Here is a 113,750-nt window from a genome sequence, read left to right on the forward strand (position 1 = left end):
CACCAGCAGGGATGTCGAACGTCTCGATTGCGACGTTTCCAATAGGAAACGCGTAGTTTCGCGACAAGTTGGCCTGTTGGATCGGCGAATTGGCGCTCGCAGTTGCGTCGGACATTCCGTATAAATTCCGCAATACCAGGGGGGAATGCAACAATGACCGGAGATTTGTCACCCATAGACAAAGCCAAATATGCCGCGGCGCTTCGGGCCGCTGACATGGTTCAGGACGGGATGCGCGTTGGGCTGGGCACCGGATCAACGGCCGCCTGGATGGTCCGCCGTCTGGGAGAGCGGGTGCAGCAGGAAGGTTTGCGGATCAAGGCTGTTCCGACCTCAACCCGCACCGCGCAACTGGCCCGTGAGTTGGGGATCGAGGTCGTCTCGCTGGATCAGGCGGTTTGGCTGGATCTGACCATCGACGGCGCGGATGAATTTGACGGCGATCTGAACCTAATCAAAGGCGGCGGCGGCGCGCATCTGCAGGAAAAGATCGTGGCCACGGCAAGCGATCAGATGATCGTCATTGCAGATGCCGGTAAAGAGGTCGAAACGCTAGGCGCGTTCCCGTTACCGGTCGAGGTTATCCCTTTTGGCTGGCAGACAACGCGAACGCTGATCCAAGAGGCGCTGGATACGATGGACGTTCTGGGCACTTCTGCCGCGCTGCGCATGAACGGAGAGGCGCCGTTTGTCACGGATGAGGGCAATCACATTCTGGACCTCCACCTTCAGCGCATCGGAAATGCCAGGCAACTGGCGCTGGTGCTTAATCAGGTTCCGGGTGTGGTCGAGAATGGTTTGTTCATCGACATCTGTGACAAAGTTGTGATCGGCCACGGCGATGGTCGGGTCGAGCTGCGCGATATCAACGATGGAACGATCGAACTTGATCAGTCAGTGGAGGCAGGCGAGAACTTGTTCTCGGATCTGGCGGATTAAGCGGAGCAGACACAGATCGCTTTTCTTCACTCGTTTTATTCGGACGCTACATTGCTTTGAGTGAAGTCGTGACCGCGAACGATTTGGGACACGTACAATTTGGCACTTGGTTTGACCAATCCAAGACGCGGAGGCCGCCGTTGAATAAAACAAATGCAACCATATCTGGGCGTTTGTTCACAACGCTGCAGCGGTTCCCTGCGCAAGTTCGAGCAACCGAAGAGGCCGGAGCCCCGGCGATCACTCTGGACAGCAGCGCGAGATAGAGTACACCCCATGCAAGGCCTGCGGGCGCTTGCGGAAATTTGGAAGAGGCAGGACAAATGAGCTTTGACTATGATCTGTTCGTTATCGGCGGAGGCTCAGGTGGGGTCCGGGCCGCACGTGTGGCAGCTGGTGAGAACGGTGCCAAAGTGGGGCTGGCCGAAGAAGACCGCTACGGCGGCACCTGTGTCATCCGAGGCTGTGTGCCCAAGAAGCTGATGGTCTTCGCCAGCGAATTCTCGGGTATGGTCGGTGATGCGCAAGCCTATGGCTGGGACATTCAGGCCGGTGCTTTGAACTGGGATACTTTTCACGGCAAGCTGGTGACTGAACTGGACCGGCTTGAAGGCATCTACCGCAATATCCTGAAAAACAACGGCGTTGAAAGTTTTGACCAGCGGGCGACCGTTGTGGATCCACATACGGTCGAATTGGCGGATGGGACACGCAAGACAGCCAAGCACATCCTGATCGCTACAGGCGGTCGTCCGGTCGTGCCCGAGTTCCCGGGATCGGACCTGGCGATCACGTCGAACGAGATCTTCCACCTTGAGAAGCTGCCCCAAAGCATTCTGATTGTCGGTGGCGGCTACATCGCCAGCGAGTTTGCCGGAATCATGAACGGGATGGGCGTCAAAACCACTCAATTCTATCGCGGTGCGCAAATTCTGCGAGGATTCGACGAAGAAGCACGTGGCCTGATCTGCGAAGAGATGCGCCAGAACGGCATCGATGTTCGTTTGGGCACCAATGTGCTGGAAATGACCAAAGAAGGCGACAAGATCCGCGTCAAGGCCACCGATGGCACCGAGGATCAGTTCGACGTGGTCATGTACGCCACCGGGCGTGCCCCGAATGCGGATAATCTGGGCCTTGAGGCGCTGGGTGTGGAACGTGGCCGCAAAGGTGAGATCGTGGTGGATGAGTACAGCCAGACTGGCGTACCCTCGATCTATGCGATCGGCGACGTGACCGACCGCGTGAACCTGACACCCGTCGCGATCCGCGAGGGGATGGCCTTTGTCGAAACCGTGTTCAAAGGCAACCCGACGCCTGTGGATCATGAACTGATCCCGACCGCGATCTTTACGCAGCCGGAATTCGGAACGGTAGGGCTAAGCGAAGAAGAAGGCGCGGCACAGGAACCGATTGAGGTTTACGCGACATCGTTCAAACCAATGCAAAAAGCCTTTGCCGGTGGAACGCAGCGCGTGCTGATGAAGCTGATCGTCAGCCAGGCGACCCGTAAGGTTCTGGGCTGCCACATCGTCGCGCCGGGCGCGGGTGAGATGATCCAGCTGGCTGGCATTGCCGTAAAAATGGGCGCAACCAAGGAAGATTTCGACCGCACGGTTGCCGTTCATCCGGTGATGGCAGAGGAATTGGTAACAATGCGGCAACCTGTGCGCACTGCTTGATTTGCAACCGCGCGCACACAAGTTACAAGGGAACCCGTGATCACACGGTCCAACACAAGGGAATAGATACATATGGCGGGCAATAGCGGCGGCCCCTGGGGGGGCGGAGGCTCCTCGGGCGGCGGAGGAAATCGGGGTGACAACGGTGATGGGCGCAAGCCCCCCGAAGGCGATGGTCCGCAGATCCCCGAGATTGATGAGCTGATGAAGAAAGGCCAGGAACAGCTGCGCGTCCTTATGGGCGGCCGCGGCGGTTCAGGCCGAGGTGGCAACGGTCAGGGCTCTGGCGGCGGTGGCCCCATCTTCACAAAAGGTACGGTTCTTATTGGTGTCGTCGTCGCGGCGGTATTGTGGGGGGCGGCCAGTTTTTACACGGTCAAGCCCGAAGAACAGTCGGTTGAGTTGTTCCTCGGCGAATTCTCGGCCGTCGGAAATCCGGGTCTAAACTTTGCGCCGTGGCCTTTCGTTACCGCCGAAGTCATCCCGGTCACCCGTGAACAGAACGAAGATATGGGCGGCGCGCGCGGCAGCGATGATGGCTTGATGCTGACCGGCGACGAAAACGTGGTCGATATCGACTATCAAGTCGTTTGGAACATCAACGACCCTGCGAAGTTCCTGTTCAACTTGCGTGATCCGCGCCAAACGATCCGTGCGGTGTCGGAATCAGCGATGCGCGAGATTATCGCTCAAAGCGAGCTTGCACCGATCCTGAACCGGGATCGTGGTGTTATCGCGGATCGCTTGCAGGAACTGATCCAGTCCACAATGGACAGCTATGATTCAGGGATCAACATTGTCCGCGTCAACTTTGACAAAGCCGACCCGCCTCAGGATGTGATCGCCGCCTTCCGCGACGTTCAAGCTGCTGCGCAGGAACGGGACCGGTTGCAGAACGTAGCCGATGCCTATGCGAACAAGGTGTTGGCAGAAGCGCGCGGCGAAGCTGCGCAGGTTCTGGAAGAGGCAGAAGGATATCGTGCCCAACAGATCAACAGTGCGCGGGGTGAAGCCAGCCGCTTTAGCGCAGTTCTGGAAGAATACTCCAAAGCACCCGATGTGACGCGTAAGCGTCTGTATCTGGAGCGAATGGAGCAGATTCTGGGTGACGTTGACAAAATCATTCTGGACCAGAACTCATCCGGGCAAGGGCAGGGTGTTGTGCCCTATCTGCCGCTGAACGAGCTGCGTCGTAGCCCAGCCGGGGAGAGCAACTGATGCGTAAATCACCCATTATCCTCATTCTTGTCGTGATCCTTGGCGTCGTAGGCCTGTCTTCGATCTTCATCGTGGATGAACGTGAACGCGCGCTGGTCTTGCAATTTGGTCGTGTCGTCGCGGTCAAGGAAGACCCCGGTCTGGCGTTCAAAATCCCGGTGATTCAAGAAGTTGTCCGCTATGACGACCGTATCCTGTCTATTGACGTACAGCCCCTTGAGGTGACCCCTCTGGACGATCGGCGTCTGGTTGTCGATGCATTCGCACGTTACCGGATTTCAGATTTGAACCAGTTCCGCCAGGCCGTTGGTGTCGGTGGTATCCCGGTTGCCGAGGATCGTCTGGATCGTATTTTGCGGGCCGAAACCCGCGAAGTTCTGGGCTCGGTTTCGTCCCGTGACATCCTGAGCTCGGACCGTGCGGCACTGATGCTGCGCATCCGAAACAGCGCGATTGCCGAAGCACAGGCGCTGGGCGTGACTGTAATCGACGTGCGTTTGAAGGCGACCGACTTGCCACAGGCCAACCTTGAGGCGACCTTCGATCGCATGAAGGCCGAGCGGGAACGTGAAGCAACAGACGAACGTGCCCGTGGTAACGAGGCGGCGCAGCGTGTGCGTGCGCAAGCTGACCGGACCGTGGTGGAACTGGTGTCAGATGCCCGTCGTGAAGCCGAAATCACCCGTGGTGTAGCGGACGCCGAACGTAACGCGATCTTTGCGGAAGCCTATGGCGCGGACCCGGAGTTCTTTGAATTCTACCGTTCGCTGACCGCGTATGAGAACGCGTTGCAGGGCGGCAATAGCTCGTTGGTTCTGAGCCCGGATTCCGAGTTCTTCAACTACCTCGGTTCGCCAACCGGACGGCAAGCTCCCGCTGCTGCGGCCTCCGAATAATGGGGCTGATCCTTCTGGCTTTCGGGCTGGTATTGATTGTAGAGGGGCTGGCCTATGCGCTGGCCCCTTCGCTTATTGAGCGCATGTTAGAGGTATTGCGGTCACTGCCCGAGCAGGCGCGGCGGCTGGCCGGTTTGCTGAGCGTAGTTAGTGGGTTTGTCCTGCTATGGGGGGCTTATCAGGTTGGGTTTTGATGCGGGGACCTCACTTGCAGGTGATTTCCCCGCGATCCCGAGTTGCGGGCAAGGACAAACCGACTACATTGGTTCCTGAGAAGATTTGCCCGAGGGCAGTTTTACAAGACTTGTTGACAAGGAGTTCCCAAGTGCAGGCACACGCACGCAGTATTTCGGTCCGGCAGGACGAGGGTGTTGGTTTCATGCGGCTGATGTGGCTGGCCATTGCAGGGATGATTCTTGTTCTGGCCCAATCCGTCGCTGCGCAGGCGCGGAGCGAAAGCCTGGCGCCGCTGGCAGAAAAGATCAGCCCGGCCGTGGTCAACATTACCACCTCAACGTTGATCGAAGGCCAGACCGGCCCGCAGGGCATTGTGCCCGAGGGATCACCGTTCGAAGATTTCTTTCGCGATTTTCAGGACCGGAACGGTGATGATGAAAATCGCCCGCGCCGCAGCAACGCGCTGGGTTCGGGGTTCGTGATTTCCGAGGACGGCTACATCGTCACCAACAACCACGTGATCGCCGAGGCCGATGAAATCCTGGTGGAGTTCTTCCCCGGTGATGGACAGCCGCCGGAGGAACTGCCTGCCAAGGTGATCGGCACGGATGAGAAAACCGATATTGCGCTGCTGAAGGTCGAGGCCCCAGGCCCGCTGCAATACGTGCAGTTTGGCGACAGTGACGTCGCCCGTGTCGGTGATTGGGTTATTGCCATGGGCAACCCGTTGGGGCAGGGCTTCTCGGTTTCGGCCGGGATCGTTTCGGCCCGCAACAGGGCGCTGAGCGGTTCGTATGACGACTACATCCAGACCGACGCGGCCATCAACCGGGGCAACTCGGGCGGTCCGCTGTTCAACATGAATGGCGAAGTGATTGGTGTGAATACAGCGATTTTGTCGCCCAACGGCGGCTCGATCGGGATCGGCTTTTCAATGGCGTCCAATGTCGTGGTCAAGGTGGTCGACCAACTGCGTGAATTCGGCGAAACCCGCCGTGGTTGGCTGGGCGTTCGCATTCAGGACGTAACCGAGGACATGGCCGAGGCAATGGGGTTGGCCAAACCGGGCGGTGCGCTGATCAGCGATGTTCCGGATGGGCCGGCGAAAGATGCTGGTCTGCTGGCTGGTGACGTGATCCTCAGTTTTGATGGGGTCGAGGTCGAAGATACACGCGGCCTTGTGCGTCAGGTCGGCGAGACAACCGTGGGCAAAGCCGTGCGTGTTGTCGTGCATCGCGATGGCGGAACACAGACCGTCCTGGTTACTCTGGGGCGTCGTGAGGATGCCGAACGGGCCGATCAGGACGACGAGGAAACGTCTGAGGCTCCAACGGAAGAGAATGCTGACATTCTTGGTCTGACCATTTCGCCGCTGACGGACACGCTACGCACGGATCTTGGTCTGGAAGAAGACGCCGATGGGCTGGTTGTGACCGAAGTGGATGAAGCCTCTGAGGCGTTTTCCAAAGGGTTGCGCGCCGGCGATCTGATCACCGAGGCTGGACAGCAAAAGGTGACGTCGATTGAAGATCTGGAAGCACGCATGGAAGAAGCGGGTGAGGCCGGGCGTAAATCGCTGTTGTTGCTTGTACGACGCGGTGGCGACCCCCGCTTTGTGGCGCTGAGTTTGGGCGAGTAACGCACCACATCAAACGTTGTGACAAGGCCGGGGCAATGCCTCGGCCTTTTCCGTTCCACGTGGCGCTGAAAGTAAGTGAGCCACACGCCGGGGAGGCGCATGGCTCTGGTACAGGGAGAGGCCAGTGGACAGATATCGGGGATGATTCTCTGGCCCCCTACGGTAACAACTAAGACATTAGCTATTTTGGCATGCGCCGTATGTGAAGGAGGTCACAAGGTCAGATTAAGTCGGATTCGGCCAGTTCTTTCAGGGCGTTAAAGTCCTGGATCATCAACCCGCCGCGGGATGCCTCGACAACATTGTCGCGTTTCCAAGTGGAAATCGTCTTGGATACAGCCTCGCGCGTGGCACCGACGAACTCGGCCAATTCGCTTTGGGACAGGGTGATGCGCATGGCGGGGTCGTCCTGAAGGGCAGACAGATGCAGCAATTTGCGCGCCAGACGAATGGGCATCGGCAAGAACACTTGTTCGTTTAGCTGTGACCCCATCCAGCGCATGCGCAGGCCCGCCAGACGGATCATGTCGACGGCAAGATCGGGGTGCTGGCGGATCTGGTCCATCACGTCGCTGCGGCGCACGCGCAGCACGCTAGATGGCTCGGCCGCTGCTATTGTGGCGGTCCGCGGCCCGCTGTCGAACAACGCAATTTCGCCAAACACTTCGCCCGGCTTCATAAGGGTCAAAGACAGCTTGCGCCCGCTCATCGCAAGGAATGAAACCTCGAGCGTACCTTCAGAAATCACATACAGCGCATCGCCTTCGTCCCCCTGCTCAAACAGCACCTGGCCTTGATCCAAGGAAATCTCGGTCGCGAGTGCCGAAAGCATAGCCCTGAGTCGGTCTGATGCCTCGGACAGGAATCCGCTGTTTGGGAGTGCCTTCATGTGGTTGAGGGGTCTCCGGCTGCTGGTGTTGAGTGGTGCCCCAATGTTCCACAGCCGGGCTATTATTCCAAGGTTTTTATTGGTTTGCCTGATTGTGCGCTGTGTGACGGCTCAATATGAAAGCAAACGCTTAAGCTGCGCGCCGATTATCAGTGTTCGCCTATTGGTGGTCTGGATCATCCATGTAGCGTTGCAACAGACTGAACTGAAGCATCAGGAACGCCATCAGCGCGATCGGAAAGGCGAAAGTTTCAATTTTGACCCACAGGTCCGTCGACATGGTTCGCCAGACAAATTCATTGGCAACGGCCAGAACCGCAAAGCAGCCGCACAACCGGCGGGTCAGGATCATCCAGCCCTCGTGGCGCATCGGCAGCATATCTTCGAGGACATAGGCCAGGTAGGATTTCCCTTGCAGAAGGCCAATTCCAAGGATGACCGAGAAAAAACCGTAAACCAGCGTGGTTTTCATCTTGAAGAACCGCTCATCATTGAACCAAGCGGTCAGGCCCCCAAAGAAGATGACCATGAAGGCGGTGAATATCTGCATCCGGCTCAGTTTGCCGGTCAGGACCCAGAGGATGCCCATGGCGGCCAGCATCAGCGGGACGAAGATGATCGTCGCAATGATAAAGCCTGAATATTCAATGCCTCCGATCAGGAAACTGTCGTCACGCAGACGTAGGTAGATGAAGAAAAAGGCCAGTGGCGGCCCAAGCTCTAACGCTTGTTTCAGAAATGGATTGATTTCTTTTTTGCCTGGCATGTCGGTTTCCTGATTTTTACCCGCCCATTTCAACTATTACGGCGCCCAATGCAATCAATGCCATCAGCGCGACCCGTCTTGGCCCCACAGTTTCTTTTAACACCAGCCACCCGATAAGCGCCGCGAAGACTGTCGAGGTTTCTCGCAGAACGGCGGCTTCGCCGACCTTGTCCAGACGGGTGGCCAGCATGATTGCTCCGAAGGACATAGGGGCGATGATGCCTCCGGCCAAGCCCCGCAACATCAATGGGCCGACGGCTGGGCGGTCGATCATGGCGCGCCATCTGAGGAATGCGTAAATCGGCATCGCAAACCCGTCGATCATAAAAAACCACGCCAGAAAGGTGAACGGGTCGGCGGTGGCCCGGATACCATAGGCGTCATAAGTGGTGTAGAGCGCGACAAACAGGCCGGTTGCGATGGCCAGTACCAGCGCGATGCCCAGCGTTTCCCGGTTGGTTTCCAGAAAACGCAAATTATAGGCGGCCAGGCCGAAGATACCGGCCAGCAGAACCAAAACGCCAAACCATTGAATCCCGGTAAAGATCTCGCCAAAGAGCAGATAGGCGCCAATGACCGTGAATAGGGGGCCAGTGCCGCGTACGACCGGGTAGACGACAGTGTACGAACCCTTTGTATAGGCCATGGCCTGAAGGACCTTGTAGGCGATGTGGATCACCCAGACCACGGCGAAGATGGACCACATGTAGGGTTCAGGCCACGGCACCACGAAAAAGGCAAAAGGGGCGGCCATCAGGCAATAGCAGGCGTCGATTGCCCCACGGGACAGCCAGGGATCGTGGCGGCCCTTCTGCAACGCGCCAAATACCGCATGCAGGAAGGCGGCCATCAGAGCGAGGCCAAGAGCCAGCTGATGGCCCGCTTCGGTGCCTTCGAGAGAAATCAGCCAGTCGCTCAAATGTCAGTCTTTTCGCTGGGTGGAGAGGCCGGGGGTTTTCCACCCTCAGACCCCCGGAGGATATTTAGGGCCAGATGAATGGGGGATCAGGTTCGGTCCAGGCCAGTGAGGGCGGCGGCGAACTCTTCAGGGTCGAAGGGGGCGAGGTCGTCGATCTGTTCTCCAACGCCGATGGCATGGATTGGCAGGCCGAATTTGTCGGCCAGTGCAACCAATACGCCACCTTTGGCGGTGCCGTCGAGTTTGGTCATCACCAGGCCTGACACGTCAGCGAGATCGCGGAATGTCCGGACCTGGCTCAGCGCGTTCTGGCCCGTGGTGGCATCCAGCACCAGCAGCGTGTTGTGCGGGGCGGTCTCGTCGATTTTGCGGATTACGCGGACGATCTTGGCCAGTTCCTCCATCAGGTCCGCACGGTTTTGCAGGCGACCGGCCGTGTCGATCATCAGCAGGTCTGCGCCGTCTTGCTGCGCGCGGGTCAGGGCGTCGAAAGCCAAGGAGGCCGGGTCTGACCCCTCTGGTGCGGTCAGCACCGGCACGCCGGCGCGGTCGCCCCAGACCTGGAGCTGTTCGACGGCGGCAGCGCGGAATGTGTCCCCGGCGGCGATAACGACCTTTTTGCCCGCAGCTTTGAACTGGCTAGCGAGCTTGCCGATGGTCGTGGTTTTGCCGGACCCGTTGACGCCAACGACCAGCACGACCTGCGGGCGCTTGGGGTAGATGGGCAGAGGCTTGGCAACCGGTTCCATCACACGGGCGACTTCCTGGGCGAGCAATTGCTTGATCTCTTGCGTGGAGAGTTTCCGGCCCAATCGCCCCTCGGCCATGTTGGATGTGACCCGCAAAGCGGTGTCGACGCCCATATCCGAGGCGATCAGCAGTTCCTCTAGCTGCTCAAGCATATCGTCGTCCAACGTACGACGGATGACGGCCTTGGCTTCGTTCCGGCCAAACAGGCGTCCCAACACCCCTTTGGATGGCGCGGCCTCAGGCGGGGGCGGAGCAGGGGTTGGGTCGACCGGCGCGGGTTCAGGTGTTTCGACCGGCTGTGGCACAGGGGCGGGTTCAGGTGTCTCTGGCACCGGCTGTGGAACTTCGGGAACCGGTTCCGGCTGCGGCTCAGGCTCGGGGATAACTGGATCGGGGGCGGTCGTTTCCTCGCCACCGTCTTCGACGATGGCATCCAGCCCCTGTTCGAGGCGGGACGAGGATTTGAACAGCTTGTCCTTGAGCTTTGAGAAAAACGCCATTTTTAGTCTCCGCAGGTGTTCCTCTCACCTAATGCGGATTTGCGGCAGTTGCAAAGGGTCACAAAAACGCAATCAACAGCCCCGCTTGCGCGCCCCAGTATAGGATCCAGATCATATAGGGCGTGATGCGTAGCGCCGGATGGCCGTCAGGCAGCAGAAACTTTTCAGTCGCCAGTATCAGGTCCGACGCGATGAAGGCCAGTGCGGCGGGCAGGGCCCAGCGTAACGCGCCCGCCTCGGGCAAGGCGAGGACCGTAATGCCCATGCCAAGGATGATCGGGATATAGCCCAGAACCGGTACCTTGAGGTCACCGGCGCGGGGGGCGAGCAGGGTTGCAGCAACGATCCCGAGGATGATCAGCGACCAAAAGATGCCCGGCTTGTCGAAGATCAGAGCGGTGTCGCTGGATGGGTGGCTGAGGAACAGAGCGATATAGGCCAGGTGGCCTGCTGCAAATGCACCGATCCCTGCCATGAAGGTCGAGTCCGTCTCGCGTGATAACAGCGCGTCGCCCAAGGCGCACAGGACTAGCGCAAGGGTCAGTAGCATGGGGGCGCCACTTAAGACAGCAACCAGCGCCAGTAGCGCGACAGAGGCCGTCTTGAAGAGGGATCGCAGGGGGCTGGCCGGGCGCGGTGACATCGGCAAATAGGCCAGCGCGCTCGCGGCAGCGATCCAGAAAAAAGCGGTTGTCATCAAATGCCCCCCATTTGGCTATTTTTGGCAGCATCACCGGGATCGCCATTACAACTCAAGCGGTGACGTTAAGGCAGCCGGTTTTAGGGGATTGTCTGTTGGCGATGCTGACCGGCATCTGTCAGAATGTTCCCATGCTCAGGCGTATTGCGATTCTTCTGACACTTTCTGCGCAGACGGCAGCGGCTCAGTCAGCTTTGTCTGGGGCTGAATTCGACAGTTATACGCGCGGAAAAACCATGTTCTATGGGTTTCAGGGAACGGTTTACGGCGTCGAACGCTATTTGCCCAATCGCCGCGTGATCTGGTCTTTTCTGGACGGCAATTGCAAAGAGGGTGTCTGGTACGAACAAGCGGGCCAGATCTGCTTTGTCTACGAAGACCGGATTGACCCGCAATGCTGGGTCTTTACCAAGTCTGACGGGGGCCTGATCGCCTTGTTCGAGGGCAACTCGGACGCCACCGAGCTGTACGAGGCCGAGGACATCAATGAAGAAATGGTTTGTCTCGGCCCCGAAGTCGGGGTCTGAAGGCGCATTCGGCTAGAACAGCGAGCCCTGGTCCGGTGCATCTTTCTTTGCTGACTTCTTAGGTGCCGCCGGTGAAGTCGTGGGCTGGCTCGTATTCAGCAGACCATCTGCGAATTCGATCTCGAATGCGCTGTGCTTTGACGCCTTTTTCTTGGTTGTCAGAACCTCGCCCTCAGCTCGGACCACAGCGTAGCCACGCTGCAACGTCGCCTTGTAGCTAAGTGTTTCACGCAGGCGATCAGCGGCGTCCAGCTGTTGCCGCATCCGATCCAGGCGCGTGGCCTGTGCCGCGTTCATACGGTCGGCCAACCTGTTGATATTCTGCTTTTGTTGTTCGATCTCTCTGTGGATTGGGCGCAGAGACAGACGGGATGACAGGTTGCGTAAGGCTTCGTTTCTGGTCGAAACGAGATTGCGCAACGTCGACGGGCGCAGATGTGCGGACAGCTCGACGACCTGCAGACGTCGGTTCTGGACGCCGCGATTCAGTGCGGGCGCCAGCCGATCTGCAATCAAATCAAGTCGTTGGCGTGGAGTGTTCAACAAACTGTCCGGGCGAGGCAACGCGCGGGACAGATCACGAAGCCGTTGAGACCGCCTTTGAACCGCATCCGTAGCGGCACGAGACAGACGCGCGCCTTGCTCACCTGTCCAGGCCAGTATTTCCATTCGAACCGGCACGGCAAGCTCGGCCGCGGCGGTCGGTGTTGGCGCGCGGCGGTCTGATACAAAGTCGATCAGCGTCGTATCTGTTTCGTGACCAACGGCTGAAATCAGAGGAATGTCCGAAGCGGCCGTCGCACGCGCGACAATTTCTTCGTTAAAGCCCCAAAGATCCTCGATCGACCCGCCCCCCCGGGCGACAATGATCAGGTCGGGGCGGGGCAGTGAACCGCCAGGTGTCAGCTTGTTGAACCCTTCGATGGCCCGCGCAACCTCGGTCGCGCAGTTGGAGCCCTGTACAGCGACGGGCCAGATCAGCACCTTGCGCGGGAAGCGATCTCGCAGGCGGTGCAGGATGTCCCGGATCACAGCACCAGATGGTGAGGTCACCACGCCAATGATCTGCGGCAGGTACGGCAGAGGCTTTTTCCGTTCGGGCGCAAACAGACCTTCAGCCTCGAGCTGTTTCTTGCGCTTTTCCAGCAAGGCCATAAGTGCGCCTTGCCCGGCGACCGCGACCTCATCGACGTTCAGGTTGTATTTCGATTGCGCGCCAAAGGCCGTCAGGCGCCCGGTGACGACAACCTCAAGACCTTCTTCCGGCACCACCGAGAGGCCCGAAACCTGACCTTTCCAGGTGGTGCAGGCCAAAACGTTCCGGTCATCCTTGATGTCATAGTACAGATGCCCCGAGCGCGCTGTGAACACGCGTCCGACCTCACCACGCACACGGATTCGCCCGAACGTGCCCTCGAGCGTGCGTTTCACCTCACCCGAGATGTCCGAAACGGTGTATTCAGGGGTGTTTTGGCCCGGGATCGGGTCATCAAGCAGGTCGGACATTTCAGCGCCTTGTGTCAAATGCCCGGCCAGCTTAGAACGCCCGGAAGGCGAGGCCAAGCAGATCGGAGACCTTCATGAACATCCTTATTCTCGGCAGCGGCGGGCGGGAACATAGCCTCGCCTGGGCGGTGATGCAAAATCCCAAATGTGACCGACTGATCGTGGCGCCGGGAAATGCAGGGATTGCACAAATTGCCGAGTGCGCGGCACTGGATGTCGAAAACGGCGGCGCGGTTGTCAGTTTTGCCGAAGAGAACGCGATTGACTTCGTGGTCGTCGGCCCCGAAGCGCCCCTGGCCGCTGGAGTCGCGGATCGTCTGCGTGAAGCGGGTGTGCTGGTCTTTGGTCCGTCGGCAGATGCGGCGCAGTTGGAAGCATCGAAGAGTTTCACCAAGGAAATCTGTGACGCGTCGAACGCTCCGACCGCAGCCTATGCAAGGTTCACCGAGGCCGAACCTGCCAAGGCTTACGTCCGCAAACAGGGCACGCCGATCGTGGTCAAAGCCGATGGTTTGGCGGCAGGTAAGGGTGTGATCGTCGCCATGGACGAACAGACCGCGCTGGAGGGCATCGACGACATGTTCGGCGGCGCTTTTGGTGGCGCGGGGGCCGAGGTGGTGATTGAGGAGTTCATGGAGGGCGAAGAGGCATCTCTCTTCGTCTTGTGTGATGGCGAGGACATTCTGTCCATTGGCACGGCGCAGGACCACAAGCGCGTAGGAGAAGGCGACACGGGCCTGAACACGGGCGGTATGGGGGCGTATTCCCCAGCGCCGGTCCTGAGTGCCGAGATCGAGGCGCGCGCGATGGAAGAGATCGTGCGCCCGACCATGGCCGAGATGAAGCGCCGGGGCATGCCGTTTCAGGGCGTTTTGTATGCGGGGTTGATGATCAAGGACGGCCAACCGAGGTTGGTCGAATACAACGTCCGCTTTGGTGACCCGGAATGCCAGGTTCTGATGATGCGGCTTGGTGCCCAGGTTCTGGACCTGCTTCATGCCGCGGCCGAGGGCCGTTTGAGCGAGACACAGGTAAACTGGGCCGACGATCATGCGATCACTGTTGTGATGGCGGCACAGGGGTATCCGGGTTCCTACGTAAAAGGATCTGCGATCAAGGGCTTGGATGCGCTTCCTGAGGACAGCGGCAACATGGTCTTTCACGCTGGCACTAAGGCCGTTGATGGGCAGGTTCAAGCCGCAGGCGGGCGCGTGCTGAATGTGACCTCGCGCGGGAATACTCTGCAAGAGGCGCGCGATCGGGCATATGCGATGATTGAAGGTGTGGATTGGCCCGAAGGCTTTTACCGCCGCGATATCGGCTGGCGGGCTCTTTGAACAGTCGGTAGGTCAGGGGGCTTTGCCCCTTCGGCCTATCGCCTCACTCACAGGAAATTTTTAGCCAGATGAAGAGGCGGATCAGCACTTGAGCGCGTTGTTCAGGCTTTTGGGGCCGGTAAACGCGCCGAGGTCGCGGGTGGTCCAGTCGTTTTCGTAAGTGACGCTGATGACGCGGGTCCAGTTGCCGTTGGCGAGGATCAGTTCCGGAGTGCCGCCGCAATCGCGCAGACCGCCGGAGATGAAATCTTCTCCAATACGGTGATTGGTGAGATTGGGCAGCGATGCGATTTCGGTCAGCTCGCCGTCTGCAAATCGCCATATGCGCAGGGTTTTGGCCAAGTGAGGGCGATCGACATAGGCGATCTCGACGTTGCCATCGCCATCCATGTCGGCCGCTCCGACCGGAGCGAGCCAGCGAAAGCGGGTTCCGATGTAGGGCGTAGCGGCGATCAGGCCGCCGCCATTGTAGATTGCAAGCCGTGCACCTTTATCACGATGGCTTTCAACCACCAGAGCTTCGCGACGCCCATCGTTGTCAAAATCAATCAGGCGCGGTCGGATATCTTCGAAAACGCGATCTTTTGGCAGCCGGATTGTGTATTTCGCCCATTCCGGCGCGTATTGCAGGATCAGAGCGCCGTATTCGATCTGATCACCAAGTACCCCGTGCGGGTATCGCGCAGTGGGTTCCGAGTACTCCGCCGAACCCAACGGTTCATACTGCCATGGCTGCTGAGATCTTGTCTGGCTCGGACAGATTCCAATTGCGATCGCGGCAGCCGCGATCGCTTTGAAAAGCATCAGATCTGCTTTTCGGGCATTTGAACAACCAGCCCGTCCAACTCATCAGTGACCTTGATCTGGCAGGTCAGGCGCGAGCGGGCCGGGTCGGGTTCAAAGGCGAAATCCAGCATGTCCTCTTCCATGTCGTCCTTGGCCGGAACCTTCTCGACCCAGTCGGGGTGGATATAGACATGGCAGGTCGAACAGGCGCAGGCGCCGCCGCAATCGGCCTCGATGCCGGGGATATTGTTGTCACGGGCCCCTTCCATGACGGTCAGGCCGCTGGCGACTTCGACTGTATGTTCGGTACCGCCGTGCTCGACATAGGTAATCTTTGCCATTGCGTGCGTCTTCCTCTTTCGCTTGTCGAATTCTTCCATAGTGAAGGCATTTAGGTCTTTCCAGCCTCATTTGCGACTCGTCACGCCGCCTATGGACTTTCCTTGCGTTTGTTCTATTTTTGTTCTCATGATTGCGTTACCTACCCGCCCTGTGTCTTCGGACCGGAACTGGCCGCGCCCGCCCGCGTGTCTGCCCGCCAACCGGTTGAACGACCCGCCCGAGGGCGCGCTGGTGGCGGTCGCGGGGCTGGTGATCCTGCGGCAGAGGCCCGGGACGGCCAAGGGGGTGATCTTTGTCACGCTCGAGGATGAGACCGGCATCGTGAACGTGGTGGTCTGGCGCAAAATTTACGAAACCTTCCGCCGGGCGGTGATCTCGGGGCGGCTGCTGCGGGTCACGGGCCGGATGCAGCGGGCGCATTCGGTGACCCATGTGATCGCGGAAGAGGTTGAGGATATCTCGGGCATGCTGGATGTGCTGGTGCGGGGGGAGGGATAGGTCCGCTATGCGGGACATGGCAGCCACTTGGTTTTCGAAATCAAATGGCCGCTATGATCTCACCTATGCAGCTGCGGTTGCTTCTATCTCAAACAGCAATCCGGGGATAGCGAGGCGTGTGACACCCAGCAAGGTCATGGGCGGGGCGACCCGATGCGGGCCAAAGCGCATCCCCAGCAGATCGAAGTTCTTCAATGCCTCATCCACATCAGTGGCATAGACGCCCAGCTTGATGACATTACTCAGATCCATGCCAGCTTCTTTGATTACGGCTTCCAGATTGTCCAGGGCCAAATCGATCTGCGCACGCATATCGCTAGGGTGCTGGGGCGCGCCGTTCTCGTCCACCGCTGTCTGCCCTGCGCAAATGACCAGACGTGTCGTGCCTTTGATCACCTCGGCCTGATTGTAGCCAAGTTTGAGCGACCACTCCCAGGGATTCACTGCTGTCCGTTCCATGTCGAATTCTCCATTTTTTGCTTTTCTGGAAATGGTTTAAATCAAAACAGTGACAAAAGTTGTCACCGTTTGTGCTATCGTGTCAGAATGAATGTTCGACTCAGACATGAAAAGATTGTGCGGACCCTCCGCCGAAACGGTACATCCACTATTGATGCCCTTGCTGATGAGGTGGGCGTGTCCCGCCGCACTGTCCTTCGTGATATCAGCGCGCTTCGGGATGAAGGCTATGTGATCCATTCCGACGTGGGGCGGGGTGGCGGCTTGCAGCTTGATCCGCAATCCATGCAGACAACTGCCAAGTTATCGGTGCCAGAGGTCTTTGCACTGCTCATCAGCGTGGCAGCCATGCGGGCGGCGGGAAACCTTCCTTTCTCGGAGCTGGCAGATGCCGGACTAGCCAAGATCGAAAAGGCCCTGCCCGCAGACAAAGTGCGCGACCTGCGCGCTTTCTTGGACTGCTTACACATTGGTCAATTGTCCCCGCTGCAAGACCTTTCGGATTTGGATAAAATGGATGCTGAGTTGCTTCCCGCCGTTGAAGCGGCATTCTTTGGACGCAGGCTCATCTCGTTTGAGTATCGCGATGCAAAAGGACGGCGGACCCGCCGCAAAGTGGAGCCACAGGCAATGCTGATCCTGCCCCCTTTATGGTACCTCGTGGGCTGGGACCCGGTAAGGGAGGATTTTCGGCATTTCAGGATGGATAGGATCAGTCTTCCAGCAGCCGTGGAAGGTACTAGCTTTCGCCGCCGCTATGTTCCATTTGAAGAAGACGTCTGCCCTTACAGTGAGCTGCAAAATGACCGGCAAAGCAGTCATCTATCGAACGCGCAGTATTGATTAAAATGGGCTCGGACCAGACGTTCTAAGTCAACAATAAGGAGAATTGATTTTTTTGTTAAAGTGTTGAAATGGGCTGTGGTGATATTCGGCGGATTCTCAGCCTTCAACTGGTATACCGCCTCTTACCATCTACCTAAGCAGGTGACGAACCGTGAAGAGGTGATCAGTGGCCGGGGTAAGCTTGCAGCGGCATTTGCGTTCTTAGCAGTTGGGTCACAAGCCCTCCTGAATTTTTTGAGCTAGTTCACAATGTGGAGGCGTAGGGCTTTGAAATGGTTGGCTTTGGTTTTTGTTCTTTCATATCTGGGACTCGTATTTTTCGGTAACTTTTTTGAAAAGACGGATGAGCTATCGGCAATTACTTGGGTGTTTATCTGTGCCCAGACAATATCGTTATTTTTGCTGGTTGTGGGAACGCTCCTCCACGTGGTCCATTGGTTTAGTTCACAATAAGGAGGGTGGAGGCGTTATGATTAATCAAAAGGTCGCCCTGAAGGTTTGCTATATTCTCAGCGCAGTAGCTTACCTGGTAGCGGTCAGGTACACGTTACCAATAGAGTTCTTCGGCATTGAAATCCCCGACGTCGACTTCCTCCCAAAGCCATACGCCTCCCACGAGAAACTAGTTTTTTACGTGGCCTTGATCCTGGTTGCTGCCTTCTTACTGATGCGTAACAAGCTTTTAGCCGACATCAAGAACTCAAAAACTGGGTAGGAGTGCTGATGAAACGGTTGTTTTGTCGGATATTTGGTTACAAGTGACGTGCACGTTGGACTACTGACGCTCCTTTTCTTAAATGTCAGCGTTGCGGAGTCGGTGGGGATACTTAAGGCAACGAAGTTCACAATAAGGAGCAGTCATGAATAGGCGATCGATCGAGTTCGCGGTTTTGTGCGTGATGGTTGCGGCCATGGTTGTAGTCAGGTTGGCAACTGGTGCTTCTTATCTCGGTGTCGACTTAGCTTTTTCATTGGTGTTCATAGCTTTGGCTTACCTCTACTACTTCAGAACAAATGGTGGGAAGTAGAGAGCGATAGAAACCCATGGACAGTTTACAATAAGGAGCGCCGATGTTTGCTGTGCGGACTAAGCGGACCTTGGTCGGTTTAACATCAACACCCCCTGGGTTCGCTTCACAACACCCCTAAGACTTGACCAGCGCCTTCCGCGTCACTGGGTTATGATTTCCGGTCCCATGAACGAATTGGGCAGGAATGTAGATAGGAACGGAACATAGGTAACGATGATCAGGAACACGAACAGCACGGCCAGGAACGGCAGGGCTGCTTTGACCACGCTCATCATCGGCATTACGGCAACGCCCGAGGTGACGAAGAGGTTCAGGCCGACCGGCGGGGTGATCATGCCGATCTCCATGTTGACCACCATGATGATACCCAGATGGATCGGGTCGATGCCTAACTCGATGGCAATCGGTAACACCAGAGGCGCCACGATGACCAAGAGGCCCGAGGGTTCCATGAACTGACCACCGATAAGCAGGACGATGTTTACGACGACCAGGAACATCACAGGCCCAAAGCCCGCCGACAGCATCGCATTGGCGACCTGTTGCGGGATTTGCTCATCCATCAACACGTGTTTCAGGATCAGCGCGTTGGCGATCACAAACAGCGGTGTGATCGTCAGTTTGCCGGCATCAAACAAGGTCTTTTGAGTGTCCGGATGCACAATCGCGGTGAAAACTGCCCAAGGCTTGCTCTTCAGGGGAATGCGTGGGCCAGCAGGCGCGTCTTCGATCACAGCGGCGGCGAACAGGCTACGGGTTTTGGGGGCGGCGAGCGGCCCCATTTCTTTGTAGACAAAGGTGGCGATGAAGAAGGCATAGATTGCGGCCACAGCGGCGGCTTCGGTGGGGTGAAACGTGTTTACCAGAAACTCATGTGGTGAAGCGAATTTGCTTATTGCGACCTGGCGAGTTTGGGTCGTTCGTCAAGTTTGGTTTGGATTTCCCATCCGGTCACGAATAACAGTAATCTGGGGACTTTTGCCTTTCGTGCGCACTGCAGTCTAAAGAAAAAGGGGTCAAAACGGCCCGATGCCGCACAGACGAAAAAGAACCGTTCCGGATTGGCTAACGGCGGAGTGAGCGCGCGCCGTAAGAACCGTTCCAAACCTGATCCAGGTGGGGCAGTCGAAATGATGCCGCGATTGCTCCCACATCAGCATCGAGCCCAGACTTTTTGATGCTGCGGCATACGCGAGTGGCCGGGCAAGGTATCAAAGCGGATCCACGTGCGCAGATATTTTCCCGTACTCGATTGCGAAGATCGGGAGGCACCATTGGATGCCTCCCGACTATTGTTTTTTTACTGTGACATCCCGCCTTCGGTCGAGATTTGTTCTTCCACGTGAGTTTGATTGGTTATGTCCGATCCCCGCGGAGGATAGTCCTTGAACGTAGACAGGTGGTTCTGAACGATCTTAGCTGCAGGACCGAAGGCCCACATTTTGTTGCCCATCCACCGGGTATACATCCCCGACTCCTCGGCCGCCTTTTCATAAGGATCACGCCGCAGATTGAATAGAAGCGGAGCATTCAGTTCCTCTTTGGGGCCAGCCCACCCTTCGGTTTGAATTGTGAAATGCGCTTTCCAGTCACCGTGACGTACGGCCTGCAGGTCCGGCCCCTCGTAGTAGACGATTTCTTCGCGGCTGCTGTCGCTTGCGCCGGTCAAGAACGACAACTGATTGTAACCATCAAGATGCACCTGATAGCCTTCGTGACCCTCTAACAAAGCTTCCGGCAAGTCATCCGGTCCACCAGCAGCCGCGACCAGGGTTGGCATCCAGTCGAGCCCGGCAAAGATGCCATTACTCACGGTTCCGGCGGGAACTTTCCCGGGCCAGCGAATAATGGCAGGCACGCGGAAACCGCCTTCCCAGGTTGTGCCCTTTTCACCGTGGAACGGCGTTGTTCCCCCGTCGGGCCAAGTCATGGTTTCGGGGCCGTTGTCGGACGTGAATACAACAATCGTATTGTCGGAAACGCCCAGTTCTTCCAGCCGAGCCATGACTTTTCCTACGTTGTCGTCAAGTTCCTTCATCACCACATCTTGCAGCCCGCGCCCATCGCCGAGCATGGCTTCGTATTCAGGGCTCAGGTGTGTCCAGACATGCGCACGCGCTGGTGCCATCCAAACAAAGAACGGAGTGTTGCTTTCAACCGCGCGGTTGATGAAGCCCAGTGTATGGGCCGTCACTTCGTCATCCAGCGTCTTTTGCCGTTCAGGCGGAGCGGGGCCATCGTCGATGATGCGTTGCTTGCCGACCAGACCCCAGCGCGGGTCTACCGTTTCATCAACCGTATCTGTCGCATAGGCGTGGATGATATTCCGAGGACCAAAAGTGTCGTTGAATTTCTGATCTTTGGGCCAGTCCGGGTCAGACGTGTATTCCATCGCGTTCAAGTGATAGAGCCAACCCCAATATTCATCAAAGCCTTTCACTGTTGGCAGAAACTTGTTCATATCGCCCAAATGGTTCTTACCGAATTGGCCGGTCGTGTAACCCAAGGATTTCAGCATGTTGGCCAAGGTGGGATCGTCATCACTCAGACCCTTTTCGGGGTCTCCGGGTAGGCCGACGGTATGCATCCCGGTACGAACCGGCAACTGCCCGGTGATAAAGGCCGAACGCCCCGCCGTGCAGCTTGGCTGAGCATAATAATCCGTCAGGCGCATGCCATCCGCTGCCAGTTGATCGAGATTGGGGGTTTTGATGCTTTTAACCCCCTGATGATAGCTGCCAAGACTGGCCCACCCCACATCGTCGGCCATGATGACAAGGATATTGGGTTGGTCGGTTTCGGCCAAAACAGGTGTAGCACAGACCGAAGCTGTGGCCACCGTTGCCGAAAACGCAATGGATCGAAGGTTGAACATTTTGACCTCTGCGGAAGTGGAAGGCGATACCGATGATGGGAATATCGGAAGGTTCATCAGGGATAACGGTCGAAACTTTAATGCTGCAACAAAGCTTTACTAGGATTTCACATTATGAAAGTTAAAAACCGATAACTGAGATGATATTGACCGTACCATGAATGAAAACGCATTAACCGCCTTTCTCACTTTGGCTGAAACTGGCAGCTTCCAACACGCGGCCCGCGTGATGGGTGTCTCCAACGCGTCGTTTTCCCGCTATATCGGGCAAGCCGAGGACCATGCAGGGCTCGTGCTGTTTCATCGAAGGCGCAACAGCAGTACGCTGACGCGGGCGGGGCAGGAGTTTTTGCCTATCGCTAAGGCTCTGCGGCAAGACCTGGATCGCTATGCGACGCGTGTCGCCAGTTTGCGTGACGCCGGACCTGGCACTTTTCTGATCGGTTGCGGGCCTCTGACCACAAGATCTCTGATCGTGCCCGTCCTGCGATCTGTGCGGCAGGTAATGCCCGACCTTCGATTCAGAATACTGGTGAGCGCCTACGCGCGTCCGCTCGACTTGTTGCAAGCGGGGCAGTTCGATGTGTTTCTGGGCGATCTGACCTACACACCGGATGCCGACAATGTCGAAATCATGGTGATGGAAAAACGGCAAATTCAGTTTGTTGCGCACCCCGATCATGAAATTCACCAACGCGGCCCACAAACAATGGCAGGTGTTTTCGACTTTCCCTTTGCATCACCGCATCTTCATAAACACTGGAGAGCGACCCTGATAAAGTCACTTGGCGGCAACACCGAAGCGGTCAATAAGGTCAATGCCCAGCCGAATATTGAATGCGACGACTACAACTTTCTGACCGGATTATTGGCAGAGCCAGACTATATCGTAGGAGGGATGCCAGACACTTTTTCAGAACTGATCAGCACAAAGAAAGTCAAACCTGTTTCGATGAAGCAGAGCCTTTCATGGAACATCTGCGCGGCGCGCAAGTCCCAAAACACGTCGGCTGCTCTTGAACTGTGTTGGAGTGAACTGGCCAAACACCGGGCGTGACCAGTGATGTGAAGAACAATAAAAGACGCCCAACTGGGACGTATCGTGGTTCGACTAAGACGTTTTCGCGAGCTCAGCTAGCTTGCCAAAGTTTCGCATTACACCGCAGAGCGGCTTTTGATTGAAAATGGCCAATGGCGGCAATGCTGCGTACTGCGCGAATTCGCAGTCCTACAATCGCTGCAGGCCGACCGAACGGCTGACTTCTCCGCCGCATGGCGGGACCAGGAACTACACAGTTGCAGAATATTTGATGCGGCCTGCGCTCACAGCATAAAATCGAATGAACACATTGATCTCAAACCAGCCATTGAAGCCAATCGCCAATATCTGACTTTCTATTGATTGGACCCGCCCATTGCCCCATAGAGGTGGGGCGCAGGGTGCTTGTCGGGCCACGCGCTCAAAGGGCAGGCAGCGAAAGCCAAGCGAAGGGTCCTAGTGAACTTCCCCCGGCAGACAGCATGCGCAACGGGGACCCATGTCACTCCAACCTCCGAACTTACGGGCCGCTCCAGCGGCCACAGACCAGGCAGGCCTGCGCGCCATAAAGCGCGCCGCGTTGTTCCTGATGGGTCCCTTCTATTTCTTCTTCATCGCCTTTGTTCCCCTGCTTTGCGGTAAACGGCGAGGCTTTCGCGGTTGGTACTGGCGGCAAGTCAAACGCGCATGTTCGCGACTCTTATGGCTGTTGAGTATCCGGACAAACATTACAGAGGCCGACAGGGCCACGCTGGCCGTCGACACCGGCAGCATCATCGTGATCAATCACCGCAGCCACCTAGATGGCTTTGTTCTGATGGACGTGGTGCCCGACGCCAAGTGGATCACCTTCGCTGCCAAAAAGGAACTGTGCGACGCAGCCCTCCTACGCCGAGGGTTTAAAGGCGCGGGCCTGGTGGAGATTGACCGCAAAAGCGGCACGGTGGCGCTCGAAACACTCACGGCTGCCGTGCACGCAATGCCCGCGCGCTGCTCAGTCGTGCTTTTTCCTGAGGGCACGCGCACTAAGTCCGAAAGTCTTGGGGCGTTTAAGGCGGGTGCGGTGATGGCTGCACGCGCTACTGGCCGTACGATACGGCCCATCGTCATCCACGCCTCGGACCGCCTGCTGCCCCGCGGCAAACACTTACCCAAAAGCGGAACAATCCGCGTCGAGGTCTTGCCCTCATTCGAATGCGATCTTTCCGCATCAGTGGACGAGGATGTCGCACGCCTGAGACGCGACATGATGGCAGTTTTTGATGATTGGGTAGGTCGGTAATTCTTGAAGGCTCATTTTGCGCAGCGCTAGACGAATGACTGGAACGATACTGCTCATTGTCAGCTTTGCGCCCATCCTAGTCACCCTGACCCATTGCAGCATTTGGAAAAACGGGCTCTGAGAGGACCTCGGAGCAATCGCGGCACCCTGTGATATTGGACCGCGTCAAATTCGGGTTGTCGTAGTGGCTGGGCATGGCGGATCGGAGGATCAGTCACGGGAACACCAATCTTACCTGTCATTCGGGCACTTCACCCAGCCTGGCACGAAGGCCGTATCGGTGGTCAAAAGCACCCGCTCAAACCAAAACACGTCTGGGCAATCCGAATTCGCCTCGCGCTTGCCGGCAACAATCGCGATCTTGCACTCTTCAACATGGCAATCGACAGCAAGCTTCGCGGCTGTGATCTGGTGAAGATGGTCGATGTTATGTCACCGGGGCAGATCAAGGCACGCACTTTCGTTCTGCAAAGCAAGACGCAGAAACCTGTGCGCTTCGAGATATCCGAGAGCACCCGTGCCTCTGTCCAGAAATGGATGAAAGATGAACTCATGGTCTATTCAGAATACCTTTGGCCTGGCGGATTCCACGAAAGATTACACATTTCGACGCGTCAAATATGCGCGGATTGTTCGAGGTAGGGTGACATCGATCGGCCTGGAAGCAAGCGCAAACGGAACCCATTCAATGAGGCGCAAGAAAGTCACCCAAATCTACAAGAAAACCGGCAACCTAAAAGCGGCCCAGCTCTTGCTAGGCCATACCAAGATGAACGGTACAGTCCGGTCTCCCTTGTCCGAAGAAGTTACTGCAATTGCATTTCTTAGTCTGGTCGTCATTTTGTGGATCAGTGTCGGAAACAGTGAACTCTCTCCCCGTACTTCCCAGTTAGCATAACTTTAACAGCAAACGTCGTCAGTTACAGAAGGCGGCCAACGGGACCGACCCGGGGCTATGTTTGGTTACCGAAGGGAGTTGATCATGGCGAAACTACTTGATCCGTTTCAGCTCAAGCACCTGACGCTGCGCAACCGCATCGTCAGTACATCTCATGCACCCAACTATGTCGAAGACGGTCACCCTCGAGACCGATACAGGCTGTATCACGAAGAGAAGGCTAAGGGGGGTGTAGCCCTGACCATGATCGGCGGGTCAACCAATATTGCCCCCGACAGCCCTTCGGTTTTTGGCCAGCTCTATGCTGGCAATGACAGTATCATTCCGTGGTTCCGGAAGCTTACGGATGGCGTTCACACGCACGGGGCCGCGGTCATGTGCCAGATCACCCATATGGGGCGTCGAACCGCTTGGGATGACGGTCATTGGCTGCCGGTTTTGGCGCCATCCGGCGTGCGCGAGCGCGCGCACCGTGCCTTTCCCAAAGCAATGGAACAAGAGGACATTGAACGAGTGGTCTGCGATTTTGCCGCTGCGGCGCGACGTTGTCAGCAGGGCGGGTTCGACGGAATCGAGCTTCTGTCCCATTCGCATTTGCTGGGCCAGTTTCTTTCTCCGCTTACCAACCAACGCGACGATGCCTTTGGTGGAACGTTGAAAAACCGCATGCGCCTGACCATGCAGGTTTTGGATGCGGTGCGCGCAGAGGTTGGTCCAAAGTTCATACTGTCCATGCGTATCACCGGCGATGAGTTGATAGAGGGCGGGCTTAGCGCCGAGGATTGTGTTGCCGCCGCCCGGATGCTGGAAGACAGTGGCCATGTCGACCTGCTCAACATCCTGGTCGGGGCGCCCTACGATGACCTTGGTCTTGCTGAATGGGTGCGCCCGATGGGTCTGCCAGCTGCCCCGCATATTACTGTGGCCGGGCGCATCCGCGAAGCCGTCAACTTGCCGATCCTGCATGCAGGCGGCATCGCGGACATTGCAACGGCCCGACACGCGGTTACCGGCGGTCATGTCGATCTTGTCGGCATGACGCGCGCCCAAATGGCTGATCCTTATTTGGTCGCAAAACTGGCACGCGGGGAAGAGAAACGTATCCGCACCTGTGTTGGCCTCGGGTATTGCGTAGACCGCGTCAATCAGGGCAAGCCTGCCGTGTGCGGACACAATGCCGCCACCGGGCGGGAGCAAACTTTACCCCATGTTATTCCTGCCAGCCGCACCCGAAAGAAGGTGGTTGTCGTCGGTGGCGGGCCTGGCGGGCTGGAGGCGGCGCGGGTCAGTGCCTTGCGCGGTCACGATGTGGTTTTGTTCGAGGCATCACATCGACTGGGCGGGCAGCTTGTTTTGGCAGCCAAGGGGGGGACACGTAGGCAGGTATGGGGTGTTGCCGATTGGTTGATTTCCGAGGTGACCGCACTCGATGTTGATCTCCGCATGAATACCTATGTCGAGGCCGGTGACGTGCTAAGAGAACTCCCGGAGTTGGTCATAGTTGCTACCGGCGGATGGCCCGAGCCATTATCCATTCCGGGCGGCGATCTGGCGCTCTCCAGCTGGGAGGTTCTGTCCGGAGAAGCACGTGTCTCGGGCGAAGTTCTGTTGTTCGACGAGGTTGGAGACCATCCCGCGGCAGTCACGGCCGACACGTTGGCAAGGGCCGGCCACAGCGTCGAACTTGTGACCCCCGACCGTGCGCTTCTGCATGACCTTGGCCCAACGACCTCTGCCGTTGCTTTGCGCGATCTGGCAGCAAACGGGGTGACCTTTACCTGCCTCCACGAACTCGGTGCTCTAAGCCAAGAGGGAAACCGGGTGTGCGCCAGCCTGCGCAATATCTTGACCGGTGATATCACCAAGCGTCTTGTCGACCACGTGGTTGTCGAACATGGTCTAATCCCGACGGACGCGCTCTATCACGATCTAAAGCCAGGTTCGCGAAACCTTGGGCAGGTCGATCACAAGGCGCTGATCAATGGCTCATTCCCGTTCAGTGACGAAGAGCCGGATGGCCAGTTCTATCTGGCTCGAATTGGTGACGCGATCGCAGGCCGCAATATGCACGCCGCGATTCTAGACGCTTTGCGTATTTGCTGTTTAGCCTGAACTGCGCTCCGAGTATCTTTCATCAGTTGCTGCGAAAGCGGACGTTCAGACGGAACGCAGCGAATTTCCGCTCTCGGCTGGTGGTGTTTTTTTCAGCGGCTGCGAAGAGCAAATAGTTGACCTAAGTGCCAGAAGATCGAAGGGCGGATTCATCCGCATAGCGGACTTTGCATCGCTCCTTAAGGGCTCAACGCAGCCGTTCTCTGCGGTGAGACATAACAGGTCCTATAAGCCCAAAGCAGACCGATTATTCCGCGGCATTATCCAACATACCGGTTGCGAAACTGTTAGTCCCTGCCTCTACAAAATCTACCATTGAGTGGATAGGGCGATCCATATGCCCGCAAACATCAGCGCTCCGCCAATATTCACCCATGTGTGCCAAACAGCATACCGATAAGGCATAGTTTTATGGGCGTAAAACACCGTTCCAATGACGTAGGCGGAGGACCCAGCCAAAATGCACCACAATGTTGTGATGGGTACATTCGTGAGGTCTGGAAGGGCGCTCAACCCAATTGCGCCCAGTCCAAGGTAGGATGCAGTTGACCATCGTGACTTGACCGCTTCGTTCGTGATCTTGTTCCAGATGGCCACGGCTGTCAGCCCCCAACAAATCCACAGCAAGGCCATCGTCCATGTCGTGCCTGCCAAGACGAAAAACGGTGTGAAGGTGCCCGAGATGCTGGGGTAGATCGCTGCGTGATCAATGCGCCGCATCAGCTTGCGCCCGTGGTGCCACGTGGAAAAGTGATAGGCGACGGATGCTAAGTTGGATGACAGCGCACAAAGAACGTAAACCACGACCGCGAGAACCAGTTTAGGTTCGAGGCCGAGGATTGATTTTGAAAGAAGTACTCCCCCGGCCGTCAGGATCGCTACCAGCCCGAACGCATGGACGGCAATGTCGGCATGGCGGTGCGATCGGATAGGGCTAGGGTATGTCGTTTCCGTCATTTTGGTTCCGGGCAAAGGTTTGTCTCGCGCTACATCCAGACGCGTGGAGTGTCTATGCTTCCGGCGCGTCAGTTCTCGGCGCTACGACAGATGACTGCCCCGTCCGCTATCTCGCCTTTGTTCTACAATATGTCCAACGTCCAGTTTGTGTTGTTCGCGAGTGCTGTACGAGCCAAGTAAAAAGCATCGGTCAAGGTCGGCGCTGGGCTCATAGAGGACATTGGATAAACGTGCCTTAACGGTTAAACAACACTCCCTGCGCCTGCTTGTCCCTGTGATCGCCGCGCAGCTCGGCGTGTAACGCGCGCCCGGATTGAACGCCCGGACGGGCACTTACTGTCTCAAGCCACCGGGCAAAGTGCGGTTTGTCCTCCAACACCTGTTGTTGCCCTTCCCACAGGCTTGCCCAGCCCCAGATCGACATATCCGCGATGGAATAGAAATCGCCCGCGACGTATTCATTTTCGGCCAACCGCCGGTCCAATACTCCGTACAGCCGCCCGACTTCGGCGCGGTAGCGGTCCTTGGCATAGGGCAGGTCCTGCGGTGGCTCGAGGTTTGGCGCGTATTTCAGGAAGTGATGCGCCTGACCGGCCATTGGGCCGACGCCGCCCATTTGCCACATCAGCCATTCCTCGACGGCGATCCGGTCACGTTCGGTTTTGCCATAAAATCGCCCGGTCTTGCGGGCGAGATACATCAGGATCGCGCCGCTTTCGAACACCGAGATAGGTGCGCCATCCGGGCCGTCCGGGTCAACGATGGCAGGCATCCGGTTGTTGGGCGCAATTTTCAGGAACTCGGGGTCGAACTGATCACCCTTGCCGATATTGATCAGGTGGGTCGTGTAGGGAAGGTCCATCTCTTCCAAAGCGATGGACGCCTTCCAGCCATTCGGCGTGGGCCAGAAATACAGATCGATCATGGTGCCTCCTCAGGTTGAGGCGATCATGCGGTATTCTGCGCAATCGGCAAGAGGCGGTTACGAAAGCGTGACACAGGGCAACCGGGCTTGACGGCCATGTACACGCGGCGTATTTGCATCGCAGAAGCTACGTGGCGATTTGTTACCGGATTGCGGGCCACGCTAAACAACACCGCTAAAAGGTCAGGATGAAAGGCCCCTTTCGCTTGACCGCGTCTGGGGTTTTTTTGATGCCCTTGCCAGACAAGGGTCGAGAGGAATGAGATGAGCGAGAGCTGGAACAAACGCACCCAAGCCGTCCATGGCGGCATCCGTCGCAGCCAATACAACGAAGTCAGCGAAGCAATTTTTCTGACACAGGGCTTTGTCTATGAGACAGCCGAACAAGCCGAGGCGCGGTTCATCGAATCCGGCCCGGATGAGTTCATCTATGCCCGCTATGGCAACCCGACCGTTTCGATGTTCGAACAGCGCATCGCGGCGCTGGAAGGTGGCGAGGACGCATTTGCCACAGCATCCGGCATGGCTGCGGTGAACGCGGCGCTGACCTCGATGCTACAGGCGGGCGACCATGTGGTGTCGGCCAAGGCATTGTTCGGGTCCTGTCTTTATATCCTCGAAAACATCCTTTCCCGTTATGGTGTGAACGTCACCTTTGTTGACGGCACCGATCTGGACGCTTGGAAAGCGGCGATCCGCCCTGAGACCAAGGCGGTTTTCTTCGAATCCATGTCAAACCCGACGCTTGAGGTCATTGATATCGAGGCGGTTGCCAAACTGGCCCATGCGGTTGGCGCGCTTGTCATCGTGGATAACGTCTTTTCCACGCCCGTCTTCTCGCGCGCGATCGAACAGGGGGCGGATGTCGTGGTCTATTCCGCGACCAAACATATCGACGGGCAGGGGCGTGCTTTGGGCGGTGTCATCATTGGTACCAAGGATTTCATCCGGGGTACGGTTGAGCCCTATCTGAAACATACCGGTGGAGCGCTGAGCCCGTTCAACGCTTGGGTCATGCTGAAAGGTCTGGAAACGATGGCACTGCGCGTGAACGCTCAGGCCGAGACGGCACAGACCATTGCAGAAGCGCTTGAGGGGCATCTGGCGCTGGAACGGACGCTTTATCCGGGTCTGAGAACCCATGCGCAAAACGCATTGGTCCAAGCCCAGCTGGGTGGCAAAGGCGGAACAGTTCTGTCGCTGGACATCAAGGGCGGCAAGGACGCAGCGTTTGCATTCCTGAACGCGCTGACGATCCCTGTCATCTCGAACAATCTGGGCGATGCCAAGTCAATCGCAACACACCCCGCAACGACGACGCACCAGCGTTTGAGCGACGATCAGAAGGACGAATTGGGCATTACACCGGGCCTGATCCGCTTTTCCGTCGGGTTGGAGGACGCGGGCGATCTGCTTGCAGACATCAAACACGCGCTGGATGTGTCGCAACGTTAACTAACGGCAGCGGTTTACTGACAACCGGGTCGAAACTAGATGAAAAAGACGTAAGTCATGCGATTTTCGCCGAATTTCGATCCGGGCTGTGTTTTTCAGCGTATAAAGCTACACTGGAAAGCAAGCCGAACACGTATATGGTCCGGCGACCAACCGAGGAACCCGATCGATGAACGTGCACCCCCGCGACATTGAGGACACGCCCGACAATGACGAAGCCGCAGCCGCTCTGAAGACGCTGCGCAAATGGGCCGAGTCCGCAACCGAGGCCGAGATCAGCCAGCTCGACCCGGCGATTGCGCGCCTTGTGCCTGGTCTGGTGCCCGTGAATTATCCGTCCCTGTCGCGCGAATACCCTGATGGGTTCACGGTCGACAGCGCGTATCGTGCGACCTTGCCGGACCTGCAGAATGGCCCGTCCAGCTTGATCCGGGGCGCAAAGCAACAAATCCAGCATGTTGGTATCTCGAACTTCCGCCTACCGATCCGGTTTCATCGAAAGCGCGGCGATGACCTGACGCTAGAGACCTCGGTGACCGGGACTGTTAGCCTGGATGCCGAAAAGAAAGGCATCAACATGTCCCGGATCATGCGTTCGTTCTACAAACACGCCGAGCGTACGTTCAGCTTTGAGGTCATGGAGGCCGCGCTGGATGATTATATGACCGATCTGGATAGCTTTGACGCCCGTATCCAGATGCGCTTTTCTTATCCCGACCGTGTGCAAAGCCTGCGGTCCGGATTGGAAGGGTACCAGTATTACGACATAGCACTTGAGCTGGTTGAACAGGGCGGAGTGCGCCAGAAGATCATGCATCTGGACTACGTATATTCCTCAACATGTCCCTGTTCGCTGGAACTCAGTGAGCACGCACGCGCAACACGTGGACAGCTGGCCACACCGCATTCGCAACGCTCAGTGGCGCGGATTTCTGTTGTGGTCGATTGCGACGCGGATTGCCTTTGGTTCGAGGATCTGATTGCCATGTGCCGCCGTGCCGTTCCGACAGAAACGCAGGTGATGGTCAAACGCGAGGATGAACAGGCATTTGCCGAGCTTAACGCGGCCAATCCGATCTTTGTCGAAGACGCTGCCCGTTTGTTCTGTGCCGAATTGCTGGCCGATCACCATATCGGCGATTTCCGCGTGGTCGCAAGCCACCAGGAAAGCCTGCACAGCCACGATGCGGTGTCGGTTCTGACCGAAGGTCCGACCTTTGTGTCACCCAGCCTGGACCCGCGGCTGTTCACCACCCTGTTCCACGTCGGGTGACGGGGCAGGGTGGATCAATAAAGTATCATTTTTAGACCAAGAGCGGTTTTCCGCCGCAGCGCGGCAATTCATGCTGCATTTGCACGGTCATTCAAGTAACACTGCTGTGGAATGCAGCCGTGGCAGGCGAATTTCTGTTCGTGCGTCTGCCACTCTGAAAGGAAGCTGAGACGTGCGACGCTCAGGACTTCGTGACTGCTTGATCCGCCCGAAAAATCGGGACGGGCAGCTCAATTCACTCTTTTGTAGGCTGCATCGCTTTCAGAGGAGAACTAAAGTATGAATCCAATTTCCCAACCGCTGGAATTTCAGGCTGCGGCCATCCGAATGGCCGGCTATGCGGTTAGCAACCAAATGAAAATTATGCAGATTTTGACCCGTTCGGCGATGGAGCTGCCGTTTGTGTCGGTTAGTGCCTTGCACGCGTCGGCTGCTGCTCCGGCCCCGGCTGCACCCTCGGCAAAACCCGCGCCGAAGGCCAAATCGGTTGCCAAGGCAAAACCTGCGGTGGTGGCCAAGCCCAAGCCTGTAGCCCGCAAGAAAGCCGCCGCAAAACCTAAGGTCGAATCACCCAAGCCGACCGCGCCCAAAACGGTGGCTGCTGTAACCAAACCCACTCTGGTTGCAGCCAAATCGACCGAAGTTGCAGAAAAGCCTGCCGCCAAGCCTGCCGTCGCCAAAGGGCAGCCAGCGGCCAAACCCGCAGCGGCAGCCAAACCAAAGCCTGCCGTTGCTAGAAAAACACCTGCGCCAAAACCGGCAGCGGTTGCCAAGCCGAAACCTGTGGCAGCAAACACCACTGTGCCGAAGACCCCGGCCAAACCGGCCGCACCCAAGCCGGTCGCGGCGAAACCAGCACCCGGCAAGCCGGTCGCGGCGCAGCCTGCGCCTGCAAAAGCCGTTGCCACAAAGCTCGAGGGGGCACAGGCAACTCCGGCACGTCGCCCGCGCGCCCCGTCTAATCCGCCCGCGATGCCAACAACGGCCCGCAAAACGGACGGGTAAAACCCGACACCGGCTTGACACAGTCGTGCAGGCGCGCCAACGCTGCGCCTCATGACGGATATGCGCCCGGTTGGATATGTGATTGGCCTATTGGTCGCCATTCTTGGGGCGACCATGCTGCTGCCTATGCTTGCGGACTTCATCGAAGGCCGGGGCGAGTGGCACGTTTTTCTCGAAAGCGGCGTCATCACGATTCTGACCGGCGTCGTTCTGGCAATGAGCTGCTCGAACGGAGTAGGCGAAGGTCTAACGATCCGTCAGACCTTTTTACTGACTACAGGGGTCTGGGTCGCACTGCCATTTTTTGGCGCCATTCCGTTTCTTTTGGGCGAGACCGAACTGCGCTTTGTCGACGCGTATTTCGAGGCGATGTCGGGCCTGACGACGACGGGCTCGACCGTGATTTCCGGCCTCGATAACCTGCCACAGGGGTTGCTGCTTTGGCGTGGCCTGCTGCAATGGTTGGGCGGCATCGGCATCATCGTCGTGGCCATGGTTTTCTTGCCCGAGCTTCGCGTCGGGGGGATGCAAATCTTCCGCTCGGAAGGATTTGAAACCATGGGGAAAATTCTGCCGCGTGCGCAAGAGATCGCGGGCCAGATTTCCCTGATCTACGTCTTTCTGACGATTGTTTGCGCGCTGGTCTATGCAGGTCTGGGGATGGGCTTTTTTGATGCCGTGGTGCACGCCCTGACGACGATCTCAACGGGCGGGTTTTCAAATTATGACGCGTCCTTTGGCACGTTTTCCGGCCCAGCAGAATATGCGGCCGCTGTCTTCATGATCCTCGCTGCACTGCCTTTCGTGCGCTACGTCCAATTCGCCAATGGCAATACGAGGTCCATTTTCCGCGACAGCCAGATACGGACCTTTCTGGCGACCATTCTGGTGCTGGTGGTCATTATGGCGGTCTTTCTGACCTCCGTTTTCCCGCATCATTGGGAACAGGCTGTTCGGGAATCCCTGTTCAACATCACCTCGATCATTTCGGGTACCGGGTATGCCAGCGTAGATTACATGGGTTGGGGCAGTTTCCCGATCATGATGTTCTTCCTGATCGGTCTGATTGGCGGCTGCGCGGGTTCAACCGCCTGCTCAATCAAGATCTTCCGGTATCAGCTGCTGTTTGCTTCGATCAAGACCCAAATCCGCCGCATCCGCTCACCTCACGGGGTCTTCACGCCGCAATATGATGGCCGTTCGATTGGCCCGGACGTTCTGACCTCAGTCATGAGCTTCTTTATGTTTTTTGTGCTCTCGTTGGGCGTGCTGGCCTGGGCGCTGGCGCTGACGGGATTGGATTTCATAACTGCCGTCTCTGGGGCAGCCACAGCGCTGGCCAATGTAGGGCCGGGACTGGGGGACCAGATCGGACCGGCCGGCAACTTTGCAGGGCTCAGCGACACCGCGAAATGGCTGCTTTCAATCGGAATGCTGGTGGGACGGCTTGAGCTTTTGGCCGTTTACGCACTCTTCACTGTCCAATTCTGGAGGAATTGATGAAAAGACCCCTTGGTGCGCAGATTTCGCATATGCTGCGGGATCGCGGAGTGGATGTGATCTTTGGTATTCCCGGCGTGCACAATCAGGAAATGTATCGCGGGATCGAAGAGGCCGGAATCACCCATGTGCTGGCCCGGCACGAGCAGGGAGCAGGGTTCATGGCCGACGGCTATGCCCGTGCGACCGGCAAGCCGGGTGTTGCATATGTCATCACCGGACCGGGGTTGTGCAATATCATGACACCGATGGGGCAGGCCTATACGGACTCGGTCCCGATGCTGGTGATGTCCTCGTGCCTTGATGAAACGCAAGGGGTGCACGGGCATTTGCACCAGATGAAAGACCAGCGTGCTGCGGCTGAAACCGTGACGGACTGGTCGCATCAGGCCAATACGGCGCAGGCAGCCTACAGTCTGGTCGAGCGTGCTTTTGAAGAGTTTGAACTCAACCGTCCACGCCCAAAACACATCCAAGTGCCGATTGCACAGCTTGAGGCCGATGCAGATCCCGCACCGTTTCCCAACCAACCTGGTTTGCGTTCAAAAGTTCTGCCGCCGGACTTGGCTCCGGTAATGTCCATGCTGAACATCGCACAGCGCCCGTTGTTTATTCTGGGTGGTGGTGCGCGGTCGAATCTGTGGCGGCAAATCCTGACGCAGTTGGGTGCGGCCTGTTTTACCACGTATGCCGGGCGCGGAATGGCGGGGTTGGGCTATGCGTTGGACTACGGAGCCATGTTGCCACGACCGGGCAGCGCCGATGTTGTCGCTTCCGCCGACCTTGTGGTCGTCGTGGGCGCGGAATTGGGCGAGGTCGACCTGTGGCGAAACACATTGGGCCACACGGCCAATCTGGTGCGTATAGATCTGGACCCGAAGGTTCTGTCCGACCACCATCGCGCAGCCGTCAAGCTGCAGGCTGATGGGGAAAGCTTTGCCCATGCACTTTGGGCTGCCATTGATCATGTCAAACCTGCAACGGGGTGGACAGCGGAAGAAGTAGCCGACACGCGCCGCCGTTGGCGGGCCGAAGTGGATGCGGAACGACCAGGTATCGTCCCGGTCCTGGATGCCCTTCGCGCGGCGATGCCCGGCGACACCATGATCTATTCTGACATGACCCAGTTCGCTTATGTCGCCAAAGAGGTTTGGGATATGGGCTATCCCTATCACTGGCACCATCCGACGGGATTCGGCACGCTTGGCTATGCGCTGCCGGCCGGAATTGGCGGGGCTGTGGCGCGCCGAGGTAAGCCTACAGCGGTGATCGCCGGGGACTACGGTTTTCACTATACGATGCAAGAGCTTGGGGCAGCAGTTGAACTGGGCCTGTCTCTGCCGATTATTCTTTGGGACAACGGAAAGCTCAAAGAGATCGAGGACAGCATGGTCCGAGGTCAGATCGCCCCGAATGCGGTTGTCGCGCGGAACCCGGATTTCTGCAAACTCGCCGAGGCCTTTGGCGCGTTGTCCTCTGCGCCCTCCAGTTTGCCCGAGATGCAAGAGGCGGTTCGGTCAGCCTTTTCCGCACCTGTTCCGACGCTGATACGCATCACGCCGGATATCCTCTAGCCAACAAAAAAGCGCCGCCCGAAAGAGCGGCGCTTTTTTCGTTTTGGTATTGTTCTTAATCCCAGCAATGAACCAACACGGTCATTCCGGTGGCTCGGCGGCTGAGTTCATTGGGCGAGATTTGCGCCGTCGGCTGACCCGATTGACCGGACACACCCGCCTTGGCCAGAACTTCGTTCAGACTGTTGGCCGTTGCAGCAAGGCTGACGGACGCGGGCAGGGTGCGTCCTTCGGTCGGGGTCGGCAGCAGCATGCCGACAACCTGGCCATTGCCGTTAAATACCGGTCCGCCCGCATCGCCGGGCTGGGCCGCCAATGCCAGACGTTTCACGCCGTTTTCTCCGTTCAGGCCGCGCACATCAGCGATCTGACCAAAGGTGAGTGTCGGTGCGCCCAAGGCGCCTTCATACGAGAAGCCCGACACCGCGATCTCAGATTGAATACGCGGCGCATCGGCGCTGAATTCTGCCACGTTGACCGGAACCAGATTGCGGCTGGGGCGCAGAACCGCCACGCCCAGATCTGCATCTGACAAGGCGACTTGGAACTCCTGATCGTCATCAAGCGTGATGCGTGTGCAGCTGTCCGCTGCCTCAAATACGGTCAGAACCGTGCCGCTTGTATCAGCGAAAAAGCCCGAACGGGACAGGCGCGGTGTGCGTACCTGCAGTCCGGACACCAGATCAATCCGCTGCTCGGCCTTGGCACCCACTGCGGCGTCCAGCACCGTGCCAGTTGCGGTAAAGCCGGTCTTCATTGCGGCTAGCACTCTGGCGCGCCGGGCATCGTCACCCTCGGGCCAAACCAGTGCAAAGCCTTTGATCTGGCCATCGTCCAGCCGTGCTTCGCTATAGGTCACGATCCCATTACCGCGCCCTTCCAGCGTAAAGCTGTCGCCGCGCAGTTGTCGTGGGCCATCGAGCGGAACGATTTCCAGCGATTGCAGCACCTCATAAAGGGCGCGCAGCGTGGCTTTGTCGCCTTTCTGACTGATCAACAGGGCCTTGGCGTCCAGATCGGTTGTGCTTTTGAAGTGAACAAACGGGGCCTCATAACGGTCGAATGCGATGACACCCAGCGGCAGATCCACATCGATACCGGCCTGCGGGTCGGAGTAACGCTCCATCCCGACGCTCAGAAGGGGGGCGTTAAAGTCGTCAATCAACGCCTTGCGCTGCGCAGTCGTCAGAACGCCGGTAGCCTCAAAGCCATTGAACCGTTGCCAGTCGCCCATGGAGCGCCGCGTGCCTTGGCCAAATGCGCCATCGATCGTTGAATTGTAAAAACCCGCGGCCTGCAGGGCGGTTTGCAAATTCATGCGTTCCTGCGTGCTTAGAAGACGTTCGCTTTGCAACGCTTGTGAGCGTGTCTCGTCAGAGGCCTGCGGTGTTACGCCAACAACCGGCTGTTCCGGCTGAGGTTCAACTGGTGGCGTCACGACGCCCCGATCCAGAATGTTCTCTCCGACCGGCCAGAATTGCTGACCCAGTGCACTAGAAAACGCGATATAGCTGTCCGCAGGGATTTGCCCCTCGGCGCGGTAAACGCTTAGAACCTGTTCCGCATCGGTGCGCAAATATGGCCCGATAACAATGGCATACCATCCAGAGTTCAAGCGAAATCCGTTTACGTCCGGCAAGGTACCGGCATAGGCCCGCGCACGTTCCTGCGCTTCGCGCAGCGAGGGCTGCGCTTCGACCTGCACCCAGACACCTGCGTCCTGCTGTGCAAAAACAGCGCGCGCGCCGATGAGAAAAAGAAACAAAATTGCCGTAAATATGCGAGTCATTGTCTGCCCGTGTCTGCAGTGTTTTATCTTTGCCGGACCCTACGCGAAACAACGTACCGAAAGCCATGCCCGGAATACGGGGAATTTCCAGTGTGGCTGCGCAGTGACAGCATAGGCTTTGCCGCCCGTTGACGCCCAACGGCCCCTTGCATAGGAAGGACAAAACCCAACGGAACCGGGCGCAGTGGCGTCCAAAGGGAATGTCATGACCGACCAGTCCAGCGCACCACGTTCTTTTCAAGAGATTATCTTGCGGCTTCAGACCTATTGGGCCTCAAAAGGCTGCGCCATTCTGCAGCCCTATGACATGGAGGTTGGTGCAGGTACGTTCCACCCGGCGACCACCTTGCGCGCGCTTGGGTCGAAAACTTGGGCCGCAGCTTATGTGCAGCCTTCGCGCCGCCCTACGGATGGGCGCTATGGTGAGAACCCCAACCGGTTGCAGCATTATTATCAGTATCAAGTGCTGATCAAACCCAGTCCGCCGGATTTGCAGGACCTGTATCTGGGCTCGCTTGAGGCGATTGGCATCGACATGACCCTGCATGACATCCGGTTTGTCGAGGATGATTGGGAAAGCCCCACCCTTGGCGCATGGGGTCTGGGTTGGGAAGTTTGGTGTGACGGCATGGAAGTCAGCCAGTTCACATACTTCCAACAGGTCGGTGGCCATGATTGTGCGCCGGTCTCGGGCGAGCTGACCTATGGCTTGGAGCGCCTGGCGATGTACGTGCTTGGCATCGACCACGTGATGGACATGCCGTTCAACGATCCGCAGTCACCAAGCCCGCTTTCCTATGGCGACATCTTCAAGCAGACCGAAGAAGAATACGCCCGCTGGAACTTTGACGTGGCCAACACCGAAGTGTTGTTGCGCCACTTCGAAGAAGCCGAGGCTGAGTGCGCCGCCATTCTGGCACAGGAGCATGACGACCCAAAAACTGGCAAGCGCATCATCATGGCGCACCCAGCATATGATCAGTGCATCAAGGCCAGTCACGTGTTCAACCTGCTGGACGCACGGGGCGTGATCTCGGTAACCGAGCGTCAGGCCTATATCGGCCGCGTGCGGGCCTTGGCGAAGCAATGCGCAGACGCATTCCTGCTGACCGAGGCCGCCGGGTTTCAGGCCTAATGCGCCGCTCAGGCCAGTCCGGGCAGCAAGACCTTAAGGCCAGCCGCGATCATGCTGATTGCGATGGCCGACAGGATCATGCCCATGAACCGGCTCATGATAACACGAGCATTGTCAGACAGACGTTTGGCAATGGCTGCGGCGTTCCAGAATGTCACGAACAGCAACAGCAGGACGGCCAGGAAAACGCCAGCGTAAACAATGGCATATACCGGTTTATGGATGTGGCTTGCATACAGGATCAACGTGGTAATTGTGCCCGGCCCGACAAGGATCGGAAAGGCCAGCGGATAAAAGGCAACCGTATCAGGTTCAGGATAGGATTGCCTTTCCCCCTCGGTTCCGTGATGCGACGTGCTGGGCTTTCCGTTCAGCATGTTCAGGCCAATCATCAGAACAACCAGACCACCCGCGACGCGCAGGTCATCGACGCTGATGCCGAACAGGCTGAGCGTTTGACTTCCCACAGCCGCAAACGATGCGCCGAGGATCAGGCAGTAGAGCGCCGTCTTTGTAGCCACTTTGCGTTGCTCAGCCGGGGCAAGGCCGTCGGTGACGCTAAGGAATACTGGCAGGTTCGTGATTGGATTCATGATCGCAAAAAGCGCTCCGAAGAATCCTACGGCAAGGGTGCTGTCCATTTCAAAAGTCTCTTTCCGGCCTGTAATCAATTGGAACCTGTCCTATTTTTACCGATCGTGAAAGAGGCATCGTGAGCAAAAGGAAAAGACGATGACAGGAAAAGTGCTTGCGATCATAGTGCTGATCTCGGCGGCAGTAGCCGGTTTTGGGATGTATTACCTGCAGATCTACGGATTTTATTATGACGTGGAATCCAAGCCCGGGCAGGATGTCATGTTGATGACGGAAGGGGCCGAGGCGCCCACGCCTATATCCTACAGTGCGTTTCAGGCGATTGACGCGGACAGCTCACCCATCCGCTACCGTGCCTGTTTCGAAACGGATCTGACGCTTGCGCAGATTGAGGAAAACTATGTCACGGTCGAGAATGCAGAGCCGCTGACCGCGCCCGGATGGTTCGATTGCTTTGACGCCGTGGCGGTGGCAGATGCCCTGAAATCAGGTGAGGCCAAAGCCTTTCTGGGCGCAAAAAACATCCACTTTGGCGTTGACCGAATTGTTGCCGTTACAAATGGCGGCAAAGGCTATGTCTGGCACGCGCTGAACAATTGCGGCGAAAAGGCCTATGACGGCACCGTGATTGGCGAAGAATGCCCGGACCGACCACAGAATTGAGGATATGATGACCGCCGAGACCCTGCAGATACCTGATTTCCTGACCGCTACGTTGGGCTTTGCGGTGTATCTTTTGGGGGTCGAGATCAATGCGCGCGTCGCCGCACTACGCCAGTTTAACATTCCCGAACCTGTCACGGGTGGCCTGCTGGCCTCACTGGTCGTGCTGATATTGTATCTGGCCTTCGATCTTGAGCTGTCCTTTGACCTTGCCACACGGGATTTTCTATTGGTGGTGTTCTTTGCGGGCATCGGGTTAAACGCGCGAATCTCTGACCTGATATCAGGCGGCAAGCCTCTGTTTTTACTTTTGATCCTGACTTTGGCGACGATAGTCGCGCAAAACGGGATCGGGGCAATTGGGGCGTCTATGTTCGGGTATCCGGCGCAGGCTGGGGTTCTGTTCGGCTCGGCTTCTCTGATCGGCGGGCACGGAACTGCGATTGCCTGGGCCCCCGAGGTTGCCGAGGCCACCGGCCTGGACGGCGCGACTGAGCTAGGCGTTGCCGTCGCAACACTTGGGCTTGTTCTGGCTGCTTTGGTTGGTGGACCGATAGCGCGGCTTCTGGTCGAAGGGCGCAACCTCAGCCCTGCACGCCCCGACGAGGATCACACAGTGGGGCTTCCCACTGACGGCGATGACGTGTCCAGCAAAATCGATCATCTGTCGATCATGCGCGTTCTCCTGTTCCTCAACCTGGCGATCATTGCGGGGTATTCGCTGGGCGAGGCGATCAGCGCTGCCGGTTTGAAGCTGCCGCTGTTCGTGCCTTGTCTCATCATGGGCATCGTCATCGCGAACCTGCGCGCATGGCTTGCACCCAGCCGCCCACCAATTGAACGCACCCCCTCGCTGGCGTTGATTTCGGAATTCTCGCTGGGTGCGTTTTTGGCCATGTCATTAATGAGCCTGCAGCTTTGGACCATCGCGGAACTCGGCCTTGCCATTGTGGTCATCATGTCGGCCCAGACCTTGTTCGCAGTGGCATTTGTGATCTGGGTTCTGTTTCCTGTCATGGGCAGCAATTACCGGGCCGCCGTTCTGGCCGCCGGTTTCGGAGGCTTCGCCCTAGGCGCCACCCCGACCGCTATTGCAAATATGACCGCTGTCACCAAACGATATGGCCCATCGCCTATTGCTTTTATCGTATTGCCCCTTGTATCCGCATTCTTTGTGGATATCGCTAATGCCATCGTCATTCAGACGATCGTCAATTTCTAAGGACCGAATATGCCCGACCTGCTGATCGAATTGTTTTCCGAGGAAATCCCCGCGCGCATGCAGACTCGTGCCGGCGAAGACCTGAAAAAGCGGATCACCGATGGTTTGGTCGAGGCTGGTTTGACCTACGCATCTGCTGCTACGCTGACAACGCCGCGCCGCCTGACGCTGGCGGTCGAAGGGTTGCTTTCGGAAAGCCCCATGATCCGCGAGGAACGCAAGGGTCCGAAAGTCGGCGCGCCGGACAAAGCCATCGAAGGTTTCCTGCGGGGCGCAGGTCTGACCCGCGATCAACTGGAAGAGCGTGAAACACCCAAAGGCGCGGTTTATTTCGCCACCGTCGAAAAACCGGGCCGTCCCGCTGCCGAGATCATCGCCGAGGTACTCGAGGCGACGATCCGCAACTTCCCCTGGCCGAAATCCATGCGATGGGGCAATGGCGGTCTGCGCTGGGTGCGTCCGTTGCACTCGATCCTGTGTATTCTGACCGATGAGGCTGGCGCGCAGGTCGTGCCGATGGAGATCGAAGGCATCAAGTCCGGCGATACCACGGAGGGTCATCGTTTCATGGCGCCGGGTCGGTTCGCCGTGTCGTCCTTTGAGGATTACGCCGCCAAGCTGAAACGCGCATTCGTTGTGCTGTCGCCTGCAGAACGCGCTGAGCATATTTGGAACGACGCCCAGAACCTTGCTTTTGCGGCGGGTCTGGAAGTAGTCGATGACAAGGGCCTGCTGGCCGAGGTCGCGGGTCTGGTCGAATGGCCAGTTGTCCTAATGGGGCGGATCGACGACGAGTTTCTGGAACTGCCTCCCGAGGTTCTGCAGACCTCGATGAAAGAGCATCAGAAGTTCTTTTCCGTGAAGAACCCCAAAACGGGCCGGATTGAGCGGTTCATCACTGTTGCGAACCGTGAAACCACCGACAACGGCGCGACCATTTTGGCAGGGAACCAAAAGGTGCTGTCGGCCCGTTTGGCCGATGCCAAGTTCTTCTGGGAGAATGACCTCCGCGTTGCCAAATCGGACATCGCCCAATGGACCCGCGCGCTGGAGAATGTGACCTTCCACAACAAGCTGGGAACTCAAGTCGAGCGGATCGACCGCATCGCGGCGCTTGCCCGCGAATTGGCCCCGGTGACGGGCGCGGATGCCGATCAGGCCGAGAAAGCCGCTCGTCTGGCCAAGGCCGATTTAAGCTCCGAGATGGTCTATGAATTCCCGGAACTTCAAGGGCTTATGGGTCGTTATTACGTCGAAGCCGCCGGCGAGGACGCCGCCGTGGCCGCCGTGGCGCAGGAACATTACTCGCCGTTGGGGCCGTCGGATGATGTGCCCACCGCGCCGTTGTCAGTAACTGTGGCGTTGGCCGACAAGTTGGACACGCTGACCGGGTTCTGGGCGATTGAGGAAAAGCCCACGGGATCGAAAGACCCGTTTGCCCTACGCCGCGCGGCGTTGGGCGTGACGCGATTGATACTCGAAAACGATTTGCGTCTAAGATTGGATCGGTTCTTTGATAGCCAGTTGGTTCGGGCAGAGGGTGCCATCAATGACGCGTTGCCGAAATCAGATGTCGAGGACCTGCTGGAAGAAATCGCGGATCACGGCGTCTTCGGTGCAGCCTTCAAAGCGGTCAAAGACAATCTCGGCGACAAGCCGACCGCTGAATTTCTGGGGTTGGAGAAGAAAGTCCCGGACGCGTCCGACGATCTCCTCTCCTTCTTCCACGACCGACTCAAAACCTTCCTCCGCGACGAGGGCATTCGCCACGACATCATCGACGCCTGCATCGCGATGGACGGCAATGATGACCTCAACCTGCTGGTCAAGCGCGCCCGCGCGCTGAATGCCGTGATCGCGACCGAGGATGGCGAAAACCTCGTGCAGGGGTTCAAGCGCGCCAACAATATTCTGACCCAGGCCGAGGAAAAGGACGGGGTCGAGTATTCCTATGGCGCTGATATCAAATTTGCGGAGACTGACAGTGAAAAGGCTCTGTTCGGCGCGTTAGAAGCTGCACAGGCCAAGATCGACCCGGCGCTGAAAGCCGAGGATTTCCCAAGTGCGATGTCGGCCATGGCCGACCTGCGCGGCCCGGTGGATGCGTTTTTCGAGGATGTTCAGGTCAATACCGACAATGACATCCTGCGCCGTAACCGCCTGAACCTGCTAAGCCAGATCCGTCAGGTCTGCTCCAGTGTTGCTGATCTGAGCCGCATCGAAGGCTGATCCAGAACGCCCTTGCGCCGTTGGTGCAGGGGCTTATGCTGCGGTGAAATCAAAAGGTGCCGCAGTGCAGAATAATCCGCATACTACGCTTATCACGTCCGAAGCGCCCGTTGCCGCCAACACGCATGGCGGAAGGGCGAAATGTCTGCAACGTCTGGTTCGTCTGGAGCTGCCGGTTCCACGAACGGTCGCGTTGTCATTTGATGCGGTGCATCAGATATCGGACGGGCAGGTGCCGGATTTAGCTGCTGTTCTTGAGCAGTTTGAACAGACCGCGCTGCTGTGTGTCCGGCCTAGTTCCGAAGATCCCGATTGGGGCGGCCCGGGTGCCATCCTGAACATCGGCATGAATGACGCGCGCTATGTCGATCTGTCGGATTCGATGGGGGTCGAGGCCGCGGCTGCGTTGTATCTACGCTTTGTCCAAAGCTACGCGGTTCATGTTGCGCGGCTGGACCCGGATGTGTTTGACGAGATTGACGCCGATGGCCGTGAGGGGCTGCAGGAATCTCTGCGGGCTTACGAAGACGAGACGGACGAAGCCTTTCCACAGGATCGCGGAGAGCAGCTGATTGCCGTGCTGCGTTCGATGGCACGCGCATGGGAGGGCACCTCGGCGCGATTGTTGCGTCAGGCAAAGGGGGCGCCGGCGGACGCGGGTCTGGGTTTGGTGATCCAAGAGATGATCCCCGGCGTTGGGCAGGGCGAGTGCGGATCGGGTGTGCTGCAACTAATTGATCCGACCACTGGATTGCCTCAGATCACCGGTCGGTATCTGAGCCAAAGTCAGGGGCGGGATGCGCTGGGGGAAGGCGTCGCGGCGCTGTACCTGGAAAAGGATCCGCGCGGAAAGTCCCTGGAGGAGGTCGCGCCCAAGGCATTTGCGGACCTCAAAACGCATGCGGCGCTGATGCGGGTCAAGCTGCGCGAGGAAATGCAGGTCGAGTTCGTGATTGAAAACGGCCACGTTCACATTTTGGATGGTGTCCGGGTTCAACGCAGCGCACGCGCGGCGATGCGGATCGCTGTGCGCCTGGCCGAAGACGGGATCATTCCTCCGCAAGAGGCTGTAATGCGGGTTGATCCACATTCCCTGAACGAGCTGTTGCACCGGCAGGTTCACCCTGATGCGGAACGCGACACCCTGACCACCGGAATTGCCGCCAGTCCGGGTGCTGCGACCGGCAAAATCGTTTTCACCTCGGCCGAGGCTCAGGCAAGCGCCGCGCGGGGAGAGCCGTGCATTTTGGTGCGCCGTGAAACCTCCCCGGAAGATGTGCGCGGTATGCATGCCGCCGTGGCGGTCCTGACGGAAAAGGGCGGCATGACCAGCCACGCGGCCGTGATTGGCCGGGGTTTGGGCCTGCCGTGCATCGTCGGCGCGTCCGAGATGCGGTTTCAGACAAAGAAAAAACAGCTGATGGCTCCCGACGGGCGGGTTTTCAAAACAGGCGACACATTGACCATCGACGGCAGCTCGGGTCAGGTGTTGGCGGGGAGGCCGACGATGCTCGAGGCCGCGCTGGATGATTGTTTTCAGACCCTGATGGGGTGGGCGGACGCAGAACGGGACATTGCAATTCGCGCCAACGCGGACACACCCGCAGACGCACAAACAGCGCGGAACTTCATGGCGCAAGGGATCGGGTTGTGTCGGACCGAGCACATGTTCTTTGACCCCGGTCGTCTGATCGTAATGCGCGAAATGATCTTTGCGCAGACCTCATCCGGTCGCGAAGCGGTGTTGGAACGCTTGTTGCCGATGCAGCGCGATGACTTCGCGCAGCTTTTCCGGATCATGGAGGGACAGCCTGTCTGTATCCGTCTGTTCGATCCACCGTTGCACGAGTTTCTTCCAACCACGCGCACCGGCCAACGCGAACTTGCCGAAGCGCTGGACCTGCCAGTCTCAGATGTCGAACGCAGGGTCGACGCCATGACCGAATATAACCCGATGCTGGGCCTGCGCGGCGTACGTCTGGGTGTGACGGTTCCCGAAATCTACGACATGCAGGCGCGTGCGATTTTCGAGGCGACGCTTGAAGCCAGCAAAGACGGCGCACCGGTGGTGCCCGAGGTGATGATCCCGCTGGTATCCGCCAAGCGCGAGGTCGAACTGGTCAAGGCGCGCATCGATTCTGTGGCAGCAGCCGTCGCCGGTGAACGCGGGCAGGAATTTGAGTATCGGCTAGGCGTGATGGTCGAAACCCCTCGTGCCTGTTTACGGGCAGCCGAGATCGCGCCGCAAACCGCGTTTTTAAGTTTCGGAACCAACGACCTGACGCAGATGACCTATGGCCTGTCCCGCGATGACGCTGGTCGGTTCATGTCGGCCTACGTCCGGCAGGGTGTCTTTGTCGAAGATCCGTTTCATGTGTTGGATGCGGACGGAGTTGGCGAATTGCTTAAGCTGGGGGCTGAACGCGGCAGGCAAGCACAGCCAGAAGTGACATTGTCAGTCTGCGGTGAACATGGCGGAAACCCCGAATCAATCGCCATTTGCCGGGAATTGGGCTTTGACTATGTGTCCTGTTCGCCCTTCCGGGTGCCCGTCGCTCGGCTGGCTGCCGCTCAACTGGCGATTTCGTCCAGACTTGGGGGTTGACAGAAGGGCGGCACTCTAGAATTAGTAGGTAACAGAAAGCGCCGTCGTCAAATATTGTTGACGAAACGGCGATTTTCCACTTGCTTTTCCGTCAGAACTGGACGTCGCCGTTTGAATTCGGTAAGAGCCTCATCGCGCCCGCCGGGGGAGGGTCTGGCGCTGAATGTGCCTGTGCGAGGTTATCTGATGCTACGATACATATTGGCTGTTGCCACATTGGCAGCAACCGTGCTGCCGAGTGTTTCCATCGCCGAGAGGGAAGCCACCGAATCTGCCAAACGCGAACTTGTGACCCGAAGCGAATTGCCCGGGCAAAAGTTCCGCGATTATTTGGGCCTGTTCAAGCCGCGTAAATCGCCTGTGCTTGAAAAAGTATCCTATTCAAAGAATTGGCTAGACCAATTGCCAACCGCCACTGGGGACGAGAACTTCAAATGTCTGGCCGAGGCGCTGTACTTTGAAGCGCGCGGCGAAAGCGTTCGCGGTCAGTTCGCCGTGGCCGAGGTGATCCTGAATCGGGTCAAAAGTAGCCGCTTTCCAAGTTCGCTGTGCGGGGTGATCAAGCAGGGAACCGGTAAGAAGTACCAATGCCAGTTCACCTACACCTGCGATGGTCAGAAAGAAGTTATCCGCGAGAAAAGAGCCTATGAGCGTGTGTCCAAGGTTGCCCGCGCGGCAATCGACGGCGTTGGCGTCGGGCTGACCGAAGGGGCGACCCACTACCACACCAAAGCGGTGCGCCCGTCATGGTCACGTGTCTACAAAGAAACGGCCCGGATCGGCGTTCACATTTTCTACCGCCACAACTATCGGACCGCGAGCAACTGATTGACGCACCCGCGCTGGAACCTTGATTGCGCGGGGCGTTTTCTGCCTTATGTAGCGGGCCAGGAGGTCCGCCATGATGTTATCCCGCAGACGGTTTCTGCAAACTTCGACCGCGCTTGCTCTGCTGCCAAAGGTAGCACATGCGGTCAGCTCTGATCTGGTCGCGCAAGAAGCGGTGCAACAGATTGCGCCTGACGGATATCCAGCTACGCCGGTTTGGACCTATGGCGGCCGCGTTCCCGGAGTCGACATCCGATTGCCTCAGGGCGGGCGCGTCAGTCGCAAGCTGATAAACAACCTGTCTCAACCGACGGCAGTGCATTGGCACGGAATTCGGATCGACAACGCAATGGATGGCGTGCCCGGGTTGACGCAGGACGCGGTCGAGATGGGCCAATCCTTCGACTATGACTTTGTTGCACCCGATGCGGGAACCTATTGGTATCACTCGCATAACCGGTCTACCGAACAGGTTGCCCGAGGTCTCTATGGACCCCTGATCGTTGAAGAATCTAACCCGCCGGATGTTGATCAGGATCTGACGCTGATGCTGGATGATTGGCGGCTGGACCCTGAAACCGCGCATATCGTGGACGATTTTGACAATGGACACGACCTTAGCCATGCAGGGCGGCTGGGTAATCTGGTGTCCGTCAACGGCAGCTTTGATCCGGCTTACCCTGTTGGATCGGGGGAACGATTGCGATTGCGTCTGATCAATGCATCGAACGCTCGGATATTTGATTTGGCGTTGGACGGGCTGGCGGGTTGGATCGTGGCACTGGATGGCATGCCGCTGGCAGTTCCATTGCCTGTAGAGGACAGCTTTCCACTTGCGCCCGCACAACGGGCGGACCTTGTCGTGGATGTGACGTCCGCGTCCGGGGATGTCGCGGGTCTTGCCAGTATCGAGCGGGATGGCGGCTATGGCTTGGTACGCTTTCAAGTTTCCGAAGCGTCCACATCGCAAAGGCAGGGTATTGAACCATTGCCTGCGAACAATATGCCTGAATTTCAGTATGATCAGGCACCGCTGCATCGTATGTCCCTGCAGGGCGGTGCGATGCGATGGCTGGAAGGGGCCAAGCTTGGCGATCAGGACCTGACAGGCCGTGAGCTGGCTCAACTGGGCCGGTTCTGGGCGTTGAACGGATACGCGGAACGACCCAAGGATCCGTTTCTGGATGCGCGTCTGGATCAGTTGCACCGGATCGAGTTTGTGAACGAAACTGTCTTTCCACATGCGATGCATCTGCATGGTCACCACTTCCGGCTCGTCCTGCCGGATGGCAGTTTGGGGCCCTGGCGCGACACCGTGCTGGTGGACCGGGGCCAGACCCGTCAGATCGCGTTGGTCGCGGACAATCCGGGAGACTGGCTGCTGCATTGCCATATGCTGGGACACGCTGCTTCGGGTATGATGAGCTGGTTCCGCGTAACCTGACGCCGCATTCGATGGCTGGAAAGACGCATGTTGCGGTGTTATACGCCCGCGCATCGTTTATTTTGGGCAAACACGTCCACAAAGCCCGAAAAGGTCCGCCTGTATGAGCTCTGAAATCCGTCTTGCCTTTGCGCACCCGTCCGAGCGGTCCGAAGCGACCGCTGCCCGGGGGCCGTTGGATCGTATTTCTCTGCGTGATCATATCGTCGAGGTTGAAATCGGCGCGTTTCAGGCCGAGCGTGGAACGACCCAGCGGATTTGCTTTAACATCGTGGTCGAGGTTCGCCCCTTGAGTGATCCCATCGACGATGACGTGGATCGCATCCTGTCTTATGACCGGGTGACTGAGGCGATCGCGTATGAGCTTGCGGCGGAACGTCTTAACCTGCTTGAGACTTTGGCAGACCGGGTGGCTGAGCGAATTTTACTTGAACCGCAGGCCGTAAGAGCTTTTGTCAGAATAGAAAAACTGGATCGTGGTCCTGGCGCTTTGGGTGTCGAGATCGTGCGCGGGAAAGACAAGGCTCACCACGACGTCGTCGAGGAAGAGCGTCCGCATCCCCGACTGGCTTTCCTGTCGAATGAGGCCATTGCTTCGTCCAATCTGACCGGGTGGATCGATCAGCTGGAAAATCGTGAACGCCCGTTGATCCTATGTGTCGGCGCGGCGGATATGCCTGTTTCACAGACTGGCCACGCGATGACACAACGCCGAATTGATCTGTTGGCGATTGAACAGAATGCCTGGGTTTTAGCTGCCCGCGATCACCGCTGTGTCGTCGTTTCAACGCGGACTGAGCTGGATTGGGCCATGAAAAATGGTCAGATTTGCGTCTGGGCGCCCTCGAAAATTGTGCTGGATGCTGTTGACGGCCAATCGGCGGCACCTTCGGATGCGGTCGCGCTGGCGGCATGGTTTGCTGCCACTTTTGAGGCGAGTGAGATGATGGTGATCGGCGGCGCGCTGCCCGACGCCCCTGAAACCCCTTTGCGTGCGATCTCGGTGGATCAGGCACAACTGTGACCGCTTATTTTCGACCTCTGGTTCAGCATGGTCCGAACCGTCCGCCGGGTTCAGTGCCGCTAGCTGACCAGCCGCTGTGGTTTACCCATGTCGAACGGTTAAGCCGTGAAGAGCCCCCAAGGGTCATTGCTGTGCAGGATGTGCCAGACGATGCGCTGGACCGTCTGACGCGTCCGCGTACCGATGTTGCGGGCCTTGCCATGGATCGCCCGCACATTATGGGCATTCTGAATGCAACGCCGGACAGTTTCTCGGATGGCGGTGTGCACAATTCGGTCAGCGCGGCCCAATCTGCGGCTGAACAGATGGTTTCACAAGATGCAACCATTCTGGATATTGGCGGCGAATCGACCCGACCCGGAGCAACCTTCGTGCCCGAAGATGAAGAGATCGCCCGGACCCGCCCCCTGATCGGAGCCATCAAATCCCGTACTGATGCGTTAATATCCATTGATACGCGCAAATCCGCCGTCGCCAAAGCAGCGTGGGAGGCCGGAGCAGGGCTGATCAACGACGTAACCGGCTTTACCTTTGATCCGCAGCTGGCACCGTTTTGCGCACAAGTTGGCGCTCCGGTCTGTGTGATGCACATGCAGGGCGATCCGGGCACGATGCAAGACAACCCGACCTATGACGACGTTCTGCTGGACGTCTACGATTTCCTTGAAGGTCAGGTGGATCGTCTCGAAAACCTCGGATTGGATCGGGATCAGATCATCGTTGATCCGGGCATAGGGTTTGGCAAGACCGAGGCACATAACCTGGCCTTGCTGCAGGGGATCAGCCTGTTTCATGGTTTAGGTTGTCCGATCCTGTTGGGCGTGTCCCGAAAAGGTATTATTGGACAAATTGGCAAAGAGCCGCGCAAGGACGCCCGCGCGCCTGGATCAATCGCCGTCGGGCTGGCTGGATTGTCACAAGGCGTTCAAATTCTGCGCGTGCACGATGTTGCAGAAACCGCTCAGGCCTTGCGCCTTTGGGCCGCCGTCCGGTAAGCCGGAGGCAGGCAAGAAATGACGGAGTGACATTATGCGCAAGCTGTTCGGAACCGATGGGGTGCGGGGCACCGCCAATACCCATCCAATCACGGCCGAAATGGCATTGCGCATCGGGGCCGCCGCTGGCCGTTACTTCCGTCGCGATCAATCCGACGTCCACCGTGTTGTGATCGGTAAGGATACGCGCCTGTCCGGCTATATGGTGGAAAACGCCCTGACGGCCGGATTGACCTCGACCGGGATGAACGTGTTGCTGCTTGGGCCGGTTCCGACGCCCGCTGTCGGTCTGATGACACGGTCGATGCGCGCGGATCTTGGGGTGATGATCTCGGCCAGCCATAACCCGGCCGAGGACAACGGTATCAAGTTCTTTGGTCCTGACGGATACAAGCTGTCTGATCAGGCGGAACTCGAGATTGAAAGGCTGATCGAAGAAGGTGTCAAACCTGCGCAGGCAAGGAATATCGGCCGTGCCAGACGGGTGGATGATGCGCGGTTCCGATACGGTGAGCGCGTCAAATCTTCGCTGTCGCGTGACTTGCGTTTGGACGGGCTAAAAGTTGTAGTCGATTGCGCCAATGGGGCCGCGCACCGCACGGCGCCCGAGGTTTTGTGGGAATTGGGTGCCGAGGTGATCCCGGTCGGCATTACGCCGAATGGTAAGAATATCAACCTCAATTGTGGCTCCACCAAACCGCAGATGGCTGCCGAAACCGTCGTGGCCCATGGTGCAGATGTCGGGATTTGTCTGGACGGTGACGCCGATCGCGTCGTTATGATCGATGAGAATGGCCAAGTCGCGGATGGCGATCAGTTGATGGCGCTTTTGGCGACCAGTTGGGCCGAGGCAGACCGCCTGAAAGGCGGTGCGTTGGTTGCAACGGTGATGTCGAACCTAGGTCTGGAACGTCATCTTGAAAACCATGGTCTGCGTCTGGAGCGCACCGGCGTCGGGGACCGCTATGTCGTTGAACGTATGCGCGAAGGCGGGTTCAATCTGGGCGGCGAACAATCAGGCCACATCGTCATGAGCGATTACGCGACCACAGGTGACGGCCTGATGGCGGGCCTCCATTTCCTGGCGGAGATGGTGCATACGGGTCGCAAAGCATCGGAATTGTCGGTGCAGTTCGAAACCGTACCGCAAATGCTGAAGAACGTGCGCTACGGCGAAGGACAAGCCCCGCTTGAGGCCGCCAGCGTGCAGGCTGCAATTTCTGACGCCGAGGCGCGGCTGAACGGGCAGGGGCGATTGCTGATCCGCAAGTCGGGTACGGAACCTCTGATCCGCGTCATGGCGGAATGTGAAGATGACGCGCTGTTGACCCAGGTTGTCGACGGCATCGTTGCCGAGGTCGAGGCCGTCACAGGCTAGCGCCCGGTTAGCATCTTTCGCAGGCTGAACCACTGACTGATGGCCAGCCCGGTCAGGATCATAGCCAGCGCCACGAAAAAGCGCAGCGGCAACGCCTCGGACAGCACCCATGCGCCGAACACCATCGACCAGATTGGCACTTGGTAGTTAACGAGTGTCATGAACACCGACCCGGCGCTGCGAATGACGGAAACCCGCAGCAATGTGGCAAATGCCGTAGGGACCAACCCCAAAACGATGATGGCAATGCTTGGGCGGGTACCTTCCCATGTGGGGACGCCTTCGGTCACGAACATGATTGGCAGCAGGATTACTGCGCCGACCAGCAGGGTCAGGGCGGCCAGTACCACCGGATCAATGGGCGGACATTGACGGGTGAAGATCGACGCGCAGGAATAGCATAAAGCGGCCCCGATGCAGGCCAGTTGCGCCAAAGGTTCCGACCCGTGGCCGAGTTGCGCCAAGCCGGGGCCGATCAGCACCAACGCACCGCAGAATCCAAGGGTCACGCCCACCAGTTTTCTCAGGTTCAGGGGCTCGTCCGAAAAGAAATGCGCCAGCGGCAGCACCATCAGAGGGATTGCGGCCATGGACAGACCCGCGAAGGCGGACGGTACGTATTGCTGCCCCCAGCTTAGCAGAACAAAGGGCAGGGCAGACGACAAGATACCGATCACAATGACCGAGGTCCAAAGGGCGGCAGATCCGGAAGGTAGCTTGCGGTTTGTGACCGCCATCAACGCCAGCAACGTCACGGCACCCAACGTCGTGCGCGCGGTGGCGACGGTGATAGGTCCGTACCCTTCCAGTGCCATGGCAACGACCATGAACGTCCCGCCCCAAATCAGGCCGAGGGTGATAACGCCGCTCCAATCGCGGGATGTAGGGTGCTGGACCATCTGCGTCTCGGCTTAGGGCTTGGACAAAAAAGGGCGGCCTAATGGGCCGCCCCTTCGCATTCGCTTGGCAGGATCAGTTCTTTTCCTGATCGACCAGCTTGCCGGCTGAAATCCACGGCATCATGTCGCGCAGTTTCTTACCAACCTGCTCGATCTGATGCTCATCGTTGTGACGGCGTGCTGCTTTGATGGTCGGCTGACCAACAGCGTTTTCCAGCATGAAGTCACGCACAAATTTGCCGGTTTGGATGTCCGACAGCGTCTCTTTCATCGCTTTCTTGGTCTGCTCATAAGGCAGGATCCGTGGACCGGTGACGTACTGGCCGTACTCGGCAGTGTTCGAGATCGAATAATCCATGTTCGCGATGCCGCCTTCATAGATCAGGTCAACGATCAGCTTGGTTTCGTGCAGGCATTCGAAATAGGCCATTTCAGGCGCATAACCTGCCTCAACCAGAGTTTCGAAACCACAACGGATCAGTTCGACGATGCCGCCGCACAGAACGGCTTGTTCGCCGAACAGGTCGGTTTCGCATTCTTCACGGAAGTTGGTCTCGATGATGCCCGAGCGACCGCCACCAATTGCCGAGCAATAGGACAGGCCGATTTCCAGCGCTTTGCCGGTCGCGTCGTTGTTCACGGCAACCAGGCAAGGCACGCCGCCGCCCTTGACGTATTCGCCGCGCACGGTGTGGCCGGGGCCTTTGGGAGCCATCATGATGACGTCGATGCCTTCTTTCGGCTCAATCAGACCAAAGTGGACATTCAGGCCATGGGCAAAAGCAATGGCCGAGCCGGGCTTGATGTTGTCATGCACGTATTTCTTGTAGGTCTCGGCCTGCAGTTCGTCGGGCATGGTGAACATGATGACGTCGCACCAGGCTGCCGCTTCGGCGATGCCCATGACTTCCAGGCCTTCGGCTTCAGCTTTCTTGGCCGATGCGGAGCCTTCGCGCAGAGCGACGACAAGGTTCTTCGCGCCCGAGTCGCGCAGGTTCAGTGCGTGGGCGTGGCCTTGCGAGCCGTAGCCCAGGATCGCCACTTTCTTGTCTTTGATCAGGTTGATGTCGCAATCGCGATCGTAATAGACGCGCATGTCGCCGGTCCTTTCTGGTTAGATTGCCGAGGGTTTTACCTGCCGGATGTTGTATTGGCGATAGGGTTGCACTTGAGTATTTGTGAAAAAGATGAAGAATAATTCGTGTAACACCAGAAATGCAAAAAAATCATGCTTGATGACATAGACCGCCGAATCCTGCGCCACTTTCAGGCCGATCCCAGCCTGACTGCTGCGGAACTGGCCGAGCGTTGCCGTATCAGCCAGGGTGTCTGCTGGCGCCGGGTCGAAAAGATGCAGGCAACCGGAATAATCCAGGGGCAGGAGGCCGTGATCGATTGGGCGGCGCTTGGGTATGCGGTCGAGGTTTCGCTGCGCGTAACGCTGGACAAGACGCAATCGCGCGCGTTTGACGAATTTACTGCCGCCGCCCGGCAAGTGCCCGAGGTGATCGAATTGCAAACATTTCTGGGCAGGGTAGATGTGCGGCTGTCGGTGATTGCCAGGGACATGTCACACTACCAACAACTCTACCGTGACCGCATTCTGACCCTGCCGCATATCGCGGATATTGAGGCCTTGATGCATATCGCGAGGGTCAAGAGCGAAGAGGTCTTGCCGGTATGACCGAATTGGATGAGCTGGACCGAAAAATACTGTGTGCGTTGGCTCAGGACGCCTCCCAGAGCGCCGGGGCGTTGGGGCGTAAGCTGGGTCTGTCACAACCGGCGACATGGCGCCGCATCCGCCGGCTGGAAACCTCGGGCGTTATCAAAGGTCGCCGGCTGCGCCTGAATGCCGAGGCGTTGGGATTTGGCGTGACGGTATTCCTTGGCGTGAAACTGGCGCGCAAGGGTCAGGTCAGTCTGGAGGATTTTGAGCGCGCCGTCAGTGCTATTCCAGAAGTTCAGACCGTCGAGCATGTGCTGGGTTTGTACGATTATCGCCTGCGGGTGGTTGCCCGCGACCTGTCGGATTTTGAGCGGGTCCTGCGCCGTCGGATCATGACCTTGCCCGGCGCAGGAGATGTCGAAGCCAACGTCCTGCTAAGCGAGGAACGTTTGCCGGGACCGATCGGATAAGCCCGCTCAGTACCGCGTGCGGATGCAATATCCCGGATGGTGCGTTATCCGGGCAAATGCCATCGGATTTCCGTTCTTCCAGGTCGTGCGCTCTAGCTGGATCATCGACGTTCCGGGGGTTGTTCCCATGAATTCCGCCAATCGTCCGTCCGCGGAGATCGCGCAAAAGGAGACTTCAGCCTCGGTAAACGGAGAGGCGTTCAGTAGCCATTCATGTGGGCCGTGGTTGCTCAGATCGGCATGTTCGATTTCGGGCACCGCATCTATGTTGATCCAGCGTTCTTCCAATTGGAAGGGACGGTTATCTGCATAGTGCATACAGATGACATGCAGGACGCGAATGTCCGCCGATACACCGATCTGCGAGGCGAGCCAACCGGGGCTTGCGACCACGTTGCGTTCAACCAGCGAGTACCGATAGGTTGCATTTTGGCTTTCAACCGTTTGACGAGCCAAAGAAAATTCCAGCTTGGCATGTTTGCTGGGTTCCTTTTTGACCCGGGTCCCGCTTTTGCGTTTGCGCTCGACAAAGCCCTGATCGGACAGTTCGCGCAGGGCACGGTTCACTGTCGCGCGTGCGCAATTGAATTCCTCGGCAAGTTGCGTTTCGGTTGGCAGAAGCGATCCCTGCGGCCAAATGCGGCTTTCAATCCGCCGTTTGACTTCGTCCCTAACAACTTGAAAACTGATCCGCTTATGCGCATTCACCTGTCGAAATACCTTTCTTCTGTAAAGTGAGTGCATCTGGTCAGAAACACGTCAGAGTGTAAAGGGCAGCTGACACTAATTGGCGTCATTTCTTGCCAGATTCGACTAACAAAATATCATTTGAGTGTTTTGTTTTTAGTTCCCTTAGGTCAGATATTCGGGTTCAGTACGGGTCTGGGCAAATTAACCCGGGTCGCGAGGCCGCTGACGACAATTTGAAAGGACAAACCATGCCAGCGCTATTGGACACCGTCGATCCCTCTGGGCTCGAAGAGTTCTCGGTCGTGTTTACGGATAGGTCTCTGAACCATATGTCGGTTCAGTTTCAGCAGGTGATGCGGGACATATCGGGCTTGCTGAAGGATGTATATAATGCGGATGGTGTGGCGATTATCCCTGGTGGTGGCACCTATGGGATGGAGGCCGTGGCCCGGCAATTTGCGCGCAACGCCAATGTATTGGTCGTTCGGAATGGGTGGTTTTCCTACCGCTGGAGCCAGATCATCGAATCCGGTGATCTGACGGCGTCAGCGACGGTTCTCAAAGCCCGTGAAACCGGCAATTCCAGCCCGTCGCCCTTTGCCCCCGCACCGATTGACGAGGTTGTTTCAACAATCCGTGAACAGCGTCCGGACGTTGTATTTGCCCCACATGTGGAGACCTCGGCCGGTGTCATTCTGCCTGATGACTACGTAACAGCCATGGCCGCCGCGGCGCATGAGGTGGGGGCGTTAATGGTGCTGGACTGCATCGCATCGGGTTGTGCCTGGGTCGATATGAAGGCCACCGGTGTGGACGTCCTGATCTCGGCGCCCCAGAAAGGGTGGAGTGCATCGCCCTGCGCTGGCCTTGTCATGCTATCTGAGCGTGCCGAAGCGCGTTTGGAGGAGACGACGTCCGACAGTTTTGCCGTTGATCTGAAAAAATGGCGACAGATCATGCAAGCCTATGAAAATGGTGGGCATGCGTATCACGCGACCATGCCAACGGATGCGTTGAAGGCGTTTCGCGATACGATGGTCGAGACCCGCGATTATGGGTTCGACAAGCTGCGGGACGCCCAATGGGCGTTGGGCGATGGAGTGCGGGCGATGCTGCGGGACAAGGGCATCGTCTCGGTAGCAGCGGACGGATTTGGCGCGCCGGGTGTCGTGGTCAGCTATACCTCGGACCCGGATATTCAGAATGGTAAGAAGTTTGCGACGTTGGGCATGCAGATCGCAGCAGGTGTGCCGCTGCAATGTGATGAGCCTGAAGGGTTCAGCACCTTCCGCCTTGGTCTGTTTGGTCTGGACAAACTGTACGACGTCGACGGCACCATCGGGCGGCTCAAGCGCGTGCTGGATCAGGTTCTGTGAAACCATTCGGGCCTTAGCGTACGCCGAGGCCCATTTGCATCAAGGTCTTGCGAACAGCCGGTAGAGAATAGAGCGCATTTAGCCCCATTGCCCGGACGTCCCTTAACGGCCGCGCCTCGATCATCGAGGCGCGGTTCAACAGGTCGATGCCTTTGACCCGCATCTCGATTTCGGTGTGGCGAGCCTTGTGATAGGCCTCGAGCATCTGCGCATCGCCCAGACCTTCAGGACGGGCCTGCGCCAGTTCCAGCAGACTGCTCAGATCGCCCAGCGACATGTTCAATCCCTGGGCTCCAATTGGCGGCACCACATGGGCGGCCTCGGCCATCAGCGCGACTCGCTCGCCAGCCAGACGTTCTGCTGACTGGCTGATGATCGGCCAGATGGTCCGGCGCGAGGCCAGTTTTAACGGTCCGAACAACCCACAGGACCGTTCGGTCATCAGCGCCTCAAACGCCTCGGACTCGGTGTTGAGCAACTCAACCGCGCGGGGTCCGCGCTCCATCCACACAATCGCCGAAGACGGTTGCCCCTGCCAATCGGGCAGGGGGACCAGGGTGAACGGCCCGCCCGAGCGGTGAATCTCGGTCGAAACATTGTCGTGCGGGATGGGATGTGTGACTGCAAAGGCCAATGCTTTCTGGCCATAGCGCGTGGAATGGACGTTGATCCCAGCCGCCTCGCGCATGGGAGAGTTGCGCCCGTCAGCGGCGACCACCAGTTTGCAACGAATGCGGCTGCCGTCACTCAGGCCGACACGCGCTTCGGCAGTGCGGGTGAACAGACTGACAGTGCCAGTACCGGGGCGGAAATCGACGTTGGGCAGTTCGGCCAGTCGTGCCACCATCTCGCGTCGCAACAGCCAGTTGGGCAGGTTCCAGCCGAAGGGCAGATCCGAAATATCTGCGGCGTTGAAATCGCGTACCACGCGGGGTTCAGGAACATCTCCACCTGCGTCCACAATCCGCATGATCTGCAAGGGGGCCGCGTGTGCGTCCAGCCGTTGCCACAACCCACATTGCTCTAACAAGCCGTGCGCCGGTTGCAAAAAGGCGGTGGTCCGCAAATCAGAGCCGTCCACGTCGCGCTCGGTTATCGGGAGCGTCGGGTCGACACAAATAACGTCGAACCCGGCGGTTCCAAAGGCTGCCGCAGCGGTCAGACCGGCGATTCCGCCGCCTGAAATCAGGATGTCACAGCTGTCTTTCATGACCTTGGCCTCCGAGTGTTGGGCAGAACCTAGTTCGGTTCTGCATCGGGTGCCAAGTGACATCCTGTCCCGCGTGTCAGCCGCGTGAAATCAGGATGAGGATCAGGAACATCACCGGCACCATCATCACGGCTGGGATGTATAGGCCCGGCAGACCGAACAACAGGGCAGAACAGCCCCACATGCTGAAAATCGCGGCCGCTGTATAACCCCAATCTGCGCCCTTTGCATGAGCGGCATCTTTGACTAACCAGCCAAACAGGGGAACTGCAAATAACAGGCGCTGCCAGATGGGCAGGCGTCCGGGCATCTCGATCGCGCTCATGGGGTCTCCGATTCTGTTCGTCGCTGAGGCGCATATAGGGTCGATCATGCACCTGCAGAATGTGCAGATCGTCGCAGTGTGACAGCCTATCGCAGGCGGGACAGAAACGCAGTCAGGTCGTCGGTGTGATGGTGGATATGATCGGCCTTATGCGGCTCGGGCGCGACGTGAACTGTGCGCATTCCCATCGCGTGCGGAGCAGCCAGATTGCGCGGATCATCTTCAAACATGGCCGCCTTGTCGGCGTCGATGCCATCCTGTGCAAAGATCGCCTCGAACGCGGCCTGTTTAGGTTTTGGAAGATAGCCCGCGTGTTCTACGCCATAAACCGCATCGAACAAACCGCTGAGACCGCGTGCTTTTAGCACACGTTCGGCATAAGGCGCGCTGCCGTTGGTGTAAACGATGCGACGGCCAGGCAGGCACCGGATGTTGTCGGCCAACTCGGCGTCGGGGTCCATGTGGCTCATGTCCACCTGATGCACGGCGTACAGATAGGGTTCGGGGTCCAGGTCATGCTCGGCCATCAAGCCGGCCAGCGTGGTGCCGTATTCCCGCCAATAGTGCGAGCGCAGACGATCCGCCTCGGCTCGGTCGACGCCAATGGCCTGCACCACGTAGTCCGTCATCAGAACCTCGATCTGGTCGAATAGTTGCATATGAGGCGGGTACAGCGTGTTGTCGAGGTCGAACACCCATTGGGTGACGTGCGAAAAAGAAGGTTTGACCATGAGTTGGGTTTAGGCCGCCATGCACAGGTTTTCAATGCTACACTTGATTGCACGGGCCTGAGGCGGATAGACATGTCCGAACGAGGAGAAAAAACACCCCATGCCGCAATCCCGTCAGCCCAACAAAGACGCCTATAGCCTTATTCTCGAAGCGATTGATGTGGGCGTTTACAAGCCCGGCGACCGATTGGTCGAAAGTGAGCTGGCAGAACGATTTGGCGTGTCTCGTACACCTATCCGCGAAGCGTTGCAGCGACTTGAGACGCAGTCCCTGCTAGAGCGTGACGGACGATCACTGATCGTGGCCTCATTGGATCACAACCAAATGGCCGAACTTTATGTGGTTCGGCGCGAATTGGAAGGGTTGGCCGCAAAGCTGGCCGCGAAACACGCCACCGAAGAAGAGATCAAAGTGCTACAGGACATGGTCGCCGCTGACGATGCGCTGGTGAATGATCCAACGGCACTGTCGCGGGCCAACCGGCGGTTTCATGAACAGATCCATCTGGCTTCGCACAACCGGTATCTGGTGCAGCAGTTGAATCTTGTGCACCGCACAATGGCTCTGATGGCTACGACCTCGCTTGCCGTTCAGGGCCGTGGCGAGATTGCGCAAAGTGAGCATAAGGGCATTGTCGAGGCGATCACCGCCCGTGATGAAGAGGCGGCAGAGCGCGCGCTGAAAGAACATATCTCGGTGGCCTTCATGACCCGGCTGAAACAGGATGCGGTGTTGCGCGAGAAATGACCGTCAGTGCGGCTGTACTTCTTCGCGGGCCTGCCCATGCTGAGTTTTGTCCCAGAAGAACGGGTTGCTGGCTAGCTCCCACAGGGCTTTGTAGGCGGCTAATACGCCTAGCGGAAAATACAGCGGCATTGTCGGAACCCACGGCATAAGGAATCGTCTTTCCTGTGCTGCTACGGCCAGCATTCCAACGATCAGATTGGTAATTTCGGCCACCAGAAACAGGCTGATGAGTGCGTAGAAGGCCCAATCAGACAAAAGCGGATCGAACGGGCCAGGCAAGCCCAATGTCGCCAACCAGAACAGCCATAGGACTGGTGCCAGTAGAAACTGGCCAATAGTCCCCAAGAAGAACGCCTGAACACCAAGAAATCGCTTGAGCCCGATGTCGCTTATCAGACGCCGCGGCGCACGCATGTGCACCAAATAGGTCACCATGAACCCCTTCAGCCAGCGCGAGCGCTGCTTGACCCACGGCCAGGCACGAAAGTTTGCCTCTTCATAGGTGGTGGTATCGACCATCTCGGTTCGATACCCCGCACGGCTGAGGCGCACGCCCAGATCTGCATCCTCGGTTACGTTGTGGGCATCCCAGCCGCCAAGCTCCAGCAATTTATCCCTGCGAAAATAGAATGTTGTGCCCCCAAGGGGGACGACCAGACCCAGATTCGCAATGCCTTGCAGGATGATCCGAAACCAGCTGTTGTATTCGATGGTAAAGCAGCGTGACCGCCAATTTGTGCGCGGGTTGTAATAATCCAGAACACCTTGCAGGCAGACGACATCTTCGCCAGCCCGCGCAAAATGCCGGACCACGCGTTCGATCTGATCCGGTTGCGGGGCGTCCTCGGCATCCCACACACCCAGAATGTCCCCACGACAAAAATCCAGCGCGTAGTTCATCGCTCGGGGCTTTGTCGTCAGTCCGTTCAGTTCCGGGACTTCCACCGTTCTGATCCAGCTAGGCAGATCCACTCGGCTTAATGTGGTGCGCGTGACCTCATCTGAGGCTTCCAGTACCAGAATGACGTCCAACAACGCTTTTGGGTAGGTCAGGCGTTGCAGCCGCCTTATCAAAGCGCCTGCAATCTCTCGTTCTTTGTAAAGGGGCACCATCATCGATACGCGCGGCAATCGCAGTGGAACAGGCTCGGGGGTTGGGCACACTTGGCGGCATCTCATAAGGTATGAGACCAAGCCCACAATGCGCAAAACCATGAACAAGAGCAGTGAAACGGTGGCCGTGGTCAAAAGAGCAGCCAGACCAACCAGAGGAAAGGCTGAAAAAAAGAAAAGAAGTCCCGCAAGGGCCGCGATGGGACCCGCGCGCTTTGTCGGCGTCCATGATCGACAGCTCTGATCCTTGTCGACCCGGGTTTCCGCGCCTTTTGCCAAAGTGTCGGAAAACGCGCTGGCAATTGCATGATCAATCTGACTGACCGATGCAAGTACCGGGGCAATCGTGTGTTCAGTGTCGAACAGGGCGGCGCGGACCGCGGCAAAGCGGTTCGGATCAGCGGTCGCGATCAGCAGGATCGGGCCGATGCGTTGCCATGGGATCACATTATGCTTCAGCCAGAACTCGACCGGTTTGATGTCACATAAGCTCGGGGAAGGGGGCGTGTCTTTCAGATCGGCGATTTGCAGGTTGGTTTGCTCGGACAGGGCATCCATGACCTCCTGACGGCTGATCCAGCCCTCTCCGACAAGGATTTCGCCCAGTGGGGCCTGTTGTCTGGATTGCAGATGCAGCGCCTTTTCGAGCTGGGCGGGGGTGATGCAGCCACGTTCGAGTAAACAGGCGCCAAGGGGTTTCCGCGCCCCAACAGAAATCGGCGCGGCGCGCGCGAATTGCTGCAGGCTATGTTCAACCATAAAAAAACCCTGACTCGGTGACCCGCGTCAGGGTTGCTCAATCAAGGTTAACAGCGCGTTAACACTAAACGATGAGGCGGTTAAGCCTGTGCTTTCTTGTCTGCCATAGCGTCGGCAAAGCGTTCAAACAGATAGTAGCTGTCCTGTGGGCCAGGCGATGCCTCGGGGTGGTGCTGCACTGAATAGACAGGGCGATCGGTCATGCGGATGCCGCAATTGGACCCGTCAAACAACGAGCGGTGGGTTTCCACAACGCCGTCGGGCAGGGACTGGGCGTCCACCGCGAAGCCATGGTTCATCGAGGTGATCTCGACCTTGCCGGTATCCAGGTCTTTGACCGGATGGTTGGCCCCGTGGTGGCCGTGGTTCATCTTGACGGTATGGCCGCCCAAAGCCAGCGCCAGCATCTGGTGTCCCAGACAGATGCCAAAGACGGGCAGGTCGGTGGCGTCCAGAACCTCTTTGATCATAGGCACGGCGTATTCACCGGTGGCTGCCGGGTCGCCGGGGCCGTTCGACAGGAACACGCCATCGGGATTATGGGCCAGCACCTCGGCGGCCGTCGCCGTTGCAGGCAGAACCGTGACGTCGCATCCGGCCGAGGCGAGGCAGCGAAGGATATTGCGCTTTGCGCCAAAGTCCACGGCGACAACTTTATGAACCGGAGATTCCTGACGTTTGTACCCGTCCGGCCAGGCCCACCGCATTTCGTCCCAGCGATAGCTTTGGGCGCAGGTGACCTCTTTGGCTAGATCCATACCTTCCAGACCGGCAAAGCCGCGCGCGGCGGCGACCAGTGCCTCGATATCAAAGTTACCGTCGGGATCATGCGCCAACGCGACATGAGGTGCGCCTTGCTGGCGGATGGCGCGGGTCAGGCGGCGGGTGTCCACACCGCCGATGGCGATGCGGCCGCGGCGGGCGAGCCAGGTTTTCAATTCTTCGGCCGAGCGCCAGTTCGATGGCTCGGTCGGATCCCATTTGACCACCATCCCGGCGGCAACCGGATCGCCAGTCTCGTCATCCTCGGGGTTCACGCCGACATTGCCGATATGAGGGAAGGTGAAGGTCACGATCTGTCCCGCATAAGAGGGGTCGGTCATGATTTCCTGGTATCCGGTCATGGCGGTGTTAAAGCAAAGTTCAGCCACGGTTTGGCCGGTGGCGCCGAAGCCCATACCGTAGAACAATGTACCGTCGGCCAATGCCAGACATGCGGTGGGCTTGGACGGGGCGTTCTGGGCCATGGCGCGACTCTCCTGCAAGGTAAACCGGCGCATACCTAAGGGGGTTGTACGCTCGGGTCAAGTCTGTTCAATTTTTAGGCTATTGTTTAAAATCAATAAGTTAACCACATGCACCCCCTGTTGTATCGCGCTTTTTGTTTCGATATGGTCGGGGTTCCTTTGCCATGGGGATGGACAGAACATATGGATATGCGATCAAGGGTGAACACTGCCCTGAAGCAAGCGATGAAAGACAAGGATGCCGAGCGTCTGTCGACGCTGCGCCTGATTAATGCTGCGATCAAGGACCGTGACATCGCCTCGCGCGCGTCTGACAACGAAGAAGCCAAAGGCTGCGGCGACACAGAGGTGCTTGAAATTCTTGGTAAAATGACCAAGCAGCGCAAGGAAAGCGCCCGCGCTTATGAAGAGGGCAGCCGATTGGATCTTGCCGAACGGGAACTGCGCGAGGTCGAGGTCATCGAGGAATTCCTGCCCAAGCAATTGGACGATGACGAGGTGAGCAAGGCCATTCAGACCGCAATCACGGCCACCGGCGCCGGGTCGATCCGCGACATGGGCAAAGTGATGGGTGAGCTGAAAACCCGTTACACCGGCCAGATGGATTTCGGCAAGGTTGGCCCGATGGTCAAAGATCAGCTCTGCGCTGCGCCAGGCGGCAGCTGCTAAGCATTATTGTTTGCTAAGATGCTAAGGCTGCGCGACAGGTTCGCGCAGTTTTTTTGTGAGCTCATCAAACAGCGAAATCCGCTCTTCCTCAGACAGAAAGGCGCCAATTTCAACTTCGCGGCCGTCACCGGTCAGTGTGACATAGTTCGGGACCGGGCCGCCGCGCTCATGCATTTCGGGACGCGCCCAATAGCGGTTGCAGGACCACTCCTGCTGCCCCCGTTGTGGGTGATGCTGCACCAGACGGGCCTGCGAGCCGGTCAAGGTCAACACCTCGAAAACGCTGCGTGCACGGTAATTGGACTGGATCGCGAACCACAGTCCCAGAACGGTCAACAGCATGAATGGCAGCAAACCCCACAGCAAAACCGACCCAAGAACAGCCATCAGGGGAATCAAGCCAAACAGGAAGACCGCCAACACCACACGCATCGCCCAGCGTGGGGGCAGAGAGTTATGCGGCCACAGGCGCAACTCTTGCTCGGAACTTGAGGTTTGATTCCATCGATACGGCATGGTGCAAAAATAGCGCAACACCTGCCGGTGTCTAACAGGAAAGATCAGATGACGTGCCCAACTCTGGCCCACGACAACGCGTCATCCAGCCGGTCATCGCCCCAGAAAACCTCGCCGCGAACGACCAGGCTGGGGGCGCCAAAAACGCCCAGCTTTGTGGCCTGTTCTGTTTCGGTTTCAAGCGCCGAGATCGTGTCCGGGCTGCGGGCGCGTGCAAGGGTCAGGCGTGGGTCCTGCTGACACCGATGCAGCGCTTCTGACAGCGCTGTTTCGCTGCCCGCTTCAATCCCTTCTTCGAACCAGATGCGGTACAGGTTTTGGGTAAAGGACTTGCCCCAGCCATCCGCCATACCCAGCACGGCGACCTGATTGGCCAGCGCAAGATCCGAGATCGGGTAGGGTGCAGGAAGCGTTGCGTGCAGGTGGTACTTTGCGGCGCGCCGCTCGATATCGCGCCACATATATGCGGATTTGGCCGGTTTGCCCGCAAAGGGAATGTTCTGTTGTTCGGACATTACGGTACGCACGTTGAACGGTCGCCAATTGACGGTCGCGTCATGCTCATCACACCAATCATCCAGGCGCATGATTGTCAGGAAGCTGTATGTGCTGCCGATGGAAAACCAAAAGTCAATTTCGGGCATCTGATGGCTCCGATCCCAGGGTTTCTGGATACATGATACCCTAAAATGGGCAGATTATCGAACGCCCCCTGAAATGGGGTTGCGCACGCGCCAAATCGGGTCGCTCTAAAACAGAACTTTTTCGATGGGTTGCGCGGGTTGAGGCGCAACCCCACAGTCGGTCATCTGCCGCAAGTCAATCTCGATGCTGCGACAAAGGGCCGAGATCGGAACATCGGTCACATCCCCTTCGAACGGATCCTCCATCGAGGCGCTGACGCGTTCGGTGACAAAGAAGATCCAGCAGACCAGCGCCCCAACTGGCGCAAATGTCAGCCAGTCGAAGATAACAAGCTGCCATACAGAGATATCTGCCCCGGGGATGATTGATCGCTCGTCGTTGAACGCCAGCGGCAGCATGAAGATGAAGATCCAACTGAAGACGCGACCGACCTCGGCAACCTGTCTTGGGAAAGGTGTGTTTTTGATGCGCTCACATTGCCCCTGTGTCGTCGTAAACCGCGCGAGGCGGTCCATCAGGGCGACGTGCCAATAGGGGTCAATCCCACGGCTGCGTGCCAACTCAGCAAGCTTTTCGCCCTGAAGAAACAACAGATAGGCGGCGCGATTGCTCTTGCCTTCAAGCCTGGGCAAGTCGCTTTCCAATTGGCGTTCACGCCAACATTCGGGCTTTTGATGCAGCTCGGTGCGGTCTGAAATAGGTTTGTGTCCAAACATCCAAGGACGTCGGCTGCGTCCTGTCGGCGAGGGCTGGCGCAGCTGAAAGGCAAGCATATTGAGCCATGCGATGTGACGTTCGATCAGTTCGTCGCGCAGCGCGGGATCAATCGGTGTGCCGTCGCGCAGCACCAGATTGCTAATAGTGTTGCCCCAGTCCCTGCTGGCATTGACGATATCGCCCCAGATGCTGCGCGCTTCGGACCAGCGCGCAAAGGCCGATGTGTTTTTGAAGCCCAGAAAGAATGCCACTGCCAGCCCGAGCATGGTGACGGGCGGGCTGGGGTTCGAGATCAGCTCGATTGTCGTGAGTTCATCCGCCAGTACAACCAGCAGCGTCCATGTCAGCACGATGCAGATAAAGCCAAAGGAGCCTTTGACCATCTGTCGTACAGTTATTCCGTCGTGAAGGATCATGACCGACCGGGTCCTGCGCAATTGGCGATTGCAGATCAGTCTAACGGCTTATTCTCGGGCAAGTCTATGCCAGCGTTGTTTAATTCTCGAGGTCTGAAAAATGAAAAGCCCCGCATCTGCGGGGCTTTGTCAGTCTATCTTGCCGGGATTAGTGGGCGTGGCCTTTATCCCAGTCTTCCTGCTTTGGCAGCTGCTCGAACGTGTGCTCGGGCGGCGGGGTCGGCAGGGTCCATTCCAGCGTATCCGCGTATTCGTTCCAGGGGTTCGGCCGGGTCTCACGCTTGCCACGCAGCAGGGCGTAGATCACGATGCCGAAGAATAGCAGGAACGAGGCGAACGAGATGAACGCGCCAATCGACGATACATAGTTCCACTGGGCGAATGCCTCAGGGTAGTCGATGTAGCGGCGCGGCATGCCCTGACGGCCCAGGAAGTGCTGCGGGAAGAAGGTCAGGTTGGCGCCAATGAAGAACATCCAGAAGTGAACCTTGCCCCAGAATTCCGAGTACTGGCGACCTGTCATCTTGGAGAAGTAGAAGTACATTCCCGCAAAGATCGCAAACACGGCACCCAAGCTCATCACGTAGTGGAAGTGCGCAACCACGTAATAGGTGTCGTGATACGCACGGTCCACACCGGCTTGCGACAGAACCACACCGGTCACACCGCCAACGGTGAACAGGAACAAGAAGCCGAAGGCGAACAGCATTGGTGTCTTGAACTCGATCGAACCGCCCCACATGGTCGCGATCCACGAGAAGACCTTAACCCCGGTCGGCACCGCAATTACCATCGTGGCCAGCATGAAGTACGCCTGCTGACGCAGTGACAGGCCAACGGTGTACATGTGGTGCGCCCACACGACAAAGCCCAGCACACCAATCGCGATGATCGCCCAGACCATCGGCAGGTAACCGAAGACCGGCTTGCGCGAGAAGGTTGCGATGACGTGGCTGATGATGCCGAACCCAGGCAGGATCACGATGTACACTTCCGGGTGGCCAAAGAACCACAGGATGTGCTGATACAGGATCGGATCGCCGCCACCGGCGGGATCAAAGAAGGTGAAGCCAAAGTTGCGATCCATCAGCAACATGGTGATCGCACCTGCCAGAACCGGCAGGGACAACAGAATCAGCCACGAGGTGACAAAGATCGACCAGCTGAACAGCGGCACCTTGAACAGGGTCATGCCCGGGGCACGCATGTTCAGGAAGGTGGTGATCATATTGATCGCGCCGAGGATCGAGGAGGCGCCCGATACGTGCACGGCAAAGATCGCAAGGTCCATGGACATGCCGCCTTCGGTTGTCGATAGCGGCGGGTACAGAACCCAGCCTACACCCGAACCGAGCTGATCGTTACCACCGGGGCTCAGCAACGAGGCCACACCCAGCGACGTACCAGCGACATAAAGCCAGAAAGACAGGTTGTTCATCCGCGGGAAGGCCATGTCCGGTGCACCGATCTGCAACGGCATGAAATAGTTGCCAAATCCGCCGAAAAGCGCGGGGATGACCACGAAGAACATCATCAGAACACCGTGATAGGTGATCATCACGTTCCACAGGTGTCCGTTAGGGGTGCAGAGCTCGGCTCCGCTACCGAACAGTCGGAAGCCTTCCAGGCACATATGCTGCACCCCGGGTTCCATCAATTCGATCCGCATGACAACAGTCATCAGAACTGAAATCAGACCGGCAAGTGCCGAGACGACCAGGTATAGAATCCCGATGTCCTTGTGGTTGGTCGACATGAACCAGCGCTGGAAAAATGTGCGCTGGTCTTCATGGTCGTGACCATGAATGGCTGCGTCTGCCATTATAGGTGCCTCCTGTTGCAACTGCACCGCGCAGTTGGACCTCTCCAACGCGCGGGATTCCTGCTGGTTTTAGATCGCGGGGGGACGACCTTCAATGGTCGAGTTTGATCTGGATCAAGATTAATTGTCGCGGGCAGGAGGGCGACCCGCGAAATTTTCACCAAATTCCGCATTCATCTGGGTATCAGCGCCCCGAATTCAAGGGGGCGGCTGGGAATTGCGTTCCCCGCTTGACCCGGGCCGGGGTGCGCCGCAGAACTGTCGGCAACGCGTCAATCGGAGAATTGAAATGACCGCCTATGATCCCGAGAATATTTTTGCCAAGATTTTGCGCGCAGAGATCCCTTCGAGCCGAGTATACGAAGATGACGATACGGTGGCCTTCATGGATATCATGCCGCGCGCGGACGGGCATCTGCTGGTGATCCCCAAAACCCCTTGCCGCAACATTCTGGATGCAACGCCTGCACAACTGGCGGCTGTGACCGCAACGGTCCAGAAAATGGCCAAGGCTGTCGTCGCAGCGTTCGATGCGGACGGGGTCACGATCCAGCAATTCAACGAGGCCGCCGGAGGGCAGGAGGTGTTCCACCTGCATTTCCATATTCTGCCGCGCCATGATGGTGTTGCTGTGCGGGCACCCGGAACGATGGGCGATTTCGACCTGATCGCGCAGCATGCCGAAAAGATCAAAGCTGCACTGAGCTGACTGGGAGGCAGTTACTTTAAGTGCGTGTGTGGCCCCGCGCACTCACTATGATCGCCAAATGCGTGAAGCACCGCGCAGACATGGTCGTGCTTGCCATTGCAGGCTTTGGAAATTCGAGACAGTTCCGCCTCGAGGCTGCGCAGGCGGGAAATACGGTCCCGCAGGTCGGCCAGCTGTCTTTCGGCAATTTCATGCGCTTGGTTAAGGTCGCCGCCAGACGCGCCTTCCAGAGACAGTAAACCTTCGATGTCGGTCAGCGGTAAACCTAGATCGCGGCAATGGCGAATAAAAAGCAGCCGTTTTAAGGCAGTGTCGTCGTACCGGCGCTGATTACCCGCTGTTCGATCCGGGCGCGGCAACAGCCCCTTGTCTTCGTAAAACCGGATGGTCGGAATCTTGACCTGCGTGTGACGCGACAGATACCCAATTGAATACATCTTTTTTCCTCAGGGCTCTTGAACCTCTAGTCACTAGAGGAATTACATGCAATGTGCAGTCGTAACAAGGGACACACATTTTAGATGGCACATGATCACTCTCATAAGGGGCACAGCCACGCGCACCACCACATAGACCCGGAGGCAGGGGACGCGCGCGTTGCTTGGGCCATTGCCGTCAACATGTTCCTGACGCTGGCACAGGTCATTGGGGGCATTTTTTCAGGGTCGCTGGCGTTGATCGCCGACGCCCTGCATAATTTTTCTGACGCTATCGCGCTGGTCATCGCCTTTTTTGCCCGCAAAATCGCCCGCCGACCTGCCGACCCACGCATGAGCTTCGGCTATGGCCGGGCCGAGGTCGTCGCCGCGCTGGTCAACTACACCACTCTGGTCGTGCTGTCGGTGTACTTGTTCTACGAAGGCGTGATGCGGTTTTTTGAGCCTGAGCCGGTTAACGGCTGGATGGTTGTCTGGATCGCGGCACTGGCTTTGATTGTGGACCTTGTCACGGCTGCGCTGACTTACTCGATGGCCAAGGATAGTATGAACATCCGGGCGGCGTTTCTGCACAATATTGCGGACGCCTTGGGGTCAGTGGCTGTGATTATTGCCGGCACCGCGGTGATCCTGTTCAACTGGACATGGGTAGACCCCGCCGTCACGATCCTGATTTCGATCTACATACTGTGGCATGTCAAAAGTGAAATTGGCGAAACGATCCGCGTTCTGATGATGGCAGCGCCCCCCGAACTGGACCCGGAGGAGGTCGCCTCGGCCATCGAGGACATACCGGGAGTGTCCGAGGTTCACCATGTCCACCTGTGGAGCATGCAGGAGCGAGAGCCTGCGTTGACGGCTCATCTGGTCGTGGACGCGGCGGCCAGGGCCGATGCGGAAGGGGTGAGGGCCAGCGTCAGACAATCGCTCCGTGACCGGTTTGCCATTGGTCACGCCACGCTTGAGCTTGAGCAGATCGACCGCGCGTGTGTCGGGTCGTCTCGATTTGGGCATACAGAAGAGAAACTATAGAGTGGGATGTGAATTGCCGCTCCGATTTGGGGTCGGAACGGCAGACTCGTTAACAAATACATTTCCGATTACTCAGGATGACCCAAGATCACCGGTTAACACACCACTCACTCTAAGAACGGTAAGTCTATACTACCCGCAAACACGCGGGATGTATCCATTTGAGTGAGTTTTTAACCCATTTGCCCTATTTGTACTGTAGCCATTGGGAAATTCCGGCTCAGTATGGAAACAGCGGGGTCAAAAATTGCGGGATTGTTAACAGCGCATTGATTCTGAACGATTCGCAGGTATCGATTTAGCCCCCATTGGGGGCAAAAACCTCTGAGAAGGTTTTCCGCAGGGCTGTGTCCACGTCCACCAGGGTAACCGGCAACCCCAGATCGACAAGCGACGTAACCCCATGTTCGGTGATGCCGCAGGGGACTATGCCCGAAAAATGTTCGAGGTCAGGTTCGACATTGATCGAGATGCCGTGGAAGCTGACCCATTTGCGCAGGCGCAATCCGATCGCCGCCACTTTATCCTCGGTAGGTTGGCCCGAAGGGGTCAGCGGTTTGTCATTGCGCCGCACCCAAACTCCAACGCGACCGTCACGGGTTTCACCATGCACGTTGAACTCGGCCAGCGCTGCGATCACCCATTCTTCCAGTTGCTTGACGAAACGACGCACGTCCTTGCCGCGTGTGTTCAGGTCCAGCATCACATAGGCCACGCGCTGGCCGGGGCCGTGATAGGTGTATTCGCCACCACGCTTGGCCTCGTAGACCGGAAAGCGATCCGGGTCAGTCAGGTCCTCGATCCGGGCCGAAGTGCCAGCGGTGTAAAGCGGCGGATGCTCCAGCAGCCACACACATTCATCCGCTTCTCCGGCCGCAATTGCGGCCACGCGCGCCTCCATGAAGGCGACGGCATCTTTGTAATCGGTCAGCCCGTCAGTGATCTTCCATTCCATAAGTGCTCCTTACCGCCGGGGCAGGGCGAAGAAAAGAGGTCACGCAGCCTCGGTCAGGCACCGCTGCAACAGGTCCGAATAGGTTTCGGCCCCTTGCGCACCAGTCACCAGATATTTGCCGGCAAACACCATTGACGGGACACCTGAAACACCACGGCTGGTCCAGAACTGTTGCTTTTCGCGAACCGGCGCAATGTGATCGCCCGAAGTCAGAGCCGCACGGGCAGCGTCCCGGTCCAGACCCGCCGCTTGGGCCGCATCAAGCAGGACCTCGGAATGGGATACGTCCTGTTGATTGGTAAAGTAAGCTTCGAACAGGGCCATCTTCAACGGATGCTGGCGGCCTTGCGTTTCGGCCCAGTCCAATAGTTGATGTGCTGCAAAAGTATTCACCATCCGGCTGTCGTCATTGAAGTTGAACGTGAAGCCAAGCTCGGCGCCGATCTGGGTCAGCCGATCGCGGGCCTGCTGGCTCTGCTCAACCGTGGAGCCATACTTCTCCATAATATGTTCGCGCAGGTTCTGGCCCTCTGGCGGCATATTTGGGTTCAGCTCAAAAGGATGCCATCTGAGATTAGCCAGCACGTTTTGTTCTTTCAAAGCCAGGTCCAGCTGGCGAAACCCCACGATGCACCAGGGGCACACAACGTCTGAGACGATATCAATCTGGACAATCGGGCGGGGATCTTGCGCGGTCATGGGCGGGCTCCGGGGAAGGGGGAAATAAACTCTGTCTGCAGTACAGATAAGGATGGCAACACGGAATTCAAATCGGCTTGTTTTTTGCCTCTTCACATCCTGTTCGCCACCGTCTATACGCCCCTCAACCAAGTCATTGGCAGTGCGGTCGTGGCGGAATTGGTAGACGCGCAGCGTTGAGGTCGCTGTGGGGTAACACCCGTGGAAGTTCGAGTCTTCTCGACCGCACCATTATACTCCCGAAAAACACGAATTTCAGCGCCTTTGTCGTGTAGAGTTGCACCAGTTTACGTTGGAATGACCACTTCACTATTTCCTGTCTCGCCCACGCGGATTGGGATGTGTATGAGTGGGGCAAGACTATTTGGGAAGGGTAATATGTCTCAGTCCATCACCGTGTTCACAACGATGAAGAACGAAGGTCCTTATATGTTGGAATGGGTTGCGTTCCACAAAACACTGGGCGTCGACCATTTTGTGATTTTCACCAACGACTGTGATGACGGAACGGACAAGATTGCTGCAAGGTTGCAAGAGCTTGGCTTGGCCACGCATGTCAGCAATGAAGTGAAAGAAGGAGGCAACCCCCAGCACCAGATGCTGCGCCGCGCGCGCCGCCAACCCAAGGTCAAAGAGGCCGACTGGCTGCTGTGTCTCGATGTAGATGAGTTTTGGAATATCCGCTGCGGCGACAACGGATTTCATGACCTTATTGCCGAGGTCGAGCAAAAAGCAGGGCAGCCGGTCGATGCGATATCTTTTGCGTGGAAGTTGTTTGGAAGTTCGGGAAACATCAGTTTCGAAGACAGACCGGTGACCGAGGTTTTCTCGATGGGGGATCAGGAATTTCCCTATCATTCAAGCCGCGCTTTTGGGCTGAAAACGCTGTTCCGAAATAATGGCAAGTTCACCCGGTTTGGTCCGCATCGCCCAAAGGGCTTTGACGAGGAGGTAGCGCCTGACATCGCTTGGTCAGATGCTGACGGAAAGCTGTTTCCAGCCGATAAAGTCGGTTGGCGGGCGTGGCGCGGGTTCGAGCATTCCTTGGGACGCATCCACCACTATTCAGTCCGGTCCATGGACGGGTTTCTGGTCAAGCGCGACCGGGGACGCACAAACCACATCAAGGTGGATCAGGGACAAGCCTACTGGCAGGACATGAATGCCAACAAAGAGGCCGACCAATCCATCTTGCCTGCCGCACGCCGCGCCGCACCTCTGCTGGCCGAACTGAAGGCGGATGAAGAGTTGAACGAATTGCACGCGCAGGCCTGCGACTGGCACCGAGCCAAAGTATCCGAAATCAAGATGCGCCCGGAATGGGTAGAGTTTCGCGTCTGGCTCGCCGATAACCTGATCTGATCATCATGGCCGAAGACCTATCGAAAGAGCAGCTAAAACCGGAACACCCTGATCGCAAGACAGGGTATGAGCGTATCCTGACGGATCCCGCTCCGCCTTGGTTTGTCGAGCTGTACCCCGGCGGCGACGGCACTGGATACTTTCAAAAGCTGGAACGCCACTCGATCCTGTTCCATCAGCGCTACCCGAAGCGTCTGGTAGTCAGCTTCGACAATATCGCCAACGCCAATGACCTGTCCTTCGCACGCGAGCCGTGGGGCTGGAAATTCTTTCGGGACGAAGGGTGGTCCCACATGGGCGTCTTCGCGCGCACCAAGGCATGGTATCGCGACCCCGAGATCATTTCCTATTTTGAAAACAAGGTCGCCGAGGGGTTCTTTGACCGGTTCGATCAGGTGGTTTTTGCAGGCGCATCGATGGGCGGATTTGGGGCATTGACCTTTTCGGCGCATGTACCCGGTGCGCACGTGATCGCGTTCAACCCTCAGACAACACTGGATGAACGGCTGGTGCCTTGGGAAACCCGCTATAGGTTCGGCCGCGTACAGGATTGGGATTTGCCGATGAGCGATGCGGCTCAAACTGTTCAGACAGCTGGTAAGGCCTACGTCTTTTACGACCCATTCTTTGATTTGGACCGGCAGCAGGTTCAGCGTCTGCAGGGCGACAACGTGATGTTGCTCAAGACCTGGTTTTCAAACCATTTCGCGGCGCCCATGCTGCGCAAGCTGGATATCCTCAAGCCCGTGATGCTGGGGGCGATGGACGGCTCACTGGATACGGTTGGGTATTACAAGATGATGCGCGCCCGACGTCGCCTGCCTATGTATATTCGGGGGATTGAGGCAATAGGCGCCGAGCGGCACCCTGACTTGGCGGCAAAAGCCCGGCAGCGGTTCCGCCGACTGCGCCGGCAGGCCATGGCCGAGAAGGAAAGGGACGCCTCGTGAGCGCCGCCAAAGGTGTGTTTGTCGGTCAGCGCAAGGACCGCATGGGCGCGCGGTTGCTGATGATGCTGACCTGCATCCGGCTGGCCGACGATTTCGGCACGACCTACCGGGTGAATTGGTTCCCGCAGGGCGCGGACGCGCCCGAGCTGGACCACCCACAAGAGTTGTTCGCGCAGGGCTGGATGGACGAACATTTCCTTACTCCTAAGGAGTTCGGAGCCCTGGCACAGAATGCTTTGCCGATCTGGTCGTTCCAAAGCGACACCTCGCCCGACCGCCTGATTGCGCATCTCAACGCCGGACGGTCGGTGTTGGTCGAGGAAGGTTTCGAGGTGCTGGTCTTCCCGTGGGAGGACGTCGAGGCCATCCGGCCAAGGTATCGCGACTTCATTCACCGGGTTGGGTTCACCGAAGAAATACGCGAAATCATGGATTGCGCGGATGCCAGGCTGTCAGGGCAGGGTGTATCTGCCTATCACATCCGCCGCGGTGATATTCTGAATGGGCTGCCGTGGAAGCACACGACCTGGCCCGCAAAGATCGAACCCGAAGAACTGTATGAGGCACATCTGGCGAAGAACGCCGATAAAGCGGCCATTATGTTCTCGGACCAGCCTGAACTGGTTGCCCGGTTTCAGTCAAAGTTTCCAAAGTTGATGCAAATGTCTGACGTTGCAGATGTGTCAGGAATGACACGTGCAAAACGGGATTTTCTGGAACTCTACACGATGTCGCGCGCGGAGCAGGTGATCGCGCCGTTTATATCAGCGTTTTCGATGGCCGCCGCACGGATATCAGGACAACAACGCAAAGTTTTCCGTGAGGTCCTGACCGAGGAGGAGGTCAACAGAGCCAACGAAGGCATGATAGAACGACTTCGCTCCGGACCCGAAGGGTTCTTGAACCCCTCCGAAGCAGCGCATGTCTATTCCAAGGCGTCTTTTGCCATGCACGCACTCGGTGCTGGAGATCGCGCCGCAGAGGCGAAGGAACTAGTAAAACCTGTCCTGGAAGCTGGTGCGGACAACGCTTTTCTACCTTTGCTACAGGCGCTTAACTGCTTCTACTTAAAGCAGAGGCCCGAAGCTCTTGAGTTAACTGAACAGGCGTTGGAAAATCCCGGAATCTGGCCGGAAGATCATGCTGTTGGAACGGCACTACGCGCGGGCATATTAGGAGGGCAAAAAAAACGCTGGGCTGCAGCTCTTACTTTTAGCCGTGCGTTCTGGGCTAAGCCCATGAGGCCGGACGTAATTATATTCGGATCGAGATTGATCTACCGGGATCAAATTGCTCATCGAGCACTTCCGCCGCTGGATTGGAGAGTATTGAAGGCCAACAGGCGCCCTTGGTTCAACTACAATTCGCATGTTGCACAACGGAAAGTGTTAGGGCGATTGCCATGTAATTTGGATCTCATATTGCTGGATTGGCCCGATCTGGCGATTGATCAACGTGCGCGCCGACTAGTAGCAAACCACCAGCGTCTTTCCTTATTGTTGGAGGGGCTTTCAAACTCGACCCACCTTCCTCCTGAAGCGCAACTATCGCCAGAAGAGCCCGGTTATCAGAGCCTCCTTTCACTCCTTGAATATCGATTGGGCGAAAAGACTTTGCACCACGCTATTGATCAGGCACGAGAAACCACTTCTTACTTTCCGGATAGCAGTTTCTATTTAAAGCGGCTTGCAATGCTTTATGAGTTAGAAGGAGATTATGTCCACGGCCGTTTGGCGATGGCGGAGGCTCTGGCATGCGACCCGGACAATCCGTTTCTGGTTTTTGCGATGGGTCAATTCCTCGAGAATACTGGGGCCATTGAACAAGGCCAAAACCAGATCGTTCAAGCAGCAGATTTGGATGACAATACCGCTGCAATTCAGGGTGCTGCAGGGCAATTATTGCTTCGACAGGGAGAAAAGGCCAAAGCCCGAAAATACCTGTCCCGGGCGCGTGACCTTTGCCCCAAACTCAAGCGGTTCTCGAACCAACTTAAACGGGCAGGTGGGTAATTGACCGGATTTCCCCTTGGTAGTTCCATTAATTCAACGTAATTTACCGGCAAATTCAGAATGATCCCGATTAGTTCCGGGCAAAAACAACGAACAGGGCAGTCAATCATGGTCAATCAGGACCCTCGATATATCAGTGTCACTCCGATGAAGAATGAAGGCCCGTTCGTGCTAGAGTGGGTGGCCCATAACCGTGCGATTGGTATCGACCAGATGGTCGTGATGACCAATGACTGCACCGATGGCACCGATGCCCTACTGCAACGGTTGGATGAAAAGGGCATTCTGATCCACGTCGACAACAACTCGCGTCGCAAGACCAGCCCGCAAAAGCGTGCTTACAATACCTTCTTGAAGATGGATATTGCGCGCCCGCAGGATTGGGTCGTGGTGATCGACGCAGACGAACATATCAACGTCAAGACCGGGGATCATACGCTGCAGGCTTTGTCCGATGCCATCCCGGATGCCAAAACGATCTCAATGACCTGGCGGTTGTTCGGAAACGCAGGCGTCGTGCGATATGAAGACCGGTTTTTGTCGGATCAGTTCCGGCAGGCCGCTCCGGAAAAGATATATCGGCCACCGCAGGCATGGGGTTTCAAAACAATTTTCAAGCGTGAGATCTGGGATGGCTTGGGCGTTCATCGTCCCAAAAAGCCGACAGTCGAAACCATTGAAGAGTGCCATTGGTACAACGGGTCGGGTCAGCTGATGCCCGAACGATATTATGACAGAAGCTGGCGATCCGCCCGTGACTCGGTCGGCTATGAGTTCGTGCAGGTTAATCACTATGCGCTGAAATCCTGCGAAAGTTATCTGGTCAAAAAGATGCGCGGTCGCGCCCACCATCTGGGTGAAAGCCTTGGCCTGGAATACTGGAACATGATGAACCAGAATGCCGAGACGAATACCTCGATCGATGTGGTTTTGGATCGCAAGCGTGGTTTCTATTACGAAATGCTCTCTGACCCCGACGTTGCGCGCTTGCACCATGCGTCCTGCGATCTGCACCGCCAACAGATCGGGCAATTGCGCGACCTGCCCGAGATGCAGGACCTCATGCAGCAGATGACCGCAGGTTTCACGGCCAGCCAGCAGGCATGACGCAGCACAGTTCGTGGACAGGAGCTAGGTAATGCTTTGGCTGCACATGGGGATGCCCAAAACCGGCACGACCGCCTTGCAGGGATTTCTGCGCCGGAAGCATTCGGTCATGAACGAGATCGGCCTGCATTATATGGAAACCGGCCGACGCCGGTTGGATGGCGGTACGCGTCTTGCGTTAAGCCATAACATTATCGCCTTTCACATAAACCAAAGCGCTGATCCGATGGATCCGTTTCGGTCCGCCATGACCACAGAATACGACGCGCATGCAGATCAGACCTGTGTCGTCTCGTCTGAGATGTTCTATTCCTGCAATCTGAACCGGCTGGCCGAAGTTTTTGCTGATATCCCCTCGCGTGCATTGACGATCACCTACTATTGCCGGCGGTATTCCGATTTCTTCGAGGCCGATTACAAACAGCGGGCCAAGGCCGGGAGGCTGTCCAGCGGCGGTACTGAATACATCCGCCAGCAACTTGATCTTATCCGCAACCACCCGGAACGGTTAAGTTTTTCTGCCAAACTGGCCGAAATACGCACTGCCTTTCCCGGCGTCACCGTTGCTCCGCTTTTGTATGAACGCTCGGGCATGGTGCGGGGCAACGTCGTTGATGATTTCCTGTCGCGGATCGGTACGCCATTGGCCGAGGAACTTGCCGGCGGGGGCGTGTCCAACCCTTCGCATTCCCGCGCGGCCAGCGAAGCTTTTGGCGTCGTATCTCGCGCTCTAGGACGCAAGAAAAGCCGCCAGTTGCGTCGAACTTTTGTCGATGATCCCGTCATGGTGCGTCGAAATGATGTACTGGAACCCGATGAGCGCACTTGGCTGGACGAATTCCTGGCCCAACAGGATACAGCCTTTCAGCATGAGTTTTTTCCCGAACGGCCTGAATTGTTCGCCCCGAAAAAGCTAAGCGATGAGGACAAAATGTTCCGTCGGGACACGGCTGAAGAATATGAGGCTTTGCGAAAAGCCTCTGAGATTGTGTTTCGGTTGGCTTTGGACAACTGATCGTTATTCCTGAACGGCGATTTCCTGACGCTGTTTTCCGGTCGTCTTGTCAAAAATTAGGATGCGGTTGTCATCGGTCACGACCGCGTACCAGTTGCTGCCGATCGTTACAGCCTGTGCTTTGGCCCCGTCCGGAAGCTCGATTTGATCGGGCAGGGTAGGGGTTCTGTCCGATAGTCGGATGACAATCAGTGCGAATGTCACTAGAACCCCGCCAATCATCACCGCGGTCAGCAGCATGACCATGCGCCGCAGCAAGCGAAGCTGCGGTGTTTCCTGCGGTTCTTGGGGTTCGGAAGGGACAGTCATGGGCACCCGCCAGATTGAATTTCAGATCGCGGCCGATCCGCCGCCACGCCTTGATAAGGCGCTTTCACGGGATGTACCAGCGGATGAAAACCTGTCGCGCACCCGCCTGACCCGTCTGATCGAAAACGGCGAGGTGACCATTGACGGTGTCGAAGTTCGGGACCCAAAGGCCAAGGTGGCCGAAGGTGCCTCCGTGTCAATCTCCGTCGCCGAAGCCGAAGAAAGCCACATCGGTCCAGAAGATATCCCGCTGAACGTCGTCTATGAGGACGCGGACCTGATCGTCATCAACAAACCGGCAGGCATGGTCGTTCACCCTGCGCCGGGCTCGCCCAACGGAACGCTGGTCAATGCGTTGCTGCATCATTGTGGCGAGGACCTGTCAGGTGTGGGGGGCGTCAAACGCCCTGGCATCGTGCACCGCATCGACAAAGAAACCAGTGGCTTGCTGGTGGTCGCCAAGTCTGACGCGGCCCATCACGGTCTGGCGGCGCAGTTCGAGGCGCATAGCGTCGAACGCTATTACCGCGCGATTTGCTACGGCGTACCGGATGCGAATGACCCACGTTTGCGCGGCATCAAGGGTGTCAGCTTTGAACCAGGCAATATCATGCGCCTGACCACGCAATTGGCGCGGCACAAAAACGACCGGCAGAAACAAGCGGTTCTTTTCCACGGTGGTCGGCATGCAGTGACGCGGGCGCGGTTGGTCGAGACATTTGGCAACCCGGCAGGCATCGCGCTGATTGAATGTTGGCTGGAAACCGGCCGAACGCACCAGATCCGTGTCCATATGGCCCATGCCGGGCATGGGCTGGTTGGCGATCCGGTGTATGGGGGTAAACGCAAGCTTGCGGCGAAAGCCTTCAACCCGGCCGCTGCCGAGGCCGTGCGCGGTTTTTCGCGACAGGCGCTGCATGCAGCAGTTTTAGGCTTTGAGCACCCTGTGACAGGCGAAAACCTTCGGTTTGAGGCCGATTTGCCAAATGATATGGAATTTCTGATTGAACAACTGCGCGCGCCGCTGACATAATACGCAAACATACGTGAGTAACGCGTTCTTAGCTTTCCTTTATCAATCGTTAATTTCAAACTGTTAACGGTACCTCTTGAATGGATCGGGACTTATTCCCATATCCCATGTTAACGAAGTAAACATTTGTCGGAGGGACATGAATCATGGCAAATTACGCAAATCTCCCCGCGCCGACGCCCGAGGGCGGCCTGAACCGCTATATGCAGGAAATTCGCAAATTTCCGCTGCTTGAGCCGGAAGAAGAGTACATGCTCGCCAAGCGTTGGGTCGAAGAGCAAGACACTGAAGCTGCACATAAGATGGTCACGTCGCATCTGCGATTGGCGGCCAAGATTGCTATGGGCTATCGCGGCTATGGCCTGCCACAGGCCGAGGTGATTTCCGAGGCCAATGTGGGCCTGATGCAGGCGGTCAAAAAGTTTGACCCAGAAAAAGGTTTCCGGCTGGCGACCTATGCAATGTGGTGGATTCGTGCCTCGATCCAGGAATACGTTCTGCGGTCGTGGTCGATGGTCAAGCTGGGCACGACATCGGCGCAGAAAAAGCTGTTCTTTAACCTTCGCAAGGCCAAGGCTCGTATTGGTGCGCTGGAAGAAGGCGACCTGCGTCCGGAAAACGTCAAGCGGATTGCTACTGATCTGGGCGTGACCGAAGCTGAAGTCATCAGCATGAACCGCCGGATGTCTGGTGGTGATGCTTCGCTGAACGCGACCGTCGGGTCCGAGGGCGAAGGCACCATGCAATGGCAGGACTGGCTTGAGGACGAAGATGCCGACCAGGCGGGCGATTACGAAGCCCGCGACGAGCTTGACGCCCGCCGCGAGCTTCTGGCGGCTGCGCTGGATGTCCTGAATGACCGGGAAAAGGACATCCTGACTCAGCGCCGTCTGATGGATCAGCCTGTCACACTGGAAGAGCTCAGCACCCAGTACAATGTCAGCCGCGAGCGTATTCGTCAGATCGAGGTTCGTGCTTTCGAGAAGCTGCAGAAAAAGATGCGCGAGTTGGCCCGTGAAAAGGGCATGCTGGGTACTGTCTGACCCCATTGGTTCAGCCCGCCACAACGGCGGGCTGATTTTCTTTAGGCGAAAATAAAGCTGTCTTCGGTCAGGTGTCCGGCTCCAACGCCCGTAAGGACAATACTGTCCCCGTCCCCTAGTTCGATGGTGGTCTGGAAGAAGCCACCGGAGATATCATCCTCGATATCTTCAAATCCGGCGATGCCTTCGTAGCCGGACAAGTCAATCTTGTCCTTTCCGACCCGGAAGTCGACGATCCAATCATCGCCATCCCCGTTTTCAATGACAAACATGTCTTTGCCACGTCCGCCGAACATGATGTCATCATCGGCTCCACCGTCGATCACATCGGCCCCTCTGCCGCCGAATATCGTATCTTCGCCTTCATCACCGCGCAGAATGTCTTTGCCACGACCGCCAAAGATCACGTCGTGTCCAGCGCCTCCAAGCGCGACATCATTGCCTCGGCCAGTATTGATGACATCATTTCCGCCACCACCATGAACGAAGTCCTGACCGCGCCCGGTAAAGTAGAACTCGTCCGAGTCGTCGCCGAGGATGAAATCGGTGTTCTTCTGACCCAGAATGTCCGTAACCGATACAGGCAGAAGGACTCCGTTTAGGGCGTGAATGATCCCGTTTGTGGCTTCAATATCGGTTTGGATGATACCCGGATCGGCGATGCCGTCATCCGCATCGCCCAGACTTGGTGGGGCGCTTTGAAGGTTCAATTCAACTGACGAACCCTGCAACGTTTCGATCTGCGCGCCGTCGCCCAAGCCGGCAACGGCAGCCAGGTCGAATTCCCCGTTCACCACGTGGTATTTCAGAACCTCTGTCAGCAGGGGGATGGGATCCCCTCCGCCCAACAGAGTCAGCGCCTTGACGATGTGCCCCAACGCGCCTGCTTCGTCCGAACCTGCATAGCCCAATGCCTGGGCAAGTCCGATAAAGGCGGCGTCGGTCGGGGCGAATACCGTAAGGCTGGCCTCGGGGTCATCCAGTACCCCAGCAAGGCCGGCGGCAACAACGGCCTCGCGCAGGATGTCAAAATCTCCGTTGTTGTCATCGAACGAGCCGACGGCTCCGCTCATCAACACGGTTCCGGTAATTGTCTCTGTCGGTGTTGGCATGTCTGGCAATCTCCCACCCAGTTGGTCACAACATCAATCCCGGGTGCTTTGAGCGGACAATGCCGACTACCCGGTGACATAGTTGCTACGGCGCAGACAATGAAACGGATCAAGAAATTCTCAGGTTTGCGTGCGTTAATGGGCGGAAAATACCACGAACCCCCTGACTTTAAAGCAATTCCCTGATAGAGACGGCACAAGCTAACAAAGGATGAGGCGGCGGTATGCAGCAACCTGTTCAATGGGGCGTTCTGGGCGCCGCAAAATTCGCACGACAGTTCATGGCGCCGGCAATTCACGCGGCGGACGGGGCCCGGTTGGCAGGTCTTGCCACGTCGGACGCAGCCAAGGCTGAGCCGTTCCAGCAGTACTGCCCTGATCTGACGGTTTATGGCAGCTATGACGCCCTTTTGGCGGATCCCAAAATCGACGCGGTCTATATCCCGCTGCCCAACCACCTGCATGTCGAATGGAGCCTCAAGGCACTGGATGCCGGTAAGCATGTTCTGTGTGAAAAGCCCATGGCCATGTCCGCGCCCGAGTTTGAAGCGCTGATCGAAAAGAGGGATCAGACCGGTTTGCTGGCGGCCGAAGCGTACATGATCGTGCACCACCCGCAGTGGCAATTCGTACGGCAACTGATCGCGGATGGGGCGATCGGAAAGCTTGTGCATGTGACCGGCGCGTTCAGTTTTGACAACCGCGCGGACACCGGCAACATCCGAAACCGGGCCGAAACCGGTGGCGGTGGGCTGCGCGATATCGGCGTCTACGTGATTGGAAGCGCCCGGTTCGCCACTGGGCAAGAACCAGTTTCGGTGCAATCCGCGATCCGCTGGGAAGATGGCATTGATGCCTTCACCGAGATACGCGCGCAATTCCCCGATTTTACCTATTCAAGCTACGTCTCGATCCGGATGCACCCGCATCAGGAAATGGTGTTCCATGGCGAGGGTGGCGTGATCCGCCTGACCGCGCCTTTCAATGCGCGTGTTTTTGGTGAGGCACGGGTGGAACTGCATCGTCCGGGTCTTGAGGTTCAGGTCACGCGGTTCCCGGGCGACGATCACTACAAGCTTCAGGTCGAGGCGTTTTGCCAATCAGTCCGCGACGGGTCTGATTACCCATGCCCGTTGGAATTCTCGCGCGGAACGCAGGCAATGATTGACAGGGTGTTTGAGGGCGCGGTCGCCCTCTGACTTGCCACGCAGCGCTCGGCTGGACTAATCTGGCTGTCACCTGATCAGGAGGGAGACCATGGCAGGCGGTTGGGCGCGTGATGGCGCGGTGAGCGAACAGATTGAAGCGTCCATTACGGACGAACTGGCCCGGATGCAGGCGCAAAAGCGGCCTGTCGGGGAAAGCCGGACCCATTGCGCCGAATGTGAAGAGCCGATTCCAGAAAAGCGGCGAGCTGCCATTCCCGGTGTTAAACTCTGCCTGGATTGCCAGCAGGATCGGGACGGGGCCTTCAAGGGCCGTTCCGGCATCAATCGGCGCGGTTCTAAAGACAGTCAGTTGAAGTAAGCGGGGCACAAGGATGCCCGACACCAAAGAGAAGCAGCCACTCTTGCAAAACGGGCTGGTTCTTGGGTTTCTTGCGGCTTTCCTGTGGGGCACGCACAGCGTCATAGTCCGCTACCTGACCAGCGATCTGGGAGGGCTGCAAATTGCGGTAACGCGCCTGTTCATCGCAGCCATCGCCATCTATTGCATGCTGCGCGTGATGCGGGTCGCTGTTTCAATCCGGTTGAATGACTGGAACTTTCGGCTGGCCGTTCTGTCCACTGTGGTCAACTACATCCTGTTCCACATCGGGCTTGAACATACCGGTGCAGCCAATGCCATGGTTCTTGAGAACACGGCGCCATTCTTTGTGCTGATCTTCTTGTATTTCTTTGCCGACACGCCCGTTACGCGCACAGACATACTTGCTACGGGGTTGGCGATTTTCGGCGTCTTCCTAACGGTTTATCAGGATTTCCAAGGCGGTGGAGAGCCCCTGTTCGGGGACCTGCTTGAAATCGGCGCAGGGCTAAGCTGGGCGGTTTTCCTAATCTCGAGCAGCCGGGCGATGCGAAATTCTGAAACGACCGGAGAACGTCTGAACTTCCTATTTGGGATATTCTTGTGCTCGGGTGTGCTTTTGGTCCCGCTGGCCGCATTTTCACTGCAAATACCAACGGCCAACGATGTCGTGTTCCTGATTTTGTTGGGGGTGCTACCAACCGCTTTGGCCTACTACCTCTGGTACGAGGCCGCCGCGCGGGTTTCGACGTTGACTGCGACCTTGATGTTCGCCGCATCCGTGGTGTTTACGTTCATCAACTCAGCCCTGTTTCTGGGGGCCGCAATCACGCCGGTCGCGGCCCTAGGGGCTGTGTTGATTGTGGTCGCCATTTTCCTGACGACCAAAAGCCAGAAGTGACTAGTTTTCCATCGCTTCCAGCTCGTCGATAAAGCCAGAAATCATCGACAGACCCTTGTCCCAGAATTTGGGATCGCTTGCATCCAATCCGAACGGGGCCAACAGTTCCTTGTGGTGTTTGGACCCACCAGCGCGCAACATTTCGAAATACTTGTTTTCGAACCCATCCGCACCGCTTTCGTAGACCGAGTATAGCGCATTCACCAAACCGTCACCGAACGCATAGGCGTAGACGTAGAACGGTGAGTGGACGAAGTGCGGGATATAGGCCCAGAAGGTCTCATACCCTTCCATGTATTCGAACGCCGGGCCAAGGCTTTCGGCCTGAACGCTCATCCACAAAGCGTTGATGTCATCCGGGGTCAGCTCGCCTTCGCGACGGGCGGCGTGCAGTTTGCATTCGAAGTCGTAGAAGGCGATTTGTCGGACAACTGTGTTGATCATGTCCTCGACCTTGCCGGCCAGCAGCACCTTGCGCTGTTCCGGAGTTTCGGCCTTGTCCAACATCTTGCGGAAAGTCAGCATTTCACCAAAGACCGACGCCGTTTCAGCCAGCGTCAGTGGGGTAGAAGACAGCATCTCGCCCTGATCGGCCGCCAGTACCTGGTGGACGCCGTGCCCCAACTCATGCGCCAGTGTCATCACGTCGCGCGGTTTGCCCAGATAGTTGAGCATCACGTATGGATGAACCTCGGTGACGGTCGGATGCGCAAACGCGCCCGGAGCCTTCCCGGGTTTAACCGCAGCGTCGATCCAACCCTTTGAGAAAAACGGAGCCGCGATTTCACCCATTCGGGGATCGAAGGCAGTATAGGCGTCCATCACTGTCTTTTCGGCTTCATCCCAGTCAACAATGCGCGTGTCTTCCATCGGAAGCGGTGCGTTGCGGTCCCAAACCTGCATTACGTCCAGGCCCAGCCATTTGCGTTTCAGCTCGTAGTAGCGATGGCTGAGCTTGGGGTAGGCGGCTACGACCGCCTCGCGCAGAGCTTCGACGACTTCGGGTTCCACGTCATTGGACAGGTGGCGACCGGTTTGCGCCGTTGGCATGTTGCGCCAGCGATCTACGATTTCCTTTTCCTTGGCCTGTGTGTTGTGGACGCGGGCAAAGGTTTTGACGTTGTCCTGAAACACAGCGGCCAACTCGCGCGCGGCTGCTTCGCGTTTGGCACGGTCCTGCTCTGTCAGAAAGTTCAGGGTGCCTTCAATGTTCAGTTCTTCGCCATCAACAGTGAAGGTCAACCCGGCAATGGTTTCGTCAAAAAGACGCTCCCACGCGTCGCCAACAACGCCGAGGTCGTGCAGGAATTTCTCAAGCTCGTCAGATAGTTGGTAGGGTTTCATCGCGCGGATTCGGCGGAAGACCGGCTCGTACCGCGCCAGATCGGCATTCACATCGAAATGCGCCTTCAGGACATCATCGTCGATGCGGTTGATCTCAAGCGTGAAGAACACCAGCGGGGTGGTGAAGATGGTGATCTTTTCCTGCATGTCGGACAGGAACTTGGCACGCTCGGCATCTGTGGTCAGCTGATAGTAGCGCAGGCCGGCAAACGACATGATGCGCCCGGCGATTGAATTGATCTTCTCATTGCGCTCGACGCAGGTCAGCAGACCCGCAGCATCCAGATCAGCCAGCTTACCCTCGTAGTCTTCGGCAAACGAGGCGCATTCCTTTTCCAACCAGTCCAGATCGCGGGACAGTTCGGGCGCGTCCTCTGAGGTGTAGAGATCGGTCAGATCCCATTCCGGCAGGTTGCCCAGATTGCCGGCACCTCCGGCAGCATTTGCGTCTCGGACGGGAAAGGGAAGGTCGCGCATGGATCACCTCGATAATAGCTTTTGCCAACATCTAGGCGCGCGAGACGGGGATCACAAGCGGTGCGTGATCAGACTTCGGAAGACAGAACCGGTTCCGGCACCGCGTCAGTTTGCGCGGCTTTGAAATGAGCGGCCAACTGGTCAAAGACCGGCCCGCGCACGTCGGGCGCTTCCATCAGAACTTCGTGCTCGCCATCCGGGATTTCGACCAAAGTGCCACTGGGCCAGTTCGCCATGCGGGCGCGGATAGCCTTGCGATCGACAATCTGTTCATGGCTGCCCAGAAAGGTAAGACACTGCGTATCCGGTGCGGTCTGGTCCATCAACCATACGCATTCATCCAACGCTTCGCGCAGCCAGATTGTCGAAGGCGCGCCAAGCGCCAGCTCGGGCTGTGCAGCCAGTTGATCTTTCATCATCTGGAACATGTCCGGATCGCGGGTCAGTACATTACCCTCGAACGGTTGGGAGGCCACATAGCTTTCCAAGGATGTGGTCGGTGGTGTTTTTTCCCCCAACCCGATCCTAGGCCCCCAATAGGCTGTCAGACGGCTGAGCGGTTTCATGATCGGGGTAAAGAAAATGCCCCACATCGGCCCGGTAAAGGCACAGGCGGCAAAGCAGTTCTTTTCCAAAGCCGCGCGCATACCAATAGCCCCGCCCATGGAATGTCCGATCACGAACCAAGGCTTCGGCAGGTTCAGTTCGGTTGCCAGGTCCAGCGTGGCCTGAACGTCCTGTTGATAGTCCGTGAACTGCTCGACATGCCCGACGCGCGGGTCATCCAGTAACCGGTCGGCCAGGCCCTGACCGCGCCAGTCGACAGCCAAAAACGCAAAGCCGCGATCCGTGAACTCGGCCGCGCAATTGCCGTACTTTTCGATATATTCGGTGCGGCCGGGAAACATCATCACCGTGCCGCAGGAATCGCCTTCGGGCAGCCAGTGGCCCACCCGAATGCGTGTGTTGTCCGCTGTGTTCAGCCAATGAGCCTGACCACCGGCGGGGACGCCGGCCATGTCTGCAAAGAAAGGGGCCGGCGACAGGTCCATCAGGCCAGTGCCGATGCCAGTTGCATGGCAACGCCCATGTCACCGTCCACGGTCAGCTTGCCTGACATGAACGCGCCGGTGGGGTTCAATTCACCGCTGAGTATTTGTTCGAACGTATCCGCATCGGCGTTCATGGTGACGTCTGTTTCCTCGTCACTGACGCGCGCGCCGCTTGCGTCCAGAACGATTGAGCCCAGATCTGCGATGGCAAATTTTGCCGACGCGGTAAAATCGCCGCCAGACAGTTTTTCGTTCAACGCGGCTGCCGCTTTTTCCAGAGTGTCGCTCATGATTCTCCTCACTATGTTTGTGCGCCGGGAATGGACATCCGCGGGCGCAGCGCTACACTGAACGTTGTTATGAGCATTGCAAGCACCAATCTCAAAGGTATCGTCGCGGCAACAGCGCTTCTAGTCACGTTTTCCATTCCTTCTTTCGCCCAAACGGCGGATTCCAAGGATGAGGAACAACTATTGCTGCAACTGTCGGAGGCAACGCCCGAACAGGCGATGAACATAGATCGTCAGCTCAAGGCGCTGTGGGCACAGTCTGGCTCGGCCTCGGCGGATCTGTTGCTTGAGCGCGGGCGCGAGGCGCTGGAGGACGGCGACTCGCTGGCCGCGATCCAGCATCTGACTGCGCTGACTGATCACGCGCCGCAATTCGCCGAAGCCTGGCACGTGCGGGCATCGGCCTTTTTCGGGATCGAACGTTTCGGTATGGCTGCGGCTGATCTGGAATACGCCCTGACGCTGAACCCGAACAACTATGAGGCCATCTACGGATTGGGACTGATTTTTGAGATCGTCGATCGACCCGACAAAGCGCTGGACGCTTATGAGCGTGCTTTAGCTATACATCCCCATCACGAAGAAGTAACCAATGCCGTGAATCGACTGAAGCCCCGGGTCGAGGGCTCGGCCCTCTAACAAGCTGGGGCAGGGGGCAAAGGTGAGCGGGTCATCCCGAATCGTGGCCGTACTGGGCCCGACCAACACAGGCAAAACTCATTACGCGATTGAGCGGATGCTGGGGCACCGGACAGGTGTGATCGGCTTGCCGCTGCGTCTGCTGGCGCGCGAGGTCTATGACAAGATCGTCGCGATCCGCGGGCCGTCGGTCGTTGCCCTTGTAACGGGTGAAGAGCGGATCGTTCCGCCGCGTGCTAAATACTGGGTCTGCACTGTTGAGGCGATGCCCGAAGGTATGGGCGCAGATTTCGTAGCCATCGACGAAATCCAGCTGTGTGCAGATCCCGAGCGTGGTCATGTTTTCACCGACCGTCTGCTGCGTTCGCGCGGAACGAACGAGACGCTGTTTCTGGGCTCTGACACTTTGCGCGGTCCGATCGCGGCACTGGTGCCCGAAGTGCAGTTCATTCGCCGTGAACGAATGTCTCAGCTGGTTTATTCCGGCTCGAAAAAGATAAGCCGCATGCCCGCACGTAGTGCCATTGTCGGGTTTTCGATCGATAACGTCTACGCCATTGCCGAGCTGCTGCGCCGCCAAAAGGGCGGGGCGGCCGTCGTTATGGGCGCGCTCAGCCCGCGCACCCGGAATGCGCAGGTCGAGCTGTATCAGAACGGTGAGGTGGACTACCTCGTTGCAACTGACGCCATTGGGATGGGTTTGAATCTTGATGTGAACCACGTGGCGTTTTCGTCGCTGACCAAATTCGACGGTCGTAGGATGCGCCACCTGGCCCCCAATGAACTGGCCCAGATCGCAGGCCGGGCAGGGCGCGGGATGTCCGATGGTACATTTGGCGTGACGGGTGAGGCCCCTCCGCTGGAAGACGGGGTCGCGCAGGCGATCATGGACAGCCGGTTCACGCCGATGAAAAAGCTGAATTGGCGGAATGCCGCTTTGCGGTTTGGCTCGGTTGAGGCCCTCATCGACTCGTTGGAAGTCAGTCCAGACAGCGAACATCTGATCAAGGCCCGACCCGCAGACGACCTGAACGCTCTGAAATCGCTGTCTCAGGAGGCCGAGGTCATCGCCCGCGCCAGCGATGGGCCGTCCGTCCGATTGCTGTGGGATGTGTGTCGAATCCCCGATTTTCGCGGTATCAGCCACGCAGAACACGCCAGCCTGCTTGAGGTGATCTATGGTCATCTGCATGAACGCGGCGCTATCCCTGACGAGTTCATGGCGCGGCAAATCCGCCGCATCGACAAAACGGACGGGGATATTGATGCACTGTCCAAAAGGTTGGCATATATTCGCACCTGGACATATGTTGCGCAACGAAACGGATGGGTGCGTGACGAATCACATTGGCGCGCGGAAACGCGCATTGTAGAAGACAGGCTGTCGGACGCTCTGCATGATCGTTTGACTCAGAGATTTGTGGACCGGCGCACGTCAGTGTTGTTGCGCCGGCTCAAACAGAAGGAGGCCCTTTTGGCCGAAGTAAATGACAAGGGTGAAGTGACCGTCGAAGGAGAATTCGTCGGTCGTCTGGAAGGGTTCCGGTTTACCCCGGACAAAAGCGCACAGGGAACCGAGGCGAAAGCTTTGAAATCGGCCTCTCTGCAAGCACTCGCACCGCAATTCCATCTGCGTGCAGACCGCTTCTACAACGCGCCCGATACCGAAATTGATTTTACCGATCAGGGTGGCCTGATGTGGGGTGAGTATGCTGTGGGCAAGCTTGTTGCCGGGGCAGAACCCCTCAGGCCGATGGTCGAGGTTTTTGTGGATGAGGCCGCAGGCCCGGATGTCGAACAGAAAGTGCAGCGCCGTTTGCAGCACTTCATAGACCGCAAGGTTGCGGCGTTGTTCGAGCCGTTGCTGAACCTGTCGCGCGACGAAGAGTTGTCAGGTCTGGCCAAAGGGTTCGCCTTCCGCATGGTTGAAGGGCTGGGCGTTCTGCCCCGCGCAGGTGTTGCGCAAGAGGTCAAAGATCTGGATCAGGACGCCCGTGGAGCCCTGCGCAAGCACGGTATCCGGTTTGGTCAGTTCACAATCTTCATGCCGCTTCTGCTGAAACCCGCGCCTACGCGTCTGCGTCTGGTTCTTTGGGCGCTGGCCGGTGGATTGCAGGAATTCCCTGACGCGCCGCCTCCGGGTCTGGTCACTGTTCCGGTCGCCAAAGGTGCGCCCGAGGGCTACGATACCATGTGCGGTTACCGCGATGCCGGTGAGCGCTCGATCCGCATCGACATGCTGGAACGTCTGGCAGACATGCTGCGTGCCGAAGACAGCCGGGGTGGTTTCGAGGCCAAGCCCGATATGCTGTCGATCACCGGCATGACGCTTGAGCAGTTCGCGGATCTGATGCAAGGGCTGGGCTATAAGGCCGAGCGCGGTGAGCGTGAAAAGGTCAAAGCCGCTCCGGTCGAGGCCGAAAAGCCTGCGACAGATGTGACGGAACAGCCTGCCGCCGAAGAAACCCCGACACCCGAGGCAGAAGCCGAAGAGGTCGTCGCGACCGCCGAGGCGCCATCCGAGGCCACCGAAAGCACCGAGGCGCTAGCCGAGGCTCCGGCAACCGAACCCGCCTCAGACGAGACCGAAGTTGAGGTGTTCTACACTTTCACCTGGGGTCGTCAGCGTCCAGCCAACCGCGCTCCGCGTCGTGAACAGCGGCAAGGGCAGGGGGCGGGCAAAGGCAAGCCGCGCGGCAAACCGCAGGATGGTCGCGGCAAGCCGCAAGGCAAGAAGGGTGGCAAACCGCAAGGTGGCAAGACGTTCTCATCCCGTCCGCCCCGGAAGGAAAAGGCGATCGATCCCGATAACCCGTTTGCAGCAGCGCTTATGGGTTTGAAGGACGGCAACTGATCTGCGATGGCCGAGGCCAAGCTGCGGATCGACAAGTGGTTGTGGCAGGCGCGGTTCTTCAAGACCCGCAGCCTGGCCGCCAAACAGGTCAGCGGCGGTCATGTCCGATTGAACGGAAACCGGGTTCTGAAGCCGGCACAGGCCGTCGGACCCGGTGACGTTCTGACCTTCCCCCAAGGCCGTATCGTGCGCGTAGTACGCGTCGAAGCACTGGGGGAAAGGCGTGGCCCGGCGTCCGAGGCACAAACGTTATACTTCGATATGACGGAAAAGAAGGACGTGCCTCCTAAGAATCCGGGATTTGAGGGAAAGGGTCGTCCAACAAAGAAAGATAGGCGCGCGCTTGATCTTTCTCGCCCCCGGGATGGTTGATCCTACCTTGAAGAGAAGACCAGACTGAATTAGCTAGACGCCCAAACCGAGAATGGGAATCCCACAATGACCTATGTCGTCACCGAAAACTGCATTGGCTGCAAATACACCGACTGCGTCGAAGTGTGTCCGGTGGATTGTTTTTACGAAGGTGAGAACACATTAGTCATTCACCCCGACGAATGCATCGACTGCGGTGTGTGTGAACCTGAATGCCCTGCGGACGCTATTCGTCCCGACACTGAGCCTGGAATGGAACAGTGGGTCGAGTTCAACCGAAAATTCTCGGAACAGTGGCCGGTTATCGTGACCAAGAAAGACCCCTTGCCTGAAGCGGAAGAGCGTGACGGCGAAGAGGGCAAAATGGAGAAGTATTTCTCCGAAGCACCCGGCGAAGGCGGTTAAGCGATTCGGTAACTGAACCGGGTGGTTTGAATAGCGGTCTTCTGCTGTATCGCTTTGAAAAGTCTGGGGTTTCTTCACCATTGTGGGAGCCGGACTTTCGGGCGTCGCAATTTTGTGATATACTCAGAAACTGAATGATGAATGAGATGGGGATGACTCCGTAAGTATGTACGCTTTGGAGTTCTGATTTTTTGACAAACTTACCGCCTGACTGGGCCAGATGTTGGCACGGTTTGGGGTCTTTTGTTGTCTCTGCCTCTCTCTCGTAACCAAGGATGAACCTGTATGTCTAAGTCGAAAAAGCTTGAGTTCCGCCCGAACGATTATGTTGTCTACCCCGCCCATGGTGTGGGCCAGATCATCTCGATCGAAGAGCAGGAAGTCGCGGGATACTCGCTCGAGCTGTTCGTCATTTCTTTTGAAAAAGACAAGATGACCCTGCGGGTGCCGACCAACAAGGTTACCGAATCCGGCTTGCGGTCCCTCAGCTCACCTGACGTTATCAGCCAGGCGATGAGAACCCTGAAGGGTAAGGCCAAGGTGAAACGTGCGATGTGGTCGCGCCGGGCGCAGGAATATGAACAAAAGATCAATTCCGGTGATCTGATCTCGATCGCCGAGGTTGTGCGCGATCTGCACCGCACTGATGACCAGCGCGAGCAGAGCTATTCTGAACGTCAGCTGTACGAAGCCGCGCTGGAACGCCTGACCCGCGAAGTCGCGGCTGTGTCCGGCGCAGGTGAAGTATCGGCGGCCAAGCAGATTGATGAGGTTCTGACCTCGCGCGCGGCCGCGGCTGCCTGATCGCTTCTCCAGTCAATTTTCTGGCCGCTCCCGAAAGGGGGCGGCTTTTTCGCGTTGATGGCTTGGTGAAAGCTCAGTTTATGGCTAATTTTCCAGCAAGAAGAGGCGCGTAGACAGTGAACCTAAAACAGACAGTTAAATATCTATATATCGGCCACGACCCCATTTCCGTCTGGTTTCGCTATGGCTTAATCCTGTTTGATGCGATCACCATCGTTTTCTTTGTCGCCACGGCAAATGGCGAACACGGCACGGGATTCACCGTTGCCAGCCTGATCATTGGGTTCTTCATTGTGCTGGATTTCTCGGCGCGGATGTGGATTTCGAAGGATCGTTGGAAGCTGCTGCGTCAAGTCTACACGATGGCCGACATTGTTGTGATCGTCTCGCTGTTTCTTGATCTGTTTCTACCTTGGAATCTGGCGTTCCTGCGTATCTTACGAGCGCTACGCCTGATCCATTCCTATCACCTGCTAAGGGATCTGCGGCGGGACAGCGATTTTTTCCGGACGCATGAGGACGCAGTGATCGCGGCGATCAACCTGTTGGTGTTCGTGTTCGCCACGTCCACCGCTGTTCTGGTGTTCTTCATCCCAGAAAACAGCCCGCACGCCTATATCGATGCGCTTTACTTCACTATGGCAACCCTGACGACCACCGGATTCGGAGACATCACGTTGGCGACCCCGGGGGGGAAACTGTTTTCGGTCTTCATCATGATCGTCGGGGTGGCGTTGTTTGTCCGGTTGGCGCAGGCGATTTTCATGCCGCAGAAAGTGCGTCACAAATGCTCAAACTGTGGCCTGTATCGTCACGATCCAGACGCAGTTCACTGCAAGCATTGCGGCGAAACCCTGAGGATCGAAACAGGCGGGACGACTTAGATCGCTGCAACCAATGCCAAAAGGAACGCAAGCTCTGCCAGTTGCTGCGAGGTGCCCAGAACATCGCCCGTTTGCCCTTTGATTTTGGTCTTGGCGACGAGTGCCAGGATTACAACAATCAGCGCGGAAAATACCGTTGCCATCAGTGTGCTTGGTCCAATCAGCAGCAGCGATAAGATGACTGCAAGGCCAAAGCCTGTCGCCGCAGTCTCGGCCTTTGGGCCGCCGACCGAATGGCTCAACCCGCTGTTTCTGGCGTTGGGTAAAGCTGCCATGAGGATGGGCATGACTGCGCGTGAGACGATGCACGCCGCCAGAATACCCGCAAATGCGTTGGCCGACAGAAGCGCCGCGATCAGCGCGACGCGCAGCAGTTGGGTAAAGATTAGAGTTAGAACGCCGTAAGCACCAATATGGCTGTCCTTCATGATTTCCAGGCGGCGTTCGGTGGTGAACCCGCCCCAAAATCCGTCAACCGTGTCCGCAAGCCCGTCTTCATGCATCGCGCCAGTGGCGATCACCAGCACCGCCACAAGTATTACGGCGCTGGCGAATGCAGGTAGGCCGAATGCACCGGCCGTCCAACCGACGGCACAGGCCAACGCCCCGACGACCAGTCCCACCAAGGGAAAAGCCCAGGCCGCATTGGCCTGCCGCGCAAACAGGTATTCCGGCAGGCGCGGCAACGGCAGACGCGTCAACAGGACCAGCGACAGCGGAAAATCCCACGCGGAAAACAGTTTGGTGTCGTTTTTGTTCACTCCCGCGCCTTTCGGGGTCTTGTTGGATCGGACGCTTCGGTTAAACACACAGGACCACTCTGATGCAACGAGGCTTTGGATGCTGCCGGAATTAAAAGACCTGAATACCCTTCGCGAGGCCCTGAGTAACGCTCCGGGACCGGATGGCAATGCGCTGCAAGGTGCTGCTGAGCGTAACGGACAACTGACTAAACCTCCCGGCGCATTGGGCCGGCTTGAGGATTTGGCAATTTGGTATGCGAGCTGGCGTGGGGATGCCCGGCCGCAGATCTCTGCCCCTCAGGTCATCGTATTTGCGGGCAATCATGGCGTCACAGCGCAAGGCGTGTCGGCCTTTCCGCCCGAGGTGACCGTTCAGATGGTCATGAACTTTGAACATGGCGGCGCAGCGATCAATCAGCTGGCCAAAGCGGCGGGCGCGACGATGAATGTGCACGCGCTGGATCTGGATCGACCGACCGCGGATTTCACCGCTGGTCCCGCGATGTCCGAAGAAGAATTGCTTGAGGCCCTGCGCGTGGGCTGGACCGCCGTGGACCACAATGCCGATTTGCTTGTGGTTGGAGAGATGGGCATCGGCAACACGACCCCGGCGGCTGCCATCGCATGCGCTTTGTTCGGTGGCGACGCCGCAGACTGGACTGGGCGTGGCACTGGGGTAGACGATGCCGGTTTGGCCAACAAAACGCGCGTCGTGGCCGAAGGCATCGCCTTGCATGGCGGGTCGGGTGACGGGCTGGAAATCCTGCGCCGTCTGGGCGGGCGTGAAATAGCGGCCATGGCCGGGGCCATCGCCGCTGCGCGTGCCTTGCGTATCCCGGTTATTCTTGACGGCTTTATCTGCTCGGCGGCTGCGGCCTGTCTGGCAAACATGTCCGAGGGCGCATTGGATCACACGATTGCAGGCCACCAAAGTGCAGAAGGCGCGCACGCAGCGGTGTTGGCCAAGCTGGGCAAAGAGCCATTGTTGAGCCTTGGATTGCGTTTGGGCGAAGGCTCGGGCGGGGCGCTGGCGATCAACATACTTAAATGCGCGGTCGCGTGTCATTCCGGCATGGCGACATTTGCCGAAGCGGGTGTTTCGGACGGCTGATCAAACCGCCTGATCCGGCAGGGCCGGGTCAGGCTGATTTCTTTGCGTGTTTCTCGGCCAGTTCCAGCAGCTCGGTTTCCAGGTCTTTTTCAAGCTGCCGCGCCCGCTCGATGTACTTTTTGTTATCAGCGGTTGGCATTCCGGGAATCCACAGCTCTGCCAGATCACGCACAGAGGCGCGGTCGTGGTGGTAGAACGTCTGCTCGGCCTGAGCCGCCTCGTATTCGCTCAGACCTACGTTTTCCAGGACATAGCGACCTGCCCGTAGTGATCCGTCGAACATCTCGCGGACAATGTCATTCGCTCCGGCCTGATACAATTGGTAGACATGGGTACGATCACGGGCGCGGGCCACAATGTGCAAATCCGGGCGTTGACGCCGGGCAAAGCCGACCAAACGTGTGACTTGCTTGGGGTCATCCATCGCGGCGACCAGAACAGAAGCTTTTTCAAGCCCGGCGGCACGCAGCAGTTCTGGCCGCGTGGGGTCACCCAAAAACCCCTTGACGCCGAACCGTCGCATCAACTGGATTGTCTCGATATCATGGTCCAGTACGACGGTCTTGAACCCGCTCGCGCGGACCAACCGGTTCACGATCTGACCAAAACGCCCAATTCCGGCGATGATGACCGGGCCTTTTTCGTCGATCTCATCGGGCTCGGCCTCGGGGGCCCCATCACCCATACGGCGCGACAGCAGATCGAAGATGATGAACAGCAGCGGAGTGATCAGCATTGTAAGGGCAATAATCATCAACAGTTTTTGTGATAAATCGGGTGGGATGACGTTTTGCTGCGTTGAAAAGGCCAACAGCACAAAGCCGAATTCGCCTGCCTGCGCCAAACCCAATGTGAACAACCAGTGATCCCGACCGCGCAGCCGGAACGCGCGACCGACCAGATACAGGATGATCCCTTTAGCCAGTATGACCAGTAGTGCCAGACCGATCAGGTCCAGTGGGTCGTTGAAGAAATAGCCAACGTCAATCCCGGCGCCGACCGTGATAAAGAACAGCCCCAGGAAAAGCCCCTTGAACGGTTCAAGGTCGCTTTCCATTTCGTGCCGGAATTCTGAGCTTGCCAGAACTACACCCGCCAGAAACGCGCCCAGAGCAGGGGAGAGTCCTACTAGTGTCATCAGGAAGGAAATGCCCACGACGATCATCAGCGCCAGCGCCGTGTACATTTCGCGCAGCCTGGTGGCGTGGATGAACCTGAACAGTGGACGCGTTAGGTAGATGCCAGCCAGAATGACGAAGGCAACCGCGCCGATGGTGACCAGCGTAACAGCCCAGCCGGGCAGGCCCTCGACAAGTGACAAGCTATGATGTCCGGCCTCATGGAGCGCATCCGCGCCGCGGTCGATTGAGCCGTCGCTTTCGATATGAGGCATTGCAGGCAACGCCAAAAGAGGCAGCATCGCCAAAATGGGAATGACCGCGATGTCCTGCGTCAGAAGGACCGAAAACGTCGCCCGACCTCCATTTGTCTGCATCAACCCCTTTTCCGACAACGTTTGCAGCACAATCGCTGTGGATGACAGAGATAAGGTTAACCCGACGGCTAGTGCGACCGACCAGGGGTGATTTGCATACATGGCAACTGCAGCGATGACTGCGGTCGACAACAGGACTTGCAGGCCGCCTAGTCCCAGAAGCCTGTCGCGCATGTCCCACAAGGCGCGCGGCTCAAGCTCGAGCCCGATCAGAAACAGCATCATGACCACACCGAATTCGGCCACGTGCTGCAGGCTTTCGGTCTCGGCCCCCACAAGCCCGAAGACAGGGCCAATGACAATGCCAGCGGCCAGATAACCAAGAACTGAACCCAACCCCAGACGTGCCGACAAGGGCACTGCTATCACGGCGGCAGCCAGATAGATTGAAGCCTGGTAAAGGAAATCGTCCATGTTTGTCCTCTCGGTCCGGTCAGGTGGGCAATGGCGCGTCGCGTTTAAGTTGGTCCATCACGATCTGGCTGTGCACCCGTGCCACTGCAGGATGCGGCAGTATCACCTGGTGAAGCAAGCGGTTGAGCGCGGAAAGATCGTCGCAATAGACGTGCAGCAGGTAATCTGCCTCTCCGGTCATCGTCCAGGCGCTGGTGATTTCGGGGCGGGTGTCGACCATGCGGGCAAAACTCGCGGATTGTTCCGGGCCATGTGTGCCCAAATGCACCTGAATGAACCCTTGGACCTGCAGGCCAAGTTTTAGGGGATCCAGTCGTGCCGCATATCCGGTGATATAGCCTTCGGCCTCAAGCCGCTGACGGCGGCGCCCGGCCTGGCTTGGTGACAGGTTCAGCATTTCACCCAATTGATGCGCGGTCAGATGCGCGTCCTTTTGCAGGGCGGACAACAGTCGCGTATCAGCGGAATCCAGCATATGCGGAGTTTCTCCAAATTTACCCGTGTTCACGCGTGATTTACGCATATGTTTATAGTTTACACGAAAACTATGCGCAGAAACAGCGCTTGGTAAGGCGTATTTTGGAATCAGCAAAGAAATTCCTGTTTTTACGGAGACGCGCCATGGGTCCTTTCCCGCACAACGCCCCGAAATCTGTCATCAGCCCTGAAAATCCAGCCGGAACCGATGGGTTTGAATTTGTCGAATTCGCCCACCCCGAGCCGCAGGAACTGCGCGACCTTTTCGCCAAAATGGGGTTCGAGTTGGTCGGACACCACACGGACAAGCCTATGGTTGAGCTGTGGCAGCAGGGGGACGTGACCTACATCCTGAATGCCGACCCGGAGAGCTTTGCCGCTAAGTTCGTGGCCGAACACGGCCCCTGCGCCCCTGCCATGGGATGGCGTGTCGTGGACGCGCAGAAAGCCTATGAACACGCGGTGTCAAAAGGGGCCGAGCCCTATGACGCGGCGGACAAGACCATGGATGCCCCAGCGATCAAGGGTATTGGCGGTTCGCTGATCTATTTCATCGATCAGTATTATGAAACATCGCCTTACAATCAGGAATTCACCTGGGACAAACAGTCCAAACCGCGCGGCGATGGGTTCTATTACCTCGATCACCTGACGCACAACGTCTACAAGGGCAACATGGACAAGTGGTTCAAATTCTACGAGAGCCTGTTTAACTTCCGCGAAATCCGCTTTTTTGACATTCAGGGTAAATTCACTGGCCTGTTTAGCCGTGCGCTGACATCGCCCTGTGGTCGTATCCGTATTCCGATCAACGAAGACCGGGGCGAAACCGGGCAGATCGTATCATATCTCAAGAAGTATAAAGGTGAGGGTATTCAGCATATCGCGGTGGGTAGTGAAGATATTTACGCCTCGACCGATGCGATTGCGGAAAAGGGCCTGAAGTTCATGCCGGGTCCGAACCAGGCCTATTACGACATGTCCAAGGAACGTGTCGTGGATCATGATGAACCTCTGGACCGGATGATCAAGCACGGCATCCTGATTGACGGCGAGGGTGTGCTGGACGGTGGCGAGACCCGGATCTTGCTGCAAATCTTCTCGAAAACCGTGATCGGTCCGATCTTTTTCGAGTTCATTCAACGCAAAGGCGACGATGGGTTTGGCGAAGGGAACTTTAAGGCCCTGTTCGAATCCATCGAACGCGAACAGATCGAAAGTGGTGAAATTTCAGCTGCTTAACGGCTTAAGTTGAGTCACCAAAGGGCGGTCGGGGATATCTCTCGACCGCCTTTGTTTTTTGAGCCGTCAGCTTCGCGGCATTTTCAACGTCAGGTTTCTTCCGCGCTTTTGGTATCGCAATTCGCTGTCGCCAATGGCGATAACATTGCCGCCGTCCAGCCTGTCTCCGACTTTCAGTTTTTTGTACCGACCGCTGGGCAGCCGAACCAGCGCGCGCCGGTTGGCCGGGGACCCATAAACCCCAATCAGGTTCAGCTTGCGCAAGTTGAGCGCATTGTCGATGGTCGCCTGCCGTGCCACCGAGGCGGTCGACGGGATTTTCGGTGCCACGGCCTTAGGTTGGAAGGAACCAGCTTCGTCCGAGCTTTGATCGACCGCAGCAGTTGACCCGAGATTGGCGGTGCTTGTGTTTGTGCTGGCCGGGCGGGCAAGTCCGGCTGGTCGCGTTTTGGGGCGCGGAACGCGAACGACTGCCAATGCCGTTGGCGTTTCGTCAATCCGGGGGCTACTTTGCAGGGACTTAGGCCGCAGTTTAGGACGCAGAATCGCCAGTTCTTCGCGTGTGCGTCCACCAAGTTGTTGCCGTTCAAAGCTTTCCAGCAAATTAGCCGGGCGAGGATTCGGGCGTTTCTGCGCCAAGCGGGCTGTAGGATCTTCCTCAATTGGCTCTTGTTCAAACCGAACCGGAACTGCCGGGGGAACCTTGGCGGGCCGGCCAAGGTAAACGATCACCCCGTCGGGATTCAGGGTCCCTTCGGCTGAAGGCGTGACGAGGCCGCGTTCGTCCAGATCAAACTGGACTCCGGCCTGAGCGGGCAGGGCGTTTTGTTCAAACGGCAGGTCAGTTTCAAAGCTACTGACGGGAGGCAGCGCCACTGCGTCCTGCGACAAATCAGTGCTGTCCAGGGATGCCAGATACAGTTCCTCTGGCGACTCCAGGACCGGTTCAGGCAAAGGTTCGGGGGCGAAGATCTCGATGCCTGCTTGTGACGAGATTTCCGCTGGTGCAGGCTCTTGTCCCACCGGTTCGACCGGGGTCGGTGCCACGTTCAGCGCTTCGAGGATTGCAGCATCGGTCGCGCTGAGATCAGCGGCGGTTTCTTCAACAGGTTCGGTTTGCGGCTCTTCCTCTGGCGCGGTTGTGACCGCCTCGGGTTCGAATTCAAGCTCCGGATCGCCGTCAACCTCCTGTGTCTCGGCGAACTGCTCGTCAGATGCGAGGTTTGGCACAGTTTCTTCAATCGAAACCGCCTCAGCCACTGAGGATTCGGTGTCGTCAGATCCAGTCAACGACCACACGGTCAGAGCAATACCGGCAACGAGAGCGGCCGCCGCGGCTGGAACGGCGTAGCGGTTGATCGGGGGTGTGGCTTTCGTTTTGCCAGCAATATTCGCGTTGGGCGCCGAACGAAATTCCGTCGGGGTCTCAGTATCAGCGATCGCGTGAATGGTAGGGCCATCATCTTCGTTGGCAGGTTCTTCACCCTCAGCAGGTTCCTCTGCTGCGGTCGCATCGGGCGCGGAAGGAAACTCCGTTTGGTCCTCGGTTTCAGCGATCGTCCGATCGGCAGCAGCTTCATTTTCTTTTGCGGATTCTTCTACCTCAACCGTTTCTAATGCGCCGGTCGTGTCGGGGGCTGAAGGAAACTCTGTCGGGGTCTCGGAATCTGCAATCGTATCTGCGATAGGTCCTTCATCAGTTTTGGCAGAATCCTCAACCTCGAACGGTTCGGCAGCAATGACCGTGTCTGGGGTATCGATTTCGAACCGAGGTTCAGCCGGGTATTCCTGACCCTCGATCGGGGTTGAGTACTGGACTGGAACAAACCCGTGCTCGGCGGCAAATGTCCGGGCCTCATCCAGGGTTTGCCTGGCGACAGCAGCAATATGGGTTGTCGGACCGACGATTGCGGTATCAAAGGCGAGCTCATCCAGCGCATAGGGAGTTGCCTCGGTCAGTTCCGTTCGCACTTTTTCAGCGCTTTCCTCGGGGCTTAGGCCCTCTGTTGATACGGACAAAAACCGCACCTGATCCGCTGGTATCACCAGCTTGCAGTTCAGGTCGTTTTCAAGGGCAAAGCCCTGATCCCGCAATGCGATGATCTGCGTATTCAGGTTGGGCGCATCCAGAGCAACCTCGCCAACGCAGAACCAGTCACCATCCGAATGGTGGTGCAAGGATATTCCGGTCGAAGAAAAAGACAGCGCAAAGGCGGGTTTCATAATCCGGAAAAACCATAGTTGTCAGCATCTGTGCAAACGATCATTCGTCCGCAGAGTGACATTAAAGCAGGATCCCGCCGAGGGAAAGAAAAAGCCGGTCTTTCCCCTTGTTCGGCAGACCCTCGCCACCCCATGTTGGGAGAAAGAAAATTGGAGGGAAGACCTTGAATAAAATCGCTTTTCTAGCTGCAGTTCTGACGATGTCAATTGCGGGCATGACCCATGCGGAAGAACGTCGCATCACCGTTGACGCGGCGGGAACCGTGCAGGCCGCGCCTGATATGGCGACTATTACTCTGGGCGTGACCAATGAAGACGCGCAGGCCTCGAACGCGATGAAGGCCACTTCGGAATCGGTGTCTCAGGTCCTGAGCCGGTTGCAGGAGCTTGGCATCGAAACGCGTGATGTGCAGACCCGCGACGTGTCTTTGTCGCCGGTCTGGAACAATCGTAACAGCGCAAGCGGCGACCGGCCCGAAATTTCGGGATTTGTCGCCTCGAACCGAGTGGTGGTGCGCGTGCGTGACCTGACACAGCTTGGTACAATCATGGACGCAGTCATCCAGGACGGGGCCAATGACTTTGGCGGGCTAAGCTTTGGCGTACAGGATCCGAAACCGCTGCAAGCGCAGGCGCGCGCAAACGCCGTAGCCGAAGCGACCGCCAAGGCCGAGCAGTTGGCACAGGCAGCTAACGTGACACTCGGACCAGTTCAAGAGATCAGCGAACAGGTCGGTGGCGCGCGCCCCGTGGCCATGATGCGGGAATTCAGCGCTGCGGATGCAGGTGGTGTACCGGTCGCAGGTGGCGAGGTGACCGTTTCGGTCACCGTCACAATGGAATTCGAAATCTCTGAGTAACCTCAGACGCTTGCGCGGGCCTTCAAAAGTTGCCTTTGTTGGCCCGTCTGGTCAAAGTTGTCCGGCGAGAGCCAATCCTCAAAGGCGCTGCGGATGCGGGGCCATTCGCTGTCGAGGATGGAATACCACGCCGTATCCCGGTTGCGACCTTTGTAATGGGTGGCCTGTCGGAAAATACCTTCAAAGGTAAAGCCCAAACGCTCGGCCGCGCGACAGGACGGCGCGTTCAGCGCGTCGCACTTCCATTCGTAACGGCGATAGCCCAACTCATCGAACACGCGCCGCATCATCAAGAACATAGTCTCGGTCGATTGCGGGCTACGCTGCAACAAGGGTGAGAAGTGGATGTGTCCCACCTCGATCGCACCCGCCGCCGGGTCAATCCGCAGAAATGAAGCCATACCCACCGGCGTTTCGTTGCTGTCCAGTACCGTGTGGAACATCGGATCGGAGTCCATGCAGGTCTCACGGGTCCAGTCCTCAAACTCGCGCTCGCCGTCGAACGGCCCATAGGGAAGGTAGGTCCAGTTGTGGCCATCCGTGTCGTTGGCAAACGCCCGGAATAACCCAGGTGCATGCCTATTCACATCAAGCGGGACAACGGAACAATATCGGCCCTCCATCGGCGTGTAAGGTGGTGTCGGGCGAGGGAAATCGCCCGTTACCGGCAATCCGATGGGTTGGCCCAGATCATTGGTGTTGTGCCCGCTCATGGATTAGGCCGACGCTTTGGCCAGCGCCTGATCAAGATCGGCGATCAGGTCATCTGCGTCTTCGATACCAATGGACACCCGCACAACGCCGGGGCCAGCGCCTGCGGCCTCTTGCTGTTCTGGGGTCAGCTGCCGGTGCGTGGTCGAAGCCGAGTGAATGATTAGCGACCGTGCATCGCCCAGGTTTGCTACGTGGCTGAAAATCTCAAGCGCGTTGACCAGCTTGATACAGGCGTCATAGCCGCCTTTGACCGCGAAGGTGAAAAGGGCACCCGCGCCCTTCTTGTAGTGCGCTTTGACCCTGTCACTGTAGGGCGAAGACGGCAGCCCGGCATAAGTGACGTATTCCACGCGGTCATCCGCCTCGAGCCATGCGGCGATTTTTTGTGCGTTTTCGACGTGACGCTCCATCCGCAGGGACAGGGTCTCGATTCCCATCAGCGTGTAATGCGCCGCCTGCGGGTTCATGGTCATGCCCAGATCACGCAGGCCAATGGCGATGCCGTGGAAGGTGAAGGCCAACGGGCCAAACGTCTCATGGAATTTAAGGCCGTGATACGCCTGCTCCGGCTCACTGAGAGAGGGGAACTTATCATTTGCCGACCAGTCGAATTTGCCCGAATCCACGATGCAGCCGCCGGTGACAGTGCCGTTGCCGGTCAGGTATTTGGTGGTCGAGTGCACGACCAGCGTCGCGCCGTGTTCGATCGGGCGGCACAGGTAAGGCGTGGCCGAGGTGTTGTCGACGATCAGCGGAATGCCCGCGGCATCGGACACATCCGCCAGAGCGCGGATGTCGGTGACATAGCCGCCGGGGTTGGCAATGGATTCGCAGAACACCGCACGGGTGTTTTCGTCGATTGCGTCTTTCACGGCGTCCAGATCGTCGGTGTCGACAAACTTGGCAGACCAGCCAAAGCGTTTGATGGTCTGGCTGAACTGCGTGACCGTGCCGCCATAGAGGCGCGTCGAGGCGACCACGTTGCAGCCCGGACCCATCAGCGGGAACAGCGCCATGATTTGCGCCGCGTGACCTGACGAGCAGCAAACCGCGCCGACGCCGCCTTCCAGCGTGGCGACACGTTCCTGCAGAACGGCCACGGTGGGGTTGGTCAGGCGGGAATAGATGAAACCCACCTCTTGCAGGTTGAACAGGGCAGCCGCGTGATCCGCGTCGCGGAACACATAGGCTGTCGTCTGATAGATCGGTGTCTGACGCGCGCCAGTTGCGGGATCGGGCCGCGCGCCCGCGTGAATTTGAAGCGTATCAAAACCGTAGGTGGGGCCGTCAGACATCTTGGAAATCTCCTGTTGGAAAGTGCGTTGCTGAATCTCTAGGCGATTGGGCGCGCGCAGACAACATTCCTGTCAGCGCATCCAAAGACCATTCTTGCGTATCGTGTTGCGAATAACCTGCTCGCGTTTGGGAAGGTTCTCGCGGTCGAACATGTCCCTGATTTTGTGACCCTTCCGTTGCAGCACCAGCTTCTTGATCGGGTCGTACCCCTTGAGGACTTTCTTGACCCGGTTTGGCGCAACCACGGTTTCCAGCACCTCGACAGCGTGATCGCTTTCACGGGCGTAGAGTAGGGGGAACAGGCGGTAATGGCAGCTGACCGATCCGTCCAGAAGGCCCGCAGGCAGGGCATCGCGACCGCCGTCGAACGAATGGATCACTAGCGGCAGTGCAGCCTGATCCAGCCATGGGTCAAAATTCTGTCCAGCCATCTCGGAGATTTCGCCGTCGCGGATCGTGCGGGCATAGTCCAGAAAGCGCTTTCCGAAGGTGTGAGGGCAGGAATGAAAGAAAAACCCGGCATTGAAGTACAGATAGCGCCGCCAGTAATCCACAGGTTGGCTGGTATCCAGCGAGCTGTCGAAATCCAGTCCGAACCTTTGATAAAGCGCCTTCCAGATCCCATCCAGTCCAGGACCATACAAGGTTGGTTTGGGCCAGGTTCCTTCGACCCTTAGCGATGCGCCGGGGCGGTCAAAGTCGAAGGGGACGCTGGTCAGATCGCCGGTGATCAGTGTGTCACTGTCGAAAAACACAAAGGGCTCACCCTCGGGCATGGCCAGCAAAGCTTCGATCTTGTTGCCATAAGGGTAGCTGGCGCCGAATATTTTGTTTTCGAACGGCAAGATCTCGGCATCCAGCTGACGGAGTGCTTTCAGCAAATCCTCGTTCTGGATGGTAGGGTCCTGCGGCCAGCGTGGACCGGGTTGTGGAACAGCCACGAACAGTCGACCGGAAAAATCAGGGCTGCTGTGCCGCAGCGAGGCGGCAAACAAAAGGGCTTCGTATTGCAGACGGTTGTTTTGCCCGATGATAACGATGTTGAATTTCGGGGCGCTGGCCTGCATCCGGTGACTTTCAGTACTTGTGGGTGCCGTGGTCCGGCGCTGCTCGGGTTTCTTGTCGGACGTACAGTATGCAGGCGCGCCCGTCAAAACCAGATGCGATGCGTGCAATTTGAAAAATGTCGGCGCAATCCCATGTTAGGGACACGTCCCCGTTCAGGAGTGCCCCCATGAGGATCAACGCAGATTTCACCAAACGTGTTGCAGTTCATTTCGACCAGAATGAATGGATCGCGTCCCCCGCCGCCGGTGTCGAACGCAAGATGCTGGATCGCATCGGCGAGGAGGTTGCCCGCGCAACGACAATCGTACGTTTTGCTCCGGGCAGCGCGTTTTCGGCCCACACCCATGACGGGGGCGAAGAGTATCTGGTTCTGGACGGCGTTTTTCAGGACGAAACCGGTGATTTTCCGGTTGGCAGTTATGTGAGAAACCCTCCGACCTCGTCGCACACACCTTCGGCTAAAGAGGGGGCGACGATCTTAGTGAAGCTGCATCAGTTTGACCCGGATGATCGGACAGAGGTACGCCGCTCGATCAATGGTCAGGGGAATACTCAACTGTTCAAAGACGCGCATGAAGATGTCCGCGTGTTCAATCTTGCGGCGGGCGAGGCGTTGGATCTGGACGCTTCGCACGGAACGGAGCTGTTTGTGATCGAAGGCTCGCTGAGGGAATCTGACGAGGATTTCACGACCTGGGACTGGCTGAGGTTGCCTCCGGGCGCGCGATCTACCGCCGTGGCGGGTGCTTCGGGAGCGCGTGTTTGGACGAAAACAGGGCATTTGGCTCAGATGGTCTGATACGTTCGCTGCAAGAAAAACAGGCAGAAACAAAGGAAAACCGGGTCGATTGGTCCGGTTTTTTCATTTTTTGACCAATTGGCAAATTTTACCATTTGATAAAAAATTACTTTGTGGCAAGCTGAGGCCACAACAAACATATCTACAGGGAGTAGAGTGATGGCACAGGGCCAGATTGCCCCCGGCATTGTCTCCGGGCGGCTGTCCAGCGATGAGCTGACCTCGAATTTCACGGATTTGCATCCGCCACTGGCCCCTCATGAGGCCGCCGTGGCAGCGGATCGGTGCTATTTTTGTTACGACGCACCATGCGTCACAGCCTGTCCGACAGACATCGACATTCCGCTGTTCATGCGCCAGATTCAGGCTGGTCAGCCCGAAGCGGCGGGTGAGACCATTTTGGCACAGAACATTCTGGGCGGCATGTGCGCCCGCGTTTGCCCGACTGAAACGCTGTGCGAAGAAGTCTGCGTGCGCGAAACCGCCGAAGGTTCACCGGTCGAAATCGGTCGTCTTCAGCGCTATGCAACAGACAGTGTGATGGTTGGCGGAAGTCATCCGTTCCAACGGGCCGCACCAACCGGCAAAACAGTTGCCGTAATCGGGGCAGGACCTGCGGGTCTGGCCTGTGCGCACCGCTTGGCCATGTTTGGGCATGACGTGGTGATCCACGAAAGCCGCCCCAAACCGGGTGGGCTGAACGAATACGGGATCGCAGCGTATAAATCGACCAACGATTTTGCTCAGGCCGAAGTCGACTGGCTGCTGAAAATCGGCGGAATCTCGATTGAGACCGGTTCAGTTCTGGGCGAGGGGATCTCGCTGAAAGGGCTAGCCGAGAACTATGATGCAGTGTTTCTGTCTATTGGTCTTGCCGGGGTGAATGCCTTGCGTGCCGACGGGGCGGAAAAAAATGGTGTTCGCTTCGCTGTGGATTTCATTTCGGACGTGCGTCAGGCCTCTGATCTGGTTGATTTGCCCGTGGGTCGCAACGTGGTCGTCATTGGCGGCGGCATGACTGCAGTGGACGCTGCGGTGAAGTCGAAACTGTTGGGTGCCGAACATGTCACCATTGCCTATCGCCGTGGACGCGACGCAATGGGGGCCAGCCGGTACGAACAGGACCTCGCAGCCTCGCACGGCGTCAAGATCATGACCAATGTGCAACCTGTGGCTATCCATGGGAACGGGGCCGCGGTCGAGATCGAGTTGGAATATACCACCAGCCACGATGGGCAACTGACCGGCACCGGGGAAATGATCCGCTTGCCTGCAGATCAGGTGCTCAAAGCCATTGGCCAAAAGCTGGACGGCGCGCCGGAAGGTCTGGAATTGGACGGCAATAAGATCGCCGTGACAGGGGCTGGACGGACCTCAATGGCGGGTGTCTGGGCCGGGGGCGACTGTGCGGCGGGAGGCGAAGACCTGACCGTGACCGCAGTGGCCGAGGGCCGTGATGCCGCGATGGACATCCACGCAACTCTGGTTTCGTGATAGGGTGGGGTATTCACCCCATTCCTTTCGCTGCTGAGGTATTCCCATGTCCCAGATCGAACAAGCCGTTGCCCAACACTATACCACCGGAGCCTTGACCGACCGCGTTCGCGCGGCGCTTGAGGCCGGTGGGATTGACCCGGACGCGGCCACTGTGGCCGATCTGAAGGCGGGGGATGAGTTCCACACCGGCGGCGTTCTGGCGACAGACAACCTGTTTGCGCAATTGTCACCGACCCACGCGACCCGTGTGCTGGATGTCGGCTGCGGCATCGGTGGGACGTCGCGGTACATCGTGGATCGCTATGACTCGACCGTGACCGGGGTCGACCTGACGCCAGAATTCGTTGAAACAGCTACTGCTCTCAGCGATCTGGTCGGGCATTCCGACAAGGCCAGTTTTCACGTCGGAAGTGCTTTGGACATGCCGGTGCCGGATGCAGGGTTTGATCTTGCCGTCATGTTGCATGTGGGCATGAACATCGAAGATAAGGCGGGGCTGTTCGTAGAAGTTTCGCGCGCGCTGGCCACGGGCGGGACATTTGCCCTGTTCGATGTGATGGGCGGGGATGTGGACGAACCGCTGTCCTTCCCGCTGCCATGGTCAACGGTGTCCGAAACCTCGTTTGTACATGCGCCGCAGGTCTACAAGGACGCCGCGGGTGCCGCCGGTCTGGAACTGGCCGCCGAGACCGACCGCACAGAGTTCGCGCTGAAGTTTTTCGACGATGTCTTCGCGCGCATCGACGAAAGCGGCCCGCCGCCCTTGGGCATCCACCTGATGATGGGCGAGACGGCGCCCGAAAAGTTTCAAAACTACGTCACGAACCTCAAGGCCGGGCGCATTCGCCCGACCGAAATGATATTCAAGAAAACCGGCTGAGCCGGGAAGGGAGAAGCCATGGCCGATCTGACAACAAACTTTCTGGGCATTTCCAGCCCCAATCCTTACTGGCTGGCCTCGGCACCGCCGACGGACAAGGAATACAACGTGCGCCGCGCTTTCGAGGCCGGATGGGGCGGAGTCGTCTGGAAAACGCTCGGGTCCGAGGGGCCACCGGTCGTAAACGTAAACGGGCCGCGCTACGGCGCGATCTATGGCGCGGACCGTCGCTTGTTGGGTCTGAACAACATCGAACTGATCACGGACCGACCGCTTGAGGTGAACCTCGAGGAAATGGCGCGGGTCAAAGCCGATTACCCGGATCGCGCGCTGATCGCCTCGATCATGGTGCCCTGCGAAGAAGAGGCCTGGAAGGCCATCCTGCCGCGCGTCGAAGAAACCGGCGCGGATGGGATCGAACTGAACTTTGGCTGCCCGCACGGGATGAGCGAACGCGGAATGGGCGCAGCAGTCGGGCAGGTGCCGGAATATATCGAGATGGTCACCCGCTGGTGTAAGAAATACTATGACCGGCCCGTGATCGTGAAGCTGACGCCAAACATCACCGATGTCCGCAAGCCTGCTGAGGCGGCGAAAAACGGTGGCGCAGATGCAGTGTCACTAATCAACACGATCAATTCAATCACAAGCGTCAATTTGGACACGTTCAGCCCGGAACCGTCGATTGATGGAAAAGGCAGCCACGGCGGGTATTGTGGCCCGGCGGTCAAGCCAATTGCCCTGTCGATGGTGTCCGAGATCGCGCGCGCCGAAGCCACCCATGGCCTGCCGATTTCCGGCATTGGGGGCGTGACCACATGGCGGGATGCGGCAGAGTTCATTTCGCTGGGCTGTGGTAACGTTCAGGTGTGCACGGCTGCTATGACCTACGGCTTTAAGATCATCGACGAACTGACCGCTGGTCTGTCCAAGTGGATGGACGAAAAAGGGTACACAAACGTGTCTGAGATTGTCGGTCGTGCGGTTCCAAACGTGACCGATTGGCAATACTTGAACTTGAACTACGTGGCCAAGGCCAAGATCGATCAGGACGAGTGCATCAAATGCGGTCGATGCTATGCCGCGTGCGAAGACACCAGCCACCAGGCCATTTCCATGTCCGATGATCGGGTGTTCGAGGTCATGGATGACGAATGCGTCGCCTGTAATCTGTGCGTGGATGTTTGCCCGGTCGACGGCTGCATCTCAATGGTGCCAATGACGGCCGGAGAGGTCGATCCGCGGACCGGTCTGGAAGTTCAGCGCGATTATGCCAACTGGACGACGCATCCAAACAATCCAATGGCCAAAGCTGCCGAGTAAATCGGTTACTGAAAACATGAAGGGGCCCGAAAGCGCGGGCCTCTTACCAGATGCAGACTGGCCCATACGGGGCATTCAAAGCCGCGTGACGGCAACTGTTATGCTAGATCAAGTAGGTCGACAAGCTTGGGACATAGCTTAGCAGGATCAAGACGGCGGCCACCGCAATCAGGAACGGCCAAAGCGATTTCAGAATTGCTCCGGGGGTCGTGCCGCTCATGGATGAGGCGATATAGAGGCCAATTCCGACGGGTGGCGTAAGCAGGCCAAGAACAAGGTTCAGGCATACGACAACTCCGAACTGGTAGGGGCTGATGTCGTAGGATCCAGTGGCAATCGGCAACAAAATAGGGGTGATCAGGATGATGGCGGCGATCCCGTCGATCACCATCCCCACCAAAAGAAGCGCGGCATTTACGATCAGTAAAAACATGAACGGATTAGATGTGATCGACGTGATCAGCCCCGCCAGCTGCTGTGGTATTTCCTCGTAAATGATCACCCACCCAAAAACGCTGGCCGCCGCGATCATGAACAGGATCATCGACGCATTTGCGGCCGTCCGCTTGAACATCTCGCCCAGATGTTGCGGCTTCAGATCTCCGTAAATCAGCCACCCGACCAGAAATGCGATTAGTGAGGCGATGGCGGCGGATTCCGTTGGCGTTGCAATGCCGAACAGAATGCCGCCAATGATCGAAACCGGGATCAGCATGGCGGGCAGGGCGGCGATCAGGGCTTGTACGGCATCTTTGCGGGACATCCAGACTCCCTTGGGGAATTGCTGAACCCAACCAATTAACGTGATTACCAGCGCGAAGGCTCCGGCCAGAAGAAGCCCCGGTATGATCCCGGCGATGAACATGTCGCCGATGGGAATCTGCGCCAAAACGCCAAAGATAACGAACATCATTGAAGGCGGGATGACCGGTGCCAACAGGCCCCCGGCTGCTGTCGTGGCAGCGGCGAAGCCCTTGCTATAACCCTCTTCCTCCATCGCGGGGACCATGGCACGCGACATCACGGCGATCTGCGCGGTGGCCGAGCCGATGATGGCGGCCATGAACATGTTCGCCAGCAGGTTGATATAGGCCAGCCCACCCCGAAACCCGCCCACGAAAACGCGCGCCAAAGCGACCAGGCGGCGTGTCATGCCGCCTTCATTCATCAGCTCTCCGGTCAGCATGAACAGCGGGATTGCCAGCAGGCCGTAATTTTCCAACCCGCCAAACATTTTCTGCGCGAAACTGTCGTACAGAACCGTGTTCCCGCTTTCCCAGATGTACCAGATTGCGGTGATCGCCAACACGATGGCAACGGGCACCGACAACAGCAGGGTTGCTAGAAAGACAATCGGGCTCATGCCGGTGACCCTTGTCCGGGACGCGTCAGAAGATGCATCGTTGAATGTAGAGTTGCCCCCAAGGCAAACAGCCACATCACAAGCCAAAACAGAAACTTCGGAAGCCCGAGGGTTGAGGTCGGTTCGGCATAGATGAAGTTGAACGTATTGCCTTGAAACGCCACGGCGTCGAACCCTGCACGAGCGATATCCAGTGGCAAAAACCACCGCCAGCAGAACCACAGCATCGCGATTGCAAACGCGAAGACAACGATGTCGACTGCTTTTTGGATTATTGCCCGGACATGAGGTGGAACCAGATCGGCAAGGATCGTGATCGAGACCGAATTGCGGTGGTGCAACGCGGCTGACGCGCCAAAGAATGTCATCCAAACCATGGCGTAGATCGCCAATTCATCCACCCAGAACAGGGCGTTACCCGCCGTGCGAGTCACGACATTCAACAAGATCAATAGGGTGACGCAAACGGCCAGTGCTGCGGCACACCATAACTCAACCCACGCCCACGCTGCAGACAGCCGGTATAACATCGCCGATCCCCTATGAAAAAGGGCGCAGGATTGACCTGCGCCCTTTCCTTGAAACGTTCAACTTTACTTGGTTTCTGCCGCAGTCTCGCGCAGCGCGTCAAGGGACGAGGTTTTTTCAGACCAGATGCCGTTCCATTCCTCAATCGCATCGCCAAAGAATGAGGCATCGACTTTCTTGTAGGCCTTGCCGGTTCCCTCGATCTGTTCCAGCCACTTCGCTTCGTTAGCAACATAGGCGTCGATGGTGCTGTCGACATGCTTGGCCATCAGTTCACCGATCATGGCACGGTCTTCCTCGGACAGTCCCGCCCAGACTTTGGCCGAGACCAGCCCGACCATCGGGAACATCATGTGATCGGATTGAACGATCGTGTCGGCGTGATCATAGTATTTCAGCACCCAGATCAGTTCTGCATCCATATCAATGGCATCGACCTGCCCATTGGCCAGCGCGTCATAGACAGCAGGCAGCGGCATTGGTGTTGGTGCAGCTCCGACCGCGTTGTAGAAATCCAAAATCGGCGTGAACGGCGTGATCCGCAGTTTCAGACCAGACAGGTCCTCTGCCGAAGACACATCGCCCCGGCTGACGATCTGGCGCAGCCCGGCCATACCGTAACCTAAGCCTACAACGCCAACCTGACCAGGCAGGGGTTCCAGCATCGATTTTGCGGTATCCGAACGCAGGATGCGCCCCGCGTGGCCGATATCATCCGCGAGATACGGCGCATAAAACGCCCCCAACTCTGGCGCGCGGTTTGATACTTCGGCCACTGTCATGAACGCCATGTCCAGCGCGCCAGTCTGTAATTGTTGCAGCATCTCTGCCTCGTTGCCCAACTGACGGGCAGGGAATACAGATACGGTATGGGCACCTCCGCTGGCTTCGTTCAGCTCGGCCCCAAAGGACTCGGCCGCCTTGGTCCAGATATGCGGAGGTGGCGTGATCAGGCCCAGACGGAATTCATCTGCATGGGCAGCTAGCGATGTCACAGCAAGCGCTGCAGCCGAAGCGGCGATCTTAGCAAAATGTTTCATGTTCTTCCCTGTTGTTTGTTCATCTCAGAGTGTGACCCAGCCCTCTGGCGGCTCTTTTCCCGGATGCACGGTCTGGCAGTTCGGGCATGTTCGGTCTTCTTCTGATGAATAGAATTTTTCGTAGACCGGCGGCAAGTCCTTGACGATAGACTGCAATTGCATCTCGGCCCGATGAACGCGGGTGCCGCATTCAAAGCAATACCATTCGATCGCGTCCAGCTCGCCTGTTTGCCGTTTGGGTTCGATCACCAATCCGATTGAGCCTTCCTGCGGTCTTTGTGGTGAATGGCGCACATGCGGCGGCAGCAAGAAGATCTCACCTTCGCGGATCGGAACGTCATAGAATTCCTCTCCGTCATACAGCTTCAGCACCATGTCGCCTTCTAGCTGATAGAAGAACTCTTCAACTGGATCGTCGTGATAGTCGGTTCGCTTGTTCGGCCCGCCGACGACGGTGACCATCAGGTCGGCATCCTCCCACACCTGTTGATTGCCGACAGGTGGTTTAAGCAGGTGACGGTGTTCGTCGATCCATTTCTGAAAGTTGAATGCACTTAACTTCGACATGTCCCACTCCCTGTTAGTAGAAGTTTGGCCGGTTTTTTCATAACCGCAAAGAAATTATCCGCATCTAGATATCCGATTTGCTTATATCGATGTGGCTATGGCTTCAGGCCGCATTCCGCGAACCCTTTGCGGATGATCTCTTTTTCCGCCTCGGTCAGTTCCAGCATTGGGGGTCGCACACGCCCTCCGACCTGTCCCAGCAGCTCTTGCCAGTATTTTCCAAAAGCGGTGGGTTTGCCTGCAGGTTTGGTTCGCTTCATCGCGTCCCGCACCGGGTTCAGGCTGTCAAACACCTTGCGCGCCTCATCTGCTTTGCCGGCAAACGCCAGCCGCGTGTATTCGTTCATGCGCTGATCATTCTTGGTCTGTAATTGGTAAGGCGGCGACGAACACAGATACAGTTTCCAATCCAGTTCCAGAATATTGTCCAGCCATTCATGTTCAGCCGATGTCGAGACATGAATTTTGTCGCCCACCATATGCGTCAGTTTCACATACATCTCACGCGGGACGGAGTATTTGATGGCCACGATGTTAGGCAAATCAGCAATCCGTGCGCATTCTTCAGGCTGCATCAGGTATCCGCTGTCCGGGTGGCTCCACATCGCGATCCCGATATCCAGCTCATCGCAGAACCGTTTGTAGTACTGGTACAAAACCTCTCCACGATCCTGAACAAAGCTTAGAACAGGGGCATGCAAGACGATGTAATCGGCCCCACAATTCTGCGCATGGCGGGCCAGTTCCAGCGCCGTGTCCATGTTCTGATCCGAGACCGAGACAATCACACCGGCTTTGCCCGCGCATTCGTCAACCGCAATCTCAAAGTTGCGCTTGCGCTCATCAAGGCTCATCGAAAAGAACTCGCCCTGCTTGCCTGCCACGAACAGTCCCTGGATATCCAGATCGTCAATCCAGTGGCGAATGTTTGACCGCAGCCCGGCCTCATCCAGTGACAAATCATCGTTGAAGGGGTTCAGGGCTGCGGCCCAGATGCCGGTCATGTTCTCGCGCGCATAGGCTTTGGCGTCGCGCTTGGAGTAGTTCATTTTAACGGGCCTTCCGATTAACGCGCAATTCTGGCGTCGCCATCAAAGCCTGATCACCCCACTTGATCCAATGCGAAAGCCGGGAACTGGGTATCTGAAATTAGAATACCCAAAGAATACCAATTTAGAATTCTTTGGCGCTGGTTTAGGTTTGCCACATGAAAATAGGATTGATCGGTAAAGGCGCGATTGCGCAACATGTCATGGGCGCGGTTCAGGCGCGAGGCCATATGGTACATGCGGTTCTGGTGCGACCAGGCAGCATTTCACAAAACCCGAACCTGTTTGTGGGTTCGGTGCCAGAGCTCATCGCAGAGGCGGACCTAGTGATCGAATGCGCCGGCCATCAGGCACTGGCGGCCTATGGCCCTCAGGTTCTGGGGCAGGGTACGGACATGATCACGGTGTCCGTCGGTGCATTGGCGGATCAAACGATTGCAAACGCGATGGAAAGCGCGGCCAGCGATGGGCAGGCGAAGCTGCACCTGGCCAGCGGCGCAATCGGAG

105 protein-coding genes, 1 tRNA gene, 2 pseudogenes and 1 riboswitch (1 of these 109 cut by a window edge) are annotated in these 113,750 nt (G+C 57.6%); of the genes and pseudogenes, 61 read left to right on the plus strand and 47 right to left on the minus strand.

The annotated features are described in order from the left end of the window. The first annotated feature begins 153 nt into the window (after positions 1-153). The 6 genes from rpiA (at position 154) to AC2FIO_RS00600 (ending at position 6,551) form a co-directional block, all read left to right on the plus strand. The gene (rpiA, locus tag AC2FIO_RS00575) at positions 154-939 is read left to right on the plus strand and encodes a ribose-5-phosphate isomerase RpiA (RefSeq protein WP_496695000.1); all 786 of its coding nucleotides are present in this window, start codon (positions 154-156) and stop codon (positions 937-939) included. A gap of 323 nt (positions 940-1,262) precedes the next feature. Continuing rightward, the gene (gene gor, locus AC2FIO_RS00580) at positions 1,263-2,621 is read left to right on the plus strand and encodes a glutathione-disulfide reductase (RefSeq protein WP_496695001.1); all 1,359 of its coding nucleotides are present in this window, start codon (positions 1,263-1,265) and stop codon (positions 2,619-2,621) included. 72 nt (positions 2,622-2,693) lie between these two features. Then, a complete protein-coding gene (hflK, locus tag AC2FIO_RS00585) occupies positions 2,694-3,839 on the plus strand; it encodes an FtsH protease activity modulator HflK (protein WP_108858948.1) in 1,146 nt (381 codons plus the stop codon). Further along, entirely contained in the window at positions 3,839-4,735 is an 897-nt protein-coding gene (gene hflC / locus AC2FIO_RS00590; protein ID WP_282118761.1) for a protease modulator HflC, read from the plus strand. The genes hflK and hflC overlap by 1 nt, the downstream gene beginning before the upstream one ends. Continuing rightward, the gene (locus AC2FIO_RS00595) at positions 4,735-4,929 is read left to right on the plus strand and encodes a DUF2065 domain-containing protein (RefSeq protein ID WP_496695002.1); all 195 of its coding nucleotides are present in this window, start codon (positions 4,735-4,737) and stop codon (positions 4,927-4,929) included. Before hflC ends, AC2FIO_RS00595 begins: the two co-directional genes overlap by 1 nt. A 185-nt stretch (positions 4,930-5,114) precedes the next feature. After that, a complete protein-coding gene (locus AC2FIO_RS00600; RefSeq protein ID WP_496695644.1) occupies positions 5,115-6,551 on the plus strand; it encodes a Do family serine endopeptidase in 1,437 nt (478 codons plus the stop codon). A 220-nt stretch (positions 6,552-6,771) separates the two neighbouring features. Here AC2FIO_RS00600 and AC2FIO_RS00605 read toward each other — a convergent pair whose 3' ends face one another. The 5 genes from AC2FIO_RS00605 to AC2FIO_RS00625 all read right to left on the minus strand — a co-directional run bounded on the left by AC2FIO_RS00605 (position 6,772) and on the right by AC2FIO_RS00625 (position 11,072). Further along, on the minus strand, positions 6,772-7,440 hold the full coding sequence (locus AC2FIO_RS00605; protein WP_058274845.1) for a Crp/Fnr family transcriptional regulator: 669 nt from the start codon (positions 7,438-7,440) through the stop codon (positions 6,772-6,774). Between the two features lie 160 nt (positions 7,441-7,600). Then, positions 7,601-8,206, minus strand: a complete 606-nt coding sequence (locus tag AC2FIO_RS00610) for an inner membrane-spanning protein YciB (RefSeq protein WP_058274883.1) — start codon at positions 8,204-8,206, stop codon at positions 7,601-7,603. 16 nt (positions 8,207-8,222) lie between these two features. Beyond that, complete coding sequence (locus AC2FIO_RS00615; RefSeq protein ID WP_496695005.1) at positions 8,223-9,125, minus strand: EamA family transporter; 903 nt, start codon at positions 9,123-9,125, stop codon at positions 8,223-8,225. A gap of 86 nt (positions 9,126-9,211) precedes the next feature. Beyond that, positions 9,212-10,375: a signal recognition particle-docking protein FtsY gene (gene ftsY / locus AC2FIO_RS00620; RefSeq protein ID WP_496695007.1), complete on the minus strand. Its 1,164-nt coding sequence runs from the start codon at positions 10,373-10,375 to the stop codon at positions 9,212-9,214. 58 nt (positions 10,376-10,433) lie between these two features. Next, positions 10,434-11,072, minus strand: a complete 639-nt coding sequence (locus AC2FIO_RS00625) for a lysoplasmalogenase family protein (RefSeq protein ID WP_496695009.1) — start codon at positions 11,070-11,072, stop codon at positions 10,434-10,436. A gap of 134 nt (positions 11,073-11,206) precedes the next feature. Between AC2FIO_RS00625 and AC2FIO_RS00630 the strand changes: the two genes are divergently transcribed. Next, positions 11,207-11,602, plus strand: a complete 396-nt coding sequence (locus AC2FIO_RS00630; RefSeq protein ID WP_109311886.1) for a hypothetical protein — start codon at positions 11,207-11,209, stop codon at positions 11,600-11,602. Positions 11,603-11,614: 12 nt separating this feature from the next. Here AC2FIO_RS00630 and xseA read toward each other — a convergent pair whose 3' ends face one another. Beyond that, a complete protein-coding gene (xseA, locus tag AC2FIO_RS00635) occupies positions 11,615-13,108 on the minus strand; it encodes an exodeoxyribonuclease VII large subunit (RefSeq protein ID WP_496695010.1) in 1,494 nt (497 codons plus the stop codon). Between the two features lie 74 nt (positions 13,109-13,182). Here xseA and purD point away from each other — a divergent pair, with 74 nt between their 5' ends. Continuing rightward, positions 13,183-14,445 (plus strand): phosphoribosylamine--glycine ligase, encoded by a 1,263-nt coding sequence (purD, locus tag AC2FIO_RS00640; RefSeq protein WP_496695012.1) that lies wholly within the window; start codon positions 13,183-13,185, stop codon positions 14,443-14,445. Between the two features lie 81 nt (positions 14,446-14,526). Here the strand turns inward: purD and AC2FIO_RS00645 are convergent, their stop codons facing one another. Both AC2FIO_RS00645 and AC2FIO_RS00650 read right to left on the minus strand, forming a co-directional pair. Further along, entirely contained in the window at positions 14,527-15,249 is a 723-nt protein-coding gene (locus AC2FIO_RS00645) for an FG-GAP repeat domain-containing protein (RefSeq protein ID WP_496695014.1), read from the minus strand. Continuing rightward, on the minus strand, positions 15,249-15,572 hold the full coding sequence (locus AC2FIO_RS00650) for a 2Fe-2S iron-sulfur cluster-binding protein (protein ID WP_058273927.1): 324 nt from the start codon (positions 15,570-15,572) through the stop codon (positions 15,249-15,251). Before AC2FIO_RS00650 ends, AC2FIO_RS00645 begins: the two co-directional genes overlap by 1 nt. 127 nt (positions 15,573-15,699) lie before the next feature. Between AC2FIO_RS00650 and AC2FIO_RS00655 the strand changes: the two genes are divergently transcribed. Beyond that, positions 15,700-16,071 carry an OB-fold nucleic acid binding domain-containing protein gene (locus tag AC2FIO_RS00655; protein ID WP_496695016.1) on the plus strand — a complete coding sequence of 124 codons (372 nt, stop codon included), beginning with the start codon at positions 15,700-15,702 and terminating at the stop codon, positions 16,069-16,071. 63 nt (positions 16,072-16,134) lie between these two features. On the opposite strand, the gene AC2FIO_RS00660 is transcribed toward AC2FIO_RS00655, so the two are convergent. Next, positions 16,135-16,530: a RidA family protein gene (locus AC2FIO_RS00660; RefSeq protein ID WP_496695018.1), complete on the minus strand. Its 396-nt coding sequence runs from the start codon at positions 16,528-16,530 to the stop codon at positions 16,135-16,137. A gap of 87 nt (positions 16,531-16,617) precedes the next feature. Between AC2FIO_RS00660 and AC2FIO_RS00665 the strand changes: the two genes are divergently transcribed. Beyond that, positions 16,618-17,373 carry a helix-turn-helix transcriptional regulator gene (locus tag AC2FIO_RS00665; protein ID WP_496695020.1) on the plus strand — a complete coding sequence of 252 codons (756 nt, stop codon included), beginning with the start codon at positions 16,618-16,620 and terminating at the stop codon, positions 17,371-17,373. A 1,174-nt stretch (positions 17,374-18,547) separates the two neighbouring features. On the opposite strand, the pseudogene AC2FIO_RS00670 reads toward AC2FIO_RS00665, so the two are convergent. Continuing rightward, positions 18,548-19,261: pseudogene (locus AC2FIO_RS00670) on the minus strand (TRAP transporter large permease subunit); the annotation flags it as partial. A 446-nt stretch (positions 19,262-19,707) separates the two neighbouring features. Next, entirely contained in the window at positions 19,708-21,282 is a 1,575-nt protein-coding gene (locus AC2FIO_RS00675) for an arylsulfatase (protein ID WP_496695022.1), read from the minus strand. A 157-nt stretch (positions 21,283-21,439) separates the two neighbouring features. Between AC2FIO_RS00675 and AC2FIO_RS00680 the strand changes: the two genes are divergently transcribed. The 4 genes and pseudogenes from AC2FIO_RS00680 to AC2FIO_RS00695 all read left to right on the plus strand — a co-directional run bounded on the left by AC2FIO_RS00680 (position 21,440) and on the right by AC2FIO_RS00695 (position 26,613). Further along, on the plus strand, positions 21,440-22,339 hold the full coding sequence (locus AC2FIO_RS00680; RefSeq protein ID WP_496695024.1) for a LysR family transcriptional regulator: 900 nt from the start codon (positions 21,440-21,442) through the stop codon (positions 22,337-22,339). Positions 22,340-22,820: 481 nt separating this feature from the next. Next, complete coding sequence (locus AC2FIO_RS00685; protein ID WP_496695026.1) at positions 22,821-23,603, plus strand: lysophospholipid acyltransferase family protein; 783 nt, start codon at positions 22,821-22,823, stop codon at positions 23,601-23,603. Between the two features lie 201 nt (positions 23,604-23,804). Further along, positions 23,805-24,501, plus strand: a pseudogene (locus tag AC2FIO_RS00690) (tyrosine-type recombinase/integrase). 84 nt (positions 24,502-24,585) lie between these two features. Next, entirely contained in the window at positions 24,586-26,613 is a 2,028-nt protein-coding gene (locus AC2FIO_RS00695) for an oxidoreductase (protein ID WP_496695028.1), read from the plus strand. A 309-nt stretch (positions 26,614-26,922) separates the two neighbouring features. On the opposite strand, the gene trhA is transcribed toward AC2FIO_RS00695, so the two are convergent. After that, a complete protein-coding gene (gene trhA / locus AC2FIO_RS00700; RefSeq protein WP_496695030.1) occupies positions 26,923-27,570 on the minus strand; it encodes a PAQR family membrane homeostasis protein TrhA in 648 nt (215 codons plus the stop codon). Positions 27,571-27,805: 235 nt separating this feature from the next. Next, on the minus strand, positions 27,806-28,495 hold the full coding sequence (locus tag AC2FIO_RS00705) for a glutathione S-transferase N-terminal domain-containing protein (RefSeq protein ID WP_496695032.1): 690 nt from the start codon (positions 28,493-28,495) through the stop codon (positions 27,806-27,808). 121 nt (positions 28,496-28,616) lie between these two features. Then, positions 28,617-28,694, plus strand: a riboswitch (SAM riboswitch). Positions 28,695-28,759: 65 nt separating this feature from the next. Between AC2FIO_RS00705 and metZ the strand changes: the two genes are divergently transcribed. The 5 genes from metZ to AC2FIO_RS00730 all read left to right on the plus strand — a co-directional run bounded on the left by metZ (position 28,760) and on the right by AC2FIO_RS00730 (position 35,302). Continuing rightward, positions 28,760-29,950 (plus strand): O-succinylhomoserine sulfhydrylase, encoded by a 1,191-nt coding sequence (gene metZ, locus AC2FIO_RS00710; RefSeq protein ID WP_496695034.1) that lies wholly within the window; start codon positions 28,760-28,762, stop codon positions 29,948-29,950. A gap of 169 nt (positions 29,951-30,119) precedes the next feature. Then, positions 30,120-31,223 carry a GTP cyclohydrolase FolE2 gene (folE2, locus tag AC2FIO_RS00715; protein WP_496695036.1) on the plus strand — a complete coding sequence of 368 codons (1,104 nt, stop codon included), beginning with the start codon at positions 30,120-30,122 and terminating at the stop codon, positions 31,221-31,223. 279 nt (positions 31,224-31,502) lie between these two features. Beyond that, complete coding sequence (locus tag AC2FIO_RS00720) at positions 31,503-32,228, plus strand: hypothetical protein (RefSeq protein ID WP_496695038.1); 726 nt, start codon at positions 31,503-31,505, stop codon at positions 32,226-32,228. A 51-nt stretch (positions 32,229-32,279) separates the two neighbouring features. Beyond that, positions 32,280-33,728: a TrkH family potassium uptake protein gene (locus AC2FIO_RS00725; protein WP_496695040.1), complete on the plus strand. Its 1,449-nt coding sequence runs from the start codon at positions 32,280-32,282 to the stop codon at positions 33,726-33,728. Further along, entirely contained in the window at positions 33,728-35,302 is a 1,575-nt protein-coding gene (locus AC2FIO_RS00730; protein WP_496695041.1) for a thiamine pyrophosphate-binding protein, read from the plus strand. Before AC2FIO_RS00725 ends, AC2FIO_RS00730 begins: the two co-directional genes overlap by 1 nt. A 55-nt stretch (positions 35,303-35,357) precedes the next feature. On the opposite strand, the gene AC2FIO_RS00735 is transcribed toward AC2FIO_RS00730, so the two are convergent. Beyond that, complete coding sequence (locus AC2FIO_RS00735; protein WP_496695043.1) at positions 35,358-37,091, minus strand: serine protease; 1,734 nt, start codon at positions 37,089-37,091, stop codon at positions 35,358-35,360. A gap of 205 nt (positions 37,092-37,296) precedes the next feature. Between AC2FIO_RS00735 and AC2FIO_RS00740 the strand changes: the two genes are divergently transcribed. Then, entirely contained in the window at positions 37,297-38,226 is a 930-nt protein-coding gene (locus AC2FIO_RS00740) for a glycine--tRNA ligase subunit alpha (RefSeq protein ID WP_108858925.1), read from the plus strand. An 8-nt stretch (positions 38,227-38,234) separates the two neighbouring features. On the opposite strand, the gene AC2FIO_RS00745 is transcribed toward AC2FIO_RS00740, so the two are convergent. Next, positions 38,235-38,867 (minus strand): MarC family protein, encoded by a 633-nt coding sequence (locus AC2FIO_RS00745; RefSeq protein ID WP_496695045.1) that lies wholly within the window; start codon positions 38,865-38,867, stop codon positions 38,235-38,237. Between the two features lie 91 nt (positions 38,868-38,958). Here AC2FIO_RS00745 and AC2FIO_RS00750 point away from each other — a divergent pair, with 91 nt between their 5' ends. The 9 genes from AC2FIO_RS00750 (at position 38,959) to glmM (ending at position 51,208) form a co-directional block, all read left to right on the plus strand. Next, positions 38,959-39,483: a DUF6446 family protein gene (locus AC2FIO_RS00750; protein ID WP_496695047.1), complete on the plus strand. Its 525-nt coding sequence runs from the start codon at positions 38,959-38,961 to the stop codon at positions 39,481-39,483. A gap of 7 nt (positions 39,484-39,490) precedes the next feature. Continuing rightward, positions 39,491-40,705: a sodium/glutamate symporter gene (gene gltS / locus AC2FIO_RS00755; protein WP_282168559.1), complete on the plus strand. Its 1,215-nt coding sequence runs from the start codon at positions 39,491-39,493 to the stop codon at positions 40,703-40,705. Between the two features lie 9 nt (positions 40,706-40,714). Then, the gene (glyS, locus tag AC2FIO_RS00760) at positions 40,715-42,934 is read left to right on the plus strand and encodes a glycine--tRNA ligase subunit beta (RefSeq protein ID WP_496695049.1); all 2,220 of its coding nucleotides are present in this window, start codon (positions 40,715-40,717) and stop codon (positions 42,932-42,934) included. A 43-nt stretch (positions 42,935-42,977) separates the two neighbouring features. Continuing rightward, positions 42,978-45,539, plus strand: a complete 2,562-nt coding sequence (locus AC2FIO_RS00765; RefSeq protein ID WP_496695050.1) for a putative PEP-binding protein — start codon at positions 42,978-42,980, stop codon at positions 45,537-45,539. Positions 45,540-45,725: 186 nt separating this feature from the next. Beyond that, complete coding sequence (locus AC2FIO_RS00770) at positions 45,726-46,367, plus strand: cell wall hydrolase (RefSeq protein ID WP_145975887.1); 642 nt, start codon at positions 45,726-45,728, stop codon at positions 46,365-46,367. Between the two features lie 73 nt (positions 46,368-46,440). Continuing rightward, complete coding sequence (locus AC2FIO_RS00775; protein WP_496695052.1) at positions 46,441-47,811, plus strand: multicopper oxidase family protein; 1,371 nt, start codon at positions 46,441-46,443, stop codon at positions 47,809-47,811. 103 nt (positions 47,812-47,914) lie between these two features. Continuing rightward, complete coding sequence (locus AC2FIO_RS00780) at positions 47,915-48,835, plus strand: dihydroneopterin aldolase (RefSeq protein WP_472723519.1); 921 nt, start codon at positions 47,915-47,917, stop codon at positions 48,833-48,835. Beyond that, positions 48,832-49,830 carry a dihydropteroate synthase gene (gene folP / locus AC2FIO_RS00785; RefSeq protein ID WP_496695055.1) on the plus strand — a complete coding sequence of 333 codons (999 nt, stop codon included), beginning with the start codon at positions 48,832-48,834 and terminating at the stop codon, positions 49,828-49,830. Before AC2FIO_RS00780 ends, folP begins: the two co-directional genes overlap by 4 nt. Positions 49,831-49,864: 34 nt before the next feature. Beyond that, the gene (glmM, locus tag AC2FIO_RS00790; protein ID WP_496695057.1) at positions 49,865-51,208 is read left to right on the plus strand and encodes a phosphoglucosamine mutase; all 1,344 of its coding nucleotides are present in this window, start codon (positions 49,865-49,867) and stop codon (positions 51,206-51,208) included. On the opposite strand, the gene AC2FIO_RS00795 is transcribed toward glmM, so the two are convergent. After that, positions 51,205-52,107, minus strand: a complete 903-nt coding sequence (locus AC2FIO_RS00795) for a DMT family transporter (RefSeq protein WP_496695059.1) — start codon at positions 52,105-52,107, stop codon at positions 51,205-51,207. The genes glmM and AC2FIO_RS00795 overlap by 4 nt on opposite strands. A 73-nt stretch (positions 52,108-52,180) precedes the next feature. Next, complete coding sequence (gene ilvC, locus AC2FIO_RS00800) at positions 52,181-53,203, minus strand: ketol-acid reductoisomerase (RefSeq protein ID WP_108858914.1); 1,023 nt, start codon at positions 53,201-53,203, stop codon at positions 52,181-52,183. A 132-nt stretch (positions 53,204-53,335) separates the two neighbouring features. On the opposite strand from ilvC, the gene AC2FIO_RS00805 reads away from it, so the two are divergent. Both AC2FIO_RS00805 and AC2FIO_RS00810 read left to right on the plus strand, forming a co-directional pair. Next, positions 53,336-53,791, plus strand: a complete 456-nt coding sequence (locus AC2FIO_RS00805; protein ID WP_108858913.1) for an Lrp/AsnC family transcriptional regulator — start codon at positions 53,336-53,338, stop codon at positions 53,789-53,791. Continuing rightward, complete coding sequence (locus AC2FIO_RS00810; RefSeq protein ID WP_113789069.1) at positions 53,788-54,246, plus strand: Lrp/AsnC family transcriptional regulator; 459 nt, start codon at positions 53,788-53,790, stop codon at positions 54,244-54,246. Before AC2FIO_RS00805 ends, AC2FIO_RS00810 begins: the two co-directional genes overlap by 4 nt. Positions 54,247-54,252: 6 nt before the next feature. On the opposite strand, the gene hutC is transcribed toward AC2FIO_RS00810, so the two are convergent. After that, positions 54,253-54,954, minus strand: a complete 702-nt coding sequence (gene hutC, locus AC2FIO_RS00815) for a histidine utilization transcriptional repressor HutC (RefSeq protein WP_496695062.1) — start codon at positions 54,952-54,954, stop codon at positions 54,253-54,255. Positions 54,955-55,184: 230 nt separating this feature from the next. Between hutC and AC2FIO_RS00820 the strand changes: the two genes are divergently transcribed. Next, a complete protein-coding gene (locus AC2FIO_RS00820) occupies positions 55,185-56,312 on the plus strand; it encodes an aminotransferase class V-fold PLP-dependent enzyme (protein WP_496695063.1) in 1,128 nt (375 codons plus the stop codon). 13 nt (positions 56,313-56,325) lie between these two features. Here AC2FIO_RS00820 and AC2FIO_RS00825 read toward each other — a convergent pair whose 3' ends face one another. The 3 genes from AC2FIO_RS00825 to AC2FIO_RS00835 form a co-directional block, all read right to left on the minus strand. Next, positions 56,326-57,522, minus strand: coding sequence for a UbiH/UbiF family hydroxylase (locus AC2FIO_RS00825; protein WP_496695065.1), 1,197 nt, complete (start codon positions 57,520-57,522; stop codon positions 56,326-56,328). A 76-nt stretch (positions 57,523-57,598) separates the two neighbouring features. Next, positions 57,599-57,847, minus strand: coding sequence for a hypothetical protein (locus AC2FIO_RS00830; protein ID WP_496695067.1), 249 nt, complete (start codon positions 57,845-57,847; stop codon positions 57,599-57,601). An 86-nt stretch (positions 57,848-57,933) separates the two neighbouring features. Beyond that, positions 57,934-58,578: a pyrimidine 5'-nucleotidase gene (locus tag AC2FIO_RS00835; RefSeq protein ID WP_282118725.1), complete on the minus strand. Its 645-nt coding sequence runs from the start codon at positions 58,576-58,578 to the stop codon at positions 57,934-57,936. Between the two features lie 100 nt (positions 58,579-58,678). On the opposite strand from AC2FIO_RS00835, the gene AC2FIO_RS00840 reads away from it, so the two are divergent. Beyond that, entirely contained in the window at positions 58,679-59,326 is a 648-nt protein-coding gene (locus tag AC2FIO_RS00840; protein ID WP_058273905.1) for a GntR family transcriptional regulator, read from the plus strand. A 3-nt stretch (positions 59,327-59,329) separates the two neighbouring features. On the opposite strand, the gene AC2FIO_RS00845 is transcribed toward AC2FIO_RS00840, so the two are convergent. Then, positions 59,330-61,198, minus strand: coding sequence for a glycosyltransferase (locus AC2FIO_RS00845; protein ID WP_496695070.1), 1,869 nt, complete (start codon positions 61,196-61,198; stop codon positions 59,330-59,332). 80 nt (positions 61,199-61,278) lie between these two features. Further along, entirely contained in the window at positions 61,279-62,445 is a 1,167-nt protein-coding gene (gene carA / locus AC2FIO_RS00850; RefSeq protein WP_496695072.1) for a glutamine-hydrolyzing carbamoyl-phosphate synthase small subunit, read from the minus strand. Between the two features lie 183 nt (positions 62,446-62,628). On the opposite strand from carA, the gene AC2FIO_RS00855 reads away from it, so the two are divergent. Then, a complete protein-coding gene (locus AC2FIO_RS00855; RefSeq protein ID WP_058274249.1) occupies positions 62,629-63,114 on the plus strand; it encodes a GatB/YqeY domain-containing protein in 486 nt (161 codons plus the stop codon). A gap of 21 nt (positions 63,115-63,135) precedes the next feature. On the opposite strand, the gene AC2FIO_RS00860 is transcribed toward AC2FIO_RS00855, so the two are convergent. The 4 genes from AC2FIO_RS00860 to ctaD all read right to left on the minus strand — a co-directional run bounded on the left by AC2FIO_RS00860 (position 63,136) and on the right by ctaD (position 67,230). Then, positions 63,136-63,630 carry a DUF2244 domain-containing protein gene (locus AC2FIO_RS00860; protein ID WP_282118866.1) on the minus strand — a complete coding sequence of 165 codons (495 nt, stop codon included), beginning with the start codon at positions 63,628-63,630 and terminating at the stop codon, positions 63,136-63,138. 44 nt (positions 63,631-63,674) lie between these two features. Next, positions 63,675-64,274, minus strand: coding sequence for a 2-hydroxychromene-2-carboxylate isomerase (locus AC2FIO_RS00865; protein ID WP_282118722.1), 600 nt, complete (start codon positions 64,272-64,274; stop codon positions 63,675-63,677). Between the two features lie 105 nt (positions 64,275-64,379). After that, positions 64,380-65,408, minus strand: coding sequence for a bestrophin family protein (locus AC2FIO_RS00870; protein ID WP_496695075.1), 1,029 nt, complete (start codon positions 65,406-65,408; stop codon positions 64,380-64,382). A gap of 148 nt (positions 65,409-65,556) precedes the next feature. Beyond that, a complete protein-coding gene (gene ctaD / locus AC2FIO_RS00875) occupies positions 65,557-67,230 on the minus strand; it encodes a cytochrome c oxidase subunit I (RefSeq protein WP_058277640.1) in 1,674 nt (557 codons plus the stop codon). 289 nt (positions 67,231-67,519) lie between these two features. Between ctaD and AC2FIO_RS00880 the strand changes: the two genes are divergently transcribed. Beyond that, positions 67,520-67,939 carry an HIT family protein gene (locus AC2FIO_RS00880; RefSeq protein WP_282118720.1) on the plus strand — a complete coding sequence of 140 codons (420 nt, stop codon included), beginning with the start codon at positions 67,520-67,522 and terminating at the stop codon, positions 67,937-67,939. Positions 67,940-67,950: 11 nt separating this feature from the next. Here the strand turns inward: AC2FIO_RS00880 and AC2FIO_RS00885 are convergent, their stop codons facing one another. Next, the gene (locus AC2FIO_RS00885; RefSeq protein WP_496695077.1) at positions 67,951-68,376 is read right to left on the minus strand and encodes a MerR family transcriptional regulator; all 426 of its coding nucleotides are present in this window, start codon (positions 68,374-68,376) and stop codon (positions 67,951-67,953) included. An 84-nt stretch (positions 68,377-68,460) separates the two neighbouring features. On the opposite strand from AC2FIO_RS00885, the gene AC2FIO_RS00890 reads away from it, so the two are divergent. Then, positions 68,461-69,408: a cation diffusion facilitator family transporter gene (locus AC2FIO_RS00890; RefSeq protein WP_496695079.1), complete on the plus strand. Its 948-nt coding sequence runs from the start codon at positions 68,461-68,463 to the stop codon at positions 69,406-69,408. A gap of 298 nt (positions 69,409-69,706) precedes the next feature. Here the strand turns inward: AC2FIO_RS00890 and lipB are convergent, their stop codons facing one another. Together lipB and AC2FIO_RS00900 are read right to left on the minus strand one after the other, a co-directional pair. Continuing rightward, positions 69,707-70,363, minus strand: a complete 657-nt coding sequence (gene lipB / locus AC2FIO_RS00895; RefSeq protein ID WP_496695081.1) for a lipoyl(octanoyl) transferase LipB — start codon at positions 70,361-70,363, stop codon at positions 69,707-69,709. A gap of 39 nt (positions 70,364-70,402) precedes the next feature. Further along, positions 70,403-71,062, minus strand: a complete 660-nt coding sequence (locus tag AC2FIO_RS00900; protein WP_496695083.1) for a DsbA family oxidoreductase — start codon at positions 71,060-71,062, stop codon at positions 70,403-70,405. Between the two features lie 144 nt (positions 71,063-71,206). Here AC2FIO_RS00900 and AC2FIO_RS00905 point away from each other — a divergent pair. From AC2FIO_RS00905 to AC2FIO_RS00930, 6 genes are all read left to right on the plus strand, one after another. Then, positions 71,207-71,293: transfer RNA gene (locus AC2FIO_RS00905), tRNA-Leu, on the plus strand. A 147-nt stretch (positions 71,294-71,440) separates the two neighbouring features. Then, positions 71,441-72,424 (plus strand): glycosyltransferase family 2 protein, encoded by a 984-nt coding sequence (locus tag AC2FIO_RS00910; protein WP_496695085.1) that lies wholly within the window; start codon positions 71,441-71,443, stop codon positions 72,422-72,424. A gap of 5 nt (positions 72,425-72,429) precedes the next feature. Next, a complete protein-coding gene (locus AC2FIO_RS00915; protein WP_496695087.1) occupies positions 72,430-73,374 on the plus strand; it encodes a hypothetical protein in 945 nt (314 codons plus the stop codon). Continuing rightward, positions 73,371-75,386 carry a hypothetical protein gene (locus AC2FIO_RS00920; protein ID WP_496695089.1) on the plus strand — a complete coding sequence of 672 codons (2,016 nt, stop codon included), beginning with the start codon at positions 73,371-73,373 and terminating at the stop codon, positions 75,384-75,386. The genes AC2FIO_RS00915 and AC2FIO_RS00920 overlap by 4 nt, the downstream gene beginning before the upstream one ends. A gap of 108 nt (positions 75,387-75,494) precedes the next feature. Beyond that, on the plus strand, positions 75,495-76,493 hold the full coding sequence (locus AC2FIO_RS00925; protein WP_496695091.1) for a glycosyltransferase family 2 protein: 999 nt from the start codon (positions 75,495-75,497) through the stop codon (positions 76,491-76,493). A gap of 31 nt (positions 76,494-76,524) precedes the next feature. Beyond that, positions 76,525-77,508 carry a hypothetical protein gene (locus AC2FIO_RS00930; RefSeq protein WP_496695093.1) on the plus strand — a complete coding sequence of 328 codons (984 nt, stop codon included), beginning with the start codon at positions 76,525-76,527 and terminating at the stop codon, positions 77,506-77,508. 3 nt (positions 77,509-77,511) lie between these two features. On the opposite strand, the gene AC2FIO_RS00935 is transcribed toward AC2FIO_RS00930, so the two are convergent. Then, positions 77,512-77,817, minus strand: a complete 306-nt coding sequence (locus AC2FIO_RS00935; protein ID WP_058277654.1) for a DUF6476 family protein — start codon at positions 77,815-77,817, stop codon at positions 77,512-77,514. On the opposite strand from AC2FIO_RS00935, the gene AC2FIO_RS00940 reads away from it, so the two are divergent. Beyond that, positions 77,816-78,850, plus strand: coding sequence for an RluA family pseudouridine synthase (locus AC2FIO_RS00940; RefSeq protein ID WP_282168528.1), 1,035 nt, complete (start codon positions 77,816-77,818; stop codon positions 78,848-78,850). The genes AC2FIO_RS00935 and AC2FIO_RS00940 overlap by 2 nt on opposite strands. Positions 78,851-78,996: 146 nt before the next feature. Next, positions 78,997-79,893 carry an RNA polymerase sigma factor RpoH gene (gene rpoH, locus AC2FIO_RS00945; RefSeq protein WP_058273882.1) on the plus strand — a complete coding sequence of 299 codons (897 nt, stop codon included), beginning with the start codon at positions 78,997-78,999 and terminating at the stop codon, positions 79,891-79,893. 41 nt (positions 79,894-79,934) lie between these two features. Here the strand turns inward: rpoH and AC2FIO_RS00950 are convergent, their stop codons facing one another. After that, the gene (locus AC2FIO_RS00950; RefSeq protein WP_108858886.1) at positions 79,935-81,005 is read right to left on the minus strand and encodes a fasciclin domain-containing protein; all 1,071 of its coding nucleotides are present in this window, start codon (positions 81,003-81,005) and stop codon (positions 79,935-79,937) included. A 224-nt stretch (positions 81,006-81,229) separates the two neighbouring features. Here AC2FIO_RS00950 and AC2FIO_RS00955 point away from each other — a divergent pair, with 224 nt between their 5' ends. From AC2FIO_RS00955 to AC2FIO_RS00965, 3 genes are read left to right on the plus strand one after another with little or no spacing between them, the layout of a single operon-like run. Further along, on the plus strand, positions 81,230-82,204 hold the full coding sequence (locus tag AC2FIO_RS00955) for a Gfo/Idh/MocA family protein (protein ID WP_282118690.1): 975 nt from the start codon (positions 81,230-81,232) through the stop codon (positions 82,202-82,204). A gap of 58 nt (positions 82,205-82,262) precedes the next feature. Further along, positions 82,263-82,532 carry a DksA/TraR family C4-type zinc finger protein gene (locus AC2FIO_RS00960; RefSeq protein ID WP_108858884.1) on the plus strand — a complete coding sequence of 90 codons (270 nt, stop codon included), beginning with the start codon at positions 82,263-82,265 and terminating at the stop codon, positions 82,530-82,532. 13 nt (positions 82,533-82,545) lie between these two features. Further along, the gene (locus tag AC2FIO_RS00965; RefSeq protein ID WP_109312054.1) at positions 82,546-83,433 is read left to right on the plus strand and encodes a DMT family transporter; all 888 of its coding nucleotides are present in this window, start codon (positions 82,546-82,548) and stop codon (positions 83,431-83,433) included. On the opposite strand, the gene AC2FIO_RS00970 is transcribed toward AC2FIO_RS00965, so the two are convergent. The 3 genes from AC2FIO_RS00970 to AC2FIO_RS00980 form a co-directional block, all read right to left on the minus strand. Then, complete coding sequence (locus tag AC2FIO_RS00970; protein ID WP_496695096.1) at positions 83,434-85,254, minus strand: M3 family oligoendopeptidase; 1,821 nt, start codon at positions 85,252-85,254, stop codon at positions 83,434-83,436. It lies immediately after the preceding gene. Positions 85,255-85,322: 68 nt separating this feature from the next. Next, positions 85,323-86,306 (minus strand): alpha/beta fold hydrolase, encoded by a 984-nt coding sequence (locus AC2FIO_RS00975; protein ID WP_496695098.1) that lies wholly within the window; start codon positions 86,304-86,306, stop codon positions 85,323-85,325. Beyond that, positions 86,306-86,596: an SCP2 sterol-binding domain-containing protein gene (locus AC2FIO_RS00980; protein ID WP_058273875.1), complete on the minus strand. Its 291-nt coding sequence runs from the start codon at positions 86,594-86,596 to the stop codon at positions 86,306-86,308. Before AC2FIO_RS00980 ends, AC2FIO_RS00975 begins: the two co-directional genes overlap by 1 nt. A gap of 69 nt (positions 86,597-86,665) precedes the next feature. Here AC2FIO_RS00980 and AC2FIO_RS00985 point away from each other — a divergent pair, with 69 nt between their 5' ends. The 6 genes from AC2FIO_RS00985 to AC2FIO_RS01010 all read left to right on the plus strand — a co-directional run bounded on the left by AC2FIO_RS00985 (position 86,666) and on the right by AC2FIO_RS01010 (position 92,554). Then, entirely contained in the window at positions 86,666-87,235 is a 570-nt protein-coding gene (locus tag AC2FIO_RS00985; protein ID WP_233494683.1) for a tetratricopeptide repeat protein, read from the plus strand. Between the two features lie 22 nt (positions 87,236-87,257). Next, positions 87,258-90,089: a helicase-related protein gene (locus AC2FIO_RS00990; RefSeq protein ID WP_496695100.1), complete on the plus strand. Its 2,832-nt coding sequence runs from the start codon at positions 87,258-87,260 to the stop codon at positions 90,087-90,089. A gap of 6 nt (positions 90,090-90,095) precedes the next feature. Further along, positions 90,096-90,461 carry an RNA-binding S4 domain-containing protein gene (locus AC2FIO_RS00995; protein WP_496695102.1) on the plus strand — a complete coding sequence of 122 codons (366 nt, stop codon included), beginning with the start codon at positions 90,096-90,098 and terminating at the stop codon, positions 90,459-90,461. A 66-nt stretch (positions 90,462-90,527) separates the two neighbouring features. Then, positions 90,528-90,866: a ferredoxin FdxA gene (gene fdxA / locus AC2FIO_RS01000; RefSeq protein WP_058273871.1), complete on the plus strand. Its 339-nt coding sequence runs from the start codon at positions 90,528-90,530 to the stop codon at positions 90,864-90,866. A gap of 285 nt (positions 90,867-91,151) precedes the next feature. Next, positions 91,152-91,670, plus strand: coding sequence for a CarD family transcriptional regulator (locus tag AC2FIO_RS01005; RefSeq protein WP_058277666.1), 519 nt, complete (start codon positions 91,152-91,154; stop codon positions 91,668-91,670). A 116-nt stretch (positions 91,671-91,786) separates the two neighbouring features. After that, positions 91,787-92,554, plus strand: a complete 768-nt coding sequence (locus AC2FIO_RS01010; protein ID WP_058277667.1) for a potassium channel family protein — start codon at positions 91,787-91,789, stop codon at positions 92,552-92,554. On the opposite strand, the gene cobS is transcribed toward AC2FIO_RS01010, so the two are convergent. After that, positions 92,551-93,315, minus strand: a complete 765-nt coding sequence (cobS, locus tag AC2FIO_RS01015; RefSeq protein ID WP_496695104.1) for an adenosylcobinamide-GDP ribazoletransferase — start codon at positions 93,313-93,315, stop codon at positions 92,551-92,553. The two genes, AC2FIO_RS01010 and cobS, sit on opposite strands and share 4 nt — an antisense overlap. Positions 93,316-93,394: 79 nt before the next feature. Between cobS and cobT the strand changes: the two genes are divergently transcribed. After that, the gene (gene cobT, locus AC2FIO_RS01020) at positions 93,395-94,408 is read left to right on the plus strand and encodes a nicotinate-nucleotide--dimethylbenzimidazole phosphoribosyltransferase (protein WP_282150975.1); all 1,014 of its coding nucleotides are present in this window, start codon (positions 93,395-93,397) and stop codon (positions 94,406-94,408) included. A gap of 28 nt (positions 94,409-94,436) precedes the next feature. On the opposite strand, the gene AC2FIO_RS01025 is transcribed toward cobT, so the two are convergent. Next, positions 94,437-96,317, minus strand: a complete 1,881-nt coding sequence (locus tag AC2FIO_RS01025; RefSeq protein WP_496695107.1) for a monovalent cation:proton antiporter-2 (CPA2) family protein — start codon at positions 96,315-96,317, stop codon at positions 94,437-94,439. A 19-nt stretch (positions 96,318-96,336) separates the two neighbouring features. Further along, positions 96,337-96,792: an Lrp/AsnC family transcriptional regulator gene (locus AC2FIO_RS01030; protein ID WP_472723556.1), complete on the minus strand. Its 456-nt coding sequence runs from the start codon at positions 96,790-96,792 to the stop codon at positions 96,337-96,339. A 146-nt stretch (positions 96,793-96,938) separates the two neighbouring features. On the opposite strand from AC2FIO_RS01030, the gene hppD reads away from it, so the two are divergent. Then, a complete protein-coding gene (hppD, locus tag AC2FIO_RS01035) occupies positions 96,939-98,036 on the plus strand; it encodes a 4-hydroxyphenylpyruvate dioxygenase (RefSeq protein ID WP_496695109.1) in 1,098 nt (365 codons plus the stop codon). A gap of 66 nt (positions 98,037-98,102) precedes the next feature. On the opposite strand, the gene AC2FIO_RS01040 is transcribed toward hppD, so the two are convergent. Beyond that, on the minus strand, positions 98,103-100,259 hold the full coding sequence (locus AC2FIO_RS01040) for a hypothetical protein (protein WP_496695111.1): 2,157 nt from the start codon (positions 100,257-100,259) through the stop codon (positions 98,103-98,105). 164 nt (positions 100,260-100,423) lie between these two features. Here AC2FIO_RS01040 and AC2FIO_RS01045 point away from each other — a divergent pair, with 164 nt between their 5' ends. Beyond that, positions 100,424-101,119, plus strand: a complete 696-nt coding sequence (locus tag AC2FIO_RS01045) for an SIMPL domain-containing protein (protein ID WP_496695113.1) — start codon at positions 100,424-100,426, stop codon at positions 101,117-101,119. 2 nt (positions 101,120-101,121) lie between these two features. Here the strand turns inward: AC2FIO_RS01045 and AC2FIO_RS01050 are convergent, their stop codons facing one another. The 3 genes from AC2FIO_RS01050 to AC2FIO_RS01060 form a co-directional block, all read right to left on the minus strand. After that, positions 101,122-101,832, minus strand: a complete 711-nt coding sequence (locus AC2FIO_RS01050) for a GNAT family N-acetyltransferase (protein WP_496695115.1) — start codon at positions 101,830-101,832, stop codon at positions 101,122-101,124. A gap of 3 nt (positions 101,833-101,835) precedes the next feature. Then, the gene (locus AC2FIO_RS01055; protein ID WP_282150981.1) at positions 101,836-103,128 is read right to left on the minus strand and encodes an O-acetylhomoserine aminocarboxypropyltransferase/cysteine synthase family protein; all 1,293 of its coding nucleotides are present in this window, start codon (positions 103,126-103,128) and stop codon (positions 101,836-101,838) included. A 72-nt stretch (positions 103,129-103,200) separates the two neighbouring features. Then, positions 103,201-104,196, minus strand: coding sequence for a GT-B fold glycosyltransferase domain-containing protein (locus AC2FIO_RS01060; RefSeq protein ID WP_058274247.1), 996 nt, complete (start codon positions 104,194-104,196; stop codon positions 103,201-103,203). A 167-nt stretch (positions 104,197-104,363) separates the two neighbouring features. On the opposite strand from AC2FIO_RS01060, the gene AC2FIO_RS01065 reads away from it, so the two are divergent. From AC2FIO_RS01065 to preA, 4 genes are all read left to right on the plus strand, one after another. Continuing rightward, the gene (locus AC2FIO_RS01065) at positions 104,364-104,996 is read left to right on the plus strand and encodes a cupin domain-containing protein (protein ID WP_496695117.1); all 633 of its coding nucleotides are present in this window, start codon (positions 104,364-104,366) and stop codon (positions 104,994-104,996) included. Positions 104,997-105,155: 159 nt separating this feature from the next. After that, positions 105,156-106,490, plus strand: a complete 1,335-nt coding sequence (locus AC2FIO_RS01070) for an NAD(P)-dependent oxidoreductase (protein WP_496695118.1) — start codon at positions 105,156-105,158, stop codon at positions 106,488-106,490. A 46-nt stretch (positions 106,491-106,536) separates the two neighbouring features. Beyond that, positions 106,537-107,373, plus strand: a complete 837-nt coding sequence (locus tag AC2FIO_RS01075; RefSeq protein ID WP_496695119.1) for a methyltransferase domain-containing protein — start codon at positions 106,537-106,539, stop codon at positions 107,371-107,373. A gap of 18 nt (positions 107,374-107,391) precedes the next feature. After that, entirely contained in the window at positions 107,392-108,696 is a 1,305-nt protein-coding gene (gene preA / locus AC2FIO_RS01080) for an NAD-dependent dihydropyrimidine dehydrogenase subunit PreA (RefSeq protein WP_496695121.1), read from the plus strand. A gap of 103 nt (positions 108,697-108,799) precedes the next feature. On the opposite strand, the gene AC2FIO_RS01085 is transcribed toward preA, so the two are convergent. From AC2FIO_RS01085 to AC2FIO_RS01105, 5 genes are all read right to left on the minus strand, one after another. Then, a complete protein-coding gene (locus AC2FIO_RS01085) occupies positions 108,800-110,059 on the minus strand; it encodes a TRAP transporter large permease (RefSeq protein ID WP_496695123.1) in 1,260 nt (419 codons plus the stop codon). Then, positions 110,056-110,589 (minus strand): TRAP transporter small permease, encoded by a 534-nt coding sequence (locus AC2FIO_RS01090; RefSeq protein WP_282168508.1) that lies wholly within the window; start codon positions 110,587-110,589, stop codon positions 110,056-110,058. The genes AC2FIO_RS01085 and AC2FIO_RS01090 overlap by 4 nt, the downstream gene beginning before the upstream one ends. Positions 110,590-110,652: 63 nt before the next feature. Beyond that, a complete protein-coding gene (locus tag AC2FIO_RS01095) occupies positions 110,653-111,627 on the minus strand; it encodes a TRAP transporter substrate-binding protein (RefSeq protein WP_058273853.1) in 975 nt (324 codons plus the stop codon). Positions 111,628-111,651: 24 nt separating this feature from the next. Beyond that, positions 111,652-112,194: a 3-hydroxyanthranilate 3,4-dioxygenase gene (locus AC2FIO_RS01100; protein WP_058273852.1), complete on the minus strand. Its 543-nt coding sequence runs from the start codon at positions 112,192-112,194 to the stop codon at positions 111,652-111,654. A gap of 95 nt (positions 112,195-112,289) precedes the next feature. After that, positions 112,290-113,243, minus strand: a complete 954-nt coding sequence (locus AC2FIO_RS01105) for a dihydrodipicolinate synthase family protein (RefSeq protein WP_109312084.1) — start codon at positions 113,241-113,243, stop codon at positions 112,290-112,292. A 158-nt stretch (positions 113,244-113,401) separates the two neighbouring features. Here AC2FIO_RS01105 and AC2FIO_RS01110 point away from each other — a divergent pair, with 158 nt between their 5' ends. After that, on the plus strand, positions 113,402-113,750 hold the beginning of the coding sequence (locus AC2FIO_RS01110; protein ID WP_496695126.1) for an aspartate dehydrogenase. The gene runs 425 nt beyond the window's last position; only the first 349 of its 774 coding nucleotides appear in the window; the start codon lies at positions 113,402-113,404; its stop codon lies off the right edge, out of view.

It is taken from the genome of Ruegeria sp. CDSB086 (assembly GCF_059611065.1).

Excerpts from the sequence above, each read along its gene's own strand:
- rpiA (WP_496695000.1), top strand. The coding sequence starts at position 154 with ATGACCGGAGATTTGTCACCCATAGACAAAGCCAAATATGCCGCGGCG.
- gor (WP_496695001.1), top strand. The coding sequence starts at position 1,263 with ATGAGCTTTGACTATGATCTGTTCGTTATCGGCGGAGGCTCAGGTGGG.
- hflK (WP_108858948.1), top strand. The coding sequence starts at position 2,694 with ATGGCGGGCAATAGCGGCGGCCCCTGGGGGGGCGGAGGCTCCTCGGGC.
- hflC (WP_282118761.1), top strand. The coding sequence starts at position 3,839 with ATGCGTAAATCACCCATTATCCTCATTCTTGTCGTGATCCTTGGCGTC.
- AC2FIO_RS00595 (WP_496695002.1), top strand. The coding sequence starts at position 4,735 with ATGGGGCTGATCCTTCTGGCTTTCGGGCTGGTATTGATTGTAGAGGGG.
- AC2FIO_RS00600 (WP_496695644.1), top strand. The coding sequence starts at position 5,115 with ATGCGGCTGATGTGGCTGGCCATTGCAGGGATGATTCTTGTTCTGGCC.
- AC2FIO_RS00605 (WP_058274845.1), bottom strand. The coding sequence starts at position 7,440 with ATGAAGGCACTCCCAAACAGCGGATTCCTGTCCGAGGCATCAGACCGA.
- AC2FIO_RS00610 (WP_058274883.1), bottom strand. The coding sequence starts at position 8,206 with ATGCCAGGCAAAAAAGAAATCAATCCATTTCTGAAACAAGCGTTAGAG.
- ftsY (WP_496695007.1), bottom strand. The coding sequence starts at position 10,375 with ATGGCGTTTTTCTCAAAGCTCAAGGACAAGCTGTTCAAATCCTCGTCC.
- AC2FIO_RS00625 (WP_496695009.1), bottom strand. The coding sequence starts at position 11,072 with ATGACAACCGCTTTTTTCTGGATCGCTGCCGCGAGCGCGCTGGCCTAT.
- AC2FIO_RS00630 (WP_109311886.1), top strand. The coding sequence starts at position 11,207 with ATGCTCAGGCGTATTGCGATTCTTCTGACACTTTCTGCGCAGACGGCA.
- xseA (WP_496695010.1), bottom strand. The coding sequence starts at position 13,108 with ATGTCCGACCTGCTTGATGACCCGATCCCGGGCCAAAACACCCCTGAA.
- purD (WP_496695012.1), top strand. The coding sequence starts at position 13,183 with ATGAACATCCTTATTCTCGGCAGCGGCGGGCGGGAACATAGCCTCGCC.
- AC2FIO_RS00645 (WP_496695014.1), bottom strand. The coding sequence starts at position 15,249 with ATGCTTTTCAAAGCGATCGCGGCTGCCGCGATCGCAATTGGAATCTGT.
- AC2FIO_RS00650 (WP_058273927.1), bottom strand. The coding sequence starts at position 15,572 with ATGGCAAAGATTACCTATGTCGAGCACGGCGGTACCGAACATACAGTC.
- AC2FIO_RS00655 (WP_496695016.1), top strand. The coding sequence starts at position 15,700 with ATGATTGCGTTACCTACCCGCCCTGTGTCTTCGGACCGGAACTGGCCG.
- AC2FIO_RS00660 (WP_496695018.1), bottom strand. The coding sequence starts at position 16,530 with ATGGAACGGACAGCAGTGAATCCCTGGGAGTGGTCGCTCAAACTTGGC.
- AC2FIO_RS00665 (WP_496695020.1), top strand. The coding sequence starts at position 16,618 with ATGAATGTTCGACTCAGACATGAAAAGATTGTGCGGACCCTCCGCCGA.
- AC2FIO_RS00675 (WP_496695022.1), bottom strand. The coding sequence starts at position 21,282 with ATGTTCAACCTTCGATCCATTGCGTTTTCGGCAACGGTGGCCACAGCT.
- AC2FIO_RS00680 (WP_496695024.1), top strand. The coding sequence starts at position 21,440 with ATGAATGAAAACGCATTAACCGCCTTTCTCACTTTGGCTGAAACTGGC.
- AC2FIO_RS00685 (WP_496695026.1), top strand. The coding sequence starts at position 22,821 with ATGTCACTCCAACCTCCGAACTTACGGGCCGCTCCAGCGGCCACAGAC.
- AC2FIO_RS00695 (WP_496695028.1), top strand. The coding sequence starts at position 24,586 with ATGGCGAAACTACTTGATCCGTTTCAGCTCAAGCACCTGACGCTGCGC.
- trhA (WP_496695030.1), bottom strand. The coding sequence starts at position 27,570 with ATGACGGAAACGACATACCCTAGCCCTATCCGATCGCACCGCCATGCC.
- AC2FIO_RS00705 (WP_496695032.1), bottom strand. The coding sequence starts at position 28,495 with ATGATCGATCTGTATTTCTGGCCCACGCCGAATGGCTGGAAGGCGTCC.
- metZ (WP_496695034.1), top strand. The coding sequence starts at position 28,760 with ATGAGCGAGAGCTGGAACAAACGCACCCAAGCCGTCCATGGCGGCATC.
- folE2 (WP_496695036.1), top strand. The coding sequence starts at position 30,120 with ATGAACGTGCACCCCCGCGACATTGAGGACACGCCCGACAATGACGAA.
- AC2FIO_RS00720 (WP_496695038.1), top strand. The coding sequence starts at position 31,503 with ATGAATCCAATTTCCCAACCGCTGGAATTTCAGGCTGCGGCCATCCGA.
- AC2FIO_RS00725 (WP_496695040.1), top strand. The coding sequence starts at position 32,280 with ATGACGGATATGCGCCCGGTTGGATATGTGATTGGCCTATTGGTCGCC.
- AC2FIO_RS00730 (WP_496695041.1), top strand. The coding sequence starts at position 33,728 with ATGAAAAGACCCCTTGGTGCGCAGATTTCGCATATGCTGCGGGATCGC.
- AC2FIO_RS00735 (WP_496695043.1), bottom strand. The coding sequence starts at position 37,091 with ATGACTCGCATATTTACGGCAATTTTGTTTCTTTTTCTCATCGGCGCG.
- AC2FIO_RS00740 (WP_108858925.1), top strand. The coding sequence starts at position 37,297 with ATGACCGACCAGTCCAGCGCACCACGTTCTTTTCAAGAGATTATCTTG.
- AC2FIO_RS00745 (WP_496695045.1), bottom strand. The coding sequence starts at position 38,867 with ATGGACAGCACCCTTGCCGTAGGATTCTTCGGAGCGCTTTTTGCGATC.
- AC2FIO_RS00750 (WP_496695047.1), top strand. The coding sequence starts at position 38,959 with ATGACAGGAAAAGTGCTTGCGATCATAGTGCTGATCTCGGCGGCAGTA.
- gltS (WP_282168559.1), top strand. The coding sequence starts at position 39,491 with ATGACCGCCGAGACCCTGCAGATACCTGATTTCCTGACCGCTACGTTG.
- glyS (WP_496695049.1), top strand. The coding sequence starts at position 40,715 with ATGCCCGACCTGCTGATCGAATTGTTTTCCGAGGAAATCCCCGCGCGC.
- AC2FIO_RS00770 (WP_145975887.1), top strand. The coding sequence starts at position 45,726 with ATGCTACGATACATATTGGCTGTTGCCACATTGGCAGCAACCGTGCTG.
- AC2FIO_RS00775 (WP_496695052.1), top strand. The coding sequence starts at position 46,441 with ATGATGTTATCCCGCAGACGGTTTCTGCAAACTTCGACCGCGCTTGCT.
- AC2FIO_RS00780 (WP_472723519.1), top strand. The coding sequence starts at position 47,915 with ATGAGCTCTGAAATCCGTCTTGCCTTTGCGCACCCGTCCGAGCGGTCC.
- glmM (WP_496695057.1), top strand. The coding sequence starts at position 49,865 with ATGCGCAAGCTGTTCGGAACCGATGGGGTGCGGGGCACCGCCAATACC.
- AC2FIO_RS00795 (WP_496695059.1), bottom strand. The coding sequence starts at position 52,107 with ATGGTCCAGCACCCTACATCCCGCGATTGGAGCGGCGTTATCACCCTC.
- ilvC (WP_108858914.1), bottom strand. The coding sequence starts at position 53,203 with ATGCGCGTCTATTACGATCGCGATTGCGACATCAACCTGATCAAAGAC.
- AC2FIO_RS00805 (WP_108858913.1), top strand. The coding sequence starts at position 53,336 with ATGCTTGATGACATAGACCGCCGAATCCTGCGCCACTTTCAGGCCGAT.
- AC2FIO_RS00810 (WP_113789069.1), top strand. The coding sequence starts at position 53,788 with ATGACCGAATTGGATGAGCTGGACCGAAAAATACTGTGTGCGTTGGCT.
- AC2FIO_RS00820 (WP_496695063.1), top strand. The coding sequence starts at position 55,185 with ATGCCAGCGCTATTGGACACCGTCGATCCCTCTGGGCTCGAAGAGTTC.
- AC2FIO_RS00825 (WP_496695065.1), bottom strand. The coding sequence starts at position 57,522 with ATGAAAGACAGCTGTGACATCCTGATTTCAGGCGGCGGAATCGCCGGT.
- AC2FIO_RS00830 (WP_496695067.1), bottom strand. The coding sequence starts at position 57,847 with ATGAGCGCGATCGAGATGCCCGGACGCCTGCCCATCTGGCAGCGCCTG.
- AC2FIO_RS00835 (WP_282118725.1), bottom strand. The coding sequence starts at position 58,578 with ATGGTCAAACCTTCTTTTTCGCACGTCACCCAATGGGTGTTCGACCTC.
- AC2FIO_RS00840 (WP_058273905.1), top strand. The coding sequence starts at position 58,679 with ATGCCGCAATCCCGTCAGCCCAACAAAGACGCCTATAGCCTTATTCTC.
- AC2FIO_RS00845 (WP_496695070.1), bottom strand. The coding sequence starts at position 61,198 with ATGGTTGAACATAGCCTGCAGCAATTCGCGCGCGCCGCGCCGATTTCT.
- carA (WP_496695072.1), bottom strand. The coding sequence starts at position 62,445 with ATGGCCCAGAACGCCCCGTCCAAGCCCACCGCATGTCTGGCATTGGCC.
- AC2FIO_RS00855 (WP_058274249.1), top strand. The coding sequence starts at position 62,629 with ATGGATATGCGATCAAGGGTGAACACTGCCCTGAAGCAAGCGATGAAA.
- AC2FIO_RS00860 (WP_282118866.1), bottom strand. The coding sequence starts at position 63,630 with ATGCCGTATCGATGGAATCAAACCTCAAGTTCCGAGCAAGAGTTGCGC.
- AC2FIO_RS00865 (WP_282118722.1), bottom strand. The coding sequence starts at position 64,274 with ATGCCCGAAATTGACTTTTGGTTTTCCATCGGCAGCACATACAGCTTC.
- AC2FIO_RS00870 (WP_496695075.1), bottom strand. The coding sequence starts at position 65,408 with ATGATCCTTCACGACGGAATAACTGTACGACAGATGGTCAAAGGCTCC.
- ctaD (WP_058277640.1), bottom strand. The coding sequence starts at position 67,230 with ATGGCAGACGCAGCCATTCATGGTCACGACCATGAAGACCAGCGCACA.
- AC2FIO_RS00880 (WP_282118720.1), top strand. The coding sequence starts at position 67,520 with ATGACCGCCTATGATCCCGAGAATATTTTTGCCAAGATTTTGCGCGCA.
- AC2FIO_RS00885 (WP_496695077.1), bottom strand. The coding sequence starts at position 68,376 with ATGTATTCAATTGGGTATCTGTCGCGTCACACGCAGGTCAAGATTCCG.
- AC2FIO_RS00890 (WP_496695079.1), top strand. The coding sequence starts at position 68,461 with ATGGCACATGATCACTCTCATAAGGGGCACAGCCACGCGCACCACCAC.
- lipB (WP_496695081.1), bottom strand. The coding sequence starts at position 70,363 with ATGGAATGGAAGATCACTGACGGGCTGACCGATTACAAAGATGCCGTC.
- AC2FIO_RS00900 (WP_496695083.1), bottom strand. The coding sequence starts at position 71,062 with ATGACCGCGCAAGATCCCCGCCCGATTGTCCAGATTGATATCGTCTCA.
- AC2FIO_RS00910 (WP_496695085.1), top strand. The coding sequence starts at position 71,441 with ATGTCTCAGTCCATCACCGTGTTCACAACGATGAAGAACGAAGGTCCT.
- AC2FIO_RS00915 (WP_496695087.1), top strand. The coding sequence starts at position 72,430 with ATGGCCGAAGACCTATCGAAAGAGCAGCTAAAACCGGAACACCCTGAT.
- AC2FIO_RS00925 (WP_496695091.1), top strand. The coding sequence starts at position 75,495 with ATGGTCAATCAGGACCCTCGATATATCAGTGTCACTCCGATGAAGAAT.
- AC2FIO_RS00930 (WP_496695093.1), top strand. The coding sequence starts at position 76,525 with ATGCTTTGGCTGCACATGGGGATGCCCAAAACCGGCACGACCGCCTTG.
- AC2FIO_RS00940 (WP_282168528.1), top strand. The coding sequence starts at position 77,816 with ATGGGCACCCGCCAGATTGAATTTCAGATCGCGGCCGATCCGCCGCCA.
- AC2FIO_RS00935 (WP_058277654.1), bottom strand. The coding sequence starts at position 77,817 with ATGACTGTCCCTTCCGAACCCCAAGAACCGCAGGAAACACCGCAGCTT.
- rpoH (WP_058273882.1), top strand. The coding sequence starts at position 78,997 with ATGGCAAATTACGCAAATCTCCCCGCGCCGACGCCCGAGGGCGGCCTG.
- AC2FIO_RS00950 (WP_108858886.1), bottom strand. The coding sequence starts at position 81,005 with ATGCCAACACCGACAGAGACAATTACCGGAACCGTGTTGATGAGCGGA.
- AC2FIO_RS00955 (WP_282118690.1), top strand. The coding sequence starts at position 81,230 with ATGCAGCAACCTGTTCAATGGGGCGTTCTGGGCGCCGCAAAATTCGCA.
- AC2FIO_RS00960 (WP_108858884.1), top strand. The coding sequence starts at position 82,263 with ATGGCAGGCGGTTGGGCGCGTGATGGCGCGGTGAGCGAACAGATTGAA.
- AC2FIO_RS00965 (WP_109312054.1), top strand. The coding sequence starts at position 82,546 with ATGCCCGACACCAAAGAGAAGCAGCCACTCTTGCAAAACGGGCTGGTT.
- AC2FIO_RS00970 (WP_496695096.1), bottom strand. The coding sequence starts at position 85,254 with ATGCGCGACCTTCCCTTTCCCGTCCGAGACGCAAATGCTGCCGGAGGT.
- AC2FIO_RS00975 (WP_496695098.1), bottom strand. The coding sequence starts at position 86,306 with ATGGACCTGTCGCCGGCCCCTTTCTTTGCAGACATGGCCGGCGTCCCC.
- AC2FIO_RS00980 (WP_058273875.1), bottom strand. The coding sequence starts at position 86,596 with ATGAGCGACACTCTGGAAAAAGCGGCAGCCGCGTTGAACGAAAAACTG.
- AC2FIO_RS00985 (WP_233494683.1), top strand. The coding sequence starts at position 86,666 with ATGAGCATTGCAAGCACCAATCTCAAAGGTATCGTCGCGGCAACAGCG.
- AC2FIO_RS00995 (WP_496695102.1), top strand. The coding sequence starts at position 90,096 with ATGGCCGAGGCCAAGCTGCGGATCGACAAGTGGTTGTGGCAGGCGCGG.
- fdxA (WP_058273871.1), top strand. The coding sequence starts at position 90,528 with ATGACCTATGTCGTCACCGAAAACTGCATTGGCTGCAAATACACCGAC.
- AC2FIO_RS01005 (WP_058277666.1), top strand. The coding sequence starts at position 91,152 with ATGTCTAAGTCGAAAAAGCTTGAGTTCCGCCCGAACGATTATGTTGTC.
- cobT (WP_282150975.1), top strand. The coding sequence starts at position 93,395 with ATGCTGCCGGAATTAAAAGACCTGAATACCCTTCGCGAGGCCCTGAGT.
- AC2FIO_RS01025 (WP_496695107.1), bottom strand. The coding sequence starts at position 96,317 with ATGGACGATTTCCTTTACCAGGCTTCAATCTATCTGGCTGCCGCCGTG.
- AC2FIO_RS01030 (WP_472723556.1), bottom strand. The coding sequence starts at position 96,792 with ATGCTGGATTCCGCTGATACGCGACTGTTGTCCGCCCTGCAAAAGGAC.
- hppD (WP_496695109.1), top strand. The coding sequence starts at position 96,939 with ATGGGTCCTTTCCCGCACAACGCCCCGAAATCTGTCATCAGCCCTGAA.
- AC2FIO_RS01040 (WP_496695111.1), bottom strand. The coding sequence starts at position 100,259 with ATGAAACCCGCCTTTGCGCTGTCTTTTTCTTCGACCGGAATATCCTTG.
- AC2FIO_RS01050 (WP_496695115.1), bottom strand. The coding sequence starts at position 101,832 with ATGAGCGGGCACAACACCAATGATCTGGGCCAACCCATCGGATTGCCG.
- AC2FIO_RS01055 (WP_282150981.1), bottom strand. The coding sequence starts at position 103,128 with ATGTCTGACGGCCCCACCTACGGTTTTGATACGCTTCAAATTCACGCG.
- AC2FIO_RS01060 (WP_058274247.1), bottom strand. The coding sequence starts at position 104,196 with ATGCAGGCCAGCGCCCCGAAATTCAACATCGTTATCATCGGGCAAAAC.
- AC2FIO_RS01065 (WP_496695117.1), top strand. The coding sequence starts at position 104,364 with ATGAGGATCAACGCAGATTTCACCAAACGTGTTGCAGTTCATTTCGAC.
- AC2FIO_RS01070 (WP_496695118.1), top strand. The coding sequence starts at position 105,156 with ATGGCACAGGGCCAGATTGCCCCCGGCATTGTCTCCGGGCGGCTGTCC.
- AC2FIO_RS01075 (WP_496695119.1), top strand. The coding sequence starts at position 106,537 with ATGTCCCAGATCGAACAAGCCGTTGCCCAACACTATACCACCGGAGCC.
- preA (WP_496695121.1), top strand. The coding sequence starts at position 107,392 with ATGGCCGATCTGACAACAAACTTTCTGGGCATTTCCAGCCCCAATCCT.
- AC2FIO_RS01085 (WP_496695123.1), bottom strand. The coding sequence starts at position 110,059 with ATGAGCCCGATTGTCTTTCTAGCAACCCTGCTGTTGTCGGTGCCCGTT.
- AC2FIO_RS01090 (WP_282168508.1), bottom strand. The coding sequence starts at position 110,589 with ATGTTATACCGGCTGTCTGCAGCGTGGGCGTGGGTTGAGTTATGGTGT.
- AC2FIO_RS01095 (WP_058273853.1), bottom strand. The coding sequence starts at position 111,627 with ATGAAACATTTTGCTAAGATCGCCGCTTCGGCTGCAGCGCTTGCTGTG.
- AC2FIO_RS01100 (WP_058273852.1), bottom strand. The coding sequence starts at position 112,194 with ATGTCGAAGTTAAGTGCATTCAACTTTCAGAAATGGATCGACGAACAC.
- AC2FIO_RS01105 (WP_109312084.1), bottom strand. The coding sequence starts at position 113,243 with ATGAACTACTCCAAGCGCGACGCCAAAGCCTATGCGCGCGAGAACATG.